The sequence below is a fragment of the Alphaproteobacteria bacterium genome, assembly GCA_040218575.1.
Lineage (GTDB): Bacteria > Pseudomonadota > Alphaproteobacteria > JAVJRE01 > JAVJRE01 > JAVJRE01.
The window spans coordinates 1-113829 of sequence record JAVJRE010000002.1 but is presented as its reverse complement, the minus strand read 5'-3'; the positions used below and the strand labels follow the sequence as shown (position 1 = coordinate 113829).

Sequence of the window (113829 nt, the reverse complement as noted above, 5' to 3'; positions counted from 1 at the left end):
TGGTCCAAGGCGCCGGGCATCATCCGCATCTACGAGGACGGCGCGACCATTCGGTCGAAGAACGGCTTTTTCCTCGCGATCCCGACGGCGGCTGCAGGCCGGTATGGCGATGGCGGCCGGAAGATCACGCCCGGTCGATGGGAGCGACGGACCGGGCAACGGTTGCGCTTCGTCTATCGCCGCAATGCTGCTTCTCTACTCGTCGCTGACGGCATGCGTGCCCGGACAGGAAAGCGTGGTGGCTTCTCGCGCGCGAGCGCTTCCGCGCTTCGGACGGGCCGAGGACTGGTCACCGTTCCGATGTTCATCCTGGTTCCACAGGTCACGGTCCGCAAGCGCCTCGAGGTCGCCGGCGCCGCGGATCGCTGGGTAATCCGGTTGCCCAGCCTCGTCGTGCGCAACTGGATTTCTGACGGGGACGGGAGCCGCTGATGTCTCGACGTGAACAGATCCTCGCCGCACTCGCGGTTGTTCTCGCGGGGCAGTTGGCTGCGCCGGTGCGGCGCAACGAGGTGCTGCCCGAGAAGGTGCCCGCCGCCGGTCTCGTCATCCTGCGCGACGGCGAACCAGGCGAACCCGACATCACCCTTAACCCCCGCACCGAGTTCTACGCGCATCGGGTCGAGCTGGAAGTCTATATGCCGCGAGATCCCAGTGGCGGCGGCGAATCGGCGCTCGATCAGCTGCTGGGTGCAATCGGGACCGCCCTGCGTGTCGATGAGACTCTCGGCGGGCTCGCCGAGAACCTGACGCCGTCAGCCCCGGAGACGGGTGCGCTCGCTCTCGAAGGAGCGCCGCCGATGCTGACCGCCCGGATCATCGTCACGATCGAATACCTGGTGAGCGATCCGCTCACCCCCTGACCCAACCACGACCCAATCACGACAAGACGGGAGTCATCCATGCCCAAGGCGCGCGCATATGGCGCGGACGCCACCCTCAAGGCGTGCCGGGAGGCAAGCTACGGGGTCGCGCCGCTCACCGGCTATCAGAGCCTCGATTTCAAATCGACCGATCTCTCCTCGGCCCAGCCGCTCGGGGACGACCCGCTGCTCGGACGCGGGCGCAACGCGCAGGATCCCTATCGCGGCCTCATCACCGACGAGGGTCAGCTCGACATCCCGCTCGACTTGCGTGGAACGGGCTTCTGGCTGACGGGCCTGTTCGGAGACCCGGTGACCACGCCCACGAGCGCCAGCGGCTCGATCGTCTTCGCCGTCAATCCCACGGCGGGCGACACGGTCACCTTGAACGGTACGGTCTGGACGTTCGTCTCCGGTACTGCCGGCGCAGAGGAGACGCAGATCCAGGGAACGGCTACTCAGACCGTCGATCAGTTGGTCAGCGACCTCAACGCCTCGGCTGATGCGGAAGTCTCGAAGTGCAGCTACTCCCGGCCGGCAAGCACGCAGACACTGACGATCGAGTTCGATACGGCAGGCCCGTCTGGCAACGCCTTCACCATCGCGGCTTCGGCGGCGAGCGTCTCGGGCTCCACGCTGACCGGTGGAGGCTATGCTCATGTCTGGGAGAGCGGCGCAGACGACATTCCGAGCTACACGATCGAAGTCGGCCACCCGAGGCTCACCACGCCGGTGTTTTTCCGTCACCTCGGCACGGTGATGGAGAGCCTGAACTTCGAGATGGGTCAGGAGGGACCGGCAAATGCCCGTCTCCAGCTCGTGGCCCAAGGCGAGGAACGCTTCTCGGCGACGGTCGACGCCAATCCGACGGCCTACGCGCTCCGGCGCTTCAGCCAGGGGCGCGGCTTCATCCGACGCGGCGGTGCGGCGCTCGCGGGCGTCACTGGCGGCAGTCTGACCTTCTCCAACAATCTCGAACGCGTCCGGGTCATTCGCGAGGACGGCAAGATCGAGGCGGCCGATCCCACGTTCGCCTCGGCGGAAGGGTCGATGTCGGTGCGCTTCGATGGCGCGACGCTGGTGGCCGAAGCCGCCGATGGAGATCCCGTCGCTCTGGAATACGGCTTCACCTTCCCGGAAGGCTACGCGCTCCGTTTCGAACTGCCGCGGGTCTTCCTGCCGAAACCAAAATACGCCGTTTCCGGCCCCGGCGGGGTCGAGGCGAGCTTCGACTGGCGCGCCGCCTTTGATGACGGCGAAACCACCATGCTGCGCGCGCATCTCCTGAACGACGTCACCAGCTACGCATAAGGAGTATCTCCATGATCCGTCTCGATCTTTCCCGCGAGCCGCGCTGGCTCGATCTCGGCCACGGCGTGCGCCTTCGCGTCGGTCCGCTGACGACGTCCTTGATGGCCGCGGCCCGCAGCGATCCGACCGTCACCAGCCTGCCCGAAGATGCATCGAACGAGACCATCGCGGTCACCATGGCCAAGGCTCTTGCTCGACTGGTCGTGCTGGAATGGGAAGGGGTGGGCGACGCCGAGGGCGAGCCCGTCCCGGTCACACCGGAAGGTATCGACGCGCTGCTGGACATCCTGCCGCTCTTCGAGGCGTTCCAGCTCCGCTACGTGTCCAAGGGTCTGCTGCTGGAAGCGGAAAAAAACGGCTCCGCGCCCTCGCCGAATGGCACTTCAGCGGGGGCGACCAGTATTGCCGATCCTGCCGTGGCATTTGCGGCGAATGTCCCGCCGTCCTGAACCGTCCGCAGACGGTCGAAGGCTGGCAGGTCTGGGATCTCGCCAAAAAGCTCACGGGGCAGCTGCGCGCCGTCCCCGGTGCGATCCTCGGCCTCGACATGACGGCCGCTCTCGCCTGCGCGCACGCGCTTGGAGTGGACACCCTCGTCTGCGCGGAACTGCTGCCCGAGGTGGAGGGCATGATGGTGCGCGGGCTGAACGCGCAAATCAGAACTGATCAAGATGGCTGAGAAACGCGTCTCCGTTCGCCTTGCCGTGGTCGGAGGGCGTGAAGTCCGTGCCGAGCTGCAGGGTATCGGCGACGCGGGGGAGCAAGGCTTCCGTCGGCTATCGCGGGAGATGGACGCTGCGAACAGCCGTGTCGCGGCCTTTTATCGGCGCGTGCAGATCGCGGCTGCCGCCGCGGCGACCGCCTTCGCCGCGGGCGCTGCGGCCATGATCCGCTCCGGCCTTCAGGTCGTCGACGCACAGGCCAAGCTCGCCCAGTCGCTCGGAACCACCGTCGAGAGCATTCAGGTTCTCGAACGCGCCGGTGAACTGGCCGGCGTCTCGATGTCCGGCATCGAGCAGGCGACCAAGGACCTCACGCGCCGTCTCAGCCAGGCGGCCGCCGGGACCGGTCCTGCCGTCGCGGCGCTCGAACGGCTCGGGCTTTCGGCATCGGCCTTGCTGGCCCTGCCGCTGGACGAGCGTGTCGGTCGGATCAATCAGGCGATCGAGGACTTCGTGCCCGCGGCCGAGCGTGCGGCGGTGGCCGGGCAGCTGTTCGGGGAGGAAGGCAGCATCGCCATCTCCCGGATCGACACGACGACCCTTCGGCAGGCGACACAGGACGTTCGCGACTTCGGCGTGGTCGTCTCCGAGCAGGACGCCGATCAGATCGAGCGGACGAACGATGCGATCTCCCGCCTCGGTCTGATCTGGCGCGGGCTGTCGAACCAGCTTGCCGTTGCCGCCGCCCCGGCCCTCGAAGCCGTCGCCGACGCGCTGGCGGCGATTTCGCGCACGACCGGTCCGCTTGGTCAGGGCATTCGGCTCCTGTTCGACAACATCGGCCGCCTCGCCTCGATCGCCGCAGCCTTCGCCGCCTTCATCGCCGGGCGCTGGGTCGCCGGCATGGTCGTGGCCGCCGCCTCGGTGCGCGGCCTTGCCACCGCGCTGGTCTTTCTGCGCGGCGCGTTGATCCGCACTGGGATCGGCGCGCTCGTCGTGGCGGCAGGTGAGCTGATCTACCAGTTCGGTCGGTTGGTGCAGGCGACCGGCGGCTTCGGCGCCGCACTCGGCCTTCTGGGTGACGTGGCAGCCGAGGTCTGGGACAGGATCGGACTGCTGGCCGGCGTCTTGAAAGCGCGCATCGACGCCGCCTGGAGCGGCATTCAGGCGAGCATTGCCGACGCGCTACAGGCGTCGCTCGAGGCCGTCGTCGCCTTCGGCAATCGCACCATCGGTACGTTTGAGGGTGCTTTCGATGCGATGGTCGTCATCTGGAGCAACCTGCCTCGGGCGATCGGCGATCTGACGATCCAGGCGGCGAACGCGCTGATCGCCGGGCTGGAGTCGATGCTCAACGGTGCCGTAGATGGCATCAACGCGCTCCTCGAAGGCGTCAATGCCGGTCTGGCGGCGATTGGCATCGAGCAGGCCATCGAGCTGGTGCCGGACGTGGATCTCGGCCGGATCGAGAACGAGTTTGCGGGTGCCGCGAGCCGGGCTGGCAATGCAGCGCGTGATGCCTTCGCCGCCGCGTTCAAGACGAATACCTTCGCGACGCCGGATTTCGGTCTCTCGGCTTTCGCCGAGGATGCGCGCGCTGCCGCCGACAACGCGCGAGAGACGGCGACGGCGCTGGGAGAGCTGGCAGGCGCGCCCCTCGCGTCCATCGCGGCGCTCCGGGAGGCCATGGCGGGCGCGAATACCGAAATCGACAATGCGGCCGGGGCGACGGAGCGCCTCGATGAAGCCTTTGCAGCCATTGGCGGCACCGGGGGCGATGCCGCAGGAGATGGCGAAGGCTCGGCCGGTTCCGCCGCGCGCGCCGCGGAAGCAAGCCGCGCCGCCGGTGAGGCGGCGGCAACGGCGGCCACGCAGGCGGCAACCGGCTGGGCGGCGGTTCGCGAGGAGCTGTCCCGCTATGCCGGCGAGGCGATGGATTGGGGCAAGGGGCTGGGAAGCGCTCTCACCAGCGCCTTTCGCAGCGCCGAGGACTCCATCGCCAACTTCGTGACCGGCGGCAAGATCGACTTCAAGGCGCTCGCCGATAGCATTCTGGCTGACATCACCCGCATCGCGGTTCGTTCCGCGATCCTCGGGCCACTGGCCAATGCGCTCGGCGGAGGCAGCGGAGGACTGCTCGGCGGCTTGTTCGGCGGCGGAGGCGGGCTGTTCGCCGGCATCTTCCATCAAGGCGGCGTCGCCGGGGGGTCCGCTCAGCAGCGGCTCGTCCCGGCATTCGCCTTTGCGGGTGCGCCGCGCTTCCACGACGGTGGCCTCGCGGGGCTTCGTGCCGACGAGGTGCCCGCGATCCTGCAGCGCGGTGAGATGGTGCTGTCGCGGGCTCAGCTCGCCGCCATCGGCGCCGCACGCGAAACCCGTCCACCGGTCAACGTGGTGATGAACATCTCCACCCCGGACGCGGGCAGCTTTCGCTACGCCCAAGGGCAGATCGCCGCCGACGCCGCCCGCGCCATGGAGCGGGCCCGACGTAATCTCTGAACTGGGCAATCTCTGACGGATCGACAGATGAGCGGCTTTCACGACGTTCAGTTCCCGCCGGACATCTCCTACGGGGCGTCCGGCGGCCCCGGCTACTCGACCACCGTGGTGACGACGGTTTCGGGACACGAGCGGCGCAACGCGAACTGGGCCGCTGCGCGGGGCAAATGGAACGTGGCGCACGGCCTGAAGAAACGCGATCAGGTGGCCGCCCTCATCGCCTTCTTTCGCGCGCGACGCGGGCGTGCCTACGGTTTCCGCTTCAAGGACTGGACCGACTATCAGGCGCTGGCCCAGCTGATCGGGCAAGGCGACGGCGCGAGCAAGACGTTCCAGCTCGTGAAGACCTACGCCAGCGGCGGCGAGGTCGAGACCCGGGTCATCACCAAGCCCGTTCCCGGAACGGTGAAGATCTACCGCGACGGCGTCGAGGCAGTCTCCGGCTGGAGCGTCAACACGGCGACCGGGCTCGTGACCTTCACCGTCGCCCCCGTATCCGGCGTCCAGGTGACGGCGGACTTCGAGTTCGACGTGCCCGTCCGCTTCGACAGCGATCAGATGGACCTCACGATCGAAACCTATCAGCTCGGCAGTTGGGGCCAGATCCCGGTGCTGGAGATCAGACCATGAAATCGACTTCGGCAGCCCTCGCGGCGCACATCGCCGGACCGGTGACGACGCTCGCCACCTGCTGGCGCATCTCGCGCTTGGACGGTAAGGAGTTCTTCTTCACCGACCACGACCGCGATCTGTCGTTCGAAGGCAAGGTCTACAAGGCGAGTTCCGGCTATTCGCGCACGGCCATCGCCAACGATGCGAGCCTGAGCGTCGACAATCTCGACGTCGAGGGCGTCTTCGACAGCGCGTCGATCACCGAGGAGGAGCTGCGCGCCGGTCTGTTCGATCAGGCCGAGGTGCGGATTTTCCTCGTCAACTGGGCGGACCCCGCCATGGGCGCTCTTCGGGTGCGCCGCGGTTGGTTCGGCGAGGTCGTGCTGACCGAGCAGGGCATTTTCCGGACCGAGCTGCGCGGCATGACCCAGGCGCTGCAGCAGCGCATCGGTGAACTCTACAGCCCCGAATGCCGCGCCGATCTCGGGGATCATCGCTGCAAGGTGCCGGCAAACCCGACAGAGATCGCCCGATCGACGGCGTACCTCGTCGGTGACGTGGTGCGCGTGCGCACGACCGGCACGCCGGTCAGCTTCCCGCTGCCGATCGTCAACGGCAGCTTCGAGGCAGATGGTGCCAGCGATGGGTCCAGCTTCACGCCCACCGGATGGACGAAGGTGTCCGGCGACTGGGACGTGCACGACGCTGGCAATGGCAGCCTGACGCCTGCGACTGGGAGCTCTTACCTTGAGGGCGGAAGCTCGGCATCGGGGGAGTTGACCCAATCCATCGACCTCGTCACATCGGGACTGGATCCACTGCAGATCGACGGAGACGCCTACCGGCTCGACGCGTCGGTGAGCCGGGCGAATTCGTTCCCGGACGATCTAGGGCGGGTCGTCATCGAAGCTCTGGACGGCTCGTCGAACCTGCTCTCAACGCTTCTCGACACGGGCTTCGAGGTGATCCTGCCCGAAGACAGCTGGGTTCAGCGGGGCGTTTCGCAGGCCCAGTTGCCGGTGGGAACCAGGTTTCTCCGCTTCCGGCTCCTGCACCAGCTCGCGGCTGGCAGCCAGTCGAACGCGGCTTTCGACGCCGTCGTGGCCACGATCACGGACACGACGGCATCGGTACCGACTTCCGCGGATTTCGAGAACCGCGTCTATCGCTGCGTGACCGCCGGAACGACCGCAGCTCAGCAGCCGAGTTTCGACACCACCGTCGGCGCGCAAACCGCCGATGGCGGAGCGGTGTTCGAGGCCGAAGAAGCCTGGAGCCGGTCGGGCGTCGTGACGGCAGTCATCGACCGGGCGGTCTTCAATGCCACACTCGATGAACCGCGAGCGGTTGATGGCTGGTTTGCTGGCGGTGTGCTGACCTGGGAGACCGGCGCCAATGCCGGTCGCTCCATCGAGGTCAAAGGCTGGAACCAAGGCAGCGGGCGGATCGAGCTGTTCCTGCCGATGGGATACGCGATCGAGCCCGGCGACGCCTTCCGCGTTCATCCCGGCTGCGACAAGCGGCTCGACACCTGCATCGACCGGTTCGCAAACGTCCTGAACTTTCGCGGCGAACCTTACGTGCCGGGCCAGGACGCCATGATGAGTTATCCCGATGCACGCTGACCGCCCACCATCAGCGACCGCCACCGCGATCGGGGATCTGGCCGATGCGATCGTCGCCGAAGCGCGAACATGGCTGGGTGTTCCCTGGCGCCACCAGGGGCGAAGCCGCGCCGGTGTTGATTGCGCGGGGCTCGTGGTGCTGGTGGCGCGGGCGCTCGAACTCGCCGACTACGACAGCACGGTCTATGGGCGCCGCGCGCAGGGACAGGGCTTTGTCGAACACTTTCGCGGGCACATGGACGGCATCGCCGTCACGCAAGCGCGGCCCGGCGACGTCCTCGTCTTCGCCGATCAAGCTTATCCCTGCCACTGCGGCTTTCTGACGGAACGCTTCGGACGGCCGCATCTCCTGCACGCGCACGCCACGCGCAGGCAGGTGATCGAGGAACCCTATGCCGGCGAATGGCCGGCCAAGATCAAGTTCGCATTTCGCTTTCGCTCTCCTGGATCCTGACCTCGGGACTTTGCGTATCGCGTTTTCGGACGCGGAACCGGCTCCCACTTTCACTGAGACCGCTCAATGGCCATTCTCGTCGCAGCAGGCGGGGCCGCGCTCGGCTCCGCAGTCGGCATCGGCTGGCAGGCCGGCTGGCTCGTCGGCTCGGTGGTCGGCAGCCTTCTGTTTCCTGCCAAGGGACAGAACGTCACCACCGAGGGACCGCGGCTCGGCGATCTGACCGTTTCCTCGTCCGCCTATGGCGCATCGATCGCCGTCGGCTACGGCACCTTGCGCATGGCCGGCAACATGATCTGGTCCTCCGGCATAGCTGAGCAGCAGAACGTCACCCGGACCCGCTCCGGCGGCAAGGGCGGCGGCGGAGCCACCCAGACCTCGGTCACGTATTCCTACTTCGCGTCCTTCGCCCTCAGCTTCGGCGAAGGGCCGGCCGAGGACGTGCTTCGGATCTGGGCGGACGGCAAACTCATCTACGACAAGACCGGCGCGAGCCCCGACGTCGCCAAGCCGGATCTCAAGTTCCGTTTCCATTCCGGGGCGGAGGATCAGCTGGCCGATCCGCTGATCGAAACGCACGTCGGCGCGGGCCGTGCACCCGCCCATCGGGGTCTTGCCACCATCGTCTTCGAAGATCTGGCGCTCGCGGACTTCGGCAACCGCATCCCCAACATCACGGCCGAGATCACCTACCAGCGGGCGGCTCAGCAGCCCTACCAGCTGCTCGATTTCATCACGACGGGCGAAGGCGGATATTTCGGCAGCTACCAGATCGACGACCTGGCCGTCGATTGGCGGCGCGGATACGGCTACTTCCTGGACAGCGACATCAACGCGGCGCAAGCCGGGATCCGCCGCTTCAGCCTGCGGACCATGAAGGAGGACCGGCAGGCGCGGATGACGGCCGTGACCAGCCTCACGCCCAACAATTTCCCTGGCACGCTGTTCTGCGGCGAGGACGGCCATCTCTACATGACCGTCGGTACGGGCAACTCGCGTCCGATCATCCGGGTCGAGCCCAACGCCTTGAAGGAGGTGGGCCGCTTCGGCTTCTCCAGCACCGGCCTGTCCAACTCCACAACCCGCTTCGTTGCAACGAGCTGGCTGGGTATGGTCTCGGCCTATGGGCCCTCCGGCCGCATCGACTGCCTGCTCACGGGCTCATTGTTCGATGACATCGGTCTCCTGCGCGCCGAGACTATGGGTTACGTCTGGGGCGCCGGCCAAACCGTGACCGAGCCGCGTGTGCGCGGCGTCATTGGTGGCGCCGTCGGCGAAGGGTTCGGGGACGGCTGGATCCTCGGCAGCGGGACGAGCACGAACCATGGGAGTCTTGGCCTCTACCGCATCCGGGTCTCGGCGCTCGCCCGGTACGATGCGCTAACCGGCCAGTCGCTCGGCGTCACCTTCGAGAAGATGGCGACATTCAGCCCGGCGGAGATCGAGGGCGGTGCGACCGGGTTCTACAGCAGTGCCGGCGGCCTCACCTACGACACCACCGATGACAGCGTGATCTTCCAGGTCCGCGTGTCGAACGGCGGCTCGGGCGGGACGGTCTACACCCTCAAATGGCGGGCGGACACCGGTATCGTCTGGAAGACGGCCGTTCCGAGCCAAATCAACTACGAAGGCCCGTTCCTCGGCCAGTGTCGTCTCAGGGGCCAGCGTTGGACGGTGATGCGCTCGACCCGAGTCGTGCAGCTCGACACCGCGACCGGTGCCATCGTGCTCAACGAGCTCTGGCCCAATGCGGTGAGCGAGCAGGGCGCCCAAGTCTACGACGCCGTCACCGATACGCATCTGGTGCGCGGCAGCCAAGGCTGGGCGAAGCTCTTCCTCAACCGCGGCGGTGGCGGCGGAGAGACGCTCTCGGGAATCGTCTCCAACCTCTGCGCGCGTGCCGGCCTCGGTCTGTCCGATATCGACGTCGCCGACCTCGGAGCAACGGTTCCCGGCTATGTCATCGGCCGGCAGACCACCGTGCGAGGCGCCATCGAGCCGCTGGCACATGCCTATTTCTTCGACGCCGCTGAAAGCGACGACGCCCTGCGGTTCCGGACGCGGGGACGATCGCCCGCCGCGACCATCGATGCGGATCTTCTGCTGCCGCTGGATGAGCGGACCGGCGAAAGCTGGCGTGAGCGTCGCACGCAGGAGGTCGAACTGCCGGAACGGGTCAGCGTCGTCTACATGGATCGCGGCGTCGACTACCAGCAGGGCACGCAGAGCGAAAAGCGCACTTCCCTGCCGCTGCCAACCATGCATTCGCGCAACCAGTCCAGCGTAGAGCTGGCCCTTGCGCTGGACGCGACGACGGCCAAGCAGATCGCCGCCAAGACGCTCTACAGCGCCTGGATCGAACGCAGCACTTACGAAGCCGAACTGCCGGCTGACTGGCTGCGCCTTGATCCCACCGATGTCGTCGACGTGGTCTTTGCCTCGGGCTCGACCTTCCGGACCCGCATCACCCGTCTCGATGTCGGGGCCGATTTCTCGCTCGCGGTGAAGGGGGTTTCGGAGGCTGCCGCTACCTACGTCTCCAACGTGGCTGCCGATGGCGGCTCCGGCAAGCCGGTCCAGATCGTCGGCAGTCAGGCCGCGACGCGGCTGATCCTGCCGGACTTGTCCCTGCTGCGCGACACCGATGACACCGGCGGGTCGGGGTCGCGGCTTTACTACCTCATGGGCGGCTTCGGAGGCCCGGGCTGGCCCGGTGCCTCTCTCTACCGCAGCGCCGACGGCACGGCGTGGGCCCAGGTCGGGCGATCCCTGAGCGAGGCGGCCTGGGGCGCCACCGCAAATGCCCTCGGCACGCCGACATCCCCGTTCGCGACCGATGAGACGAACAGCCTCACGGTGTTCATGACCACCGGCGCCGAGCGGCTGGAGAGCGTCACACAGGACTCGATGCTCAGCGGCGCCAACGCGGCCCTCGTGCTCAAGGCCAACGGCGAGCCCGAGATCATCCAGTTCCGCGACGTGACGCTGAACCCGGACGGCTCCTACACCCTGTCCGGGCTTTTGCGTGGCCGACGTGGCACCGATGTCTTCGTGGACGGGCACGAGGCCGGCGAGTTGTTTGTCCTCCTCGACCCCGACGATATCGAGACCATGGTCACCTCGCTCGGCGATCTCGATCTCCCCCGGTCCTGGAGGGCGGTTGGGTTCGGCACGATCTTCGAGGATGCGGAAACGTTGGTCGCCAGCCATACCGGCCGGGACCTCAAGCCCTACGCGCCCTGGAACGTGCAGGCTGCTCTGACCGGCAGTCCGGCCAACATCAGCCTCTCTTGGGTGCGGCGGACCCGGATCGGTGGCGAGTTGAAGGACGGCACCGGCCTCGTCCCGCTCGGCGAGACCTCCGAGGCCTACGAGATCGACATCCTCTCCGCCCCGGGCGGAGTGGTGAAGCGGACGCTCACCGCAACGAGCCCAAACGTCGTCTACGCCAATGCCGACATCCTCGCCGACTTCGGTGCGGTCCCGTCGTCCCTGACCGTCGCCGTCTTCCAAATCAGCGCCGTCGCGGGCCGCGGCTTCCCGCGCACCGTCACTTTGGAGATCAACTGATGCCCAGCCCCAATCTGGCCGTGACCCATGTCGCGGCCGCCCAGAACCAGAAAGAGGTCACGATCAACGACGCGGTCGATGCCCTCGACAACGCCATGAACCAGGCACTGTCGTTGGCGATGGCCGACGCCGACCTGACGCTGACTGGTACCCAAGCCAACCGTAACGGCCTGATCATCCTAACTGGCACGCTGACGGCATCCCGGATCCTGACGCTGCCCGCCAATCACCGGCGGCTCGCGATCCGAAACGCCACCAGTGGCGGCCAGGACGTCCGCGCCAAATATGCGGGCTCCGGCGCGGAGGCCATAATCGTTCCGGGTGCGACGGTGCTGGTTCAGGGCAATGGCAGCGATCTCTATGGGGTCGGCGGCGGCGCTGGCGCGCTGGGTGATCTCACCGACGTCTCCATCGCCGGCGCCGCCAATGGCGACGTCCTCCAGTTCGATGGAGCCGCGTGGGGCGCCGCAGGCGTCGGCATCTTCAACCGCGCTCTGTTGCCCTTCCGGGGCGCGCTCCTGCGACGCTCGACCAATTTCAGCGTCACGACGACCGGCGCCTATGTCGCCGTGCCATGGCAAAGCGCCGAGTACGACAGCGACGCGTTCTGGGATGCCGGCCAGCCCTCGCGCCTGACCGTTCCCGCCGGGGTGACGAAGGTCCGGATCGTCGGCAACATCGAGTGGCAGACATCGCCGACCAGTCAGCTGGTCGAGGTGCGCAAGAACGGCAATAGCGCGCTTGGCGGCGGCGCCGTCATCGTGCGCGGCGACAGCGGCTACTCCAACCAGATGCGCAATCTGTCGAGCGCGGTCCTGCCGGTGTCGGCGGGCGACTGGTTCGAGCTCTCCGTCTATGTCGGCACAGCCGGAGAGCTGCGTGGCCTCGAGCGCACGTGGCTGGCGATCGAGGTTGTCGAGACCGCGGATGCGATCGATCCCCCGGCCGACGTCACCGGCTACAAGGCCGGGCAGCCGGCAGCGGACGAGGTGATCGCGCGGGTCCCGGTGGCGCGACGCACCCGGCTGAAGATTGATCTTGCCGGAAGCCATGCCAGTGCCGAGGCCGCGGCAACCGCTCAGACGGATTTCGACATTCGGGTCGACGGCGTGAGCAGCGCCACCATGCGCTTCACCGCCACCGCCACAAGCGCCACTTTCATCGCCACCAGCGAGACCGTTCTGGAGCCCGGTCAGGTGCTCAGCGTGGTCGCCCCATCGACGCCTGACGCCACGCTCGCCGGGATCGGATTCACGCTGGCCGGCTCGCTGGTCCTCTGATCACTCCCTGATTGGGTCATGGACAAGGAACCAGACAGCGGTGCGCTGATCGCCCTGCCGGCTGCCGAGTTCGAAGCCCTGCTGGAGCGCGCGGCGGAGACGGGGGCGCGGCGCGCCCTGCATGAGGTTGGCCTTGATGGCCAGGATGCCGCAGAGGACATCCGCGACCTGCGATCGCTGCTCGCGGGATTTCGGCTAGCCAAGCGCACGGCCGTCCAGACCACCGTCCGGCTGATTACCTCCGGCATCCTGCTCGCCCTGATGGCCGGCATCGCCATCAAGCTGAAGCTGTTTGGCAACGGCCCCTGACCGCCGCCACCGATCCCAAACCCACCAACCCGCCGTTCGGCGGGTTTTTTTGTGCCCGGAGACCACCCATGACGACGAGTTACTTCAATCACTGGCGCGACGTGCCCGAGCGCTCGTGGCGCTGGAAGAATTTCTCCCCTGCTGAGATCGCCTGCCGGGGCAGCGGCTCCCTGCGGATCAACGAGGAGGCGCTCGACAAGCTCCAGGCGCTGCGCGACAGGCTTGGCAAGCCGCTCATCGTCCGTTCGGCCTACCGCAGTCCGGCACACAACCGCGCCGTCGGCGGCGCGCCGCGCTCGAAGCACATGGATGGCGCGGCTTTCGACATCGCCATGGCGAATCACGACCCGGTCGCCTTCGAGGAGGCGGCGCGGGCGGTCGGCTTCCTCGGATTCGGCTTCTACCCGCGCTCGGGGTTCATCCACATCGATCTCGGTCCGGCGCGGCAGTGGGGAGAACGTTTCCCGGTGCGAGCGACGGCGTTCGCCGCCGAAGCGCCGCCCGTGCGGGAGGTGCTGGCGGAGAGCCGCACGATGAAAGGCAGCGGCGCCGCAGGTGTGGCGACGATTGGCGCCGCGGGCGTCGAGGTGGCGCAGAACGTCCTGGCCGAGACCCAGTCCGCCATTCTGCCGCTCGTGCCCTACCTCGACACGCTACGCTGGGTGTTCATCGCCGTGGCGCTCGCCGGCGTCGCTGTCGCGATCTATGCCCGCATCGACGACTGGAAGAGGGGGCGGCGATGATCTCCGCGCTCCTGACCGGGATTGCCGCCAGCCCATGGGCCCGTGCCGCGCTGCGGTACGGCGTGCTCGCCTTCACCGTCATCCTGTTCCTGCTGTCGATCCGCCGCGCCGGCGAGCGCGCCGGGCGGCTGGCGGAACGCCTCGAAACCATGGAGAAGGCCAATGACGTGCAGCGCCGGATGTTGGACGCCGCGGCTCGCCGTCCTCATGATCGCGGCGAGCTTGCTGACCGCCTGCGCGACGGGCGGTTCTGAGCCGCGCGTCGTCACCTTCTGTCCGCCCGTGGTCGAGTACAGCCGCACGTTCCAGGCGCGAGCCGCCGACGAGCTCGATCTGCTGCCAAGCGGGTCCGCCATCGCCGAGATGCTGAGCGACTACGCCGTGATGCGGGATCAGGCGCGGGGGTGTCGCATCTCCCAGTGAAAGACTCTCTCACATTGCCCCTTGAATCTCTAGTTGCTGTAGGAACTATGTTTCGAGGACCTGAGCGAACCAAGGGTCCTTGCCATGTCGTCTGATACACTTGACCATCGCGACCGTCACAACGGCGACATGCATCCGCAGACCGAAGCGGAACCCGCCCGCACTTGCTGCGGCGCGAAGGCAGCCTGCGGCGATGTCGCGCCGGCGCGGCCCGACCCGAACCGGGGGCGCAGTTTCCAGGTCAGTGGTCTCGACTGCGCCGAGGAAGTGGCGATCCTCAACCGGATCGTGGGTCCCGTGGTCGGCGGGGCCGAGCATCTGGCCTTCGATGTCATCAACGGGCGCATGACGGTGCTCGACACGGCCGGCGATGTCTCTGACGACCGTGTCGTCGAGGCGGTCGCCGGCACAGGCATGAGCGCTCGTCCATGGGATGCGGACAATGCCGAGACCGACCGCGCCGTTCATCTGAAGCGTCAGGCGCGGTTCACCGCAGTAAGCGGCGGCTTCTGGGCGGCGGGCTTCCTTTACCATATTTTCGAAACCGGCATGGGTGGCGCGATCGGTCTGTTCTCCGGCCACGGCGAGGCGCCGATGCCGCTGGCCGAGGTGGCGTTGTTCGCCCTCGCGATCCTCTTCGGCGTCTGGCTGGTCGCGCCCAAGGCACGGTCCTCAGCTCGGCGTCTTTCCCCTGACATGAACCTCTTGATGGTCGTCGCCGTCGCCGGCGCGGTCGGGCTCGGCGAGTTCTTCGAGGCGGCGACCGTGGCCTTCTTCTTCGCGCTCTCGCTCTATCTCGAAAGCTGGAGCGTGGGGCGTGCGCGCAATGCCGTCGCGGCGCTGCTCGATCTCGCCCCGCCCACGGCGCGGGTGATCCGCGACGACAGGACCGAGGCGGTCGTGCCAGCCGAACGGGTTGCCGTGGGCGACCGATTTGTCGTGCGCGGTGGCGATCGCATCCCACTCGACGGCGAGGTGACGGACGGCACGGGCGCGGTCGATCAGGCGCCGATCACGGGCGAGAGCGCGCTTGTCCCCAAGGAACCGGGCGACGCCGTCTATGCCGGCACGATCAACGGCGAGGGCACGCTGACGGTGCGCGCCACGAAGCCCGCGTCCGACACGGTGCTCGCGAAGATTGTCCGCATGGTGGGCGACGCGCATTCCCGCCGCGCCGAGGTGGAGCAGTGGGTGACGCGGTTTGCCCGTGTCTACACCCCCGCCGTGATGGCGCTGGCGATCGCCATCGCGCTACTGCCGCCGCTCATCGCGGGCGGGGCCTGGGGCTTCTGGTTCTACAACGCGCTGGTGCTTCTGGTCATCGCCTGCCCCTGCGCGCTGGTGATCTCGACGCCGGTCTCCATCGTCGCGGCGCTCACCGCCTCGGCGCGGGCCGGCGTGCTCATCAAGGGCGGCGCCTATGTCGAGGCACCGGCGCGCACCACGGCGCTGGCGCTCGACAAGACCGGCACGATCACGGAAGGCAAGCCCGAGGTGGCCGCCGTGCATCCGCTCGGCGGCACGTCGGAGGCCGATCTGCTCGCCGTCGCTGCATCGCTCGAGGCGCGCTCCTCGCACCCGCTGGCGCACGCCATTCTGGACCGCGCCGGTCCGCAATTGACCGCCGCCGAAGATACCCGCACTGTGCCGGGCCGCGGCCTCGAAGGCCGGTTCCGGGGCCGTGCGGTCTGGCTTGGCTCCGACCGATTCGCCGCCGAGAAAGGGTTTGCCGAAGCGATCCCCGCTGACCTGCGCGAGCGGATCGAGGGCGCCGGCGCGACCATGGTCGTGGTGGGCGATGACGGCGGGGTGCTCGGCGTGCTCGAACTGCGCGATCGCATTCGCCCTGACGCCAAGGGCATCGTAACGCGACTGCACGCCCAGGGCGTTAAGACCATCGTTATGCTGACCGGTGACAACGAACGCACTGCGCGCGCGGTCGCCGCCGAGGTCGGTATCGACGAGGTGCGCGCCGAGCTTCTGCCCGAGGACAAGGTCGCGGCGATCGAGGAATTGGTCGCGTCGCACGACATGGTGGCTATGATCGGCGACGGGGTGAACGACGCCCCCGCCATGGCGCGGGCGCATTATGGCGTCGCCATGGGTGCGGTCGGCTCGGACGCAGCCATCGAGACGGCGGACATCGCGCTGATGACCGATGACATCGGGAAGGTTCCCTGGCTCATCGGCCATTCGCGCCGCACGATCGGCATCATCCGCCAGAACATCGGACTCTCGCTGGCGACGAAGGCGCTCTTCGTTGGGCTGACTGCTTTCGGCATGGCCTCGATGTGGGGCGCGATCGCCGCCGACGTGGGCGTGTCGCTGCTCGTCGTGGCCAATGCCCTGCGCTTGCTGAACGCAGCCGACCCGGATGCCCCGCCTCCCGTAGGGGGCGAAGGCATTGGCGACCGCGTGGCCGCAGGAGCGCTTGCCCACGGCCATTGATTCGCGCGACGGGGTCGCTCAGGCGTGGGCGCCGAAGGCACGCACACGCGCGCCGACCACGACGCCCAGCCATACCGAGAAGATCAGCAACGGCAGCACCAGATCGCCGACCCGGGCGTAGAGCGTCCGGGGCAATCCGGGTGGCAGTTCGGCGTCGATGATGCCGGCGCGATCGAGATCGAGCCGTCGAATCACGTCCCCGTGCGCGTTGATAACCGCGGAGATGCCTGTATTTGCCGCTCGGATCACTGGCAGTCCTTCCTCCACCGCCCGCATCCGCGCCGCGGTGAGATGTTGTTCGGGACCAAAGGTGGTGCCGAACCAGGCGTCGTTGGTGGCGTTGAAGATCCAGTCGGGCCGGTACACCCCGTCGATCACATGGCCAGGAAAGATGATCTCGTAGCAAATGGCCGGGGCGACCGGCGGTACTCCGGACAATGCCAGCGTGCGCGGTCCGGATCCCGGTGAGAAGTCACCTAGACTTTCGACCATGCGGGGCAGCGGCAGCCAATCACGTAGGGGCACGTATTCGCCGAAAGGGACGAGATGGTTCTTGGAATAGCCGGTCAGGACTTCGCCGCGCCGATCATAGGCCTGGATCGTATTGAAGTACCGCGTGCCGCCCTCATCCTCGACCCGGTCTGGCGCGCCGGTCAACACCACGGCGTCCTCAGGCAGGTTATCGGCGATGCGCGCCCGCGCCGCGGCATCCTCGTCCAGAAAACCCGGAAAAGCAGTCTCGGGCCAGAGAAGCACGTCGAAACGGCCGGGCCGCGTCGACAGTCGAAGATAGGTCTCAAGCGTCCGCTCGCGGCTGCCGGGCGCCCATTTCTCGGATTGTGGGATGTTTCCCTGCACGATGCGCAGGGAAATGCCCGTGGACGACGGCGTGGGTCCGCTCAGCCGCGCCGTGCCTGCCGCCCAGATTGCCAGCGGCAGAACGAAGGCGGCGACGAACGCGCCGCGACGGGCGCGCCCGTCAGAATGACAAGAAAGCTCAGCCCATAGCTTCCCAACCAGGCTGCCGGCTGACGCAATGCGTCGAAGTCCGCGGCTGCGTAGCCCGGCAGGTTCCAGGGAAATCCCGTCAGCAAATGGCCGCGCAGCCATTCCGCGCCGGTCCAGGCTGTGGTCAGCAGCAGCGCGGCAGGAAGGCCGGCGCCGACATGCCGTGACAGGCGCGCGAACACGGCGGCGGCGAGTGCAGGAAACACCGCAAGGCCGGTCGAGAGCGCGGCGACGGCGGGAAGCGCCAGCGCGCCGAAGCGCTCCGCATCCACATAAAAGCTCTCGGCGATCCATGAGAGGCCCAGACCGAAACTGCCGAGGCCAAAGGCAAATCCCACCAGGACGGCCCGGCGCGGCCGAAGGCCCGCGAGACAGGCGAATAGGGTCGACCAGGCGATCGGAACCAGGGCGAGCAGGGAAAAAGGTGGCAGGGTCAGGACGGACGCCGCCCCGGCCCCAAACGCAAGGGCGAGCCTTGCGGCAAGACCGGCCGGCTTCGGCCTGGAGAGGTCGGCGGCCGACACCGAGGCTCAGGTCCGGCCGTGCCGGAGACGCGCTTCGAGCGGACCCACGATGAGAAGTGCCGCGACCCCGCAGAAGATGAAGGTATCCGCGAGGTTGAAGGCCGGCCAGTGCCAAGCGCCCACGTAAAAATCGAGAAAGTCCGTGACCGCGCCGCGACGCAGTCGGTCGACGACATTGCCGAGCGCACCGCCTATGACCAGCCCGCAGCCCGCCGCTTCGATCCGGTTCCGGGTGCGCAGCATCACCGCCATGAGCCAGCAGCAGATCAACAGCGCGAGCGCAACCAGCAGCCATGGCGCCGACCCACCGAACATGCCGAAGCTCACGCCGTCGTTGCGCAGAAAGACGAGGTTGAAACCGGGGAAGACCGGTACGCCGGCTGACAGCTTGTCTGCCGAGAGCACGACAAGTACCTTGCTGAGCTGGTCGATCGCCAGGGCGACAGTCGCTGCAAAAAGTCCAACGCCCGTGGTTCGTCTGAAATGCCTCAAGGTTGTCACTATCCGGGATAGCTCGCGAAGATCTCGGTCGTGCCGTCGTTCCGGATCAGGAACACGTCATACGCTTCGGTCCTGCGCCCCTGATCCATGCCCGGAGATCCGAGTGGCATATCGGGAACGGCGAGGCCGAGGGCATCGGGGCGCTCCTTCAGCAGGCGGCGGATGTCGGCGGCGGGCACGTGGCCTTCGACGATGTAGCCCTCGATCTCCGCTGTATGGCAGGAGACCATGCGCTGCGGCACGCCGTTGTCGAGCTTGTAACGGACGAGCAGCCCGGCGAACATGTTCTCGTCCGTGGGCGCAAAGCCGCTCTCCTCAAGATGATCCATCCAAGCAAGACAGCAGCCGCAGCCATTGGTCTTGCGAACATGGATCGGGGTCGCCTCCGCCAGGGCCTGAGCTGCGGGCGCGAGGACGAGTGTGGCGGCCAGTAGCGCTGCAAACGGTTGCATGCGGTCAGATCCTTTCATTCGGTGGATTTGCCGGCCCGACGGCCAAGAGGTCCTGGAGGCGGGCGCGGGCCTCTTGCAGGCGGCGTCCCGCATCTTCGTCGTGCGCCGCGGTCTGTGCTGCTCCAGCGAGCCAGTCGTCAGAGAGGGGATCGGTCGGGCGGCCATCCATGAGGACCTCGTAGTGGAGGTTCGGCCCAGTGGCGGTGCCGGTCGCGCCGACATTCCCGATCAGGTCGCCGGCCGCGACCCGCTGGCCTGCGGCGAGGCCCTCCGGCACCGCGCTCAGATGCGCGTAGCGAGTCACCGTGTCCGAACCGTGGACGATTTCCACCGTGCGGCCGTAGCCGCTGCGCCAGCCTACATAAGCGATGCGGCCCGGCGCCGTGGCGTGGACCGGCGTGCCGCGTGCGGCGGCGAAATCGACGCCCGTGTGCATGCGGACATCACCGTAGACCGGGTGCCGACGGCGCCCGAAGACTGAGCTCAGCTGCGCGCCCTCAACCGGTTGGGCGAAGACGCGCATCACTTCTCCGTCACGATAAATCGTGGCGCGGCCCGACCCGTCCTCGGGCCAGATGACTTCATAGAGCACGTCGCCGAGATCGAGTGCCGCAAAGGTGATCTCGGGCTGGCCCACAATTTCGTCGTCCACGCGGGCTTCGCGCCAGAGCAAGCGCAGCGTCTCGCCCCCACTCAGGTCGCGCCGGAAGTCGACGTTGCCACCCAGCATCTGCGCCAGATCGACCGCGAAGCGTGCCGGAATATCTGCGCTGTCGAGTGCGGTGAAGAGCGAGGTCTCGATGACCGCCTCGCCGACTCGAGGCACGAGTTCGGGCTCGGGTGTGAGGACGCGGGTTGTCAGCCTTTCACCGAATACCGCTTCGATGACCACGCCGTCATCCACTTCCAGCAGCACACGACGAGGCACGCCGTCCGATGTGGTCACCACGGTGACGGCATGACCGGGCTGTAACCGCCGCAGGTCGTATTCCGCCCCGAGCGCCAACGCCACTTCGACGCGGTCGGATGTAGCGAGCCCGGCGTCGGCGAGCACCGCATCAAGCGTCTCACCAGAAGCGATATCCCGAGACCATGTGGTTAGTTGTCGTTCGGCCGACGGCGGGGGCGCACTGGACGTCACGGCAGTGGCAAGTTCCTGAGCTGCCACGAGCGGAGCCGGGCCTTGGCGCTGCTTAGACAGGCGTAGTCTGCGTGCATCGACTTGCACCGGCCGGGCAAAGAGGTCTGGTGTCCAAAGTGTGGTTTCGGCAAGACCGGGTGAGGCAGAATCCTGAGCAAGCGAACTGAATGCCGTGACAACTGTCACCGCAAGGCAACCCATCACCCCCGTACTTGCGAGCCGACACCTCAGCTTCATGAAGCCCCCCGAGCCTCTTCATTCATTGCGCGGCGGATTTTGGGCACCGCGATCTCCCTTGGTTCGTGATAGTCGATCGTGCTGACGAAGCGCCCGTCCGCGTCGAACAGGAACACGCTTGCCGTGTGATTCATCGTGTAGTCGCCGCCCTGGGTCGGCACCCGTTCATAGTGGGCGCGGAAACCTTCCGCCGCGCGGGCGATCTGTGCCTCCGGCCCGGTCCAGCCGCGGATCGCGGGGTGGAAATAGCCGACATACTCCGCCATAGCCTCCGCCGTATCGCGCTCCGGATCGACCGTGATGAAGACCACATTCAGCCGCTCCGCGTCCTCGCCCAATGCGTCGAGCCAGCCTGTGATGTCGGACAGCGTAGTGGGACAGACGTCAGGGCAGTAAGTGAAACCGAAGAACACCATGGAGGCTCTCCCGATCAGTGTCTCCGGCCCCACCGGTTGTCCGTCGTGGTCGGTCAGACGGAAATCCATCGACGGCAGTGCCAGGGGACGTTGCCCGATAGGTTCGGGCGCGCCGGGGCCATCCACCTGCCACCAGCCGGCGAAGAGCGTCAGGCCGAGCGCGCCCAGCCCCGCTGCGCCGTAGCCCAGAAGCGCGCGACGCCGCATCAACCCTCCGGCCCGCGCGCGCCCAGCCCCAGTATCGGCACCTCGACCACCACCTCGCCTCCGTCAGAGAAGGTGAGCGTCAGGGGGAACGACTCGCCTTCGTTCATCGGCTCTTGCAACCGCATCAGCATCGCGTGCAGGCCGCCGGGCGCCAGCGCGACGCTCTCGCCCGGCACGATTGTGATTTCGCCCGCCGGCGCCATGGTGCTGACGCCCTTATCGTTCGTAGCTGTGCGGTGGATCTCGGGCATCATGGCGATAGGCGTCGTGATGCCGGTCAACGTCACGGCCTCGTTACCCGTGTTGCGGAGCGTCATGTAAGCGGCACCGGGGCGGCTGGTGCCGATCGACGCGCGCGCCCATGCGCCTTCGACCACGACATCCTCAGATCCGGCAAACGCGGACCCGAGACCTCCGAGCGCGACGTTGAAAGCCGCCAGCGCAGCTAAAATCATTCGGTTCATCTCATATCCTCAGCCTTAGTGTTTTCGTCGCTCAGGATCCGGCTGCTGCGACCTCTTCGGCCACAAGTGTCCGCAGTTCGGCCTCGCCGAACGGGTCGAGGAGCCGACCGTTGACGAAGAACGTGGGCGTTCCGCGCACGCCCATGGTTTCGACGTCGGCGCGGTCCTGGTTAAGAATCGCCACGACATCAGGCGCGAGCATCTGCGTTCGCGCGGCCTCGACATCGAGCCCTGCGCTGCCGGCGATCTGAAGGATCCGCCCCGGTTCCGGCGCACCATGTGACGCCCACCGTGGCTGTTCGCGCAGAATGGCCTCGAGCACCGGCTCGTAGACGTCCTGCATACGCGCGGCCTCAAGAACCCTGATCGACTCTTCGGACGCCGCTCCATGGAACGGCGTGTAGCGGAGCACGACCCGCACCGCGTCGCCATGCTCGGCCATGATGTCCTTAACCACCGGGTAGAAGGCGCGGCACGCTTCGCAGGCCGGATCGAAGAACTCGACGATGGTCACGGGTGCCTCTTCCGGCCCCAAGATCGGCGAATAGGCCCGCACCAAAGCCTCCGCATGCTCCGGTGCAGCCGATGCGGTCGCGGTGACCGGCGCGGGACGGGTCACATACCAAGTCGCGACGGCGAAGACCGAGAGGCCGAGAGCGAGAAGGGAAAGGATGAGCGGTTTGCGAGTCATGATCGGATTTCCTTCAGGGATGCAGCCGACAAGGCCCCGACGAGCGCAAAGGCGATGACTGACAGAAGCGGAATCGGCACGCTGAAAATAACCTGATTGACGTCTGTACAGGAGGGGCCGGTGGCGGTGCAGGGCTGGATCGGTTCGGGGATGACGCCGACATAAAGTCCTAGATGCCAGAGAGCGACAGCGCCGCCGCCAAAGCTCAGCGCCACCCCGTAACGCCCCGCCCGCCGGTCCTGCCACCACAGGCCGAACCCGAGAACGATGACCAGCGGAAACATGAAGGCGCGTTGGTACCAGCACAGAATGCAGGGCTCCTGGCCTAGTACCTCACCGATGAAAAGCACCGAAAGCGACGAGGCCAGCGCGACAATCCATGCGGCGGCCAGCGCCATTTCTCCTGAAAGCCTGCCCATCATTCAGCAACCCACTCTCTCAGGTCAGCTAGAATTTCCTCGGCGCGCGTGCCGTATTGCCAAGAGGCTGCGTAGCCGCCCGACGGGTCGAAGAGGAAAAGCTGCGAGGAGTGGCCCATCGTGTACCCGTCTGGCGCCGCAGCCTCCTCTATTTTTTCGTAGTAAATGTGGAAGCTGTCCGCCGTTTGCCCGATTTGCTCCGGTGTGCCGGTTAGACCAATGATGCCTGCGTCGAAGCGTGGCACGAAATCCGCCAACGCCTCGGGCGTGTCGCGCTCGGGATCGATTGAGATGAAGAGCGGCTGGATCCGAGATGCGTTTTCGCCTAACCCGTCCATCACCGCAGCAACTTCTGCCAGCGTCGTCGGGCAGATGTCGGGACAGTTCGTGAAGCCGAAGAACACCAGCAGCCATCGGCCAGCGAAATCTTCGTCGGTCCGGACTGTGTCCTGATGATCGGTCAGCTCGAAATCGGCCCGGAAAGCGGGCTCCTGCGCCTGCCGCGTGGAATCGCCGCGGTAGTCGGCCCAGAGCAAAAGCGATCCGAATGCGATGGCTCCTGCGCCTGCCAGTGCCCAAAGGCCCTTCTGTAACAGGGTAAGTTTCAACGTGTGTGCCTGTAATGTGATCGTGTTTACTGGCGTGCTTACATCCTATAGCTACTGGAGGTTCAAGCCAATTTTCCGCCGTTCGGGTTCAGCGGCCCTGACCTGTGCACGATGTCGCAGTCTTGCCCTCCGGCTCCTAAAAACCTACAAAAGCTGTATGTTTCAGGAGGATCCATGCTGACGATCGGCACGCTAGCGCAGAAGACCGGAACCAAGGTTCAGACCGTCCGGTACTATGAACAGATCGGATTGATGCCGGACCCGGGCCGCACCGAAGGCGGACAGCGCCGCTATGGCGATGCCGATCTCGACCGGCTGTCCTTCATCCGGCATGCTCGGCAGTTGGGGTTCACGCTGGCGGCGATCCGCGAGCTTCTCGATCTGTCGGACCATCCGAACCGGCCATGCCATGAGGCCGACGCCATCGCCCGGCGGCAGTTGAAGCAGGTCGAGCAACGGCTTGCCCGATTGGAAGCACTGCGCGCCGAACTGAAACGTATGGTGCATGACTGCGCTGGCGGCCGAACGGCAGACTGCCGCGTGCTGGAGGTGCTGCGCGACCATTCCGAGTGCCTGACCGACCATAGCGAGATCGGCGCCTGAGGTGCCGGCCGCACTTGCCTATCCACTGGCCGCTCTGGCCGAGATCGCAGGATGCTTCGCCATCTGGGCCTGGTGGCGCCTCGGAGCATCGGCCCTGTGGCTCGCCCCCGGGCTCGTCTCGCTCGCGGCCTTCGGGTGGTTCCTCGCCCAAGTAGAGACAATCGTAGCGGGACGCGCATTCGCCGCATATGGCGGCGTGTATATTGCTGCTTCGGTTCTATGGATGTGGCTGGCCGAAGGGCAAAGGCCGGACAGGTGGGACCTGATCGGCATAGCTGTCTGCCTCCTTGGTGCGGCAATTATTCTAGCCGCTCCGCGGAGCGGCTGAGGCAAGGGGCTTGAACCTATTATCGCTGTAGCAATTACGCGGGTGCGTAACAGAAGCGTCGGAGACTATCTCATGCCTCATGACCATAGCCACGCCCATATAGACCCGCAATCAGGCGACCGACGCGTGTCGATTGCTATCTGGGCCAACGCTCTGTTGACTGTCGCCCAGATCATCGGCGGAATCCTGTCCGGCAGCCTCGCGCTGATCGCGGATGCGCTGCACAACTTGTCCGACATGGCGTCCCTCGTGATCGCTTTCGCGGCACGGAAGATTTCGCGGCGGCCGGCGGACGAAAGAATGACCTTCGGCTACGGCCGGACCGAGATCGTGGCCGCCCTGATTAATTACACCACGCTGATCCTTATCGGCTTCTACCTGATCTACGAGGGCGGTATGCGGATGATCGACCCGCCCGAGGTCGCCGGCTGGACGGTCGTCATACTGGGCGGCGTGGCGCTCCTTGTGGACACGCTGACGGCATTGCTGACGTATTCGATGCAGAAAGGCAGCGTGAACATTCGCGCGCTCTTTCTTCACAATCTGTCCGACGCGCTCGCTTCGGTTGCTGTAATCGTCGGCGGTGCGCTCATTATCCTCTACGATATGCGCTGGGTCGATCCGGCTATAACGATCGGGATCGCGCTCTACATTCTCTACCTTGCCTTCACCGAGATTGGCGGTCCGATCAGGACGCTGATGCTAGGTAGCCCGGCCGACATCAACAGCGACGCCGTCATCAACGCGATGCGGAACATCGACGGCGTCTGGGACGTTCATCACGTGCATCTCTGGCAGATGCAGGAGCACGAGGCAGCGCTCGACTGCCATGTGGTCGTCACGGCGGACGGCTGGACCCGGCTCGAGGAGATCAAGGTCGCGATCAAGGAGCGGCTGAAGAACGAATTCGGCATCGGCCATTCCAGCCTTGAGTTCGAGCACACCGATCACGCACATGAAAGTGCCGAACTCTACGGTCATGGCAGTTGCGCCGGAAAGGAGAGAGAGCGTGTTCATCGGGACACTGAGACCCGATGACATCGGTGTGGAGATTGTGTGAGACGGCAACCAGACAACCCGCTTAGAGGGGGGCCTCTCGGGCGCTTTGGCTCAGTTGGCGCTGCTACCGCTTCTATGAGATCAACGACACAGGACACAGGTGCATTCTCAGTGTCCGGCCCGAAAAGAATTGAGTGATTTCAGTCCGTTGTGATTCCGGTGTTGTGGGCAACAACCGATGGAGCCGCAAGATGTGGACCGAAATCCCTCGGCCGAAGTATGAGCGCAGCGACCTGCGCTACGCAACCGACGTGACCGATGCGGAGTGGGCGCTGATCGCGCCGCATCTGCCGGAGCCGCGCGCGCTGGGACGGCCGCGCGAGACCGAGCTGCGCGAGGTGGTCAATGCGATCTTTTACATGCTGCGGGCTGGCTGTGCGTGGCGGCTCATCCCGCGGGAGTTCCCGCCGCGCTCGACGGTGCAGCGCTACTTCTACGCCTGGCGCGACGATGGCACTTGGCAGACGATCAACCATCTTCTGGTCATGGCCGCACGACAGGCCGACGGCCGCGACGCCAGCCCGAGCACCGGCGTCATCGACAGCCAGTCGGTCAAGACTACCGAGAGTGGTGGTCTTCGGGGCTTCGATGCCGGCAAGAAGGTGAAGGGACGCAAGCGCCACATCCTCACCGACACTGGCGGGCTGCTGGTCGCCGGCGTCATCCACAGCGCCGGCGTCCAGGACCGCGACGGCGCACCCAACCTGCTCGCCGGCGTCCGAACCGCCTTCCCTTGGTTGCGTCATGTCTTTGCCGATGCTGCCTATGGCGGCGCCAAGCTGGCCGGCACACTCGATCGCCTCGGGCGATGGACACTCGAGATCGTCAGGCGCAGCGACACCGCAAACGGCTTCGAGGTTCTGCCCCGTCGATGGGTCGTCGAGCGCACGCTCGCCTGGCTCAACCGCAACCGCCGACTGGCAAAGGACTTCGAGAACGCCGTCACAACCGCCGAAGCATGGCTCTATCTCGCCAGCGTCCAACTCCTCGTCAGGCGGATCGCAAGAACCTGAAATCCCGCAAAACATTCCGAGTCAGACACTCAGAGAACGTTGGACCGTAGTCCCTCTCCCTCCGCCATGCACCCCCAACACCTGTCTCCGAACAGGGCGTTGGGCGGCAATCGCCCGGAACAGGGCGGCTATTTCGACCCAATCCTCTTCCGATGTCGTCTGCGGTTGTGCTGGGGGAGCGCGATCAGGCGAGCCTGTGAAGCGGGTCTCTGCCGGTCGGCGCGACGGGCATTGTCAGACTAAACAGCCTTGAGCGGGCAGGTGGGGTCTCCTAGCCTTTCGAGATGAAAAATCCCTTCCGGTATTTCAACAGTTCTCCTGAGGTTATCCGCCTGGCGGTGCTGATGTACGTCCGCTATCCGCTGTCACTGCGACAGGTTGAGGATATCCTGCATGAGCGTGGCATCGATATCTGCCATGAGACAGTGCGGTTCTGGTGGAACCGGTTCGGTCCGATGTTTGCCGCGGAGATCCGGAAACGGCCTATCCAGCACCGGAATTATTCGCAGTGGCGCTGGCACCTGGACGAAGTATTCGTGCGGATTAACGGCAAGACGCATTACCTCTGGCGCGCGGTTGATCAAGAAGGAGAGGTGCTTGAGGTTTTCGCGACGAAACGGCGGGATCGCAAGGCTGCGCTGCGGTTTCTGAAGCGTGCGATGAAGCGCTATGGCCGGCCACATGCGATCGTGACGGACCGGCTTCGGTCGTACCGGGCGGCGATGAGCGTGATCGGCAACGCCGCCGACCAGATCTGCGGCCGTTGGCTCAACAACAGAGCTGAAAATTCACACCAGCCATTCCGAAGACGGGAAGGGGCCATGTCCCGGTTCAGGGACATCAAGACCTTGCAGAAGTTCGCATCGGCCCACGCCTCTATCCACAATCACTTCAACCTGGACCGTCATCAGATCCGCCGTAGTACCTTCAGGAAGAACCGCAACCTAGCGGTGGCGGAATGGCGCCTGCTGGCGGCCTGATGCCGCCGGCGGTGGGCAATTCGCAGACCGGTTCGCATTAGACTAGCAGCACCTCCGCTTTAGCCTCGAACTCGGAAGTAAATTCGAATGGTCATTCAGGTCGATTCTTAGCCAAACTCTGCCGATTTTGAGTTCGATGCCAACTTTAGGCCTGACCAATGCGGACACTCGGTGTCGATAGACAGCTGCTCCGTTGAAGCATAGGGTCTCACTCTAACGAGTATCCCGGATGCGACAGTTTCCATGGTCGAAGAACGTGTTCAGCGTCGCCTTGCCGCGATCATCTCTGCCGATGTTGTCGGCTACTCGGCGATGATGGGGCGTGACGAGACGGGGACGCTGGCGCGCCTCAAAGCCCTGCGTACCAATTTCCTGCACCCAAAGATCGCTGAGTATGGCGGCCGCATCGTCAAGACGACGGGTGACGGTACGCTGATCGAGTTCAGCAGCGCCGTTGACGCCGTTTCGTACGCCGTAGACGTCCAGCGGGCCATGGCGGAGCGGAACGCAGGCGTGTCGGAGGACCGGCGAATGCGGTTGCGTCTTGGCATCAACCTCGGAGACGTCATTATCGACGGCGACGACATATTCGGGGACGGCGTGAACATCGCCGCTCGCCTTGAGGCACTGGCGGATCCCGACGGCATCTGCATCTCCGGAACCGTGTTCGAACATGTCCGCAACAAGCTCGATGCCGAGTTCGAGGATCTCGGCGAACAACAGGTCAAAAATATCGATAGGCCTGTCCGCACCTACAGGGTGCGGCTTGACGCTCCGGCCGATTTACCAGACACCAATGCGCTTAACGGAACGAAGCGGGCCATGCGGCCCGGAATCGCTGTCCTGTCGTTCTCCAATATGTCGGGCGATCCGAAGCAGGACTATTTCGCCGACGGCATGGTCGAGGAGATCATCACCAGCCTCGCGCGCATCCGCTGGTTGACAGTGATCGCGCGCAATTCGACGTTCGCTTACAAGGGAACTTTCCCCGACGTTCGCAAGGTGGGGCGGGATCTGAACGTGCGTTATGTGCTCGAAGGCAGTGTGCGCAAGGCCGGCGATCGCGTTCGGATCACTGCCCAGCTCATCGAGGCCGAAACCGGCGGACATCTCTGGGCGGACCGCTTCGACGGTACACTTGCCGACATATTTGATCTTCAGGATCAGATTACAGCCGGCGTTGTCGCGGCGATTGAGCCCTCGGTACAACAGGCGGAGATAGAGCGAGCGAAGCGGAAGCGCACGGACAACCTCGACGCGTACGACCTTTATCTGCGCGCGCTTGATCAGGCTTACACCTTCTCTCAAACCGGGCGAACGGAAGCTCTGGCGTTTCTCGACGCTGCGGTAGTACTTGATCCCGGGTACGCTGAAGCACATGGACTCGCCGCTTGGTGCTTGCAACAACGATACCTTTGGGGAGCCCGGGCCCCCGAAGATAAGGAAGGGGCTCTCCGCCACGCCGAAGCGGTCGCATCTGCCAGGACCGACGACGCAGCTGCGCTAGCGTTTGCCGCATTCGCGATCGGCGCGCTCGACGGTAGACATGACGCCGCGTTGCTAATGGTGAATCGGTCTCTGATGCAGAATCCGAGTTGCGTTGTCGCCCGCAACGTTGGAGCGGTCCTCGAAATGATGCATGGCAACCTAGAAGGCAGCGAAGGTCACGCCAGCCAATCCTTGCGACTCAGCCCGTTTGATCCATTACGCTACATCGCGAAGGGCGCCGCTGCCGCAGCGCGATTGTCGGCTGGCGACAATGAAGCGGCCCGCACGCAGGCGCGTCAGGCGCTAGAAGCGAACCCTAACTTTGGCCCTGCACTTGTCGTTCTGATCCTCTCTCTGGTCCGTCTGGGAAGTGACATAGAAGCGAGAGCGACGATGCGTGGATTGCTCAAGGTGGCCCCGGAAATCCGAGTTGCGACGCTACGAGAGCGATTTCTCTTTGCTGACGCTATCGGGTACGACCGCATTATCACGGATCTGCGCTCCGTCGGCTTGCCCGATTAGCATTGCCAACACCGAAATGAGGCCGCGAAGGATGTCGGTGGCCACGAATAGGTGGCGTTCAAGTTTTTCGAGGGTTAGCTCGGCCACTACAGCGGGCGGCGGACCCCTCGGCCGGTTCGCGCTTGCGTTTCTAGCTGCGTGAATGCCGCGTGTTGAAAGGCAAGTTCGACCGGATCGTTTCGGTTGGCATGTTCGAACACATTGGCGAGAAAAATTATGGCAAATTCCTCGACCACATTCGCGCTCTGCCAAGTGAAAACGGTATCGTGTTGATCCATACAGTTGCCTATTCCGATGTACCAGCACCGACTAATCCTTTCATTCGCAAGGGCGTTGTCAGACTAAATCGGCTTAAGCCTGACAGGGTCGTCGCGTAGCCTTGGCGGATGAGAAACCCCTTCCGCGATTTCGGCTTGTCGCCTGAGGTTCTCCGCCCGACGGTGATGCTGTACATCCGCTATCCTCTGTCATTGGGGCGGGTAAAGGATTTCCTGCATGAGCGTGGCATTGATATTTGTCATGAGACAGTGCGGTTCTGGTGGAGCAGGTTCGGCCCGATGTTCGCGGTGGAGATCCGGAAACAGCCATCCAGCACCGGAACCATTCAACCTAGCGCTGGCACCTTGATGAAGTATTTGTCCGGATAAACGGCATAGATCATTATCGCTGGCACACGGTCGACCACGAAGGCGAGGTGCTCGAGGTTTTCGCGACAAGACAGCGGGATTGCAGATCTGCGCTGCAGTTTCTGGAGCGTGCTTTGAAGCGCTATGACCGGCCACATGCGATCGTGACGGACCGGCTTCGGTCGTACCGGGCGGCGATGAATGTGATCAGGAATTTACGCATCCAAGTCTGCGTCCGTTGGTTCAACATCAGAGTCGAAAACTCGCACCAGCCGTTCCGAAGACGGGAGAGGGCCATGTCCCGGTTCCGGGACATCAAGACCTTGCAGAAGTTTGCTTTCGCCCACGCTTCGATCTTCAATCAATTCAAGCCCGACCGTCATCTCAACAGCGGTGAAACTTTCAAAAAGACCCGTTCAGCCGTCCTGGCGGAATGGCGTCAGCTGGCGGCTTGATGCCGCCGACGGTGGGCACTTCGGAGACCGGTTCGCATTAGACTGACAGCACCGCCATCCTGTTTCGCGCGTTAATCACGTGCTTTACTGCCAGCACACGCGACAGCGGGGCTGCGGGGTCCATACAGGCGCGAATACATGCGCCGATGCGGGACTCGTCGCCTACTTGTCCGGCGGCGGATACCGGTCGAACATCGGCAGTTCGTGGGCGTGTTCCATCCAGCGAATGCGCTCGGCCACCTGGATGTGAGCCCGGGCCGGTACCACGTCTGGATCGTCGTATGTTGCGCTTTGGACATCGATCATTCCGGGCAATATGACGGAATTGACGTAGAACAGACCGGTGCCGCAATCGCCGCAGAAATGTCGCCGTCCATCCTTCGAGGATCGGTAGACCTTCGCCGTGCCCTTCGTGACCTTGACCGAATCGGTTGGATACATTGTCCAACCGACCATCGGAGCCCCGGCGTGCCGACGGCAGTCCGTGCAATGGCAGAGGGCGTGGACGATGGCTTCGCCCTCGACCGCATATCGGATTGCGCCACAATGGCAACCACCGGTGATCGGCATAGCCCGGCTCATCGAAGAGGTTCATCGCTAGCGTAACTTGGGCGTAGGGTCGACACAAGGTGAGCGAGGCCCGACCGCCCGTTGGATTTGGTCTGCTCAGGGTAAGAGTGCTTCGCTTTATGTTTCCCGCCGAGCCATCGCCACCGGCCGCCGGAGCGTGAAGCTCCGGAGACCGTTGGCATTCTGGCTCTTTCCCTCCGCCACCCGGCGATACCGATCTGCAGAACCGGCCTAGGCCTGGCTCAGGTAGCGGGTCCGCAACGCGGCAACGTCCTTGACCTTGGGCATGGCGGCGAACCGCTCGGCCACGCGATCACCGAACACGTAATTCGGTGTGCGGTCATAGCTGAAGATAAGCACCATTCGCGGTTTCGTCGTCCGTCCGACCGGGGCAACGCGGTGCAGTGACAGGTTGCCATTGAAGAAGACAAAAGTCCCCGGCTCCGCCTCCGGGCGCTGGGCATAGGTCACGGGGTCACGCAGCACCTTGGCGACCTCGTCGAAGCGTTCGTCCTCCAGCGTACGGATATAGGGCGCGTACTCGAAATAGCCGCCTTCGTCCGGCTTTTGCAGCAACAGGGTGATCACCCCGTCATTGCCGTCATAGTGCCAGCCGTCCGTGTCGCCTTCGCCTTCCACCTTCATGGTCAGGCCGAGGTGTGGACACTGTGTGGGAAACATGGTCTCCGCGCCATAGACCTGGCGTACGAAGTCAATCTGACGGGACCACAGGAACAGCGCGCGGCTATAGCCCTGGTTGGGAAACAGATAGTTGACGAGTCGGGCATAGCGATTGGCATAGGTGACATTGCGCGGATGATCGGCCGGCAGAACTTCGTCCGTCTCCACCTGGAAATTGACCTTGCGCATATTGTCGGTGAACACCGCGTTGGGCATCAGCCCATTGGCTTCGTCTACCAGTTTCCGGAGTCCCTCCGGCCGCAGATATCCCGGCAGGGCGCAGAGCGCGCGTTCCCGAAGGTCCCGCTGGCAGCGCTCGACCAGTGCGCGGCCTGCCGGCGAATCCAGATCGTGGATCGGATAGCGGTCGGTATCGACAAGCGACATCGCCATTTCGGCGCTCGTACTCGGCATAGCCTCTCCCCCCAAAAGCAAAGCGCAGTGACTTGGCCGAAGAGTGATATAGCGGCGTAGCGGACGCAAGAGCCAGCGTTGACCGGTCGGCCGGCAGAGCCGCTCCCGCGGCGGACCGCAAGGCCCGGCGGCACCGCCGGATTCGGCTCCGGCTCCGGTCCGGAGCTGGCTCCGGCAAACGGAGGCGAGGCCTGTTTCGGACTGACAGGCTTCAACCTGCAAACGCTGCCTGATCGGGCGGTTCTTTTTGCACACCCGGGCGCTGAGGGGCGCTGCAGGGGCGGTGCAGGGGCGCTGTCGCTGTGCGGAGAAGACGACTGTGGTCCCCGCGCCCGGACGCCGTCGCGCCGCCCGCATCTGGTTGCGCGGCCGCCGGTCGGCGGACTAGATTGCCGACAGGAAATCCCACGGGTGCGGCGCAACGGCGCCGCTGTCCTCTTCGTCCCGGAACAGCGTCATATCAGGCTGCCAGAGCCATGTCTCACCCGCTCTCCGTGCTGGACATGATGCCCGAGACGTTCAGCGGACCTTCCGCCTGGCTGGGGCCGGACATGGCGCGCCAGCCGGACCGCTGGCTGGCCATCCTGTCCCCCGACATGGTTCGTGAGCTTGAAGGCGCGGCGTCGCAATTTCTGTCGCGGGACCGTGATATCGGCACTATAACGCGCGATGATTTTCCTCTGCCGCGCTTTGCAAACAAGCTGGCGCAGCTAAAGCAGGATTTGCTGCATGGGGTGGGCGTAAGGGTATTTCGCGGCCTGCCGATTGGGCGCTACGACCTGCGCACCACGGCGACGATCTTTTGTGGCATCGGCGCCCATCTGGGCCGCGCCCGGTCACAGAATGCCGCCGGGCATATTCTCGGGCACGTGCGCGACATTGGCGCCAAGGGGACAGACGCCAATACACGCATCTACCAGACCTCAGAGCGTCAGACTTTCCACACCGACAGCGCCGATGTGGTCGCGCTCCTGTGTCTGCAAGCCGCCCGCGAAGGCGGCCGCTCTTTGCTGGTGAGTGTGCAGTCGATCTACAACCGAATGCGTACGGAACGCCCGGATCTGCTTGCCCTTTTGTTCGAGCCCATCGCCACCGACCGCCGCGGCGAAGTGCCGGAGGGGGCGGCGCCATTCATGACCATTCCGGTTCTCAACTGGCACGCAGGACATCTGACCGTCTTCTACCAGCGCCAATACATCGAGAGCGCACAACGCTTTGCGGACGCCACGCGGCTGACTGAAAAACACATAGCGGCGCTGGATATGTTCGATGCGCTGGCCAATCATGAAGATCTCCATTTCGCCATGGACCTGCAACCCGGTGACATGCAGTTCGTGTACAATCACGGACAACTGCACGACCGGACCGGCTTTGTGGACTGGCCGGAGCCGGAGAACAGGCGTCACCTGCTTCGTCTTTGGCTCTCCGTCGCCGGGGACCGCCCGTTGCCCGACTGTTTCAGGCAGCGCTATGGGTCCATTGAGATCGGCAATCGCGGCGGCATCATTACCGCCCGGACGACAACACTGCACGCCCCGTTGGAGGGCTAGGGCAGGGGTCCGTCGCCGCAGCGCCGGGGCTGGGCAGGGGTCAGTCGTGCTTCGCCCTGGACCGCCCGCGCCGATCCACCGGCCTCTCGCTCATTCATTACCCTGCACACGTTGCAGATGCGCCGCGTCGGCTGACAGCAGGGCAATGGCGTCCTCTGTATCGATGGCGGTGCAGAACTCGCCGTGCAGGTTGGCGACGGACATGTCGTGGACGAGCTGCGGGTCATAGTCGGTGCCGTCCAGGCCGATCCGGTTCATGGTGGCGCAGGCGTCATGCACCAGATAGGTGTCGAAGCCCATGTTTCCCGCCGTGCGGACCGTCGTTTCCACACAGAAATTGGTGAAGAAGCCGGCGATGACCAGACGCTGGATGCGCGCCCGGCGCAGGCTCAGTTCAAGCGCGCTACCAATGAAGCCGCTGTTGGCGCTCTTGGTGACGGCGATATCGCCGTCACGGATGTCCATGCCGTCCAGTTGCGCGCCGGTGGCAAGGGCCAGCTTCAAGGGCGAGTTTTTTTCTACCGAGTCATGACGGGTAAAGGCTACGCGCCGCCCTTTGGTCCGCCACGCATTCAGCACCTGCCGCAGGTGATCCTTTGCAGCAGGGTTGTTCATGCGTCCGGTTGGCCCGCCATAATAGGCGGTGTCGTCAACCCCCTTCTGTACGTCGATCAGCAACAGGGCGGTCGACTCGTCAAACTGTGGAATCATTGTGCCTGCGGCTCCCTGCGGCGGTCTCGGCGGTCCGGGCCCATCCTGTCTTTGTCCTCGGCCTGGCGCTAGTCTTGTCCCATGCCGCCTGACTTTCTTCCCGCTGACCGATGCCCGTCATGACTGCGTCCGCGCGGGCCGTTCAGGACAGTGTGGCCTGGCTGATGCAGGGCGCGCCGGGTGTGGACCATCCCCAGGATGTTCTGCAGCGGCTGGCCGATGGCTTGCATGGCGGTGGCTTCCCGTTGCACCGCATGGCGGTGTTCGTCACCACTCTGCATCCGACCTTGTTCGGGCGGGCCTTTCTGTGGCGGCCTGGTCAGCCGGTGGAGGTGCTGGAGGCGCCGTCCGGTATCGTCCAGTCGGAGGAGTACCGTCGCAACCCCATCCCGCGCGTTCTGGAAACCCGTTCACCCATTCGCCGCCGTCTGTGCGACGGCGACTGTCCGCGCGATTTCCTCATCCTGGAAGAGATGGCCCGCGATGGCGTCACCGACTACTACATCCAGCCTCTGCTTTTCTCCGGCGGTCAGGTCCACGCCTTCAGCGCCACGACCCGCGCACCCGGTGGCTTCAGTCACGCGGACATTGCCGGGCTCGAGGGCCTGTGCGCGCCACTGGCCCGCGTCGCCGAGGCCTATGCCTATCGTCGCACCGCCGCCAATTTCCTCACTACCTATGTCGGGCGCAATGCCGCAGAGCGCATTCTCGGTGGCGGCATTCATCTGGGCCACAGCGAGACCATCCGCGCCGCGGTGATCGCCGCCGACCTGCGCGGCTTCTCCGCCTATGCCAACGTCCATGACGGCGCGCGGGTCCTGGCTCTTCTCAACCGCTTCTTCGATTGCCTGGTGCCGGCCATAGAGGCTCATGGCGGCGAGGTGCTCAAGTTCATGGGCGACGGGCTGATCGCCATCTTTCCCATGACCGGGCCCCAGGCCGGACCTCTGACCGGGGCAAGCGCGGAGGCAGAAGCCCTGGCCGGCGCCCATGACGCGGCGCTGGCGATTCGGGCCGCACTGGATGCGGCGCGCCCGGCGGTCAGGGCCGAACTGGATTTCGATCTGCGCTATGGCCTGGCCCTGCACTATGGCGACGTGCTGTTCGGCAATATCGGCGCCGGCAGCCGGCTAGACTTCACGGTTATCGGCCCGGTGGTCAATCTTGCGGCGCGGCTCGAATCCGTTGCCCGGGATCTGGCGCAGGATATTGTCCTGTCGGCCGACTTCGCCGCCGCCTGCCCACGCCCGACACGCGCCCTTGGCGCCGTGCCGGTCAGGGGTTTTGGCGAGGATGTGGCGGTCTATGCTCCCTCCCTTGAAACCTGATTGCTGAGGAATAGCCAATGCCGGTCATGCTGTCCGCGTTCCGCTGGGTACCTGAATTCGCCCAGGGCCATGTGAAGGACCTCCGCGTGCGCTGGGCCCTGGAAGAGGCCGGTGTGCCCTATGACGTGACGCTGATCGATCCGGCTATCCAGAAGTCCGCGGCCTATCGCGCGTGGCAGCCCTTCGGCCAGGTCCCGGCCTATCGCGACGACGATGTGGAAATGTTTGAGTCCGGCGCCATCGTGCTGCACATCGCGGCGGCCTCTGAGGCCCTGGCGCCAAAGAACGCGACGGGCCGGGCCAGGGTCGCCAGTTGGGTTTTCGCCGCCACCACCTCGCTGGAGCCCCACGTGCAGAACTACAATTTCCTGCCGGAAGGCGACAATGAGGAGCGCCGGGCGCAGATGAAGTCACGGCTGAAGGACCGTCTGGACGCCGTTTCCACATGGTTGGGTGACAGGGACTATCTTGAGGACCGCTTCTCCGCCGGCGATCTGGTGATGTCCACGGTTCTGCGTGACGCGGCCGCTTCGGGCCTGCTCAAGCAGCTCCCAAACCTCGACGCCTATCATCAGCGCTGCGAGGCGCGGCCTGCCTTCGGCCGCGCCCTGCAGGCGCAGATGCAGCCGTTCAGGGACAATGCCCCAGCCGGCTGATCCGCCCGCCTTCACATCGCTGATGGACTATGCCGCCCGTCGCAACAGTGTCGAGGTCTGGCAGGACTGTGTCGCGGCCATTCTGCGTCGTCATGGCTTGTTTGATCCGTCACATGAAATGACCGCTGGATTCAATGCCACCTGGCCGACCTTTCTGCACGGCGATGTGGTGGTCAAGCTGTTCGGCTATCTGCCGGCATGGCGTCTGGCCCATGGGGCCGAACAGGCCGCGCTGGCCTGTGTCGCGACTGACCCCGCCATAGGCGCGCCGCGACGCCTGGCTGAGGGGGTGCTGTCTGACGGGGCCGCCGCGCCGTGGCCCTATCTGATCACCGGCCGGGTCCCCGGCATGGCATCGTGGCGCGCCGGCCTGTCGCCGGCGCAACGGCTATCTCTGGCGCGCGATCTCGGCCGGCAGGTGAAGCGGCTCCATTCCATTGCACCGACCGGCCTCGCCAGCCATGGCGACTGGCCCGCAGTCAATGTGGCGCAGGCGGCGGCCGGAAGTTCTCTGCCGCCCCATCTGGCGGCACAGGCCGCCGACTGTGTGGCGCGACTGGGGCCACCGGACCCGGTCTTTGTCCATGGCGATCTGGTGGCCAATCATGTGTTTGTCGCCGACGGTTGCCTCAGCGGTGTCATCGACTGGGGCGATGCCATGGTCGCCGACCGGCACTATGAACTCATTCAGATTCACCGCGATCTGTTTGGCTGTGACAAGGAACTGCTGCGGGCATTCCTGCTGGCCAGCGACTGGCCAACGGGGAATGACTTTGCGCGTCTCGCTCTGGGCCAGGCTCTGTGCCGCCAGGCGGTGGGTATGGTGCAGCATCTGACCATCGATGTCTTCGAGCCGGTCGCCGCCCGGCTGCCGTTGGCTCACATGGCAACGCTAGACGAGTTGGCGGACGCGCTCTTCGCCATTTAGGGCGCCGGTGGCGCGTCACTTGTCCGGGGCGGGTCCGGGGCCTAAGTCCGAGGTGCTCCACCTCACAAGGATTCCTGCCATGGCCGATCCGTCATCGCACCCCGTGCCGGGCGTCGTTCGCCACATTGTCCGTGCCCGGTCCCGCGACCTCGGCGGCTTTGAGGTGCGTCGTGTCTTTCCCTCCGCTGACTGCCGCACCGTCGGCCCCTATGTGTTCTTCGATCAGATCGGTCCCAGCACCTTTCCCGCCGGCGCGGGTGTTGATGTGCGACCGCATCCGCACATCGGCCTGGCGACGCTGACCTATCTGTTTGACGGAGAAATTCTGCACCGGGACAGCCTTGGTAGCGAACAGGTGATCCGCCCTGGCGCGGTCAACTGGATGGTGGCCGGCCGTGGCATCGTCCATTCCCAGCGGACGCCGGACGCCGTGCGCCAGGCCGCCGCGCCTCTCTTCGGCGTTCAGGTATGGATTGCCCTGCCGCGGGCCGACGAGGAAACCCAGCCGGCCTTCCTGCACCATGCGGCAGGCGAATTGCCCCATGTGGAGGGGCCCGGCTACCGCATCCGGCTGATCGCCGGCGGCGCCTTCGGCCATACCGGTCCCGTGCCGGTGTTCAGCCCGACGCTCCTGTTTGAAGCGGAAGTGTCGGCGGGTGCCTCTGTGACCGTGCCGCCGGACTATGCCGAACGCGCCGTTCATGTGGCCGCCGGCGCCGCCGCGGTGGCCGGCCAGGCGGTGGCCGCCGGCAGCATGGCAATCCTGGCGCCCGGTCAGCCGGTGGCGGTTCGCGCCACCGCCGACAGCCGCCTTGTGGTGCTCGGCGGGGCACCTCTGGATGGTCCGCGCCATGTGTGGTGGAACCTGGTGTCATCCCGCCGGGAGCGCATAGAGCAGGCGAAGACCGACTGGCGTGAAGGCCGGTTCCCGCCGGTTCCCGGCGAAACGGAGTCCATTCCCCTGCCGGACCGCCCCGGTCCCTGAGCTGCGTCGCTATACGCTCCGGCCAGGCCCGCCATTCACTCTTGCGATAGCCGGGCGAAGCGGGCATGTGTGCGCCGCCTGCCACTGTCCTTGTCCGGAGATTCAATGGCCCGTTCCACGTCACTACGCCATCGCCGTCAGTCCACCTCTGGCCCGGCGCCCGTCCGCCAGGTGCCCTGGAAGCAGCCGGCCAATCCCTATCCGCCGATTCGCGTCCTGTCGGATGATCAGGTGGAGGCCATCCATCGCTCCTCCTTGCGTATTCTGCGCGATACGGGAATGGAGGTGATGCATGGCGGCGCGCGGGACCGTTTCCGCCAGGCCGGCGCCACCGTTGACGACTCCACCATGCGCGTACGCTTCGACCCGGCGCTTGTGGAGCAGCTCGTCTCCACGGTGCCGTCCGACTTCGTTCTGCGCAGCCGCACCGGCCGCAAAGATCTGCATGGTGGTGGCAACAACTTCTTCTTTGGCGCGGTCGGCGGCCCGGCATTCTATTCCACCCTGGATACGCCGCGCCGGCCGGGCACCTTCGAGGCGTTGCTGGATGGCATAAAGCTCTGTCAGCACATCAACGCCATCCATCTGGCCGGCGCACCGTTCGAGCCGGTGGATCTGCCGGCGGAAAGCCGCTACCTGGACGTTCTCAACGCGGTCATGACTCTGTCGGACAAGGCCTATTTCGGCAGCGCCATGGGCTCGATCCGCGCTAATGACGCCATCGACATGGCCTGTATCGCCTTTGGCGAGACGCGGCAGTCGATTGCCGCGGCGCCCGTCATCTACAGCGGCATCAACACCAACTCACCGCTGCGTCTCGACGTGCCCATGGCGACCGGCCTGATGGCCTTTGCCGAGGCGGCGCAGCCCATCTTCGTCACGCCGTTCACCCTGGCCGGGGCCATGAGCCCGGTGACGCTCGCCGGCTCTCTGGCCCAGCAGAATGCCGAGGCCCTGGCCGGCATTGCGCTGACCCAGATCGTCCGGCCCGGTACGCCGGCGGTCTATGGCGCCTTTACCACCAATGTGGACATGCGTTCCGGCGCCCCGGCCTTCGGCACGCCGGAATATATGCTGGCGGCTCATGCCTCAGGCCAGCTCGCCCGGCGCTACGGCTTTCCCTTCCGTTCGTCCGGCACCACCTGTTCCGTCCTGCCGGACGAGCAGTCGGTCTATGAGACCCTGTTTTCGCTGTGGGGTGCGGTAATGGGCGGCGCCAACATGATCTGGCATGCGGCCGGCTGGACCGATGGCGGGCTCACCTGTTCCTACGAGAAAATGATCATCGATGCCGAGATGCTGCAAACCATCATGGGTTATATGCAGCCAATCCAGGTTAACGATGAGACGCTGGCCGAGAAGGCCATCGCCGAAGTCGGGCCGGGCGGGCATTTCTTCGGTACACAGCACACCATCGACCGCTACGAGACCGCGTTCTATTCGCCGATGCTGTCGGACTGGCGCAACTATGAGAGCTGGGTGGAGGGCGGCAGCGTTGATACCCGCCACCGGGCCAACGCCATCTGGAAACAGATGCTGAAGGAGTTTGAGGCGCCGCCGCTTGATCCGGCCCGCAAGGAAGAACTGGACGCCTTTGTCATCAAGGCCAAGGAGCGTATTGACGCCGGGGCCCATCCCGACGCCGAACGTGATCTCTAGGCCGTGGACCAAACCCGCAGCGAGAGAGTAGACCGTCATGACCAAAATCACTGACCTCAAGGGCTTCTCCTATCCCACGCCGCGCGGCGTCTCGCCGCTGGTGGGCGGCCTGCCGTGGCATTTCGCCACCGAACGCATGTGCATCGCCTGGCGCAGCGATCCGGCTGCCGTTGCCGCCTATCTGCCGGAGCCACTGCAGGCGGCGGAGCCGGCCGCCACGGTGGTTGTTGATTTCGGCCGCTGGTACTGCCTGTGGGATGATCCGGATATGCCGGTGAAGAACCCGGAGCGCACCTGGTACGACGAGACGGTGCTGTGGATCGGCTGCAACTTTCAGGGCCAGAACGCCCGCTTCTGTGTGCAGACCTGGGTCAATCGTGACTTCAGCCTGTTGCGTGGCGTCATCATGGGCTTCAACAAGAAGATCGGTGATACCCATCGCACCACCTTCCAGCCGCTCAATCCCGGTTTCCCGAAGCTCGCGCCTGGCACCACCATGGCCGGTTATGTCACCAGCCACGGCGAACGGCTGATCGAAGGGCGCGTCAATCTGGAGCGGGAGATCGCCCCGCAGGAATTGCCGGCCATGCTCACCTGGCCGCAGATTAATCTGCGCTATTTCCCCAGCATGGAGGCGGGACAACCGCCATCGGTCTGCGAATTGCTGCAACTGGAGGCGAGCAATCTCAAATGGGGCCGCACTCTGGCCGGTTCGGCCGAGGTCAGGCTGCTGCCCAGTGCGCTGGAGGAGCATACGGATCTGGAGGTGCGCGAGGTGCTGGGCGGTTGCTATCTGGAGAACGGCTTTACTGTCACCAACGGCAAGGTGCTGCACCGCTGGACCTGACTTGTCCTTGCGCTTCGGCCGTGCGGCATGATCCAATTTGCCGGGGAGCCAGGGAGGGGATCATGGCCGGCAGTAGCGACTGGCGCGATATCAGCGCCCGGATTAAGCAGGCCTATTCCGGCTCTGGCCATGCCATGTATCGCCGCATCTGGGGCGCCAACATGCATATGGGCCTGTTCGACCATGCGGACGAGCCGTTGGATGCGGCCATGGAGCGTTCCAATGAGCGGCTGGCCGACGGTCTGCTGCTGACTGCCGATCACCGGGTGTTGGAAGTGGGCTGCGGTTTCGGTGGCGCGGCGCTCCACCTGGCGGAACGCTATGGCTGCCACGTGGTCGCGACTGACCTGTCCGATGACAATCTTCGCACCACCCGCGAACGGGCGGCGGCCGCTGGTCTGGCTGGCCTGATAGAGGTGCAGCCGGCCGACTTCCATGATCTGCCATTCGAAGATGGGTCTTTTGATCTGTGGTGGTCACAGGAAGCGCTGCTGGTTGCCGGTGACCGCCGGCTGGCCTTTGCCGAGGCGGCGCGGGTGCTGCGGCCGGGCGGCCACTTCGTCCTCAGCGACATTGTCATGGCTGACGCCACGCCCGATGACCGGCGGGCCGAGCTGCTGCACGAATCCGGGTGTACCGACATGTGGTCGCTTGATCGCTGGCGCAATGAGGTGGAAGGGCTGGGGCTCAGGGTTGAACACTGGCTCGACCTCACGCCCCACATGATCCTCAGCTATGACAAGGCGCGCCGCGCCATGCTCGACAACCGGCCGGAGATGGAGGCGCTCATGGGCGTCGACCGGCTGGCCCGGTCGGTTGATCGCAATCAGCGCTGGATTGATGGCGCGCGCCAGGGCTGGCTTGGCTGGGGCTGCCTGCGGGCGATAAAGGGCTAGGCCACGCCCGTCCCCTCTTGGCCGGCCGGCTCATCGGGCGCAGCATCCCCTTGCGCTGCTATTGGGCGCATTCATGACGGAGACTGGCATGACCGGTGCAACCCGGCCCGTGGTCGAAAGCACGCCGCTGTATTCTCGCACGCCCGTCGAGGCGGACAAAGGCGTCGTCGCCGGCGGTCATGAGGAGTCCGCCCGCGCCGGCGCCGCCATGCTGGCCCTTGGCGGCAGTGCGGTTGACGCTCTGGTCGCCGGCGCCTTCGCCGGGATGGTCGCCGAGCCGTCCTCATGTGGGCCGGGCGGCTGGGCGCAGATTTCGGTGTGGGACCCGGCCAGCGGCCGTTCGCTGACTTTCGATGGCTATATGACCGTGCCGGCGGCGGCGCGCCAGGACCTGTTTGAGATTGACCGGTCTCGACCGCCCACCTTCTATGGCTATCCTTGGACCGTCGGTCAGAAGTCGGAACAGGGAATCCTCTCGCCGGCGGTGCCGGGGGCGGTGTCCGCCTTTTGTGACGCCCACGCCATGTTCGGCAAGCTGCCCCTCAAAGTGGTGCTCGGACCGGCCATCGGACTGGCCGAAGCGGGCCAGCCCTTTGCCTGGTACGACAAGCTGCGGATTGCCGAGAACATTCGCCACATCGAGCGTGATCCTGACATGGCGGCGGTGCTGCTGCCGAACGGCAAGCCGCCGACGATACCGGTCATCTCGCCGGACGGTGACCGCATCGCCACGCCGGCGCTGGCGACCACACTCAAGCGTATTGCCATGCACGGGCGCGACGGCTTTTATCGCGGCCCGACGGCGATGGCGATTGATCGCTATATCCGCAAACGCGGCGGCATCCTGTCGGCCGATGATCTGGCCGCCTACCGCACACGCATCTTCGGCGAGCGGCCACGACGCTATCGTGGTCATGATTACACCACCGGCTTCGATCAGGTTTCGGTCCAGGCGCTGAGCATGCTGGACGGTTACGACCTGGCCGCCGCCGGGCCGGACAGCGTACGCTACCGCCATCTCATGGCTGAGGTTCTGGGTGTGGCCTATACCGACAGCGTGGTTCATTTCGGCGATCCCGATTTCGTCGAGGCGCCGGTCACCGGTCTCGGCAATCCTGACTATGGTGCGCGGCGGCGGCGCGATCTGCGCCTGTCGCGGGCGATGGCGCGGCCGATTCCGGCGGGCGATCCCTGGCCCTATGACGTTGCCGAATGGTCGCCGGAGCGGGTGACGCCAGCGCCGGACCGCCAACGGGTGACGCGGGCGGAGCTCGCTGCCACGGCTGGCCGGCGGACCACGGCGAGTTTCGATGGCACCAGTCAGGTGGTGGCCGCCGATAGCGACGGCATGATGGCGGCCACCATGTATTCCATCGGCTTCGGTTTCGGATTCGCCACCTATGTTCCGGAGGTCGGCGTCTTTCTCAACAACTCCATGAAGAACTTCGATCCGCGACCGGGCTATCCCAATTCAATCCGTCCCGGTCAGCGACCGCTGTTTGCCGCACCCGCCTTGGTCATGAGCCGGCGTGGTCGGCCGCGTTTCGCCGGTGCCGGCTCTGGCGGTTACCGGGTGGAGACTGGGGTTCTGCACGCCCTGGTCAACCATGTGGACCATGGCATGGCACTGCAGGCGGCGGTGGATCATCCACGGGTCCATTGTCAGGGCATGGAAACCTACGTGGATGCCCGTATCCCTGCTGCTGTGCGCCAGCGACTCGCCACCATGGGCCATGACGTGGTGGTGGTGCGTGAGATGCCCGGCACACTGAACTTCGGGCGGGTCGCCTGTCTCGCCTGGAATAGCCGGCGGCGGACGTGGAGCGCCGCCGCTGCGCCGGTCTGGCAGACCGGCGTCGCCGGGGTCGGCTGATGACTGTCATGCGAAGCACGTCCGAGACCCGCCGTCTGCCGGTTGCCGGGCGAAACGGCGCCGTCGCCGCGGGCAGTCAGGCTGCCGCCGATGCCGGGGCCGCCGTTCTCGCCGACGGTGGCAATGCGGTGGACGCCATCATCGCCGCCGCCCTTATGGCCTACGTAGTGGAGCCAGGTATGGCTGGTCTCGCCGGCCACGGGCGCATGGCGATCTATTGGGCCGCAACCGGTACGACCACGGCTATCGATCACTTCATCCGGGCGCCGGCGCTGGCCACGCCAGACCGCTACAGGGAGGCGCTGGAACGTGCGGGCGGCGATGTGCGCGCCATCCATCACGCCGGCGTCCTGTCAGTCGGCGTATTCGGCACGGCAGTCGGGCTGGCAGCGGCGCATGATCATTTTGCCACGCGCGACCTTGCGGCGCTGGCGGCGCCGGCTGTCGCGCGCGCGCGCGACGGCATTCCCGTTGATCTCGACGTGCAGCAGGGGATCATCGGCCGTCAGGCGGAGCTGGAGCACCATGCGCTGGCCCGTGACTTTCTTATGCCTGGCGGTCGCCTGCCGGCACTGTCTGACGGTCTGGGCGGCGGTGGTCGCCTGGACGGGCGTGATCTCGCGGGCACCCTGGAGCGATTTGGCAAGAACGGTGCCAGCGCTGTTCATGCCGGCGCTGTCGCCGACGCGATTGACCGGCTTATGCGGCGCGAAGGCGGACTGCTGCGAGCGGACGATCTCGCACGCTACACTCCGGCCATCGGCGAAGACCCGCGCTACCGGTTCGCCGGCGGCGAAATCTCCACCTGTGGCGATCTGATTGCGGTGGAGACACTCAACATCCTGTCGGCCCTGGACCTTGCGGGCCACGCCGCCGGGTCGGCCGGTGCACTCCACCTTTTCGCCGAGGCACAGGCACTGGCTTTTGCTGATTCCTACGCCCATGCGGGCGATCCGGCAGACGGTGCTACGCCGATGGCCGGGCTCACCAGCGCCGCCTATGGCCGCGAACGGGCGGCGCTGGTTCGCAACGACGCGGCACTTGGCCACTATGATCCGGGTGATCCTTGGGTCCATGAGGGGCGGCCACCGCCGGTCTTGCCGGAGAAGTCCGGCCGCCCGGCGGCGCTGGTTGGCACCACCCGGCTGTGCGCCGCGGATCGGGAGGGCAATGTGGTGACCTTTATCACCAGCTTGGGCTCATCCTTCGGCAGTCTGGTGCGGGTGCCGGGCACCGGGCTTTTTCCCGGCAATGCTATGAAATGGTTTGATCCGCGGCCCGGGCGAATTAACTCCGTCGCCCCCGGCCGCATGCCGGTCTATGGTGCGCCGGCGCTGATCGCCTATCGTGCGGGACGGGCATGCGGTGCCATCGCCGGCGCCGGCGGCTTTCGGATTCAGTCGGCTGTCCTCCAGACCTTGCTCAACCATGTGGTCCATGGCCAGGACCTGCAGGCGGCGGTGGAGTCGCCAAGAATCTTTCACGACGGTAGCCGGTTGGAGCTGGACGGCCGGGCCGGGCCGCATGTCGCCGCCGCTCTGGCCGCGCTCGGCCATGATCTGGTCGTGGTGCCGGAGGTGGTGGGTCGCCGTGCCTTCGCCCGGCCGGCGGCGGTGTGGCGCGACGATGATGGGTTGTTTCATGCGGCCAGCGATCCGGTCGCCGGCGGTGCGGCGGTCATCTGATGGCGGCCTCTGACGATCATCCGCCGGGGGCGCTGTCTCGCTACCGCGTCCTCGATCTGACGCGGGTCCGGGCCGGGCCGACTGCGATCAAGCAGCTTGCGGACTGGGGTGCAGATGTCCTGCAGATTGAGCCGCCCGCGGCAGTCGACAGCGCCGAGCCGATCGGCGGTCCGCGCCACGGATCTGACTTTCAGAATCTGCACCGCAACAAGCGGGCTATGACTCTCAATCTCAAGCATCCTGAGGGAAAGGCCATCCTGCTTCGTCTGGCGCGCGACGCAGATGTGGTAGTGGAAAACTATCGACCCGACGTAAAGCATCGTCTCGGCATCGACTATGACAGTCTGGCGGCGCTCAACCCGCGCCTGGTCTATGCCTCCATTTCGGGCTTCGGTCAGGACGGTCCCTATGCCGGGCGGCCTGGCGTTGACCAGGTTGCCCAGGGGATGGGCGGTATCATGTCCATTACCGGCAAGCCTGGCGACGGGCCAATGCGGGTCGGTGTGCCCCTGGCCGATCTGACGGCCGGCCTGCTGTGCGCCACGGGCATCCTCATCGCCCTGCTTGAACGGGAAAGCTCCGGTCGCGGCCAGTGGGTGCAGACCTCGCTGATCGAGGCGCAGATTCAGCTTCTCGATCTGCAGGCAGTCCGTTGGCTGATGGACGGAGTGGTGGCCAGCCAAAGTGGCAATGATCACCCGACCAGCATGCCGACGGGTCTGTATGAGACGAAGGACGGCCATATCAACATCGGCGGTTCGGGCGGTGGCATCTTCGCCCGCTTCGCTGAGGTGATCGGCATGGCCGATCTTGCTACCCGGCCAGAGTTCTCATCCGAGGCCCTCCGGTCGCGCAATCGCGTGGCCCTTAATGCGGTCATTGCACCGCGCATCCGTCAACGCACAAGTGCCGAGTGGATTGAAGGATTGAACGCTGCCGGGGTTCCGGCCGGGCCGGTCAATGACATGCGCCAGGTGTTCGAAGATCCTCAGGTGCGTCATCAGGGCATGGTGGCGGAAGTCGATCATCCGACACTGGGTCACCAGCGTCTCCTCGGCCAGGCGATCAGCATGAGCCGCACACCGTGGCGCGTCCGGCGCGCGACGCCGGAGCGTGGCGAGCATACCGACGAAATCCTGGCCGGGCTGGGTTATGATGGCGATGACAGGGACCGCCTGCGCCGCGACGGCGCCATCTAGGCGGCGAGAGGGACCGGGATGACACTGCCGGACTTGCCGCATACGCTCCGCGCCTGGAGAGACGGCGCCGTCGGCCGGATTGAGTTCGCCAATCCGGCGAAGCGCAATGCCATCTCACTCGCCATGTGGCGCGGGCTGGAACAGGCGGTCGCCGCCTTTGAAACCGACCCGGCAATTCGCCTGCTCATTCTGTCGGGTTCTGGCGAAAAGGCGTTTTCGGCTGGCGCTGACATTTCAGAGTTTGATCAGGTGCGGGCCGACCCGCCGGCGGTCGCCGCCTATGAGACAGCGGTGGTGGCGGCTGAAAAACGCCTCAAGACCTGCGCCAAGCCGACATTGGCCATGATTCGCGGCTATTGCGTCGGCGGTGGCCTGTCGGTCGCGCTGGAATGCGATCTGCGCTATGCCGATACGACCGCCGTATTCGCCATTCCGGCGGCGCGTCTTGGCCTCGCCTACGGGGCGAAAGGGCTGACCGACCTTCTGGCCGTTGTGGGCCCGGCAGCGGCCAAGGAAATCCTCTTTACCGGCCGACACTTTTCAGCGGCGGAGGCTGCCGCCATGGGACTGGTCAATCGGGTTGTCGAGCCGGATGCCTTGGCCACTTCCGTTGCCGATGTGGCTGCCGCCATAACCGCCAATGCGCCATTGACCATTGCGGCAGCAAAGCGGACGGTAAATGAGTTGCTGGCGCCCGAGTCAGAACGTGACATGGCGGCCTGTCGGCGGCTCATGGACAAGTGCTTCGCCAGCGCCGACTACACCGAAGGGCGCCGCGCCTTCGCCGAAAAGCGGTCGCCGCGCTTTACCGGCCGCTAAGCCGCTAGCCGCCAGAAGCCAATGCCGTCAGGTGCCGGCCCTGGTCTTAAGCTGCGCCGCCAGGAAGGCGTCGATCTTGCCCCAGGAATCCTCGCTCTGGGCCTTGCGAAAGCGTTCCGGGTTGGTGAAATCCTGAAAGCCATGGCCGGCGCCGTCATAGCGGTGAAAGAAGTGTGACACGCCGGCCGTGGTCAGAGCCTCGTCCAGAGCATCCACATCTTCCGGTGAGGGGTTCTGGTCCTCATTGCCAAAAATGCCCATGACCGGGCAGGGGATGCGTTTGGCCAGGGTGATCGGCGCCACGGCGCCGGCCGTCGTGGCGGGCCCCATGGGCTGGCGGATGCGGCCGCCATACAGCATCACCATGGCCTTGAGCTGTGGCAGGTGGCAGGCGCCGAGCCAGGCCACCCGGCCGCCCCAGCAGTGGCCTATCAAACCAATGCGGTCCGCGTCGCTGCCCGGATCGTTCTCCAGGAAACGCCACGCCGCCTGCAGATCGGCCACCGTGCGGTCGTCGCGGAATCCGTCACGTTTGACCGCGATGTCTTCGTCCTTCGGCCACCAGTGGAACAGGAAGGGGATCAGGCAGACATAACCGGCGGCGGCAAGGCGTTCACCGACCGCGATGGTGAACGGGTCCGTCTCCAGACCGGCATGGGCCACCGGCAGGTGTTGCGCCGCGATCACCGCCGGAAAGGGGCCTTCCCCGGCCGGGCGGAACACCAGCATCTCCATTTCGCTGCCTCCGACAGTGGTGGTGACGGTCTCCATGGCGGCATGGCCTCCTGTGTATTGCCACTGGCTCCGTATGATGGTCCGATTGCAGCCCTGTGGCGACCCTCTTTGCGATGGCACGGACCCATGACCCGTACAACTCTTTATCCACCGGTTGAGGCCTTCGACGTGCGCCGCGTTCCGGTGGACGACCTGCACACTTTGCATGTGGAGCAGTCGGGCAATCCGGACGGGGTTGCGGTGGTGCATCTGCATGGCGGGCCTGGTGGCTGCACCTCGCCGCATGTCCGTCGCTTTTTCGATCCCGACCATTATCGCCTGATCGTCTTTGATCAACGCGGGGCGTGCCGTTCGACCCCGCTTGGCGAGTTGCGTCAGAATAGGCCGGCCGATCTGGTCGCCGACATGGAACGGCTGCGCCGGCTCTTCTCCATCGACCGCTGGATCGTCTTCGGCGGCTCCTGGGGCTCGACCCTGGCTCTGGCTTATGCGCAGACGCACCCCGAGCGTTGTCTGGCGCTTGTGGTGCGCGGCATCAGCTTTGGTCGCTGCCTGGTGGACGGCTGGTATTTCCAGCACTCGCGGTGGATTCGCCCTGCCGCCTGGGCCCATCTGATGAATGCGCTGCCGGAAGACGAGCGCGAGCGCCCGGAAGAAGCGCTTGCCCGTCGCATTCGTGATCCCGACCCCGCCGTCGCCTTGCCCGCCATTAAAGCGTGGAATACTCACGCACGCATGTGCGGTGTCACCCGCCATCCCGATCCCGATGTGGCCGGTCTTGAGGAGTCGGAGGAAAACGAAGCCGCCGAGCTTGCTGCTGGCCGCCTCTCCATCCACTACATGGTGGACCACGTCTGGCAGCCACCGGACGATCTGCTGACCGGGGCCAACCGCCTGCGCGGCATGCCGGGGGCCATCGTCCATGGCGAGGAGGACTTCAACTGTCCGCCGTCCAATGCCTGGGATCTGGCAGAGGCCTGGCCCGACGCCACGCTCCACATGGTGCCTGACGCCGGCCATTCCTGTTTCGATTCCGGCAACCGCGCCGCGCTTGTGGCGGCCATGGAGCGGCTCAAGGACCTGCGCTGAGGTTTGGCCGGCGCCGCCCTCTCGCCCGGGGCCGCACCACGCCGGCCGGCCCTGCCTGACCGGTCGTTCCCCTGCCGTGCCGAACGCCGGGCTAGGCGGCGCGCAGCGGCGTAAAGTCCTTGCTGCCGAGGAAATCCGGCCGGAACTTGCCGGCGGCGAAGGGATGGTCGGCGGGTGTGTTCTCCACGCTGTTATAGACAAAGAACGCATTGGTTCTCGGCCACGGCGTGATGTTGTCGGTAGAGCCGTGCATGGTGTTGCCTTCGTGCAGCACCAGTGTGCCGGGACCGCCGGTGGCGCTGGCAATGCCGCGCTCCCTGGCCAGGGCCTGCAGGGCGGCCAGGGAGGGCACGCCAACATCCTGCTTACGCAAGCTGGTCTTGTGGTTCTCGTCAGGTGTTTCGCCGGCGCAACTGACGAAGGTCTTGTGCGATCCGGGAATGACGAACAGCGGGCCGTTGTGCGGCGTGTTGTCCGTCAGCATGATCCACGCCGACAGCACACGCATGGCCGGCAGGCCGTCTTCTGCGTGCCACGTCTCGAAGTCCGAATGCCATGGGAATGACTTGCCGATCAGCGCCTGTTTGATATTGACCCGGGCGTGGTGGATATAGACCTCGCTGGCCAGAATCTGGCGAATGATGTCGACGATGCGCGGGTCGCGGGATGCCCTGTCAAAGGCGTCGGAGAAGCGCTGCGGGCTGAAGATGGAGCGGGGCGCGGTGCTGCCGGGCTCGCGAATGAGCTCCTCTCGTGCGCGCAATTCCGGGGCGTTGGCCATACGGTCCACGTCCAGCAACAGATCGCTGCATTCCTCGCGGCTGAACACGTCCGGTACGACCAGATAGCCGTCGGCCGCATAGCGCTGCATCTGTTCGGACGTCAGGGAATAGTCGCCAACCGGCTGTCCGTCGCCGAAGATGACGGGCTCCCGGCGCGTGATCAGGCGTTCCCGGTCGCGGCGCGTCGGATAGGCGTCCTTCGGCCCGGCGCCGGCGGTGACGGCGGCGGTGGTTGTCGGAGCTTCGGCTGGTATCAGGGTATCGGTCATGGCTCTCTGTTGTGGGTGGTTGGGGGAAGGGGAAGGGAAAGGCGGTCTAGCGGTCGGCGGCCGCCATGGTTTTTGCGGCGCTATCTTCATCCATGAGCGGATAGGTGCCGTTTTCGTCATGCACTTCGCCGCCGGTCAGGGCCGGCGTAAAGACACAGATCACCCGCAGATCCGTTGTCGCCCGCAGCCAGTGCCTCTCATGGCCGTCCAGGGCATAAAGGGTGCCCGGACGCAGCTTGTGGACGCGCCCGCTGTCTACCTCTTCCAGCTCGCCTTCGCCCTCTATGCAGTACACCGCTTCCTTGTGGTTGGCGTACCAGATGTAGGTTTCGCTGCCGGCGTACAGCACGGTGTCGTGCATGGAAAATCCCATGCCGTCATCCTTCAGAAGAAAGCGCCGGCTGGAAAATGTCGGCGCCCGCACGTCGCGGTGGCCATTCTCGATCTCACTCAGTGTGCGATAGATCATTCTTCACCTGTCATTGTCTCGTGGTCGTCCGCCATGGTCAGTCGCCGGTCAGGCGACCCTGGCGTGGGCTGAACGTGCGTTCATGGCGACCGTGTCAACCGCTTCGGCGACGCGGCCAAGGCCGTCACTCAAAGCCTCCAGCGGAATGGTCAGCGGCGGCATGATCTTCGCCACCTCGCTGGCCGGCCCCGAGGTCTCCAGGATCACACCGCGGCGAAAGGCCTCATGCGATACCTGTTCCGCCAGCCCGTCGCCGTCGAGGGCGAGCCCCTGCATGAGGCCGCGCCCGCGTACTTCCGGCTTGAGCTCGGGGCACGACTGGGCCATGCGGTTCAGGGCCTCTGCGATGATGCCCGCGCGCTTGTGCGTTCCGCCGGCCAGGGCCCCATCGCGCCAGTGGTCCAGGGCGCAGGTGGCGGTGATGAAGGCCGGGTTGTGGCCCCGGAAAGTGCCGTTGTGTTCGCCAGGGTCGAACACGTCGTGCTCCGGTCTGACCAGCGTCACCGCCATAGGCAGGCCATAGCCGCTGATGGATTTCGACAGGCAGATGATATCCGGGTTGATGCCGGCTGGCTCAAAGCTGAAGAACGGCCCGGTCCGCCCGCAGCCCGCCTGCACGTCATCGACAATCAGCAACATGCCGCGGTCGCCACACAGGGTCTCAAGGTTTTTCAGCCAGTCGAAGCGGGCTGCGGCCAGACCGCCTTCGCCCTGAATGGTCTCGACGATGACCGCCGCCGGCAGGTCGACGCCACTACCCTGGTCGTCCAGCATTGTCGCCAGCCAGTTCAGGGTATCGTCATCCTCCCCGAAATACCCGTCATAGGGCATGACCGTGCCGTCGCTCAGCCCGACGCCGGCGCCGCCGCGCTTGAAGGCATTGCCGGTGACCGCCAGGGCCCCCAGGGTCATGCCGTGAAAGGCGTTGGTGAAGCTGATGATGCCGCTGCGGCCGGTCACCTTGCGGGCCAGCTTCAAGGCGCTTTCCACGCTGTTGGTGCCGGTCGGACCGGGGAACAGAAGTTTGTGGTCCATGTTGCGTGGCTGCAGGATCACTGACTGGAACGTCTCTATGAACGCGGCCTTTGCAGAGGTCGCCATGTCCAGGCTGTGGGTAATCCCGTCCCGTGTCAGATAGTCGATCAGGGCCCGCTTCATTGGCGGCGGGTTATGGCCGTAGTTCAGCGCGCCGGCACCGGCGAAGAAGTCTATGTAGCGGCGGCCGGCCTGATCGGTCAGCAGATGGCCCCTGGCGCTCTCGAAGACAGTGGGAAAAGAGCGGCAATAGGCCCGGACATTCGATTCATACTGATCGAATACGCGCATGGAGGGATTATCTGTGGTCAGTGAGTCGGGCATGGGTTTTCCTGATTGACGTGATGGAAAGGCCGCCGGACGGCGGCGTGGGGCTGATCGGGCGGCACCCTCGTCAGGCGGCGGCGCTGTCCGTTGATGGCCTGGCGACGCCGGGCACCGCGGCCTGTGGCCCCAGCCAGGTAGCGGGGTCGAGGATGACCACTTCGGTGGCGCTGTGGGCGTCGCACACCGCGTCGGCCGCCCGCATGGCGTCGGTCAGTCCGGAGAAGACCGGGTTCACCGGCTGGAAGGCCGGAACAATCGCATCGTCCAGGGCGGCAAACAGGCGATAGCCTTCGGCGCAGGGCTGCAGGTGGATTTTGTTCCTGGCGTGCCGGATCGGGCCAATGACGAACAGCCGCTCGGGTTTTGGATCGTCACCGGGGAAGAGGCTGTCCTTGTACACGGTGCGCTGCGAAATATTGGCGTGCAGGCTGCTGGCGCAGCGGCGGAAGAGGGCTTCCGACGCCACATTGCCCGGCGCGATGGTCGCCTCGATCCAGCGCACCGCCGCGCAATCCTCCCGCTGCAACAGATGATGCAACATGCCGGCGGCGACGCCGCGGCCACGAAAACGCGCATCGACGCTGACCTGCCATACGAACAGGCGGCGATCATCTTCCGGCAGGGGATAGGCCGTCAGCATGCCGGCCAGTTGGCCGTCGACCTCGGCGATGACGCTGGTCGCCGCAAAATTGCGACAGACCATGAAATAGGCGTATGCCGAATTACCGTCCATCGCAGCGGTATCATCCACCAGCTTCCAGACGGCGGCGCCATCGTCGATGGTCGGTGTGCGATAGGTCACGCCCGCACCCCGCAAACGCCGCGTGGGCGCCGCCATGGCGGCGCCGCCGGACGGCATTGCCGGGGGTGGGTCGTCAGAACCGGAAGAGTGGGATTCGGTGGAAGGGGGGATGGCGGAAATCGGGGCGGGGTCGGCCGGCTGGCCGTCGCGGGACGTCACGTTTTGGCTCCTTCATTTGGGCCGGACACCGGAGGGGGCAATCCCGCTCGGCGCGCCAAACAGGCCCGGGGCCGGTTGGTCGCACCAGTTCGATGTCCGTATTTTCAAATCAGTGTTTGTATAACAATAGGAACCAACGGTTGCCAGATTGTAAAGATATCTGCTATATGAGCATTGAAGTGGAGTAGCCTCTGTATAATATAATAATATTTTCCAAGTAATACAAAATTGTTATTTATAAGTATTAAAATACTGGTTTTTATACATGGTTTTATCTTGCAATGAGTTGAGTTTTATTTCTCTCTTGCCTGCCTGCCGTAAGACCTCGCAAGATACCGGCACAGTCTCCGCAAAGTAGCCGTGGCGGGATTGTTCGCTCCCGTGTCCGGACCGTCGGTGCTTGCCCACGGGGCACCGGTCCGGCGATTGCATGGCTCGTCACAATTCCGCTCCAATTTGGCCTGCAAATGGGCTTGCAACTTTTTGTGTCCGGGCGCTGTCTGGTGCAGGTGATGCGGCTGGCTTTCCGGCAAGGGAACAGGAAATGACGAGTTCAGACAAAGTTATGGGCCTACGCGTAGGGGTGGGAGCGGTCGCCCTGGCAGCGGCGTTGGCGGTTAGCCAGCCGGCCCTGTCGCAGGATGCGATGCTTTCGTCCACGGCGCCCTGGACCGGCTACTACTATGCCGCAAAGGGCGGAGCGCAGAGCCTGAACGACAGCCGCTTCGCCGGCGGCGCTGTCTCCGCCGGCGTTGACTATGACACGGGCGGGGTTCTGCTGGGCGTTCTCGGCTATCGCTTCGACAGCGGTACGGCGTTGGAGGCCGAAGCCGGCTGGCGCAGCAATGGCGTCGATGGTCTCAGCGGTACCGCCAGCGGCAGCGACGGCCATGTGCGGGCTCTCTCCCTCATGGTCAACGCGACCTACTCACCGCAATGGTCGGCTGAACGGGTGGGCCGTCTGCGGCCCTATATCGGCGCCGGTATCGGCATGGCTGACCTTGATTTCAACGGCATCGCCAATGCCGGCGCGCCGTTCATCAACGACTCCCACATGGTGCTCGCCTATCAGGGGTTTGCCGGCGTGGAGATGCCGCTTTCGGACCGTGCTTCGGCCAGTATGGAGTATCGCTATTTCGCCACCGCCGACGCGGATCTGACCACCGCCGGCGGTGTCGGGGTCGACGGCGAGTATGCAAGCCACGCCTTGCTGGTGGGCTTTACCATCGCTCTTAGCCGGCCCGTCCGGACCGCCGCCGCGCCTCAGGTTCAGCCCCAGGCCCAGGTCGTGCCGCAGGCGGTCGAACCGGTGGCTGAGGTAGTGCAGCCGGTCGTCGAGCCGGCGCCGCCGCCGGTGTTTCTGGTCTTCTTCGACTGGGATCAGGCGGTTCTGACCGCCGGTGCCGAGGCGGTTCTGGCCGACGCTCTTGATCTGGTGCAACAGGACTCCACGGTGCGCCTGGTGCTTGCCGGCCACGCCGACCGTTCCGGCACGGACATCTATAACCTGGCTCTGTCACAGCGCCGGGCCGAGGCGGTCGCCGCCTGGTTTGCCGCCCGTGGTGTCAGTCGTGAGGTCATGACCCTGCAGGCGCTGGGCGAGTCCAGCCCGCTGGTGGCGACGGCCGATGGCGTACGCGAGCCGCAGAACCGCCGGGTTGAAATCCTGTTTCAATAGGCCTGTTTCAATAGCCCTGTTTCAGTAGAATTGTTCACGGAAAACGGCGGCGCCCCCGGTCAGTGCGGGCGGGGGCGCTGCCGGATCCGTGCGGCCAGGCCTGTATGTGATTGGCGAGATCAGCCCCGCCCGGCGGTCTTACCCGGGTGGTGACGGATGATCGCCACTACTGACCGCGCAGCAGGGCGACCAGGGTCGGTGCCGTGCCGTATATATCAAAAGCGTGGTCCAGAATCTGCTGCGGCGCCATCTTCAGCAACGGGCTGAAGCGCGCGGCGGTTTGACCACAGGTTTCTCCGCGCCGGTTGAAACGCAGGGACGCCGCGTTGGCGATGCGGGTGGTCATGTTGTCAAGCATGACTCGCGCCTGGGCGGCGCTGGTCGTCGCGGCGAAATGGCCCTCCAGCGTTTGCGCCGACTTTGCCAGTAGCGGCTGAAAGCGCGTCACAAACTGGTTGTGAATGCCGACGACACCGGTTGTCTGATCATTACGGCAGATCAACGCGGCCACCATCAGGTCGCTGTGCAGGGCACGAAACGCTGCCGCCTCGGTGACGTCATGGGCCGGGCTGAGCTGCGCCGCCAGGGCAAAAGCCGGCGCCGTCAGGCCAAGCAGGATTGCCGCCACAAACAGGCCCCTGCGTCGGCTGCTCCCTGACCTCTGGATCATGCTTGCCCCAAGCATGGCCATTACACCCCCTGGCCCCCTTGACCGTGTGCGACCGCCGGCCCCTTTCGGGCTGGCGCTGCTCATACGTACGTATACGTAGGCCAACACTCGCTCGCGCCGTATGAAGAGAGTCTTAATCCTTCAGGGCCTGCCTGCAAAGCAGGATTCTGCCCTGCGGGCCGCCCGCCGCGGCGCTATACTGCCAGATCGCCGCATTCCTTATAGCCATGACCGGAAGCCAACATGCCGCAAGACAGCCAGCCATCGGCCACCCACTTGGCGGACTATACCCCGCCGCCCTTTGTGGTGGACGAGGTTGCCATGGACATGGACCTGGATCCGGACGACACGCGCGTCAAGGCCCGCCTGGCCGTGCGCCGGGGGGCGGGCGCGGCCGGCCTGCCTCTGCGTCTCGATGGCGAGAATATGGAACTTCTGTCCATAGCGATCGACGGTGCGCGCCTGGCTCCTGACGCCTACCGGACCGACGCCCGCGGCCTGACCATCGACCACGTGCCGGATCGCTTCATCCTGGAAACCGTTAGCCGCATCCGGCCCCGCGCCAACACCCGGCTGGAAGGCCTCTATATGTCCGGTGGCGGCTACGTCACCCAGTGCGAAGCGGAGGGCTTCCGTCACATCACCTGGTTTCCCGACCGGCCGGATGTGCTGGCGCGGTTTCAGGTGACGCTGCGCGCGCCGCGCGAGGCCTGTCCGGTCCTGCTGGCGAACGGCAATCCGTCGCCGCCACGTGATCTGCCGGACGGCCGCCACGAGATTGTCTGGACCGACCCGTTTCCGAAGCCGGCGTATCTCTTCGCCATCGTTGCCGGCCGGTTCGACCTGCTGCAGGACACCTTTCGTACACACTCCGGTCGCGACGTGTCGCTGCGCATCTATGTGGCGCCCGGCAAGGCCGAACGCGCCGGCCACGCCATGGAGTCTCTCAAGCGCGCCATGGCCTGGGACGAATCGGTCTATGGCCTGGAGTATGACCTGGACATCTTCATGATTGTTGCCGTGCCTGATTTCAACATGGGGGCCATGGAGAATAAGGGCCTCAACATCTTCAATGACAAGCTCATACTGGCCAGCCCCCAGACGGCGACGGATGCCGACTATCACCGCATCGAGGGGGTGGTCGCGCACGAGTATTTTCACAACTGGACCGGCAATCGCGTCACCTTGCGCGACTGGTTCCAGCTCAGCCTGAAAGAAGGTCTGACCGTCTTCCGTGACCAGTCCTATTCGGCCGATCAGGGCTCGGCCACGGTGCAGCGCATTGATGATGTGCGCCGCTTGCGGGCGTTGCAGTTTCCCGAAGACGCCGGCCCCCTGGCCCATCCGGTGCGCCCCGAAACCTATATCGAGATATCAAACTTCTATACGCCGACCGTCTATGAAAAAGGCGCTGAAGTCATTCGCATGATCCACCGCCTTTTGGGGCCGGATCAGTTCCGGGCAGGGATGGATCTTTATTTCCGCCGGCACGACGGCCAGGCGGTCACCACCGAAGATTTTGTCGCCGCCATGGCCGATGCTTCGGGCGTGGATCTGTCGGCCATGCGCCGCTGGTATGGTCAGGCGGGCACGCCACGCGTGACCGCAAGCGGCGACTGGGATGCGCGCGCCGGCCGCTATACGCTGACCATCCGGCAGGAGACGCTGCCAGTGCTGGGCCGGCCGGGCCAGCCGGCCAATGCGCCGCTGCCTCTGCCGTGTGCCATGGGCCTGGTCGGGCCGGATGGTAATGACTTGCCTGTCCAGCTTGACGGCGAGAACGCCGCCCGAACCGACTGCCTGCTGACTCTCGATCAGGCAAGCCAGACCTTCACCTTTGTGAATTTGCCGGCACGCCCGGTCCCGTCCCTGTTTCGTGGATTTTCCGCTCCCGTGCAGCTCGATGCCGGATTGTCCGATGACGAACTGGCTTTCCTCATGGCCCATGACAGCGATGGCTTCAACCGGTGGGAGGCCGGCCGCACTTACATGATGCGGGTCCTGCTGGCGCTGGCGTCGGCCCATGGCGAGGAGTCGTCGGCCGGGCCGGCCGACGTGCCGCCGGCGCTGATCGATGCCTGCCGTCGGGCCCTGGCCGACAGTGGCGCCGACACGGCCTTTGCCGCCGAAGTCCTGACCATGCCCGGCGAGGTGGAGATTGGCGAGGCCATGGATCGGGTGGACCCGGTCGCGGCTTGGCACGCCCGCCAGGCCCTGCGTCAGCGTTTGGCCGCCGACCTGGCGCCGGAACTCGCCGCCGCATGGGCCGACCATGGCGGGCTTGCCGGACGCGACCCCGCCAGCGTCGGCCGTCGCGCGCTCGCCGTTGCTTGCCTTGATCTGCTGTCGGCCGACGACAGCCCGGCCATACGCCAGCGCTTGCTGCACGCCTTTGAAGCGGCTCCGACCATGACCGAGTCCGTGGCGGCTCTTACCCTGCTCGCCGCCCAGTCGGGAGAGGAGCGGCGGACGGCCCTGGAATCCTTTTACCGTCGCTGGCGCGACGATCCGCTGGTGCTAGACAAGTGGTTCACCGCTCAGGCCGTGTCGCCGCGTCCATCCGCACTGGACGAGGTCCGCTCCCTGACCGAGGACGCGGCCTTCGATCGCCGCAACCCGAACCGGGTGCGGGCCTTGATCGGCGCCTTCGCAGCGCGCAATCCGCTGCGCTTCCATGCTGGCGATGGTGACGGTTATGCCTTTCTGCTGGCGGAAATCCTGCGACTGGATCCGCAGAACCCGCAGGTTGCCGCGCGCCTGGCCGAACCTCTGACCCGCTGGCGGCGGCACCATCCGACCCGTGGCCGCATGATGGCGGCGGCGCTCGAGCGGTTGCGCGATTCGCCGGGCATCTCCGCCGATGTGTTCGAAGTGGCCAGCCGTGCCCTTCAGGATGATGGTCTGGCCGGCGGGCAGCCACACTGACGAGCCCGGCGGCTCCTTGCTAAGCTGATAAAAGCCCGGATTGGCCGGGAGGGGGGTAATCGTGAAACACAACCGGACGCTGGGCTTGGCCCTCATTATCATTGGCGTGGTGGCAAACAACTATGCCTTCTTCCACGACCTGCTGTGGCAGGACTATGGCGCGATCATCATGGGCTGGCGCACCTGGCTGCTGGCGCTGGCCGGTATCGCCACCACCCTGATCGGCCTGGCGATGATCGTCCGCGGCCGCCCGCCCACCGCCTGAGTCCGGTCCGGACTCAGGACCTGACTCAGGTCCTGCCGCCGCTGCAAAGGGCCCTGCAGAAGGTGGCCGGGTCCACATTGCCGCCTGAGCACACCACCACCACGGTGCGACCGTTGAGCGGGTAGGCGCCGCTCAGCACCGCGGCCAGGGCCACCGCACCGCCCGGCTCCACCACCAGCTTGGTATCCTCGAACAGGGCCAGCATGGCCTCCGCCACCGTATCGTCGCTGACACGGAGGCCGCCGGCCAGCAGCCGGGCATTCACTCCGAACGTCCTTTCGCCCGGCATGGGCGCCAGCAGCGCATCGCAAAAAGAGTGACCGCCGGCGGTCACCGCCAGGCGTTTGCCGCTGGCCAGCGAGCGGGCCGTGTCGTCATAAGCCGCCGGCTCCACCGCAAAGACGTCGCAGCCCGGCAGGCGGTCGCTGACGGCGATGGCGATGCCGGCGATCAGCCCGCCGCCGCCGCACGGCGCCAGCACCGCGTCGGGCTGCACCTCCAGCGCCGCCGCTTGTTCGGCGATCTCCAGGCCGACGGTGCCCTGGCCGGCCATGATCCAGGGGTGGTCATAGGGCGGCACCAGAACCGCTCCGGTTTCCGCAACGACTCCCTCTGCAATGGCCTGACGGTCATCCTTGTCGCGATCATAAGTGATGACTTTCGCGCCATAGAACTCGGTATTGCGACGTTTGATGGCCGGCGCGTCGGCCGGCATCACCATGGTCGCCGGAATGCCATGCTGTTGCGCCGCCGCCGCCACGCCCTGGGCGTGATTGCCCGATGAGAATGCGGTGACGCCGCGCCGCCGCCGCTCCGGGTCGATCTGACTGACGAAGTTATAGGCGCCGCGGAACTTGAAAGAGCCGGTCCGCTGCAGCATCTCCGCCTTGATCAGGATGCGGCCGCCGGCCCGTGCGTTGAGCAGGGGCGACTCCACCAGCGGCGTTCGCACCGCCGCCGGGGCGATCCGCCGCGCCGCGCCCTCTATGTCGCCGATATTCGGGTCGGGCAGGTCGGCGGCGGCGTTTGGCCCTGTGGGTGTCATGGTCCTGACCTCATGGTGCGTGGAGCGCTGCGGCGGCATCGCCCAGTGTAGCGCACCTCTTTTCTGGCGATACCGGGCGGCACCGGCGATACGCTGGCTGCGAGCCATCAGCCTTGATGGCTTGCGGGACGGGGGCTAATGTTCGCCGGCGGCGGCGCGCCGGCCACAGGGGCGGGTGCCGGGCGCTGCGGGAGCAGACCGATGGCCAATCCGATGTTCAGGGGCGCACTGACCGCGCTGATTACACCCTTCGCCAATGGTGCGGTGGACGAGACGGCGTTCCAGTCGCTGGTCCAGTGGCAGATTGACGAGGGCACCGAGGGCCTGGTGCCCTGCGGCACCACCGGTGAATCGCCGACCCTGTCCCACGTGGAGCACAAGCGGGTGACGGAGCTGTGCATCGAAGTGGCGACCGGCCGAGTGCCGGTGATCGCCGGTTCGGGCTCCAATTCCACCGAGGAGGCCATTGACCTGACGCGTCATGCTCAGGTGGCGGGCGCCGACGCCGCCCTGCTTGTCACGCCTTACTACAACAAGCCCACGCAGGAGGGTCTCTACGCCCATTTCAAGGCCATCCATGATGCGGTTGATCTGCCCATAATCATCTACAACATCCCCGGCCGTTCGGTGGTGGACATGAGTGTCGCCACCATGGCGCGTCTGGCGGAACTGCCCAATATCGTCGGTGTAAAGGATGCCACGGCCGACCTGACCCGGCCGGCCTTCACCCGTCTGGCGATCGGCGAGGATTTTTGCCAGCTCACCGGGGAAGACGGATCCGTTCTGCCATTCATGGCCATGGGCGGCCATGGCTGCATCTCGGTCAGCGGCAATGTGGCGCCGCGCCTGGTGGCTCAGTTCCATGCCGCCTGGCGGGCGGGCGATGTGGCCCTGGCTCAGGAGATCAATGACCGCCTCATGCCGCTGCACAAGGCGCTCTTTGTGGAGACCAGCCCGGGTCCGGTCAAATATGCCGCCAGCCTGCTTGGCCGCTCGAGCCCCCGGCTTCGCCTGCCCATGGTGGAGCCGGGCGAAGCCACCAGGGCGCAGGTCAAATCGGCTATGGTGAGCGTCGGGCTGATCAACTAGCCCGCAGCCGGCCGGCCCCTTGTGGTCGCCGGCGCCCGCCAAAGGCCCGTCGACCGTCATGAGCGAACCTCCCGATTTCAGACCTGTCGCCCGCAATCGCCGGGCGCGCTACGACTATGCCATCGATGACGTATTCGAGTGCGGCATCATGCTGCTCGGATCGGAGGTCAAGTCGTTGCGCGGCGGCCGGGTCAGCATCAATGAATCCTTCGCCGTCATTCGTGAGGGTGAGGCGTGGCTGCTCAATGCCGACATTCCGGAATACGCCGCGTCGTTGCGCTCACACGGGCCGCGTCGTCCGCGCAAACTGTTGCTCAAGCGGCGCGAGCTGGACCGTCTGCAGGCGGCGGTCAGCGGGCCGGGTATGACCCTGGTGCCGATGGCGATCTACTTCAACCGTCAGGGCATTGCCAAGCTGCGGCTCGGCCTGGGTAAGGGTAAGCGACAGGCGGATAAGCGCGATACGATCCGTGATCGCGATTGGCAGCGTCAACGCCAGCGGTTGCTTGGTCGCGGCTAGTCTGCGGCGGGCATTTCAGGCGGTTGGGTCTTGAGCCAGGCAGCGATGTCGCCGATCACGGCGGCGAACATCTCCTCCGTCAGGCGGCCGGTGTTGGTGTTGTAGCGTGAGCAGTGATAGCTCGCCCATAATCTGACGGGCCGGCTCCCGGCCGTCACATCGCACGCTATGTCATGCCAGACGCCGTGGCGGAACGGGACGGCGGATTGGGTGTGGCCAAGCGCCGCCAGCGCCGCCCCGTGCGCGACGCGGCCCAGCGCCAGAATGGCGCGCAGCCGTGGCAGCCCGGCGATCTCGGCACGGAGAAAGCGGCGACAGGCGGCGGCCTCGCCACCGGTCGGCTTGTTCTGCGGCGGCACGCAGCGGACCGCGTTGGTAATCCGGCATCCCACCAGCTGCAGCCCGTCGTCGGCCCTGGCGTCATAAGTCCCGCTTGCCAGATGGTGCCGCAGCAGTGTCGGGTAGAGCAGGTCACCGGCGGCGTCGCCGGTAAACGGCCGTCCCGTGCGGTTGGCGCCACGCAGTCCTGGCGCCAGCCCGACAATCAGGAGCGCCGCCGTGGCCGGACCGAAGGGCGGCACCGGCCCGTTGAACCAGTCGGGATGGGCCGCCCGGCTATCGTGGCGATAGCGCTGCAGGCGCGGGCACAGAGCACAATCTGCATCGGGGCCGACTTCTGGGCCGAGATCCGAGCCGACGTCATGGCCGTGTCCGGCACCAGCTATGGCTGTCGTCGGTCGTAGCACTATCGGTTCCGGCCTGACGCTCAGCTCTTTGGCGTTGCGGGGCGTCGGCCGCGTCTGACCGGCGCCGGCGCATCATCCTCGCCGTCATCGTCATCATCATCCTCGCCGGATTCATCGGCCTCGCCTTCGTCGTCCCCGTCCTCGTCCTCGTCGTCATATTCGTCGTCATAATCATCGTCTTCGAAGTCGTCGTCTTCGTCGTCGTTTTCGAAGTCATCATCGGGTTTGCCGTTGCCCGGGCCGGCGGGAGATGCGGCCCGTCGTGGCCGTTCGCCCGGCGCCCGACTGATGTCGCCCTTGATATCGGCAAGTTCAATGAAGACATCGGCCTGGCGGCGCAGGTCGTCGGAGATCATCGGCGGCTGCGAGCGGAAGCTGGAGACCACGGTCACACGCACACCGCGGTTTTGAATGGCTTCGACCGCCCGGCGGAAGTCGCCGTCGCCCGAAAACAGGACGATGTGCTGGGCGAAGGCTGTTGCTTCCATCATGTCCACAGCGACCTCCACATCCATGTCGCCGCGGAAGCGGCGGCGGCCGGTGGCGTCGGTGAATTCCTTGGCTGGCTTGGTCACCATGGCGTAGCCGTTATAGGCCAGCCAGTCGACCAGCGGGCGCAGCGGGGAATAGTCCTGATCTTCCTGCAGGGTGGTGTAGTAATAGGCGCGGACCAGATGGCACTCGGCGCGCAGCTTGTGAAGCAGGCGTCGATAGTCGATATCGAAGTCAAGGGAACGGGCTGCGGAGTACAGGCTGACGCCGTCGATGAAGACAACCACCCGTTCACCGGGATAAAACTGAAACATGGGAATATCCGTTTCTGATTGAAATGAAACGCCCTCAGGCGTCGGCGCGCGACCATAGCGGCTGCGGTCCATTACCGGCAAGGCGGGGCAGGCGGCGCAAGGCGGCACACGGATGAAGACGGCGATGAATATGGTCCCCACCCCGGGCGCGATTTATGTGGGCATCGGCGCCAATCTGGCGGGCCCGTGGGGCGGTCCGGCAGACGGCTGCCGTCTCGCGCTCTCGTATCTCGATAGCGGCGCCGTCCGGGTGTGGCGGGTGTCGCCCCTGTATGAGAGCGCGCCGGTGCCGCCCGACCCCACTCAACCATGGTACGTCAATGCGGTGGCGGAGGTGCGTAGCGCCCTGACCCCGGCGGCGCTGCTGGCCCGCCTGCATGAGATCGAACGGGCCATGGGGCGCCAGCGGCGGCGGCGCAATGAGGCGCGGCCGATAGACCTGGACCTGCTGGACTATGGCGGCCGTGTTCACTCAGGCGAGCCGCGATTGCCCCATCCGCGACTGCACCAGCGGGCCTTCGTCCTGCTGCCGCTGGCTGATCTGCAGCCGGCCTGGCGCCACCCGCAGAGCGGCCGCCGCCTGCCGGCGCTGATTGCCGCCCTGCCGCCAGGCCAGCCGCTGCGCCGCGTTCGCCGGACTGAGCCGCCCGGGACCGCCGGCCGGGGCCAGCGGTGCGCCCGGCCCGGCGGCGCGGAAACCGCCTGAAACCCGCCCTTTACTTGCCCTCAGGCGGCCAGGCGCCTATAGTTCGTCGGCAATCATCTGGATCGGCGTTTGGCCGGACCACAGGCCAGGACAGCCTAGGGCCGTCGAGGCGGCCCAGGACGGCGGAGTCTTATGGCTCTGCTTCTGGAGTCTGTCGGCCGACGGGCTTGCTGGCAGATGGTTCGGTTCGTTGCGCCGTTCCCACTCTGAGGATCAGACCATCATGGCTCGCGTTACCGTTGAAGACTGCGTCGATAAGGTTCCCAACCGTTTTGAGCTGGTGTTGCTGGCGGCGCAGCGTGCCCGAGACATCTCCTCCGGGGCGGTCCTGACGGTGGATGCGGACAATGACAAGAACCCGGTCATCGCCTTGCGCGAGGTGGCCGACCAGACGGTCCCGTTGCAGGACATGAAGGATTCGGTCATTCGCGCTCTTCGCCGCAGCGTTGAAGTGGAAGAGCCCGAGGTCGAGGAAGATGGCGTCGAACTGCTGGAGCAGGAACTGGCCGACCTGGCCCGTCAGGCCCTGGCGGAGACCGGCGGACCGGACGCTCTGGAGGCCATGCCGGACTTCGCGTCCGATGATGTGGGCGATGAAGATGGCGACGACGCGCCTGCCAAGCCCCCGGCTGCGGTTGCGGCCGCGGCCACGGAAGAGGACGCCGACGACGCGGCCAGTTAGCCGTTGGCCGGCGCTGCCTGACGGTTTGCCGCGCCACACGCCGGCCTGGTCGCCACGCCGGGAGGGCCGCCGCCCATGATGCGGCAGTATGAACTGGTCGAAACGGTGCGTGGCTATGATCCCGGAGCCGACGAGGATCTGCTCAACCGGGCCTATGTCTTTACCGTAAAAGCACACGGCGCCCAGACCCGCGAGTCGGGCGATCCCTATTTCTCCCACCCTGTGGAAGTGGCCGGCATCCTGGCCGGGATGCGGCTGGACTCCGCCTCCATCGTCACCGGGTTGTTGCACGACACGGTGGAAGACACCGTCGCCACCATGGACGACATCGAGGCGCAGTTTGGCCCGGAGGTCGCCCGCCTGGTGGATGGCGTGACAAAACTGTCGCGGCTGCGGCTGGGCTCCACCGGGTCGGAGCAGGCGGAGAATTTCCGCAAGCTGCTGCTGGCCATGTCGCAGGACATTCGTGTCCTGCTGGTCAAGCTGGCGGACCGTCTGCACAACATGCGGACGCTGCAGTTCATTCCCAAAGAGGCCAAGCGCCAGCGCATTGCCCGCGAGACCCTGGACATCTATGCGCCCCTGGCCGAGCGCATCGGCATCCGCGACTGGAAGGATGAGCTGGAAGACCTTGCCTTCGCCACGCTGCACCCGGAAATCCGCACCTCCATCGTCCGCCGGCTGGAGTTTCTGCGGGCCCGCGGTACGGAGACCGTGGGTAAAGTCATTGCCGACCTGCAGCGCGCGCTGGCCGCGGCCGCGCTTACCGCCGAAGTGACCGGCCGCGAGAAGACGCCTCACTCCATCTGGCAGAAGATGCAGCGGCGCAATGTGGGGTTTGAGCAACTGGCCGACATCATGGCCTTTCGGGTGGTCGTCGACACGGAGGCCGATTGCTACAATGCCCTGGGCGCGATCCATGGTGCCTGGCGGGTCGTGCCCGGTCGCTTCAAGGATTATATCTCCAGCCCTAAGCGCAATGCCTACCGCTCGATCCACACCGGCGTCGTCGGTCCTGGCGGACAGCGTATCGAAGTGCAGATCCGCACCCACGAGATGCACCGCATTGCCGAGTATGGCGTCGCCGCCCACTGGTCCTACAAGGCCGGCGAGATTACCAGCGACGCCAGCGGCTATCGCTGGCTGCGTGAGCTGCTGGACATTCTGGAGCACACCACCGACCCGGACGAGTTTCTGGAGCACACCAAGCTGGAGATGTTCCAGGATCAGGTGTTCGTCTTCACGCCAAAGGGCGAGGTCATAGCCCTGCCGCGCGGCGCCACGCCGGTTGATTTCGCCTATGCGGTCCACTCGGAAGTGGGCAATACCTGCGTCGGCGCGAAGGTCAACGGGCGCATGATGCCGTTGCGCACGGCGCTGCAGAATGGCGATCAGGTGGAGATTCTCACCTCCCGCGCCCAGACGCCGTCACCCACCTGGGAGCGCATCGCCGTCACCGGCCGGGCGCGGGCGCACATCCGCCGCTTCATTCGCCAGCGTCAACGCTCCGAGTACATCCACCTCGGACGCGAGATCACGGCTCGCGCGTTCCGCCAGATGGGCTATGACGTCACCGGCAAGGCGCTGGAAGAAGCCCGCGCTCGCATGTCCATGGCGACGGTGGATGACCTCCATGCGACGGTGGGGCAGGGGCTGCACACCGGGCGCGAGGTGGTGATGGCGGTCTATCCGGGGGCGGCCGACCGTCAGGCGCAGGATGGCAAGAGCGCGCCGGCCGGTCGCGCGCGCCCCGCCGGCGCCCGGTCGCGCCGGGCGTCCGCCGGCCGGGTCAATGGCCATGCGGTGTCCTTGCGCGGCCTGATTCCGGGCATGGCGGTGCATTTCGCCGGCTGCTGCCATCCACTGCCTGGCGACCGCATCGTCGGCATCGTCACCACCGGCAAGGGCGTCACGGTTCACACCATCGATTGTGAAACCCTGGAAAGCTATGCCGACATGCCGGAGCGCTGGCTCGATGTGGCGTGGAACATGGATGATGATACCGCGGGCGGCCATGTGGGGCGGCTGCGGGTGGTGCTGCTCAATTCGCCCGGCAGTCTCGGCCAGTTGTCCAACACCGTGGCGCGCGACGAAGGCAATATTACCAACCTGCGGATCATTTCCCGCTCCGCCGACTTCTTTGAAATCCTGATCGATGTGGAAGTGCGCGATGTCCGCCACCTGCAGAACATCATGGCCGCCCTGCGCGCTGATACCGCCATCAGCGACGTCAGCCGGACCCGCGCCTGATGGTTTTCCGGCGGCGCGCGCGGCGGCCGGTCGGCACTCGTCTGGTGGAAATCCTCTGGCCCAGCATGGGCTGGGGCCGCACACTCAGCTATCTGTGGCACCGCATCCGTCGCCTGCCGGGAACGCCGGAGTCCATCGCTGTCGGCCTCGCCTGCGGCGCGGCCATTTCCTTCACACCGCTGGTCGGTGCCCATTTCGTTCTGGCCGCGCTGACCGCCTGGGCCTTGGGCGGCAGCTTTGTCGCCTCGGCCATCGGCACGCTGGTCGGCAATCCCTGGACCTTTCCCGGCATCTGGTATGGCGCCTACCGTCTCGGCCGGCTGATCCTGGGGGTCTCCGGCAATGGTGGTGACGCGCCGGACTTCGCCACCCTGTTCTCCGACATGGTCGAAGCGATCATCGAACGCGACATGGCCCGCCTGGTCCAGGATGTCTGGCCGGTGTGGGCGCCGACCATGGTCGGCGGTGTGCCCCTGGCCATCCTCGCCTTCTGGATCACCTACAAACTGGCGCGGCCGGCCATCGCCAGCTATCAGAACCACCGCCGCCTCAGGCGCGAGCTGGGCGGGCGGTTGCGTCGCGTCATCACCAGCCGTCCGTCAAAAGACAGGGGAAGCAAGCCATGACCGCCGAAACCGCCTATCTCCGTCTGGGTGTCAATATTGACCATGTGGCGACCATTCGAAACGCCCGCGGCATTGCCCATCCCGATCCCGTACGGGCGGCGCTTCTGGCGGAGGCCGCCGGCGCCGACGGAATCACCGCCCACCTGCGCGAGGACCGCCGGCACATATCCGACGATGACATTGTCCGTCTGATGGACCGCCTGAGCCTGCCGCTCAATCTGGAGATGGCGGCCAGTGACGAAATGCTGGATATCGCCTTGCGCCATCGGCCGCACGCGGTCTGCCTGGTGCCGGAGAACCGGGCGGAGATCACCACCGAGGGCGGTCTTGACGTGGCCGGCGGGCACAACCATCTGGCCCGCTTCGTGCGCCAGCTTGCCGCCGCCGGCAGCCGGGTATCGCTGTTCATTGATCCCGACCCCCATCAGGTCCGGGCCAGTCGTGATATCGGCGCCCCGGTGGTGGAACTGCATACCGGCGCCTATTGTGATGCGCCGGATGCCGCGCGCCCAGGCGAGCTGGCACGCATTCAGGCGGCGGCGGCGGATGCTGCGGCGCTTGGCCTGGAATGCCATGCGGGCCATGGCCTGTCCTTCAATACGGTTGCGCCGATTGCTGCCATTCCTAATCTGCGGGAACTGAACATCGGCCATTTTCTCATTGGCGAGGCTGTCTTCTCGGGCCTCGACTCGGCGATCCGCCGTATGCGCTCTCTGATGGACCGGGCGCGGGCCGATGCCCATGGCCAGCGCAGCGCCTGATGGTCAGCGCCCCATGATTATCGGCCTCGGCAGCGATCTCATCGACATTCGCCGTATCGCCCGCACTCTGGAGCGTTTCGGTGATCGCTTTACGCTGCGCTGCTTTACCGAGGTGGAGCGCCGCAAATGCGACCGGCGGGCGCAGCGCGCGGCCAGTTATGCCAGGCGCTATGCGGCCAAGGAGGCCTGTTCAAAGGCGCTGGGCACCGGTTTCCGCCGCGGCGTTTTCTGGCGCGATCTGGCGGTGGTCAATCTGCCCTCGGGTCAGCCGACCATGCGCCTCACCGGCAATGCCCTGGCCCATCTGCAGGCCATGGTGCCGCCGGGCATGGCCGCCAAAATCGATGTCTCGCTGACCGACGACCCGCCCCTGGCCCAGGCCATTGTCATCATAACGGCGGTGCCTCTGGAGAGCGATGCGCCCGGCGGGCCCAGGAGCGGCGCTTGACCGGGGCCGTGGCAGCGTTCAGAACCCGGTGCTGGAGCCCGGCTGCGGCCGGGCCAGGCTGGCGGTCCACCACGACGGAGCAGGATGCATGAGTGCGGCGCGACGCAGGCCCGGCGGCTGGGCAGAGACCGCTCGCACGATTTTCTACGCCCTGCTGATCGCGCTGGTGGTCCGCACCTTCGCGTTCGAGCCGTTCAATATACCCTCCGGCTCCATGGTGCCGACGCTTCTGGTCGGCGACTATATGTTCGTCTCCAAATACGCCTACGGCTACAGCCGCCATTCGCTGCCCTGGGGCCTGCCGCTGTTCGATGGCCGGGTGTGGGCGGGCGACGGGCCGGAACGTGGCGATGTGGTGGTCTTCAAGCAGCCGGGCAACGAAAAAACTGACTTCGTCAAGCGGATCATCGGCCTGCCGGGCGACACCATTCAGGTGACCTCCGGCATATTGACGATCAACGGCCAGCCGGTGGAACGCCAGCGGATCGAGGACTATGTGACGGCCCGCGGCGGTATTTCGCGCAGCGTGCCGCAATACATCGAAACGCTGCCCAACGGCCGCAGTCATCCGATTCTGGAGTCCCGCGGCGATGACGGCTTCTATGACAACACACAGGAATATGTGGTGCCGCCGGCGCACTATTTTGCCATGGGGGATAATCGCGACAATTCCGATGACAGCCGCAATCTCTCCGCTGTCGGCTTTATTCCAGCCGATAATCTGGTGGGCCGCGCGGAAATCCTGTTCTTCTCCAGCGATGGCAGCGCCCGCCTGTGGCAGGTATGGCGCTGGCCCGTGGCTATTCGCTTTAGTCGTTTGTTTGATGCCATTTCCTGATCGGCTCGAGGGACGGGGCTATGGCCGACCGCTGGACTGAGCTGGAGACGGCCCTGAACTACAGCTTTCGCGACCGGCGTCATCTGGAATCGGCGCTCATCCATCCGTCGGCGGGCGGGGCGGCCATTGCCGGCGGGCAGGCGTTTGAGCGGCTGGAGTTTCTGGGCGACCGGGTTCTGGGTCTGGTGGCCGCCGATCTTCTGCTCGCCGGCTGGCCTGACGCCGACGAAGGGGAGTTGTCCCGCCGTCACGTTTCCCTGGTGCGCGGTGATGCGGTCGCCGCCATGGCCCGCGATATAGATATCGGCGCATGGCTGGTGGTCGATTCCGGCACCGACGAGTCCGGCGGCCGCGGCAGCGATTCAATCCTGGCCGATACTATGGAGGCGGTGATCGGTGCGCTCTATCTCGATGGTGGACTGGCCGCCGCGTCAGGATTTCTGACGCCGCGGCTGCGACGTCTGGCGCGGGAAACGCCGGTGGCCCGCCGCGATGCCAAGACCGCGTTGCAGGAATGGGCCCAGGCCCGTGGCCACGCCCTGCCGCGTTATGACATCGTGGAGCGCGACGGACCGCCCCATCGCCCCACATTCCGCGTGCGGGTCGTCGTGCCGGACATTGGCCCGGATACGAACACGCCGGGTGCGGCGGAAGGCGAGGGCGCGTCGCGCCGGGCGGCAGAGCAGGGGGCCGCCGCCCGCCTGCTCGAACAACTCCGGCGCTCGGACGGCGCCTCGTGACCGATTCCCGGGCGCCGTCACCCGCCGATCATCCTGCCGGTCGCCATTGTGGCTTTGTCGCACTGGTCGGCGCCCCCAATGTGGGCAAATCAACCCTGGTCAATCGCCTGGCCGGCGCCAGGGTGTCCATCGTGTCGCCCAAGGCCCAGACCACGCGGACGCGGGTGTTGGCCATCCGCATGGTGGAAGAGACGCAAATCGTCTTTGTCGACACCCCTGGCATTTTCCAATCGAGCCGGCGTTTTGAGCGCGCCATGGTGGATGCCGCGTGGCGCGGTGCCGCCGACGCCGATCTGGTGGTGTGCCTGCTGGATGCCCGCCACGGCCTCGATGCGGCGGCCCGGAATATCCTTGACCGACTGGCGGCGGCCGGGCGCACGGTCAGCGTTGCCATCAACAAGGTGGACCTGGTAAAGCCGGCGGCCCTGCTGCCTCTCACCGCCCGCCTGGCCGAACAGGGGTTGACGGATATCTGGATGATTTCCGCTCTGCACGGTGATGGCGTGGCGGAGATGGTGGCTGGCATCGCCGGGCGCATGCCGGCCGGCCCATGGCTCTATCCGCCGGATCAATTGACGGACATGACCGATCGTCTGACTGCTGCGGAAGTGACCCGTGAGAAAGTCTTTCATCTGCTGCACGATGAACTGCCCTACGCCATCGCCGTGGAGACCGAAACGTGGGAGGATTTCCGTGACGGCAGTGTGCGCATCGGCCAGATCATCTTCGTTGAGCGTGAAAACCAGCGCCCCATCGTCCTGGGCAAAGGCGGCCAGATGGTCCGTCGCATCCGCACCGCCGCCCAACGCGATCTGGAAGCCATGTTCGACCGCAGGGTGCATCTGTTTCTCCACATAAAGACCGCGCCGCGGTGGCGCGACGATCCCGACCGCTATCGCGACATGGGTCTCGATCTGCCTCCGCCTGAACCGCGGCAAGGCTGAATGCGCCATGCCTGACTGGAGTGATGAAGCCATTATTCTGTCGGCCCGACCGTTCGGTGAGGCCAATGCCATCGTCCAGGTGCTGACCCGCCGGCACGGCCGTCACGCCGGCCTGGTGCGCGGCGGCGCGTCGCGCCGTCTGCGCCCGGTGTTGCAGACCGGCAACCGGGTGCAGGCAGACTGGCGGGCGCGGCTGGCCGACCAGCTTGGTCAGATGAATGTCGAGCTGGAGCAAGCCAGCGCCGCCGGCGTTCTCGACAGCCGCGAGCGGCTGGCCGGTCTGTCCGCCGCCTGCGCCGTGGCCGAGGCGGCGCTGCCCGAGCGGGAACCGCATCCTGCGGTGTATGACGGGCTGGTGGCGCTGATCGACTCCCTGGTGGGATTGCCCGCCGACCCGGAACCGCTGTGGCTGGCTGTCCTGGTGCAGTGGGAGCTGGGCGTCCTGCGGGAACTGGGCTTCGCTTTGGTGCTGGACCGCTGCGCCCTGACCGGCGTGACCGACGATCTGGCCTGGGTTTCGCCGCGCAGTGGACGCGCCGTCAGTCAGGACGCCGCCGCGCCGTGGAGCGGCCGACTGCTGCCCTTGCCGCCGTTTCTGTGCGGCGGACCGGTTGACCGGACGGGACTGGCGGACGGGCTGGCGCTGACCGGCTATTTCCTGGAACGCCATGTGTTCGCCGCTGGCCATCGGCCGCTGCCGGCCGGCCGGGCCGGGCTGGCTGCGGTGCTAGGTCTGGACACAGGCGAACCGGAGCGCTCGGACGCCCCGGATTCCATGCCCGAACCGGCCGCGGCCAGCGGAGAGACAGGACCATGACCCCAGCAAGCCCATCGCCCCCGACCGGCGATGCAACGCGACGCCGCGTGATTGTCATCGGTGCCGGCGCCGTCGGCGTGGCCTCGGCCTGGGCCCTCAGGCGCCAGGGTCATGCGGTCACCCTGATAGAGCGTGACGAACCCGGTCGCGCCTGTTCTTTTGGCAATGCCGGCGTCATTTCCGAGTGTTCCGTCGTCCCTATGCCCGGACCTGAACTGCTCAGGCAGGTTCCGCGGTGGCTGCTCAATCCGCTCAATCCGCTGGCGGTCCGTCCCGCCTATCTGCCGCGCCTGACTCCATGGTTGTTACGGTTTCTTGCGGCCTGCCGCGGCAATCAGCAGACCATCGGCGCCCGCGCCATGGCGCCGCTGTGCCGCGATGCGGTGACCGCCTGGCGGGCCATGGCGGACGAGGCAGGTCTTGGCGATCTGTTGCAGACCCGTGGCTGGCTCCACCTCTATCTCAGCGACACCGCCTTTCAGCGTGGCCGGCGCCGGCGCGCGCTGGAGCGGGAGCTGGGCGTGCGCCTTGAAGAACTGGGTGGCAATGCGGTGCGCGATCTGGAGCCGGCACTGGCCACCACCGTGCGCCATGGCGTTCTCTATCCGGACTCCGGCCATGTGCTCAGCCCCTATCGTCTGGTCAGCGGCCTGGCCGAGCGCTTTGTCGCCAGCGGCGGCGTGTTGCTGCAGGGCGAGGCCGTGGATATCCGCAAGACGCCGGACGCCGCGGCGGCCTTGTCGGTGCATCTCGCCGATGGTTCGCGCCATGCGGCCGACACGGTAGTGCTGGCGGCCGGCGCCTGGTCCGGCGCCCTGGCCCGGCGGGTCGGCGCGCCGGTCCCTCTGGAAAGCGAACGTGGCTACCATCTGCACCTGCCTCGTCCCGCGGTCGCTCTCAATCGCGGCATCGTCCATGGGGAAGGCGGCTTCGCCGTGACGCCTATGATGGACGGTTTGCGCATCGCCGGTACGGCGGAGTTTGCCTCGCTCAGCGCGGCGCCCAACTGGAATCGCACGGCACCGCTTGCCGCCGGCGCGGCGGCGCTGTTGCCGGGACTGGACCTGTCCGACGCCAGCCGCTGGATGGGGCACCGCCCGTCCACGGCCGACTTCCTGCCGGTCATCGCGCCGTCGGCTCGTCTGCCGGGGCTGATCTTCAACTTCGGTCACCAGCATCTGGGCCTTACTCTGGCGGCGGTCAGCGCTGGTCTGGTTGCGGCACTGGTTGCCGGCACGCCGCCGACGGTTGATCTGAAGCCTTTTCGGCCGGAGCGCTTCGCCGCCGCCAGAGCCGCCTGACCACCGGACCTGACGCGGCGCCTCGCCCGGTGTCTGGTCCCAGTGTGATCCCCAGCGGTTGACGTCGGGCCCCTCGGCCACGCTATATGTGGGCACCACAGGCGCATCTGACACCAGCGCCGCAGTCAGCCCCCGGAGCCCATGGCCAAGCCGCCCGCCAATCCGCCTGCCAGCGCGCCCATCGCCGCCACCGTCAGGGACGAGCCGCTGGCCGACGCCCTGGGCGAGCGCTACCTGGCCTATGCCCTGTCCACCATCATGGGCCGCTCGCTGCCGGATGTGCGGGACGGGCTGAAGCCGGTCCACCGCCGTCTGCTCTATGCCATGCGCGAGCTGCGGCTGGCGCCCAACGCCGGCTACAAGAAATCGGCCCGCGTGGTTGGCGATGTCATGGGCAAGTTCCATCCGCACGGCGATCAGGCCATTTATGACACCCTGGTGCGCCTGGCCCAGGGGTTTACGGTTCGCTATCCGCTGATCGACGGACAGGGCAATTTTGGTTCGCAGGACGGCGATAATGCGGCGGCCATGCGCTACACCGAAGCGCGTCTTACGGTTATCGCCGAACTGCTGCTGGAGGGGCTGGACGAGGACGCGGCGGACTTCCGAGACACTTACGATGGTGAGGGGCAGGAACCGGCAGTCCTGCCGGCTCGCTTTCCGAACCTGCTGGCCAATGGGGCGTCGGGTATCGCCGTCGGCCTCGCCACCAGCATTCCACCGCACAACATTCTTGAACTTCTGGATGCGGCGCTGCACCTGATCAAGTCGCCCAACGCCCGCCTGGAGACCTTGCTGCGCTATGTGCGCGGGCCTGATTTCCCTACCGGTGGCCTCATCGCTGAGGCGCCCGAGGCCATCGCTGAGGCCTATGGCACAGGTCGCGGCAGTTTCCGCCTGCGTGCCCGTTGGCACAAAGAGGATATCGGGCGCGGCAGTTATGAGATCATCGTCACCGAACTGCCGGTCCATGTGTCGAAGAGCCGGCTGGTCAGCCGTATTGCGGACCTGCTGGACGCCCGCAAACTGCCGCTGCTGGAGGATGTTCGCGACGAGAGCGCCGATGACGTGCGCCTTGTGCTGCAACCGAAGAGCCGCAATGTGGATGGCGAGGTGCTGATGGAGCATCTCTTCCGCCAGAGCGATCTTGAGGTGCGTGTGCCGCTTAACATGAACGTGGTGGACGGTACGCAGACGCCGGTCACCATGAACCTGGCCCAGGCGTTGCAGGCATGGCTCGATCATCGTCATGACGTGCTGGTCCGTCGTACCACCCACCGCCTTGAAGCCATTGGCCTGCGTATAGAGATCCTCGAGGGGTTCCGCATCGCTTTTGCCAATCTCGACGCGGTCATAGCCATCATTCGCAAGGAGGATGAGCCCAAGCCGGTGTTGCGCCGACGCTTCAGGCTGAGTGATGTGCAGGCCGAAGCCATTCTCAACATGCGTTTGCGGTCGTTGCGCCGGCTGGAGGAAAAAGCCCTGGCCGGGGAGCTGGCCGAACTGCGTCGTGAGGAAAAGGCGCTGAAGGCTCTGCTGCGGGGCAAGGCGGCGCGCTGGGCGGCCATCGCCGCCGACATCACGGACCTGAAAAGCCTGTTCGGTGCCAGGGGCCGGTTGGCGGCACTGGGTGTCCGCCGTACGGAAATCAGCAGCGCGCCGTCGGTTGTCGCCTTGCCGGTGGAGGCGGAGGTGCCTCGTGAGCCGCTGACCATCATCTGCTCGGCCAAAGGCTGGGTGCGCACCGTGCGCGGCCACGCTGCCGCCGACGAGTTGCGCTACAAGGAAGGCGACCGTGGTTGCTTCGTCCTGCACGGCCACAGCACCGACAAGGTGCTGGTGCTGGCCACCAATGGTCGCATCTTCACACTCGACGCCCATGCGTTGTCCGGTGGCCGGGGACAGGGAGAGCCGGTGCGCCTGCTGCTGGGCCTGACCAATGATGCGGACGTGGCGACGATGTTGCTGCACCGGCCAGGCGGCGACCTGCTGGTGGCGTCCAGTGACGGCCGCGGCTTTCTGGTGGCGGCCGATGATGTGCTGGCCAGTACGCGGGCCGGCAAGCAAGTCCTCAACGTGACGGGGTCGGTGGAAGCGCGACTGGCCGCGCCGGCCGATGGCGACAGTGTTGCGGTGCTCGGCGACAATCGAAGACTGCTGATCTTTCCGCGTGATCAGTTGCCGGTCATGAGCCGAGGCCGCGGCAACATTCTGCAACGCTACCGCGACGGTGGTCTGGCCGACGCCTGTGTCTTTACCTATAAGGACGGCCTTACCTGGTCGGTCGGCGCCGGCCGCCGCCACGTGGAAAGCGATCTTCGCATCTGGCGGGGAGAGCGCGGCCAGGCCGGACGGGTCGTGCCACGAGGCTTTCCGCGCGCTAACCGCTTCGGCTAAACTGTGGCTTCACCGGTTCCAAAGGACAGATCATGACCGACCACGCCCCCACTGCCGCTGCCACAGCCATTGCCCGTCCGGGCGCGGCCGATCCGTGGATCGACCATGTATGGCCCGCCTCTGAGGTCACTCCGGTAATGCGCGCGGTTCGCGCCGCCTTGCTGGCGCTGGTCGGAGCCCAGTTGTTGTGGCTGTCGGCCAAGACCCAGGTGCCGTTCTGGCCGGTGCCGCTGACCATGCAGCCGCTGGCGGTCATGCTTCTGGGTCTGGCCTTCGGCTGGCGGCTGGCCGTCGCCACGGTCATCCTCTATCTGGCGCAGGGCGCTTTCGGCATGCCGGTGTTCGCCGGCACGCCGGCTCGCGGTATAGGCCTCGCCTATATGATGGGGCCGACCGGCGGCTATCTGCTGGGCTTCGCGCTTGCCGCCGCCGCTATCGGCGCCATCGTTGGCCGGGCCCGCGGCGCCACGTCCATGGCCTTTCACATAAGCGTGGTCCTGGCTCTGGTCGCCGGTATTCTGGCCATCTATGTGCCGGGCTATCTGTGGCTGGCCAATTTCGTTGGTTTTGCCAAGGCCTGGACGCTGGGGGTCTGGCCCTTCATCGTCGGCGATGTAATCAAGGCGGCCATTGCCGCCGCGCTCGCCTTCGCTGTCCACTTGCGCCTGCGTCGCACCTAGCCTGGCGCGCGCCGGCACCGGCCCGGGCCGGATCAGCGCGGGCCGATCTCCAGGGAGCTTTCGGTGGCGGCCGCCAGATCCCGTTCGTCACGCGGGCCGCTCATGGGCTGATTCAGCGCCGCTTCGTCAAACGGCCGCCAGCCATGTCGCGTCAACGCCTCCAGCGGCCGGTAGCGGCTCTTGTAGGCCATCTTCGCACTGGCCGCGATCCAATAGCCCAGATAGACGTGCGGCCGGCCTTCCTGCTGGGCCAGGTCGATCAGATTGACGATGACCTGACTGCCCAGGCTGCGCCTGGCCTGGCGCGGGTCGAAGAAACTGTAGACCGCGCTCAGCCCGTCGGCGATGCGGTCGGTCAGACCGACGGCGACCAGCGTCCGGTCATCGCCACGCAGAGTCACCATCAGCGTCTCCACCGGCGAATCCTCCACCATGGCGCGGTAGTCCTGGAAATCCATGCGCGCCATCTCGCTGTCGCCGTGCCGCGTATGCTGATAGCGCCGGAACAGGTCAAACTGCTCCGGCGTGGCCACGGCCGGCTCTATGCCGACGGTCAGATCGCTGTTGCGGGCCATCATGCGGCGCATGGTGCGCGACGGCTGGAAATGGTCGGCCAGAATGCGCACCGGCACACAGGCCTGACAGGCGTCACACACCGGCCGGTAGAGCAGTCCGTGGCTGCGGCGGAACCCGGCCACCGACAGGGTGTCAAACAGACGGCTGTTGTTGCGCGGCGCCAGAATGGTCACCAGATTGCGTTCCGTGCGGCCGGCCAGATAAGGGCACGGGCGCGGCCGGGTCTGGAGAAACGTTCTGAGATGGGATTCGCTGGCCGGGCTCATTCCTGCTCCATCACCAGCCCGTTGCGCGAGATCGAAGCGGGCGGGCAGACCTGGAGTCTAGCACAGGCCACGGCTGCGGAAAGACGCGGGCGCGACGCTAGTTGCCGTTGCCGGCCGGCTCGAACAGGCCGGGGGCCGCTCCCACCCGGAACGGAATGGGCTGCTGGCGTTGCAGCAATATGCTGATCCGGCGGTTGCGCGGCGAGGTCGGATCGTCCGCGACCAGCGGTTCCGTATTGGCTCGGCCGGTCACCTCGGCGATTCGGTCCGCCGCCAGTCCTGCATTCAACAATACGCGCCGCGCCGCGTTGGCCCGGTCACTGGACAGCTCCCAGTTGCCATAGTTGTCCTCACTGCCATAGGCGGTGCCATCCGTATGGCCGGTCAGGGCGATGGCGTTGGGCATGTTGCGTACGGCGTCCGCCACCAGCTTCAGCAGCCGCCGGGTATGCTCGTGCGGGGCGGCGCTGCCACTGGGGAACATGGCCATGCGCTGCTGGTCAATCAGCTGGATACGCAAGCCCTCGGCGGTCCGCTCCACGATCAGGCTGTCCTGCATCTGGGCCAGCTCGGGAATGTCCTCCAGTGCCTGGCGCAACTGAAACTCCGCGTCGATGAAGCGGGTCTCCTCGTTCTGAAAGGCCTGCGCGGCGGCTTCCGCCGCGGCGGACGATTCACTCAAAGGATCAAGCGGGCGATCCTCCTCGCCGGCATCATTGGTGCGGCCGGGGTCTATGGCCGGTGACGGTGGCAAGGGCACCACGGTTCCCACCGCGTCGCCGGCCGAGCGCAGATTGCCGTCGGAATCCAGCACCGTGCCGCCGAAGAATCCGCCGGCGCCGCTGTTGCTGCGTGAAAAGGAGTCCGGCGCAAAATAATTGGAGATACCCTGCAACTGCTCTTCGGTGGTGGCGTTGAGAAGCCAGAGCAGAAGGAAGAAGGCCATCATCGCGGTCACGAAGTCGGCATAGGCGACCTTCCACGCGCCGCCATGGTGGCCGCCGCCTTTCTTCTTGACGACCTTCTTGACGATGATGGCTTCGTTGGACATCAGGCGGCCGGCAGAGCCTGGGTCGCTTCTTCCACCTCGTAAAAGGTCGGGCGGTCGTTGGAATACAGCGACTTGCGGGCGAACTCGATGGCGATGGCCGGCGCATAGCCCTGCAGGAAGGCCATCATGCCGGCCTTCATACAGGCGAAGTAGCGGCTTTCGCCCTCATTGGCGGCGCGCACGGCGGCGGCGATGGGGCCGACCATGCCATAGGACATGAACACACCGGCAAAGGTGCCGACCAGCGCGCCGCCGATCAGCTTGCCCAGAACTTCCGGCGGTTCGGTGATCGAGCCCATGGTTTTAATGACGCCCAGCACGGCTGCAACGATGCCCAGTGCCGGCAGCGCATCGGCCATGGTCTGCAGGGCATGGGCGATGTGTTCATTCTCTTCCTCGACGACATCCAGCTCCTGTTCCACCAGGTTTTCGAACTCGTGGGCGTTTTCGGTGCCGAGGGTGATCAGGCGCAGATAGTCGCACAGAAACGTGACCGCCTTTTTGTTGGCGAAGAAGACCGGGAATTGCTGAAACAGCGGGCTGTCCTCTGGATTCTCCACATGGGTTTCCAGCGCCAGATTGCCCTTCGACTTGGCCAGCTTGAAAATCATGTACTGCAGGCTGAGCAGCTCGATATAGGCCTTCTTGTTGTACTTGGAGCCCTTCAGCAGGTTGATCACCGCCTTGCCGGATTTCTTCAGCACCGGCACCGGGTTGGCCATGATAAAGGCGCCGAGCGCCGCGCCGCCGATGATGACGAACTCGAAAGGCTGCCACAGCACGGCAACATGCCCGCCAAGAGCGGCATAGCCGCCCAGGACGCACAGGAATACGAAAGCGAGTCCCGCGATAACCAGCATGCCTGATCCACCTGATAGGGTCGGTGAACACCATGCCGTCTGCGGGTTAAGAAGGCGTTTAACCATATCGCCGCCGGCCCGCCGCTCTGGCCGCTGCGGTACCGGCCCAGGCCCCGGCTCGGGAAAAATCAAAGACCGCTCGGGGCTCTCCTCAGGGCGGATCCTGTGGCATCAGGAGCAGGCGACCCTGGTTGTCGGCGCGGAGCCGCTCCCGGTCACGGAACAGCATCAGGTAGTCACCGTCGCGCCAGCCGCTCAGCAGATTGCCGTAGCGCCGGCTCAGCGGGTTGCCCGACTGGCCGGTCGCCTGGCTGAACAGCGAGCGGGCCGGATTTCCCAGGTCATAGACCGCGCGATAGCCGGCGCCGTGAGCGGCGGCATAGGGGGCCTTGGGATTGCGCAGATTCGGGCTCGCCCGCAACAGGGTGCCGTTGCCGCCGGACATCGGAATGGCCAGTTCGGTCATGCCGCTGAGGCCCGGAATCCGGCTGAACAGCCCATTGGGGTGGCGCGCCTGATGGGCTTCGCCCCAGCGCCAGGCCAGCGGATCCCGTCCCTGGGCCAGTCGCAATTCGGCCACCGCCAGGCGCAGCGCCTCGGCGTTGCGCTCGGCGCAGCTCTCGCTCACCTCTGCCGTCGTCACATCGTCACACCAGCCGGTGGCTTCGCTCATGATGTGCTCGACCGCCAGCGGGTGCAGCGGGCCATAGCGCGCCGCTATATCCGCCAGCTCGTCGGCCCACAGCAGGGGACCGATGTGCCGCGCCCAGCTATAGAAGATAAGCGGTTCCGGCCGCTCGCGGTCCATGTGGCCGTTCCACTGCCGCAGCAGTTGCAGCGCCGACCGTCCGTCATCATCCGCCGGCTCGGCCGCCAGCAGCAGCGGCAGCAGACGCTGCGCCAGCAGCGACACGCTGTCATGCTGCCAGGCCGTGCTGGTCGCCAGTTCGTGGTCGTGCGATCCGCCGATCAGCACCGACAGGCGGGCGGCGCGAAAGCCGTCCTCCGGACTGAACCCGGTCAGATGGATGGCGGCGTCTGGCGGCAGGACCCGGTTGTTGGCGTTGTAGATATAGCCGCGCTCCGGGTTCCGTTCGCTTGGCCGCAGCCTCTCCGGCAGCCAGTCGAACCAGTCATCGCCCACTGCCGCCGCGTCGGCCGGCAGGAGCCCATCGCGGCCATTGCGGCGCAGCGGGATGCGTCCGGTGGTGACAAACCCGATATCGCCGTGGCGGTCGGCCAGCATGGCGTTCTGCGCCGGGCTGGCAAATCGCTCCAGCGCGGTCATGGCTTCGGCCACGCTGCGCGCCTCGGCCAGCGCGAACAGGGCGGCGGGGCTGTCATCGTCCGCGTCCAGGAAGGTGGCGCGCAGAGCGACCACCTGGCCGGCCCCGGCCAGCCGCCGTGTCGCCTCGTCCAGATCGCTGATGATCGGCCCCAGCGCCGTCTGCCGCACCGTCAGCCGCTCGGACTCTGCGCCGCGCACCCTGATGATCTCGTCGCGTCCGCTGATCGCCGCGCTGCCCGATGGTGTCACATAGAAGCCCGGGAAATCCGGCTGCTGCGGATCCAGGGTCAGGATGTAGAGGTCGGCCGCATCGGTGTTGCTGGTGGTAAAGCCCCAGGCGATGTCCCGGGTCTGCGCCAGGATCGGCGTCGGCACGCCGGCCACGGTGGCGCCGGCCCAGCCGCCCTCCGGCGTTTCCACATGGGCCAGATACCACAGGTTCGGTGCGCTGAACCCCAGATGCGGGTCGTTGGCCAGGATGGGTGCGCCCGGTTGGGTGCGTCCGCCGCCGATGACCCAGGCATTGGACGCCCCGCCCGTCGTTCCCGCCGGCAGGGCGGTGGCGACGGCGTTGGCCAGTGACGCCCACAATTGGGCCGTGCTGCCGGCTGCACCGGCCTTCGGCTGGCCTGCAGCGGAGGGCACCGTCGGCGCGGTTGCGGCGTGTGCGCGGTCGCCTCTGTAAGGACCGGGCGTATAGTGCCGCCGCAGGACGGCGGACCGGTCATTCACCAGGGTGGATGGCGCAGCGTCGTTCTCCGGCCACAGCACCGTTGCCGCGTCGCCGCCCAGGCGGCTGATAACCTCCTGGCGCAGCATCTCCGCCTGCCAGTTGTCGGTCAGCAGCAATCCCATGAGCTTGCCCCACACCAGGGAGTCCGCTGGCTGCCACGGTTCCGGGCGATAGCGCAGGACCACGAACTCCGGCGGCGGCGCCTTGCTCCAGCCGCTGTTCAGCTCGCCAATGACCTGGTTGACGCCCGCCGCATAGGACTCCGTCAGGGCCTGATGCTCCGGCGTCAGCCGGTCAAACTGCGCTTCGGCCAGGCGATAGACGCCAAGCGTCCGCATGAAGCGGTCCAGCGGCAGAGTCGCCGTGCCCACTACTTCCGACAGGCGGCCGGCACCCAGCCGGCGCATGAACTCCATCTGGAACAACCGGTCGCGGGCGTGCAGGACGCCCAGGGCGAAGGCCGCATCCCGCCGGTTGTCCGCATAAATGTGTGGCACCCCGTGGGCGTCCCGCAGGACCTCCACCGATGCGCTCAGCGCCGGCGAAACGATGATGCCATCGTCATCGGCGATGCCGCTTTGCAGCCACAGCCACCCGCCGGCCAGCACAACCGCAATCAGCCCGCCAAGCCCCAGGGCCAGGCGGCGGCCCCACCGCAGAACCGGGCGCAGAACCGGGCCCAGGATGGCGCGCAGGGCGGCCCCCCGGCCGCCGCTCGGTTCAGGCCGCCTCATGTCAGTGGTCCACCGGCGTTGCGCGCCGCCAGGCGGCCGCGGCGACCGTCATTCAGGCCCAAGGCGGCATTGGCCGTCAGGGCGGCAAAGACCACCAGACCGCCGGTGATGGTCGCCGCTGGCGGTTGCTCGCCCAGTGCTGCCCACACCAGCAACGGCCCGATCAGCACCTGGGACTGGATCACCAGCGCGCCCTCGGCCGCCGGCAGATAGCGAAAGGAGCGGGTATAGAACCACATGCCGGCGCCCAGTGATCCGCCACCGATGGCCAGCAGAATCAGCAGGTCGCCGCCGCCGATGGTGGATGGGGATGCCAGCGGCGCTACCAGTGCCGCCCCCAGCAAGCCGCCCAGAACATGCGACGGCATCAGATCGCGCAGGCGGCCGTCGCGTGTCGGGGCGGAGCGCAGGCAGATGATGTTGGCCGAATAGAGGATGCCGGCGGCCAGCGCCATAAGATCGCCGCGCCAGCTTCCCAGCACCAGCGAGTCACGGAACATGTAGGCGATACCGGCCATCGCCACCGCCATCAGGACAACCAGCCTTGGCCGCACCGGTTCGCGCAGCAGCACATAGGCCAGAACCGCCGCAAAGAACGGCTGCGACGACACCAGAACAAAGACATTGGCCACCGACGTGGCCTGGAAGGCGTGATAGAAAAAGACATTGCCGACGCCCAGCGTCAACGCCGCCAGAAGCCCCGGCCGGCCGATATCCCTGTAGGCCCGCACGGTGTTGCGGCCATAACGACTGACCGTCCACAGGCCGACGAAGAAGGCCATGGCCAGGTTGGCGCCCAGCGCCAGGGTCCAGCCGTCGATGGCGGTCAGACGGACCAGAAGGCCTTCGGTGCTCCACAGAAGGACCCCGCAGGTGATCAGCAACAGGCCCAGGCCGTGCTCCGACAGAATCAGTCCGCGGCCAGCCACCCGCGGCCTTCAGGCGCTCTGCATACGGCGCGCCACGTCACGCGCGGCATAGGTCAGGACGCCGGCGGCGCCGGCCCGGCGGAACGACAGCAGGGCCTCCAGCATGGCCCGTTCGCCATCCAGCCAGCCGCGTTCGGCGGCCCCCATGATCATGCTGTATTCGCCGCTGACCATATAGGCATAGGTCGGTGCGCCGAAGGTGTCGTGCACCCGCCGCACCACGTCCAGATAGGGCAGGCCCGGCTTGACCATCACCATGTCCGCCCCCTCCGCCAGATCCAGCGCCACCTCGCGCAGGGCCTCGTCGCTGTTGGCCGGGTCCATCTGGTAGGTTTTCTTGTCACCCCGCCCCAGCGATGCGGCGGACCCCAGGGCGTCACGGAAAGGGCCATAGAAGGCGGAGGCATATTTCGCCGCATAGGCCATGATCATCACCCGGTCGAAGCCGGACTGGTCCAGCGCCCGGCGAATGCGGCCGACGCGTCCGTCCATCATGTCCGACGGGGCGATGACGTCGGCGCCGGCCTCTGCCTGCACCACCGCCTGCCGGCACAGAATGTCCAGGGTCTGGTCATTGGCCACATAGCCGTCGCGGACAACGCCGTCATGGCCGTGGTCGGTATAGGGGTCAAGCGCCACATCGCACATGACGCCGATATCCGGCACCGCGTCCTTGATAGCGCGGGCCGCACGGTTGATCAGATTGTCCGGGTTTGTCGCTTCGCTGCCTTCCCCGTCCTTGCGGGCGGGGTCGATCACCGGGAACAGAGCGATCATGGGAATGCCCAGGTCGCACGCTTCGCGCGCTGCGGCCACGGCCCGGTCCACCGACAGGCGGTGGACGCCGGGCATGGCCGCCACCGGCTCCGACTCGCCATTGCCTGAACGGATAAACAGCGGCCAGATCAGGTTGTCCGGCGACAAGGTGCTCTCCGCCACCAGCCGTCGGGACCAGCCATGCCGCCGCGTACGGCGCATGCGGCTGGCCGGAAAGCCAGCCGACGGAAAGGCTGTGGGGTCGGGCATGGCGGGCTCCGCTCGGTCGGCGCCGCTGGTCAGGCGCGGCCGGAGTGTAGGAGGGGGGTGGTTTGAGGGCAATCTTCAACCACCCGCGAATCTTCACGGCCGGCGCCCGCCGCGCGCGGCAACAGCCGGTGGCTGACGCCTGCCACCGGCTGTGGCGAAAGAAATTGTTAACGCCATTCGGCGCACACTGGCTGCAACGAACGTGTGTCAGGGCTGCGGTGGCCCTGCCGCGCTGACCCGGTCCAAGCTCGACGGAGGCCATGGTGAAGCAGTCATATTTCGAAACCATCGTGTTGCTGGAGCGGCTGCACCGCCAGTTCCTCGACGTGGTGAAGATGGAAATTGAACGGCTGGGCATCCAGGACATCAACAGTGTCCAGGCACTGATCCTCTACAACATCGGCAAGGAGGAGCTGACCGTCGGCGAGCTGACCCATCGCGGCTATTATCTGGGCTCCAACGTTTCCTACAACGTGAAACGGATGGTGGAGAACGGCTATCTGGAACAGCAGCGCTCGCTGCATGACCGCCGCTCCATCCGTGTGCGCCTGTCGGAAAAGGGGCTGGAGCTTTATGGTCGTCTCGACGAGATGTACGAGCGTCACGTCGTCGGCCTGGATGCCACGCCGGTGGAAGGCGAGAATCTGGAAGAGGTGGTGGCCACGCTCAAGCGGTTGGAGCGCTACTGGGGCGGCATTGTCGCCGGCCACACCACCGCGACGCCCTTGTCCGCCCGTTCCGCCGCTTGATCTGACGTCGTTTCAGTCAGGTTTCGCTTCGGCCTGACTCCGTTTCACACCGCCGTCGCCTTATTCGGTCTCCCAGGCCGCCGTTCCGCCGGCCAGACTATAGGCGCGTGGCCAGCCATTGTGCCGCAGCCAGCGGGCCACCATTAGGCTGCGCTGGCCATGGGCGCAGACCACGACGATATCGCGCTCCGCCGGCAGGTCGTCCACCGCCTCGGCCAGTTTGTCCATGGGAATATGCCGATCACAGGCGAAGGGCGCCGCCGCCACTTCCCACCCCTGACGCACGTCCAGCAGCCACGGCCGGTGGTCATCGGTGGTTTCGGCCAGCCGCCGGCGCAAGCTCAGACCGTCAATTTCCAGCGTCTCTGTCATGGTCTCCGATCCGGCGCCGGCGCCATACGGGCGCGTCTGAACTACGGCGCCGTACGGCGGCGCCTGATCTAGTTGGAGAACAGCAGGCCGGATTCGCCGACCCGTGCGCCGAGATTTTCGCGCAACTTGTCCAGGGCCTTGGCTTCGATCTGCCGGATACGTTCCTTGCTGACGCCGAAATCATCGCCGATTTCTGCCAGCGTCGTCTTTTCCGGCCCCAGGAAGCGGCGAACAATGATTCGTCGCTCGCGCGGCGTCAGATGATCGAGGGCTTCATGCAGCCATGACACGCGCACTTTGTGATCATGGCTTTCGCCCACCAGTTCTTCGGGGTTGGGCATGTCGTCCATCAGGAACTCGATGCCTTCCGCGCCGTCCTCTTCGCCGCCCACCGGGGCATTGAGGGAATTGTCGGGGCCGCCCAGATGGGCCTCCATGGCCATGACATCCGATGGCTTGACCGACAGCGCCTCCGCCACTTTCTCCCGGTCGGCGTCGGTCATCGGCCCGCTGGGATTCTCGGCCAGGCGGGCGCGGGCGCGGCGCAGATTGAAGAACAGGCGGCGCTGCGTCGGTGTGGTGGCCACCCGGACGATGGAATTGGTTCGCAGAATATGGTCCTGAATTGCCGCCATGATCCACCACGACGCATACGTGGAAAAGCGTACACTACGCTCCGGGTCAAAGCGCGCCGCCGCTTCCATCAGCCCGATATTGCCTTCCTGCACCAGGTCCGCCACCGGCAGGCCATAGCCGCGGAACCCCCAGGCGATCCGAACCACAAAGCGGGCGTAGGCCTCAACCAGACGGTGCAGGGCGTCTTCGTCCTGATCATCGCGCCAGCGTCGCGCCAGGTCGAACTCCTCCTCCCGCTCCAGAACCGGCGCCTGCATGACCGACGCCATATAGCGGCGGCTGCCGGGGTCAACCCGTGATGTGGTGAAGGACGCCATGGCCTTCCTCCTGTACTGACGGCGCCGGCGGGGAAGTTGGGGGCCCGGCCGGCATCGCCCTATTATGGTTTCGACTCGATACTGTATTGTTTTGAACATAGCCATTGACCGACGCCGCTTCAAGGGTATTTTCGACTCCGAACCAGCGCGGGTTTCTGCTGTATCTGGTTCAGAAACTGTTGAGGGGTGCCCGCGTGGCGTCATCGTCCTCCGCTCTGCCCACATCCGGCCCGGGGCCTGCCCCGCACGGCGTGGGTCGCGCCCATGATAAAGAGGCGGAGCCCCCCTATGATGATGCCGGCGGTCGACTGGCCGATCTTCTGGACCGGCTGGCCCGGGTGGCGCGTGGGATGCAGTTTGCGGCCGGCCTCAACCCGGCGCAGTGGGAAGCGCTTCGTTTTGTCGCTCGCGCCAACCGCCAGTCACGCACTCCCGGCGCTTTGGCCGCCTATCTCTGTGTCACCAAGGGCACCGCCTCCCAGACTCTCAAGTCCCTGACGGACAAGGGCTATGTGGAATCCTGTCGCGATGGCGATGACGGCCGGGTCCGGACCCTGGCGATCAGCCCGGCCGGTCAGGACCTGTTGTCCCGCGACCCGTTAATGGCTCTGGCGGCGGCGGCCGGTACACTGGATGCGGGCCACTGCAACACCATTACCAACACGCTGGAAACCCTGTTGCAGGATGTGCAGCAGGCGCAGGGCTGGCGCGCATTTGGCGCCTGCACCCAGTGCGGCCATTTCGGCCGGGAGTGCGCCAGCGACGACGGCAAGCCGCATCTGTGTGGTCTTACCGGGGATGGTCTCGACAGCCAGGACATCCGTCGCCTGTGCGTGAATTTCCAAGCTTGAATCTGTTTAATATCAACAGTCTATAGGTCTAAGCTCCGGCATGACATAAGCGAAAGCTGCATTTGCCGGCTGTTTACCATCTGCGGTCTAGACTGCATCGTCGCGTCCGGTTTGCTGGCGGATGATCCGCCGGCCGGGATGCGGCGGCGGAGTCCGTGATGGCCACCCCCCGATCATTCCATGCTGAGCGCCTGGCGTCGGTGCCGCTCGAGGAGATAATCTTCGAGTATCAGGCGATCGGCCAGACCGTGCGGGTCAGCGCCACGGATCCGGCCAGCCTGACTGAAGTGACGGTGATAGCCCCGCGAACCGCCGGCGAAGCGACCTGGCGTCGTATCGCCGAGCAGAAGCTACGCTGGGTATTGGCGCGGCGACGCGATCACAGTCTGCCGGTTGGACTCTAAGTGCGGGCGAGCGGTCTACCGCCTCCGGTCTGCCCCGTTGCGAATCGGACTGTGAACAGGTCACAAACCAGAGTCAGTCTGGCGCGCTGCCCGGCCGCTTGCGCAGGGTGAGGGGACGTTTGTCCCGACCGAGGCCGATCTTCTTGGCCTGGGCGGATCGCCTGGCCGCATAGTTCGGCGCGACCATCGGATAACTGGCCGGCAGTCCCCATCGGGCGCGGTACTCGTCCGGCGTCAGGTTGTAGGCGGCGCGCAGATGCCGTTTGAGCATCTTGAGCCGCCGTCCGTCCTCCAGGCAAACCAGATACTCCGGCGTGACGGAGCGGCGCACCGGCACGGCCGGCCGCGGCGGCGCGTGATCGCCGGGCGGCGTCTGGCCGAGCCCGGCCAGCGACTGATGGACCGCCGCGATGGTCTGGGCCAGGCGGTCTGCCGACAACGGATTGTGCGCCACATAGGCGGCGACGATGTCGGACGTCAGAGTCAGCATGTCGTGTGCCGCTTCGCCCGCGGAGGTCTGCGCTTCAGGCCCCGGCGACTCTACCATGGGCGACTCCACCGTCGGCGAGTCCGACAGGGCGGGGGGCAGTGTATGGTCGGCCGGCGCGGACATGTGGCGGTTCCTGTATGGCGTAGGTGGCGGCAGGCCAGGCGTGTCTTGTGAAACGGTTTTCAGTGCCGATTGTTTGCTCTGCATTTGCCGAGTGCCGGTGAATGCTTGGCGAATACAGAATCGGCAAGGAAATCCGGTTCAGTCTGCATGGCCGGCCGGCCCTGTCAATTGATCAATCCATCACACTCGGGCGATTGGCCGGGCCGCGGCCGGGTGCGGCGGTGGCCTGGCGCGCCGTCCTCGACCCGGCCGCCGCCCTTCCGGTCATAGGGAATCGATGGCTGGTGCCTTGCTGACCAGCGACGGCAAGATGTGGTATAGCAGGGCAGGCTGGCGGCGGGAGCAGGCGGACTATGGGGCAGGGTGCGGCAAATGGCGCGGCGGCGCGGCGTGGCCCGGATGATCGATCCGGCGAACCGCCGGACGGTAAGCCAGAGGGTGGACCACAGGGCGGGCCAGGCGGCGTCATCGCCGTCGCCGCCGATCATGCGGGCTGGCCTTTGAAGGCCCTGCTGGCGGCCTGGCTTGCAGACGCCGGGCATACAATCCTCGATCTCGGTACCGACGGGCCGGCCAGCGTGGACTATCCCGACATGGCGGATCGTCTTGCCGCCGCGCTGGCCGATGGTCGGGCCGGTCGCGGCATCCTTGTCTGCGGCACTGGCATCGGCATCGCCATGGCGGCCAACCGTCATGCCCACATCCGCTGCGCGCCGGTGGGCTCGGTGACGGAAGCCCGCCTGGCGCGAGAACACAACGACGCCAATGTATTGGCCCTTGGTGAACGGTTGATCGGCGAGGCGGTGGCGAAAGACTGCGTGGCCGCATTTCTTTCGACACAGGCCTCGACCCAAGAGCGTCATCGCCGACGGGTGGCAAAATTGTCGGCCCCGTCGGCTCCTGCCGCCCCATCTTCTCCTGCCGCCCCATCTTCCCCTGCTGCCGCATCCGCGGCCGCTGCCCCCGGCGGACGCAGAAAGACGGATCATGCCTGATTGCGCGCTTGTCGCCCGTTTCGCGGTGACCGGTGCCTCGGTCGGGTGCAGGCCCTTGTCCGGCGTGCCGGACCGGGCTTTTCTCCTGTCGGTTTCATGGTTCTTTCGCCAATCGCTTTAGCCGACCGTTTTTCGCCAACCGTTTCAGTGACGGGAGTTAGTCATGTCCAAAGCCGCTGCCGTGTCTTTCTTCGCCACTCCGCTGGAGGAGGCCGACCCGGATGTGTTTGGCGCGATCCGCGATGAGCTGCATCGCCAGCAGAGCGAGATAGAGCTCATCGCGTCGGAGAACATCGTCTCGCGCGCGGTGCTGCAGGCGGCCGGCTCGGTGATGACCAACAAATATGCCGAAGGGTATCCGGGCCGGCGCTACTACGGCGGTTGCGACTATGTGGACGTGGCCGAGGAACTGGCGCGTGAACGAGCCAAGACCCTGTTCGACTGCGCCTGGGTCAATGTCCAGGCCCATTCCGGCAGCCAGGCCAATCAGGCGGTGCTGATGGCGCTGTGCAAGCCGGGCGACACGATCATGGGCCTGTCGCTTGCCGCCGGCGGGCATCTGACTCACGGCGCGCCGCCCAACCAGTCCGGCAAGTGGTTCAACGCCGTTCAATATGGCGTGGATCGGCAAACCCACCAGATCGACTTCGACGAGGTGGAGCGCCTGGCTCGCCAGCACAAGCCGCGCCTCATCATCGCCGGTGGTTCGGCCTATCCGCGGGTGATCGATTTCAAACGCTTCCGCGAGATTGCCGATTCCGTCGGCGCCCTGCTGCATGTGGATATGGCGCACTTCGCCGGTCTCGTTGCCGGCGGCGTCCACCCAAGCCCCATGCCTTACGCTCATGTGGTAACCACCACCACTCACAAGACCCTGCGGGGACCACGCGGCGGCATGGTTCTGTCCAATGACGAGGAGATCGGCAAGAAGATCAACTCGGCCATCTTCCCCGGCTTGCAGGGCGGCCCGCTCATGCACGTCATTGCCGCCAAGGCGGTCGCCTTCGGCGAGGCGTTGCGGCCGGAGTTCAAGGCCTATGCCCGCCAGGTGGTGGTCAATGCCAGGACCCTGGCCGCCAGCCTGCAGCAGAACGGCTGTGACATCGTCTCCGGCGGCACCGACACCCATCTCATGCTGGTTGATCTTCGGCCCAAGAAACTGACCGGCAAGGCGGCTGATGAAAGCCTCGGCCGCGCCCGCATCACCTGCAACAAGAACGGTGTGCCGTTCGATCCGGAGAAGCCGACCGTCACATCGGGTATCCGCCTTGGTTCACCGGCCGCCACCACCCGTGGCTTTGGCGAGGCGGAGTTCCGTGAGGTCGGAGACCTGATCAATCAGGTGCTGGACGGTCTGGTCAAGACACCGGACGACAATGGGGCTGTAGAGGCGGCTGTGGCGAAGCGCGTGCTGGCGTTGTGCGAGCGTTTTCCGATTTATCCGGATATGTCATAGCCGGCCGCCACCGGCGCGCATGATGGCTCGCCGGTTGCGGTGGGTCAGAGGGGAGAGCCGGGCGGAGACGCGCGGAGGGGAGATTAGGAAATGCGGTGCCCGTTCTGTGGTTCTGACGACACTCAGGTCAAGGATTCTCGGCCGACGGAGGATGGCGCGGCCATTCGCCGGCGTCGTGGTTGCCTTGGCTGCGGCATGCGCTTCACCACCCTGGAGCGGGTGCAGTTGCGGGAGCTCATCGTCGTCAAGAAGGGTGGTGTGCGAGAGCCGTTTGAACGCGACAAGCTGCACCGCTCCATTGCCATTGCCTGCCGCAAGCGGCCGGTGGAGCCGGAGCGGGTGGAGCGCGTGGTCAACACCATCGTCCGCAAGCTGGAGAGCACCGGCGAGGCGGAGATTCCCTCGGACCTTATCGGCACGTATGTCATGGACGCCCTGGCCACGCTGGACAAGGTGGCCTATGTGCGTTTTGCCAGCGTCTATCGCAATTTCCGCGAAGCCCGCGATTTTGAGGAGTTCCTCGGCACGCTGGATCCCGATGCCGGTGGCCGCCCGGACGACTGACCGGGCCATCGCCCGCCCGCCCACGTGTCCGCCCGCCCGCGTGTCCGCCCACCCGCCGGGACCGCTGATCGCGCCTGCGCCATGACCAACACCATGGACACCTCCTTTTCGTCGGCGGACCATCGCTGGATGGCGCTGGCCGTCAGCCGCGCCCGCCGCGGCCTGGGGCGGGTGTGGCCGCGGCCGGCCGTGGGCTGCGTTCTGGTCGGTGATGATAGCGCCGGCGGCCGCCGCCTCATCGCCGCCGGCCATACGGGCGAGGGCGCGCACCGCCATACGCCGGCGGGTGAGGGGGGGCGGCCCCATGCGGAGGCGGTTGCCCTTGATCGCGCCGGGCCGGCCGCGCGCGGCGCCACCGCCTATGTGACGCTGGAGCCCTGCGCCCATGCTGGCGATCCGCCCAAGACACCGTGCGCCGAGCGTCTGATCGCCGCCGGCGTCAGCCGCGTGGTCAGCGCCATGGCCGATCCTGATAGCCGCGTCGCCGGCCGCGGCCATAAGGCGCTGCGGGCCGCCGGCATCACCGTCGATAGCGGCTTGCTGGGCGAAGCGGCGGCGGCGCTCAATGCGGGGTTTTTGCAGCGCCTGACCAGCGGCCGGCCCTTCGTCACCCTCAAGCTGGCGAGCAGTCTCGACGGCCGTATCGCCACCGCCGGCGGCGAAAGCCGCTGGATCACCGGGCCCCAGTCCCGCGCCCACGCGCACGGCCTGCGGCTCAGCCACGATGCGGTCCTGGTCGGCATCGGCACCGCCCTTAGCGATGATCCGGCGCTGACCTGCCGCCTGCCGGGCATCGCCGCCGATGACCGCCTGGCCCAGCCGGTGCGCATCGTGGTTGACCCCCGTCTTGACCTGCCGCCCACCGCCCGTCTTCTGTCATCAGCGGCGGGCGCGGTCTGGCTGCTGGCGGATGAAGCCGCCGACGGCGCGCGCCGTCGCCGCCTGGAAGATCTCGGCGCGCGGATCCTGGCCCTGCCGTCCGGTGCGGACGGGCTGGCGCCGTCCGCCATGCTGCAGGCACTGGGCGCGGCCGGGCTGACCCGTGTTCTGGTAGAGGGCGGGGCCGGTGTGGCCGGTCGCCTGCTGGCCGCCGGCCTGGTGGATCAGCTCGTCTGGTACCGCGCGCCGCTGCTTGTGGGCGGTGACGGGGTGGCTGCTGTCGGCCACCTGAATCTGGCCCGCCTGGCGGATGCCCGACGCTTTCGCCGGCTCAGTCTCGATCATCTTGGCGCGGATGTGGTGGAAACCCTGCAGCCGGTCAGTTAGAGAAAGACCCATGTTTACCGGCATCATCACCGATGTGGGCCGTGTGCTCTCGGTCTCCACCGCGGGCGATACGCGTTTCGTCATCGCCACCCGCTATGACACGCCGGCGATCGCGCTTGGCGCCTCCATCGCTTGTTCCGGCGCGTGCCTGACGGTGGTTGATCGCGGCCGTGACGGTGCCGGCGATCTGGCGTGCTGGTTCGCCGTGGAGGCCTCGGCCGAAACGCTCGCCTGCACCACTCTGGGTGGCTGGCGGCCCGGTACGCCGGTCAATCTGGAACGGGCGCTGGCCATGGGAGACGAGCTGGGCGGCCATCTGGTGGCCGGCCATGTGGACGGGGTGGCCGAACTGCTGTCGGCGGAGCCCGACGGTGACAGCCGCAGACTGACAGTCGCCGTGCCGCCGGACCTGGCCGCCTATATCGCCGCCAAGGGATCGGTGACGCTGGATGGTGTCTCGCTGACGGTCAACCGCGTTGGTGACGGACGCTTTACCGTCAACATCATTCCGCACACTCAGAGCCAGACCACACTCGGCCGGTTGCGCCCCGGCGACCGTCTCAATCTGGAGGTGGATCTGCTGGCGCGTTATGTGGCGCGCCTGCTGGTCACCGCTGGCCACAAGGCGCCGGCGTCGTGAGCCGGCCCGCCGCCGCGCCGGCCGCGCCGCCGGTCCTTTCGGCGGCGGCGGCCATCGATGCGGCGCGCAATGGCCGCATCCTGGTGCTGGTTGACGACGAAGCGGCCGATGGATCGGCCGACCTGATGCTGCCGGCGCAGATGGCCACGCCCGACGCCATGGCCTTTATGACCGGCGGCAGCGGCGGCAGGGGCCCGCTGTGCCTGGCCTTGACCCGGCAGCGGGCGGAGCAGTTGGAGCTGCCGGTGCGCAGCGGCGGACACCTGGCCGATGGCCGTCTGGTGGGCGAGGCGGCTGATCGGGCGGAGCGCCCGGCGGCGGCCACCGCTCTTGCCATTCGCGCCCGCCACGCGGCGCCCGGCGAATCCCAGGCCGCCATGCCCGACGCGGCGCGCACCATTGCGGTGGCCATCGATCCCATGACGCGGCCGGCTGATCTGGTTTCGCCGGGCCATGTGCATCCGCTGACGGCCAGTGATGGCGGCGTCCTGGTGCGGGCCGGCCGGGCGGAGGCGGCAGTGGACATGGCCCGTCTCGCCGGCCTCAACCCGTCGGCGGTTCTTTGCCAGGTACTGGCCGGCGACGGTCGCCCGGCGCAGCGGGCCGATGTGCTCGCCTTCGCCGCCGCCAACGGTCTGGGCATCGCCACGATCGCCGGCTTGATCGCGCACCGCCGCCGCCACGACCGCATTGTGGAGCGGCGGTTGTCGGCCCCCTTCGACAGCGCCATCGGCGGTCGGTTCATGCTCCACCTCTACGTCAACACCGTCTCCTATGCCGAACATGTGGCGCTGGTGAAGGGCGATGTAGCGGGCGATGAGCCGGTTCTGGTGCGTATGCACGCGGTCAATGTCCTGTCGGACGTGCTGGGCGGCACGGCCGGCGGTCCGCCGATCCTGCACCAGGCCATGCGCCTGATCGCCGAGGCCGGGCGCGGCGTGGTGGTGCTCATCCGCGAAGCCCGACCGACCAGCCTGTCTGACCGTATCGCCCGTCTGCCGGGGCTGGCCGATGGCCATGGGACGGGCGAGGCGGCCGGCGCGGGCGCCAATGACAGCGCGGGCGATGCGGCGACACGGCCTGGCGCGGCGGAAGAGCTGCGCGATTATGGCGTGGGCGCGCAGGTTTTGCTCGATCTGGGTGTGCGCCATATGATCCTGCTGTCCAACCGGCCGCGCAGCTTTGTCGGTCTCGACGGCTATGGATTGACAGTTCACGAACAGCGACCGGTGCCGGCGGGCGCCGGCCCGTCATTCTGAGGGAGGCCGACCATGGCTGATACGCCGCATATCATGATTGTTGATTCCCGCTATCACACGGAGATCACCGACCAGTTGATCACTGGCGCCATGGCGGTGGTGGAAAAAGCCAACGCCACCTATGAACGGTTTTCCGTCCCCGGCGCCTTCGAACTGCCGGCGGCCATCCGCTTCGCCATCCGCTCCATGGACTTCAACAGCGTGCGCAACCGCTTCGACGGCTATGTGGCGCTTGGCTGCGTCATCCGTGGCGAGACCACGCACTACGATCATGTGTGCACCGAGGTCTCGCGCGCCCTGCAGCAACTGGCCGTGGACTACACTCTGGCGCTGGGCTTCGGCCTGCTCACCTGCGAGAACCGCGATCAGGCCATGGAGCGGGCCGACCCGGCCCGTCAGGACAAAGGCGGCCACGCGGTGACGGCCTGTCTGGCGCAGATTGAGCTCAAGCGCGCCTTTCGCCTCTATCCGCGATGAAGTCCACCATGCGGGCCCGCCATGAAGGATAGCCCGTGACCGTTGACCCGCCGGCCACCGCCCATGACGCCGAGCATCGTCGCGCCGCCCGTCTGGCCGCGGTGCAGGCGCTGTACCAGGCGGATGTCTCGGCCAGTCCGGCCGATCAGGTGGTCGCCGAGTTCCTGCGCCACCGGCTGGTCGGGCCGGATGCGGCGGAGGTCGGGGGGCGGGAGTCCGCGCCGGTAGTCGACCGGGCGTTTTTCGCCGCCACCGTGGAAGGCGCCGCCCGCGCCCACGACCGGCTCGACGCCGCGCTCAACCTCTGTCTGGACAAAGGCTGGCGCATGGAGCGGCTTGATCGGGTGCTGCGGGCGTTGCTGCGGGCGGCGGCATGGGAACTGGCCGACCGTGACGATATTCCCGTCGCCGTCACCATCGCCGAGTATGTGGCGATTGCCGATTCCTTCTTCACCGGACCGGAGCCGGCTCTGGCCAATGCGGTGCTTGACCGTTTCGCCCGCCAGGAACGCACCGCGGCAACGGCCGAGCCGACCTGAAACGTTTCTACCCTGGTCCAATGCCGGGATATTCCCATGGATGAGTTCGAAACCATTGCCCGTGTCTTTCGTCCGTTGGCGGCCCGCACACCGGAGGCGCTGGGCCTGGCCGATGACGCGGCGGTCTATACGCCGCCGGCCGGCCGCGACCTGGTGGTGACCACGGACCTGCTGGTGGCCGGCGTCCATTTCAGGCCCGACGACGCGCCCGACGCCATCGCCCGCAAGGCGGTGGGGGTCAATGTTTCCGATCTGTCGGCCATGGGCGCGACGGCGGCCGGCTTCACCCTGGCGCTGGCCCTGCCGGATGATCTGGCGGCCGGCTGGCTGGAGCGGTTCGCGGCCGGCCTGGCGGTGGAGCAAAGCAACATGTCCATTCGTCTGTGGGGCGGCGATCTCAGCCGTACACCGGGCCCGCTCACCCTGTCGGTCACGGCCATCGGCCATGTGCCGGCGGGTCGGGCGGTGCGCCGCAGCACCGCGGCGGTCGGCGATGAAGTGTGGGTGTCCGGTACCGTCGGCGACGGGGCGCTTGGTCTCGCCGTGCTCCAGGGGCGGCTGGCGGCTCTGCCGCGGGCGCGGCGCCAGGACCTGGTGACCCGCTACCATGTGCCGCCGTCGCGGGTCGAACTGGCGCCCTTCCTGCCGGACATGGCTACCGCCGCGATTGATCTGTCGGACGGACTGCTGGCCGATCTTGGCCATGTAGCGGAAGAATCCGCCGTGGCGGCGACCGTGGCGCTAGACCTTGTGCCGCGTTCGGTTGCCGTTCGTGCGGCGCTGGCGCTGGAACCGGACCTGCTCGATCTGTCGCTTACCGGCGGCGATGATTACGAACTGCTGTTTACGGTGCCGGCGGGCACCGATGTGGAGGCCCTGACACCCGGCCGTCTGTGCCGCGTCACCCGCATCGGCGCGATCACGGCCGGATCCGGTGTGACAATTTGCGATCAGGCCGGCCGGCCATTGGTCTTCGAGCGGCAGGGATGGCGCCATTCCTGGCCCGCCGGCACGGCGCGTTAACCGGTCCTGAACCGCTAGGGTGCGTAATAGGGCGTCGCCATCCCGCCGGTATATACGCGCCCATTAACAGCCGTCCGCATCGCCATGAGCCTCAAGAAAATCGGCATAGTCGCCGGCGCGCTTGTCATCGGTATCGGCGGCGGCCTCTTCCTGTGGCAGTATCTGACGCCACCGCCCCGGACCGAGATCGTGGACGCCGCTCTGGCCGAGCCTCGCGAGGTTCTGCTGGATACCTTTGTGCTGGCGCTGACCGGCGAACAGGCCGAAGTGCCGCGCGCCGCCATCTCCGTGTGGGTGACGGTGGCCATGGTGTCAGAGCAGGATCATGTGACCCATGCCTTGCCCAGACTGCGCCAGACGGTATTTCTGACCCTGACCGATGCAACGCGGCGGGGCGTCGTGCCGCCGCCGGTACAGCTCACCACATTGCTGGCCGGCGCCCTGACGGCCGACTTGCCGGCGTCCGTCGCCAGTACGGTGCGGGTCCACCGGCTGGCGCCCGGTGAGGAGGCGCCAGTGCCGGCGACGAAGGCCGAGCCTGCCACGGCCTCGTCCGGCGGTCATTGACCGGCGCGGCAGCGACTCGCGCACGGTCGCGACCCGCGCACCAAAGCCTGCGGCGCCAGGCCGCTACGGACCCGCTTCCGGCGGTGGGAACGAAGCTGTAATGTCCCGCGCCATGGCAACACCCCCTCTGGCCGACTCTCCCCTGGCGGAAGTCCGCGCCCACTCCCGTCTTACCATTTTGCTTCTGGCCATGGCCCAGGGCCTTGGCATGACCGGCCAGTCGATCATCGGCACCACCACCATACTGGTGGGCACATCGCTCGCCTGGTCGCCAAAACTCGGTACCCTGCCGCTGGCTCTGTCGTTTGTTGCGACCATGCTGGGGACCATGCCGGCGGCCCTGCTTATGCGCGCCATCGGTCGCCGGGCCGGGTTCATGATCGGCACCGTCATCGCCATGGTCGGGGCGGCGCTGTGCACATGGGCCATCTTCGAAGCCGATTTCATCATGCTGTGCGTCGGCATGTTCATCATCGGCATCTTCGCCGCCTTCATGCAGCAGTATCGTTTCGCCGCGGTTGAGGCGGCGGAAGACTCGTTCAAGCCCAAGGCGGTCTCCTACGTTCTGGCCGGTGGCGTGGTTGCCGGGCTTATCGGCCCGCAACTGGCCACCTCCGCCGCTGGCATGTTTGAACCCATTCTGTTCGCCGGCAGTTATCTGGTGATGATTGCCCTGCATCTTGCCGCCTTCTTCACGCTGATGTTTATCAAGGTGCCGCGCCTGACGGCAGCGGAGCGCAAGTCCGGCGGCCGGCCTCTGTCACAGATTATCCGCCAGCCCATGTTCATCGTCGCCGCCGTCGGTGCGGCCTTCGGCTTCGGCATCATGAATCTGGTGATGGTCTCCACCCCGCTGGCGATCACCGCCCACGATCATGCCTTGCCGGTGGTTGGCTGGGTCATCTCGGCTCACATCGTTGCCATGTTCGCCCCGTCCTTCATTACCGGCGCGCTGATCAAGAAGTTCGGCGTCCTGCAGGTGATGGCCGCCGGTGTGGCGCTCTACGCGGTGTGTATCGCCGTCAATCTCTCCGGCACCAATGTGGCCAATTTCTTCGGCGGCCTCATCGCCCTTGGGCTCGGCTGGAACTTCCTGTTCGTCGGCGGCACCACCCTGCTGACCGAGACCTATCATCCGACAGAGCGGGCCAAGACCCAGGGCTTCAACGATTTCCTGATCTTCGGCACGGTGGCCACCACCGCCCTGTCGTCGGCCATCCTCTATGACATCTTCGGCTGGCTGTCGCTCAATCTGGCGGTCATCATTCCCACCGCCTTGATCGGCCTGGCGCTGGCCTGGGGCATAGCCCTCAAGCGTCGCGCCGCGCGAATGGCGCCGGCGGAGTAGTCGGGAGACCCTATCTTTCAGCCAGACCGGCGCCGACGGCTCCGGTCGGGCCGGCCGGTTGCGCCGGTTTTCGCCTTCTGCCATTGTCCGCCGCCGTCGTCCGCCGGTCTTTGCCGGATGCGTTTGATGGCGACAGGCGCAGGTTTTCAGGGAAATACACCGGGTCGGGAGAGTCCAGCGATGCAGACCATCGAGTGGCTGATTGTTGCCAGCGGCGTGCTGGCCATTCTGTACGGCATTGTCACTAGCCGCAGCATCATCGCCGCCGCCGCCGGGAACGACCGGATGCAGGAGATCGCCGGCGCCATTCAGGAAGGCGCGCAGGCCTATCTCAGCCGGCAATACACCACCATCGGCATTGTCGGCGTGGTCTTGTGCGTTGGCCTGGGCGCGCTGCTCGGCCTGAAAGTGGCGATCGGTTTTGCCATTGGCGCGATCCTCTCCAGCGTCGCCGGCTTCATCGGCATGAACGTTTCGGTCCGCGCCAATGTGCGCACCACCGAGGCGGCCCGCAGCGGCGGCCTGGCGCCGGCCCTCAACATCGCCTTCAAGTCGGGCGCCGTCACCGGCATGCTGGTGGTTGGCCTCGGCTTGCTTGGCGTCGCTGGCTACTACTTCGTCCTCAAGGCGCTGGGGACCGATCTTCTCCACATGATCGAAGCCCTGGTTGCGCTCAGCTTCGGCGGCTCGCTCATTTCCATTTTTGCCCGTCTCGGCGGCGGTATCTTCACCAAGGGCGCCGATGTGGGCGGCGATATGGTGGGCAAGATCGAGGCCGGCATTCCCGAGGACGACCCGCGCAATCCGGCGGCCATTGCCGACTCCGTCGGCGACAATGTGGGCGACTGCGCCGGTATGGCGGCCGATTTGTTTGAGACCTACGCGGTGACCATCGTCGCCACCATGCTGCTGGCCTCCATCTTCTTCACCGGTGTTGATCTGGAGCAAATGCTGCTTTTCCCGCTGGTGATCGGCGGCGTCTGCATCATTGGCTCGCTGGTGGGCTCCTATTTCGTTCGTCTCGGCGCCTCCAACAACATCATGAACGCCCTCTACAAGGGCCTGGTGGTCACCGCCGTGCTGTCGGCCGTGCTCATCGCCGGCGCTATCTGGTGGTTGTGGGGCTTTGACCACACGGTCAGCCTGAACGGCGAGCCAATCAGTCTGCGTCTGCTGTATTACTGTGCGCTGGTCGGCCTCGCCGTCACCGGCCTGCTGGTGTGGATCACGGAGTATTACACCGCCACCCGCTATCGCCCGGTGCGCCAGATCGCTCAGGCGTCGGAAACCGGCCACGGCACCAATGTCATTCAGGGGCTTGCCGTCTCCATGGAAGCGACCGCGCTGCCGGTGATCGTCATCGCCGCCGGTATCGTCGCCTCGTTTCAGTTGGCGGGCCTGTTCGGCATTTCCGTCGCCGCCACGACCATGCTGGCTCTGGCCGGAATGGTGGTTGCGCTCGATGCCTATGGGCCGGTCACCGACAATGCCGGCGGTATCGCGGAAATGGCTGACCTGCCGCCGGAAGTGCGGCGGACCACCGATGCCCTGGACGCCGTGGGCAATACCACCAAGGCGGTGACCAAGGGCTATGCCATCGGCTCGGCCGGCCTCGCTGCCCTGGTGCTGTTTGCCGCCTATACAGAAGAACTGTCCCGGCTGTTCCCGGGCCTGGCCGGTGACGTCACCTTCCGGCTGCAGGATCCCTACGTGGTGGTCGGCCTCTTCATCGGCGGCTTGCTGCCGTATCTGTTCGGCTCCATGGCCATGATGGCGGTGGGCCGCGCCGGCCAGCAGGTGGTGCACGAGGTGCGCCGTCAGTTCCGCGAGATCAAGGGCATCATGGAAGGGACGGCGCGGCCGGAATACGGCCGGGCAGTCGACCTCCTGACCCGCGCGGCGATCCGCGAGATGATTCTGCCGTCGCTTCTGCCGATCCTGGCGCCAGTCGTGCTGTGGCTGGTGATTTGGACCGTTGCCGGCCAGTTGCAGGCCTTTATTGCGGTCGGCGCCATGCTGCTCGGCACCATTGTCACTGGTCTCTTCGTCGCCATTTCCATGACCAGCGGCGGCGGCGCCTGGGACAATGCCAAGAAGTATATTGAGGACGGCAACCACGGTGGCAAAGGCTCCGACGCTCACAAGGCGGCGGTGACCGGCGACACGGTGGGAGACCCCTACAAGGACACCGCCGGTCCGGCGATCAATCCGATGATCAAGATCACCAACATCGTCGCCTTGCTGATGCTGGTGATTCTCGCCGCATAACCGGCGGAACGACCGTCGCCGGCCGCACGTGCCGCACGGGCCGGGGACGAAAGCAGAGAAAAGGGCCGCACCGGTCGCGCGGCCCTTTTCATTGGTGGCGTCTATTGAGGTCGGCGGGCCCGGAAGCGGCCTGCTCTACTGCGTCGGAATATTGCCCGTCACCGGTCGTTCGGTGCCGGCAAACCGGCCAAAATTGCCGAATAATTGCTGCAACAGCGTCAGCTCGTTGCCCAGGGTCGGTGTCGTCCGTCCGACCGGCGTTACGGTCTTGCCATCCGCCATGGTGTATCGCCGCGTATCCTGCACCCGGCCACTGTCGTCAAACTCAACCAGGAAAATGTCGCGGGAGACGATTTCCGGCGTGAAGAACGCGACCTGCTTCTGGACCTGCGAGAAGTAGATCCAGACATTTCCATCGAATGGCGCGATGAAGGACGGCGAGCCCAGGGCCTCGGCCACCTGCGGCTGGGTCGCCTGGCTGGAGGCGATTTCCGCTTCCCGTTCGGCGTCGGGCACATGACCATGCAGACTGAGGGTTTCGGCGCAGGCGGCCAGCGAAAGGGTGAGGGCGGTCAGGCCGGCGCCAAGCACAAGCCGCAGCCCGCCGCGTCGCCGCCCGCCTGATCGGCGTGCGCCTGCCGGATGCGTCAGCGACGCAGGGGCTGGACGGGATTTTCTGGCTTGGCCATTTTTCACGCGCGGTATGCTCCTGGGGATGGGCTCCAACTGACGTGGGCTCCAACACTGTGGCGCAGCGTCGCCGCAATTGGCAGGGCCCTGCGCGACAAGCGGCCGGATACTTGGCACTCGCCCGGAAACCTGTCAATAACGCGGAACCGCACTGGCGGGCTTTCTCCGGTGCGGCCGCCGGTGCGGCGCCCCGGCTTTATGTTGCGGTATTGTCCCTGGTTTGCCTGGATGGTCTGGCTGATATGTTCCTGTCGCGCCTTCTGATATCGCCTGCCGGACGAGCTCGTCGCGCTGCGGCGGTCGCGCTTTACACTGCCGCCGTGGCGCAGGCTCGCCAGCCGGTGTTCTATCGTGCCGACGGCTTTGCCGTAGCCGATTCCGTGGATGGGCGATTTGACCTGATTGCGCTGCATGTGGGGCTGGTGTTGCTGCGCTGTCATGAGGAGGGGCCGGCCCTCGACGAACTGAGCCGGCGCGTGTCCGCCGCCTTCGTTGACGATATGGATATCAGCCTGCGCGAAATGGGGGCCGGTGATATGGGGGTGGCGCCGCGTATGCGGCGCATGGCCCGGGCCTTCTACGGCCGGCTCGACACCTATGGCGCACTGCTTCGTCAGTCGCCGCCGGGTCTGCCGTCGGCCGCCCTGGCCGATGCCTTGTGGCGCAATATCTGGCGCGGCGGCGACGGGGACCACGGACAGTTGCCGGCTGCCGCGGCGCTCGCCGCCTATGCGGTGGCGGCACGTGACGCGCTTCGCGCCTGGCCGGCGGCGCAGTTGGCGGCCGGAAAGCTGCGGCTACCGTCGCCTGACCCCTTTGTGCCGGCCCTGGCCCCGGTCGGAGCGGCGCAATGACGGCCGCGCCGCCTGCCGCGCCGCCGCCACCGGAAATGTCCCGGCCATTGCCGCTGGAAGCCCTGTCGGGCGGTCCCGTGGTGCGCCGCATCACGGCCAGCCCCCATGAGCAGACGGCGCTGGCCCGCCGGTTTGCCTTGCTGGCGCTTGACTCCCTGAGCGCCGAGCTGACGATTTCCCGACCGCGCCATGACGGGCCTGTGGCGGTGCGTGGCCGGCTCTGCGCAGAGATTGTCCAGCGCTGTGTGGCGACCCTCGAACCGGTCCCCGAACACATCGACGAAACATTCGAGGTGTTTTTCAGCGACGAGCCGCAACCAACTGAATATGAAGCGGAATCCTATGATCCGTATGCCGGGGATGTGGAACCGCTGCCGAGCGGGCCGCTGGATCTGGGAGAAGTTGTCGCCCAGCAACTGGGCCTGGCCATGAACCCGTGGCCACGCCACCGCGATGCACCGGAACCGGCGGCCGACAGCAGCGGCCGACAGCGGCCGCTGGCTGATCTGAAGGCGGCTTTGGCCCGGCGTCAGGCGAAAGGCAGCGGGGACCGCGGCTAGCCGGACGGCTGCGGTCACGGGCCGGGAGGTGCCCACCGGGTGCCGCCGGCCGGCTTGCACCGCGTGGCGCCACCATGCGGTCTGGGCGCCGTCTGCGGAGCTTCTGCTTGCCTCGTGTTGCGCCCGGTTGCTACCGGTTGTCGTCGCGCCGCTTGCCGCGTTCGGGCTTTTTGGCTACACAGACGCCTCTATTCCCGGTAGATACCTGCTGGCTTGGACCGGCCGGGGCTGGCTTGGACCGGCTGCTGGCCGGCGGCATGACGCACAAGGGTGCAAAGGAAGCACGACGATGGCTGTTCCAAAGCAAAAAAAGTCGCAATCGAAGCGCAATATGCGACGTTCCCATGATGCGCTGACGCCGGCTGCCAATATTGAGTGTCCCAACTGTGGCGAGCGCAAGCGACCGCACCATCTGTGCGCACAGTGCGGATATTATGACGGCCGCGAGGTCGTTGAGCAGGCGACGGCCTGACGGACCAGGCTGGTCCTGGCGCGCGGCCGGGCGAGGGTGCTGACGTGACTGCCTCCGGGACCGAGCCTCTGACGATTGCGCTGGACGCCATGGGCGGCGATCAGGCGCCGGAGATGGTCATCGCCGGGGCCGCTCTTGCCCGTGTTCGCTATCCGGAAGTGCGCTTTCTCCTTTTTGGCGACGAAGCCCGCATCGGCTCGCTGGCCGCCGCTCACCCGGCACTGGCCGAGGCGGCGCGCATCGTCCACACGCCGGACGCTGTCAGCAACGAGGAAAAACCGTCCATTGCCATTCGGCAGGGTCGCCAGAGCAGCATGTGGCTGGCCATACAGGCGGTGAAAGACGGCCAGGCCGATGGTGTCGTCTCCGCTGGCAATACCGGCGCGCTGATGGCCATGTCCAAGCTCATCCTGCGGACTCTGCCGGGCATAGACCGGCCGGCCATCGCCAGCATCTTTCCCACTGAGCGTGGCGAGAGCGTCATGCTCGATCTCGGCGCCAATGTGGAGTGCGATGCCCGTCACCTGGTACAGTTTGCGGTAATGGGGGAGGTTTTTGCCCGCTGTGTGCTGGGTATCGAGCGGCCGAGCGTTGCCCTGCTCAATATCGGCGAGGAAGACGTCAAGGGTCATGCGGAGATCCGTGCCGCTGCCGACACGCTGGACGACGCACAACTGCCCATCACCTTCACCGGCTTTGTGGAAGGTAATGATCTGCCGGCGGGAACCGTCGATGTGGTGGTGACCGATGGCTTTACCGGCAATGTGGCGCTCAAGGTGGCCGAGGGCACAGCCCGGCTTTACAGCCATTTCCTGCGCCGCGCCTTTGCCAACTCACTGCTGGCCCGCCTTGGCTATGTGCTGGCCCGCAACGTCCTGCGCCAGGTGTCGCAGCGGACTGACCCGCGGTATTACAACGGCGCCATGTTTCTGGGGCTCAACGGCGTGGTGGTGAAGAGCCACGGCGGTACCGACGCCATCGGCTTCGCCAACGCGGTTGGCGTGGCGGTGGATCTGCTGCGCCATGGCGCCAATGAGCAGATTGGCCGCGATTACGCCGCTCTGGGGTCGGCTCTCGACGCCGATAAGCGGGCCGCGGCGCAGTAATGGCGGTCGTCCTGATGGTGCCGCGGTCGCCGCGGGCGCGGCGGCCATGAACGGCGGCCCGTCCCCCGCCCTGTTGCGGGCGCGCATAACCGGCTGTGGCGCTGCCCTGCCGGCCCGCATTGTGGACAATGAAGAGCTGGCCCGCACGGTCGATACCTCCGACGCCTGGATCCGCGAGCGCACCGGCATCCACCAGCGTCACGTGGCGGCGGATGGCGAGATGACTTCCGACCTGGCGGTGGCGGCGGCGACGGCGGCGCTTGCCCACGCCGGGGTCGCGGCCGACCAGGTGGATGCGGTGATTCTGGCGACCACCACCCCTGACCAGACCTTTCCGGCGACGGCGACCACCGTTCAGGCCCGTCTCGGCATGACCCGCGGCTTCGCCTTTGATATCCAGGCGGTATGCGCCGGCTTCATCTTTGCCCTGGCCCAGGCCGACAATTTCATCCGTCTCGGCCAGGCCCGGACCGTGCTGGTCATCGGCGCCGAGACTTTCTCCCGTCTGGTTGACTGGAGCGACCGCGCCACCTGCGTCCTGTTCGGCGACGGGGCTGGCGCCGTGCTGCTGCAGGCCACCGCCGGCGATGGCGGCCTGGAGATGCCGGGTATTCACTCGGTCCACCTGCACACCGACGGCCGCCAGGCCGGCCTGCTGCACACCGATGGCGGTCCGTCTTCCACGGGCACCACCGGCCATGTGCGCATGAACGGGCGCGAGGTCTTTCGCCACGCCGTCAGAAACCTGGCCGATGCGGTGGACGAAACCCTGACCCACCATGGTCTGGCCCCATCGGCCATCGACTGGATCGTGCCGCACCAGGCCAATCGGCGGATTCTCGAAGGCACCGCCCAGCGTCTCAACCTGCCGCTGGAGCGGGTGGTGATGACCATTGACCACCACGCCAACACCTCCGCCGCGTCGGTGCCGCTGGCCCTGGCCGAGGCGGTGGCCGATGGTCGCATTCAGCCGGGCCATCTGCTGCTGCTGGAGGCCATGGGCGGCGGCTTCGCCTGGGGCTCGGCGCTGGTCCGCTGGTAGCTGCCCCGCCGACTTCCGCCAAAGTCCGGCGGCACCATTCAACGGCGCTTCAATCTCACCATTTATGCCATTGTAATTGACCGTTTAATTGGCATGCGCTAGCGTTCCTTCAAAGAAGGGGGGCCGGATGGCGCAGAACACCGTGACACGAGCACAACTGGCCGAAGTGCTGTTCCAGCAGGTCGGCCTGTCGCGCAATGAATCGGCAGCTCTTGTGGAGTCCGTTCTGGACGAGGTGGCGGATGCCTTGGCGCGTAATGAGCCGGTCAAGATTTCATCGTTTGGCAGTTTTGCCGTCCGCCATAAGGGTTCGCGCATTGGCCGCAACCCCAAGACCGGTGAGGAAGTGCCCATTCTGCCGCGTCAGGTTCTGGTATTTCGCGCCAGCCACGTGTTGAAGGACCGCATTAATGCGGAGATGTCGGCTGCTGAGGACGGCGCGGCCGACGCGGCGTCTGATGATGGTCAGCGGATGCCGGCGGGCGCTGCGCCTGATCGTGGCTGAGCCGCCTGCCGCCGGGGCGCCCCGCCGCCGGTCGGTGCCCGACAAATCGACTGCCGGCAAGTCGTCCGAGGCGTTCCGCACCATCAGCGAAGTGGCCGCCGATCTGGACGTGCCGCAGCACGTGCTGCGTTTCTGGGAAACCAAGTTCAGCCAGGTCCGGCCGCTCAAACGGGGCGGCGGTCGCCGCTACTATCGGCCGGAAGATGTGGCTCTGCTGCGCCGCATCCGTCATCTGCTTTACGCTGACGGCTTCACCATCAAGGGCGTGCAGAAGATCCTGCGCGGCCGGTCCGGCGGCCCGGCGGGCGCTTCCACCGGTGATGACGCCGCCGGCGTGGCCGCGGCGTCTGCCGACAGCGCCGGCCCGGCCGGCCCGGCGGCGGGCGACCCGTCGTCTGACGGCCCGGGCAGCGCCGCCGGCGGCGCAGCGGCTGCATCCTCTACCCTGGCCTCGGCCAGTCCGGCGGCGGCGGTTCCCGCGGCCGGCCTCAGACGTGAGCTGGAGATTGTCCGCCGCGAACTGGAGCGGGTGCGCAGCCTGCTGGCCGGGGTCCGCCGCAAGCCTGATTGACCGCCCGGTCGTCTCCGTCCGCTTAGCCGCCGTCCGCTTATGAGCCCTTGCCGCGGCGGCGGCGCGTTGCACCGCTGCCGGTCGCCTCTTATAGTCCCGCCGGCCGGGCGGCCGGCGGTATCAACGGAGCGTAGCGCAGCCTGGTAGCGCATCAGTCTGGGGGACTGAGGGTCGTGGGTTCAAATCCCGCCGCTCCGACCAGCCGCCGCCGGTCGGTGGCGCATCCCCCGCCTAAATAGCACTTTAGAGTTGGCAGTTAACCCATTGGTTTTCTGCTGATTTTCCTATCCGCGATTGCCGCCGTAGGCCTGGCTGAACAGAGCGCCGCTGCTGAACCGATCGTGGCCCAGGCCGGCGATGGCCGCATTCTCCGCCGGCTGCAGCAAAGACGTGGCAAGACCACGCGCCAGGGCCGGGGCGATCTTGAAGCCATGGCCGCTGCCGCCCCAGGCATCCGCATAACCGGCCAGGCCGTCGCGGACACCGCTCACCGGATACCAGTCGGGCGAGACGTCATAGAGCGCCGCATAGGTGTCGGCCAGGCGCATGCCCTTCATGCCGGCGAAGCGGTTTTCCACCCGCCGGCGCACGTCGGCGACGAAATCATCTTCCACCGCGTGCCGGTAATTGTCCGGGTCCACCGTCTCATAGTCCTTGGGAAAGCCGCGGCCGAGCGTATAGCGGCCATAGCCCATGGGCCGCAGATAGATGGCGTCCACCGCGTTGGAGATGGAGGTGGTCGGCACCGGCCGACCGGCCTCGCTGATCCAGATGGTGTCCAGTTCGCGGGTCACCGTCAGGCGCGTCTCGATGGCCGCGGTGCGGGCCAGGGATCCGGCCCACGGCCCGGCCGCATTGACCACCATGCCGGCGGCGATGTCGTCCGTATCGGTGACGACGCCGCTTACCCGGTCGCCCTGGCGGGTGAGCCGCCGCACCGCCGTCGCCAGCCGCACTTCGCCGCCCAGATCGGCAAAGGCTTTTACATAGGCGCGGGTTGAAAGGTGCGGGTCGGCGAAACCGCCATCGGGCTCGTAGGCAACGCCGGCCACGCCGTCGGGATTAAGGCCCGGAATGATGTCCCTGGCCGCCTCGGCACTCATCATGCGGGACTCGATGCCCAGCGCCTTCTGGCGCTCCAGGTTCTTCTTCGCGCCCGCCAGCACGTCTTTCGGCAGCAGCATGCACCAGCCGGTGCGCACATAGCCCATGGGGTAGCCGGTTTCCTCCGGCAGGGACTTGAAGATGGCCACGCTGTCGCGGGCCAGCGCCAGCAGAACATCGTTGGAGTAGTGCTGGCGGACGATGGCCGCGCTCTGGCCGGTGCCGCCGGCGGCGGGCTGGCCGCGGTCCAGCAGGACCACCCGGCCGGCTTTGGCCTTGGCCAGATAATAGGCCGTGGCGGCCCCGGTGATGCCGGCGCCGACAATGACGAAATCGGCCGTATTCGGCTTTGCCCCGCTCATGCTCTTCATCTCCCGCTGAATCGTGTCCCGCTGGCGCCGGACCGCCTGTGGTCGGCCAGCCGGCGGCGAGTGGAGGGCGTGTTTCCGCCGGATGCAAGGGCGCTCCCCGCCGCCGCGGCCGGCTGCCGCCCGGCCGCCATCGTCGGCAAATGTTCCTGTCGTTAATAGAGCGTTAACGACAGCTATCCGATGCTTCGTTCACGCCGCACTTTCTGCGCCTGGCGGATGATCGGGTCGACCGCTCGCCGCCGGGATTCAGGGGTAGGACAAAGTGGACGGGCGGTCCTGGGTCAGCGAGGCGGATCTATGCCCCTTGTGGTGATAGTTGACGACCGGATTACGAACCGACGCATTCTGTCGAAGCTCGCCACCACCCTGGAGGCGGGCACGACGGTGCGCGATTTCGCCGAGCCGCCCGCCGCCCTGGCCTGGCTCCGGCAGAACACGCCGGACCTGGTGGTCACCGACTTCAACATGCCCGGCATGAATGGCGCGGAGTTCACCCAGGCCATCCGTCGCGAGCCGTCCCTGGCCAATGTGCCGGTGGTGGTGGTCACCGCTTATGAAGACAAGTCCTACCGCTATCAAGCGCTGGAGGCCGGGGCCACGGACTTCCTGCTGAGCCCGGTGGACCATCATGAGTTTCGCAGCCGTTGCCGCAACCTTCTGACGCTCGAGCGGCAGCGTCGCCAGCTCAAGGAGCGGGCCGAACTGCTCGAACGCAAACTCATGCGTGACAGCGAGGCCCATGCCGCAGCCCTGCAGCAGAGCCACCAACGCCTGCTGCGGGTCATCGACGCGGTTCCGGCGATGATCTCGGCCACCGACAATGCCGGCCGCGTCGTGTTCATGAACAGCTTTGAGGCGCAACTGCTCGGCACCACGCCGGATGAGGCGGCGGGCCGCACACCGGCCGATATTGATCCGCATGGCTACGGCACGCGCTCGCTGGCGCTCGACCGGATGATCTTTGACCTGGGGGAGGCGCCTGCGCCGTTCGACGAAACGATCTCGTTCAACGGGGATGACCGGACCTTTCACCTGACCAAGATGGCGTTGCGGGACGGGGCCGGGCGGGTTGCCAATGTGGTGACAGTCGGCTTCGACATTACAGAGCGCAAGGCGGCGTCCAGAGCGCTGGAAGAGGCAAAGAACGCGGCGGAAACGGCGAATCGCCTGAAGACGGAGTTCCTCGCCAATATGAGCCACGAGCTGCGTACGCCGCTCAATGCCATCATCGGCTTCGCCAGCATGATGAACCAGCAGGTGCTGGGCCCCGTCGGCACGCCACGGTATGTGGACTATGCCCATGACATTGCCGGCAGCGCATCGCACCTGCTGGACATCATCAACGACATTCTGGACGTATCGCGCATCGAAGCCGGCGTTCTCGACCTGCATGACGAATGGGTGGAGATGGCCACGACGATCAATGACGCTGTTCGCGCGGTTAGCGAGGAGGCCAGCGGCCGGCGGGTTCAGATCGTCATCAATATGGAACCGGAACTGCCGCCCCTGCGCGCCGATTCGGCGCGTCTGCAGCAGGTTATCGTCAACCTTCTATCCAATGCCGTAAAGGCCTCCAGCGATGGCGGCGAGGTCTATGTGAACGCACTGGAGCGTGACGGATCGATCATCGTTGCTATCGCCGACCGTGGCTGCGGCATGGATTCGGCTGAAATCAGCACCGCCCTGTCGCGCTTTGGCTATCTGGAAAACGTCATGACCCGGCGTCATGCCGGCGCCGGTCTGGGCCTGCCCCTGGCCAATGACCTGGTGCGGCTGCATGGCGGCCGATTGGATGTGGAAAGCCGCAAGGGGCAGGGCACGACCATGACCGTCATCCTGCCGATCCGCCGGCCGGAGCCAGGGCACCAAGGCGCCGAACCCGTCGCCGGTCTCGATTCGCCCCTCTCCTCCCAGGGGTCCGTCTGACCATGGCGAATCTGGCCGAACCCAGAGTCGCACCGGACGGGTCGTCCCGGCCGGTGATCGACAATCAGCCTGCGCCGGCCCGTCGCCGGTCCCGCCGACGCGCCGCGCTGGTCGCCGGCCTGCTGGCGGTCGCCGCCGGTCTCGGCGTCGCGTCGGAGGCCATCGGCCTGGTTGCCACCGACCTGTGGCAGGGTCCACAGACGGCTTCCCTGCTGGTTCTGGGTGTGCTCGTGGCTTTGCCCCTGATCGCCGCGGTGCAGGTGGCCCGCCAGGGCCTGGCCACGGTCGCGCACACATGGGCGACCCGGCCCGACAGCGAGCATGAACAGGTCGTATTGCGGGTTCTTCTGGTATCGCTGATCGTCGGCTATCTGGTCCTGACCGTCGGCCACGACTCCGGCAATGCCGCGCGGCTTGCGCTCATCGGCATGACCATCGGTCTGGCCATAAGCTGGTTGTTCCTGATCCATATTCTGGCCCGTCCCGCGACCTCGGTCATCCGTCGTCATCTGGCCATGCTGGCGGAGAATGGCATCCTGACAGTGGCCCTTCACTTCGGCGGCGAAGTGATGACCGCGTGGTGGCTGATCTATCTGTGGATCACCTTTGGCTACGGTTTTCGCTACGGTGTGCGCTATCTGCTCACCTGCGCCGCCATGGCGGTCGCCGGGTTTACGTTTGTCGTTCTGAATACGCCGTACTGGCAGTCCAATCCGGTAATGGGCGGCGCCCTGATTGCCGCCCTGGTCCTGCTGCCGGCTTATGTCTCGACCTTGATCCGCTCGCTGACAGAAGCAAAGGCGGCGGCCGAGGAGGCCAACCGCGCCAAGAGCCGCTTTGTCGCCAATATGAGCCATGAGCTGCGTACGCCGCTCAACGCCATTATCGGATTGTCAAACCTGCTGGTGGGCACGCGCCTGGCGCGCGATCAGCGTGACATGGTCTCGACGGTGAACAGCTCCGGTCATGTCCTGCTGGACCTGATCAACGACATTCTGGACATATCGAAAATCGAAGCCGGCAAGTTCTCGATCTATTTCGAGGACTTCGATCTGCACGAGGTCGTCGCCAATGTCCGGCGAATCCTCCGCACCCAGGCGCGCGACAAGTCACTCTTCCTGTCGGCCCGCGTTGCGGCCGATGTGCCGTGGCGCTTGCGCGGTGACCCCAAGCATCTGCAACAGGTGCTGACCAACCTTGTCGCCAATGCGGTCAAGTTCACCGAAGAGGGCGGTGTGATCGTGGACGTGCGGTTGGAGCAAGTCACGCCCAGCGCCGCGACACTGGTGTTTGAGGTCAGGGACACCGGTATCGGTATTTCCGAGCAGGCGCTGGAGTCCATCTTCGCCAGTTTTGTCCAGGCCGACGACTCCATCAGCCGGCGTTATGGCGGCACCGGTCTGGGGCTCGCCATCTCCAAGCAGCTCGTAGAGGCGATGGGCGGCGAAATCAGTGTCGAATCCGCCATAGGTGTGGGCAGCTCGTTCCGCTTCAAAATCCCCTTTGTTCGCCAGGAGGGACAACTTGAATCACGGCTAGAGCCTGTCGGTCACGACGGTGTTCGCGTGCTGCTGGTCGGGCCGCGCAATGAAGAAGCCATGCGTCTTGAAGCCATGCTCACATCGTGGCAAATCGACGCCCAGCCGGTGGAGACCGTGCCGGCGCTGCGCAATGCCGTCGCCGGCTATTCCGTGGAGGATACGGCCCGGCTGGTCTTCATCCTGCAGGGCGAAGACAGAAGCTTCAACTGGCCCGCTCTCATTGGCGAGGTGAAAGACCACTTCGATCTGCTGGACCCGGCCTTTGTCTTGTTGGATGGGGCCTCCGCCGATAGTGAAGCCTCGGCCCTCAGCGGCGATATGGATTGCGTTCTCCGGGCCGGGTTCACGCCACTTCAACTCAATGCGGCTCTGCGTGCCCTGTGCATCCAGAGCGACGGCGATACGGTTGTCGGCCGACCCGTCGCCGACCTGCCCGACCTTAACGGTGTGCGGGTTCTGGTGGCGGAAGACAACAGCACCAACCGCCTTGTCATCGGCCGTATCCTGGATCGTGCGGGGATCGACCATCGTATCGTCGAAGACGGGGAATCAGCGCTCAATGCCCTGGACGAGGAAGAGTTCGATCTGGTGCTCATGGACATCAACATGCCGCGGATGAGCGGGGTCGAGGCCGTCAAGATGTACCGCTTCGCCCACACCGAAGAGCCGCACCTGCCAATCGTTGCCCTGACGGCGGACGCCACAACCGAGGCACAGGCCCTGTGTCTGGAAGCCGGCATGGACGGCTATGTCACCAAGCCCGTGGATGCGCCGACCCTGCTGCGTACCATCGCCGAGTTGCTTCCGGCGCGGAAGTCTCTCCAGGCCGTGCCGCTGCCTGCGCCCACGGACCAGACCGTAACGTCGCTTGCCAGCCATCCGCGATTTAGCTCCGGCGAGGACAGCGAAGACTATGACGAGCCCATCATTGACCGTAATGCCCTGGCAGAACTGCGGGCGCTGGATCCCGATCCGTCGTTCGTGGTCGAGGTGATCGATGATTACCTGCGTGATGCGACGACGGTGACGCGCGAGATGGATCGGGCGCTGGAGCGGCAGGATATCGCCGCTTTGCGTGACCACGCTCACTCGCTCAAGAGCTCTTCGGCCAATGTCGGCGCGCGCCGGCTGGCGAACGTCCTGCAAGGCTTCCGTACCATGACCGAGCGGGACTTGCGCGATGACGGACGTGAGCGGATCGCCAGGGTTCAGCGGGAGTTCGCCCGCGTCTCCAGCGAACTCAATGCCCAGGTGGCGACGGAGCGTGTGCGCCGCCGTGTCGGCGCGCCGGACTGATCACCGGCGGGCCCGGCCCGGACTTATCAAGCCGGGCTTAACTGGTCAGGGCGCTGGCCAGGGGGAGTCTGGCCGGATCGAATCAGGCCGATAATGGACTGACGAGCCCGGCCGCGGCCGCCCGCGCGCGCCGTTTGTCCTGCGCCGCCGCCAGTCGCTCCATCTTTGCCAGGTCACGTTCACTCAGCGTGAGAGCGGTATCCACCCACATGGTGGCGATATCCAGCATCTCATCACGGCTTATGGGGTGGTAGATCTGCCGTGCGCGATAGATCGCCCGATGGGCGTTGAAGCGGTCCCGGTTGCGGTCAACATGGTCGAGGAATCCCTCGACGCCCTTACCGGGTTCGGTCAGTACGTCGATTACGCCAACATCGTGCAACTCTTCAGCCGTATGGATTCGGCCGGAGAAGATCAACCGCTCGGCATAGGCGGCGCTGATGCGTCGGGCCAGGAAGCTGTAGGCGCCCATGCCGGGAAACAGGTTGAACAGCACTTCCGGCAGGCCGAACTTGGATCCTTTCTCGGCGACCAGAAGGTTGCTCGACAGGGCCGCTTCGAATCCACCGCCCAGCGCATCACCTTGAATCAGCGACACCGTGACAATCGGCAGATTGAGGTTGACGGCGTTGCGATAGCCTTCGCCGACCACTGCATGAGCATAGGTCAGAAGGCCATCGCGGTCCCGCCGGCGTATACGCTCGGCGAAATAGCGCAGATCACCGCCTAGGTTCCACACCCCCGGCATATCGGATGCCCACACCATATAGCGCAGCGGTCCTGTTTCGGGCGATCGGCCCGCCCCGGCATGAAGATCAACCACCGCACTCTGCACCCGGCTGATGTCGTCCAGCAGGGCCGGCGTAAAGCTGGGCCGCCCCGCAAAGGCAAACCGACACCACAGGATTCCCGCGCCGCGATCAATCGTCACGCGCATCTCTTTCAGCGGAAGGGCCTCGATCTCGTCGAGCGAAGTAATCCGCGCGGGTGGCTGTTTGCGGCCGGTCGTACGTACCGCGGGCTTCGCGTGTGGCCGGAGGTGGATGACCGGCGTACTGTCGTTCGTAGCGACCTCGCCCGAACGGGCGGGCGCGCTGAGCGGCGCCAGGCGACTGGTCTCCGGCAAGTCCGTCGGACTCTTGGTCATCGGCCATCTCCCCTGCTTCAGGCCAGCGCTAGAGCGGCCCCCGACCGCACCCGTTAACGATTATGGCCGGATTTTATCCACAATCGCAAGCCACTAGCCGTTATGGTTAAGACGTCAGCTAGGCCGTGACGTGGACCCGTCTGACGGCAAGGGCCAAAGCTGGCGGGCCACGCGTTACAGGCGCTGGCCTGTCTGCCCGGCGAATTCGCCACCGGGGACGCCCGACGGACACGGCAAGCTGTCGGCAGGCGGCATGTGTATGCGCGTGGCAGCGGTCCTGGCCCGCGACGCCGCTCCCGGTGCGGCTCCCTGCACGAATCCCGGCAATGTGAAGGAAAGACGCAGACTGCCCGTTGCGGGACGGGGCCGGCGAGCCTAGTTTGGCGTAGGAGCGTGAATCCGGAATGAACCGGTTCCGCCATCCTGCCCGTGGACACTTTAGGGAGGGGAAACCCTATGACGAAACAGTTGCGGAAAGAGGGTGAGCTTCACCCTTATGTTCCCGAACTGCAGCGCCAGCTTTCCGAAGGCCAGATCGGCCGGCGGGATTTTGTGCGGACGGCAACCATGCTTGGCATGTCGGCGACGGCGGCCTATGCCACCGCCGGCAAGATCACCGGCACGAAGGCTGTGCCACAGGCCAAGGCGGCGGAGATGCCGGCCGGCGGCACCGCTACGCTGGCGGCGCGCATTCAGGACTTCACCAACCCGCACGCCGATAGCTGGTCGAACGTGGGCATTCGCGCCAACTACGACTATCTGACCAAGACCCACGTGGACAATGTGACCCGGCCCATGCTGCTGGAGAGCTGGAGCGCCAGCGACGATCTCCGCACCTGGGAGATGAAGGTCCGTCCCGGCGTCAAGTTCCACAATGGCCGGCAGTTCACCGCC

The 113829-nt window shown here is 66.1% G+C and carries 109 protein-coding genes, 1 tRNA gene and 4 pseudogenes (1 of these 114 only partly in view); 80 read left to right on the top strand and 34 right to left on the bottom strand.

The features are described from left to right. The 16 genes from RIE31_02105 to RIE31_02030 all read left to right on the top strand — a co-directional run. Positions 1-432, top strand: partial view of a DUF6441 family protein gene (locus tag RIE31_02105; protein MEQ8639394.1) — the 3' portion only. Its footprint begins 228 nt before the window's first position; 432 of the gene's 660 nt are visible here — the last part of the coding sequence; its start codon lies off the left edge, out of view; its stop codon occupies positions 430-432. Then, positions 432-863, top strand: coding sequence for an acyl-CoA transferase (locus RIE31_02100; GenBank protein ID MEQ8639393.1), 432 nt, complete (start codon positions 432-434; stop codon positions 861-863). The genes RIE31_02105 and RIE31_02100 overlap by 1 nt, the downstream gene beginning before the upstream one ends. A 39-nt stretch (positions 864-902) precedes the next feature. Next, on the top strand, positions 903-2174 hold the full coding sequence (locus RIE31_02095) for a phage tail tube protein (GenBank protein ID MEQ8639392.1): 1272 nt from the start codon (positions 903-905) through the stop codon (positions 2172-2174). A gap of 11 nt (positions 2175-2185) precedes the next feature. Next, positions 2186-2623, top strand: coding sequence for a hypothetical protein (locus RIE31_02090; protein ID MEQ8639391.1), 438 nt, complete (start codon positions 2186-2188; stop codon positions 2621-2623). 98 nt (positions 2624-2721) lie between these two features. Next, the gene (locus RIE31_02085; GenBank protein ID MEQ8639390.1) at positions 2722-2853 is read left to right on the top strand and encodes a hypothetical protein; all 132 of its coding nucleotides are present in this window, start codon (positions 2722-2724) and stop codon (positions 2851-2853) included. Beyond that, positions 2846-5335 (top strand): phage tail tape measure C-terminal domain-containing protein, encoded by a 2490-nt coding sequence (locus RIE31_02080; GenBank protein MEQ8639389.1) that lies wholly within the window; start codon positions 2846-2848, stop codon positions 5333-5335. The genes RIE31_02085 and RIE31_02080 overlap by 8 nt, the downstream gene beginning before the upstream one ends. Before the next feature lie 27 nt (positions 5336-5362). Further along, entirely contained in the window at positions 5363-5965 is a 603-nt protein-coding gene (locus RIE31_02075; GenBank protein MEQ8639388.1) for a DUF2460 domain-containing protein, read from the top strand. Next, entirely contained in the window at positions 5962-7572 is a 1611-nt protein-coding gene (locus tag RIE31_02070; GenBank protein ID MEQ8639387.1) for a DUF2163 domain-containing protein, read from the top strand. Before RIE31_02075 ends, RIE31_02070 begins: the two co-directional genes overlap by 4 nt. Beyond that, positions 7562-8026, top strand: coding sequence for an NlpC/P60 family protein (locus RIE31_02065; GenBank protein MEQ8639386.1), 465 nt, complete (start codon positions 7562-7564; stop codon positions 8024-8026). The genes RIE31_02070 and RIE31_02065 overlap by 11 nt, the downstream gene beginning before the upstream one ends. Positions 8027-8092: 66 nt before the next feature. After that, the gene (locus tag RIE31_02060; GenBank protein ID MEQ8639385.1) at positions 8093-11596 is read left to right on the top strand and encodes a phage tail protein; all 3504 of its coding nucleotides are present in this window, start codon (positions 8093-8095) and stop codon (positions 11594-11596) included. Beyond that, the gene (locus RIE31_02055; protein MEQ8639384.1) at positions 11596-12876 is read left to right on the top strand and encodes a hypothetical protein; all 1281 of its coding nucleotides are present in this window, start codon (positions 11596-11598) and stop codon (positions 12874-12876) included. The genes RIE31_02060 and RIE31_02055 overlap by 1 nt, the downstream gene beginning before the upstream one ends. Positions 12877-12894: 18 nt before the next feature. Continuing rightward, positions 12895-13185 (top strand): DUF6127 family protein, encoded by a 291-nt coding sequence (locus tag RIE31_02050; protein ID MEQ8639383.1) that lies wholly within the window; start codon positions 12895-12897, stop codon positions 13183-13185. Between the two features lie 68 nt (positions 13186-13253). Beyond that, positions 13254-13928 carry a D-Ala-D-Ala carboxypeptidase family metallohydrolase gene (locus RIE31_02045; protein MEQ8639382.1) on the top strand — a complete coding sequence of 225 codons (675 nt, stop codon included), beginning with the start codon at positions 13254-13256 and terminating at the stop codon, positions 13926-13928. After that, positions 13925-14182 carry a hypothetical protein gene (locus RIE31_02040; GenBank protein MEQ8639381.1) on the top strand — a complete coding sequence of 86 codons (258 nt, stop codon included), beginning with the start codon at positions 13925-13927 and terminating at the stop codon, positions 14180-14182. Before RIE31_02045 ends, RIE31_02040 begins: the two co-directional genes overlap by 4 nt. Further along, positions 14091-14351 (top strand): hypothetical protein, encoded by a 261-nt coding sequence (locus RIE31_02035; GenBank protein ID MEQ8639380.1) that lies wholly within the window; start codon positions 14091-14093, stop codon positions 14349-14351. The genes RIE31_02040 and RIE31_02035 overlap by 92 nt, the downstream gene beginning before the upstream one ends. Before the next feature lie 267 nt (positions 14352-14618). Further along, a complete protein-coding gene (locus RIE31_02030; GenBank protein ID MEQ8639379.1) occupies positions 14619-16799 on the top strand; it encodes a cation-translocating P-type ATPase in 2181 nt (726 codons plus the stop codon). Between the two features lie 18 nt (positions 16800-16817). Here RIE31_02030 and lnt read toward each other — a convergent pair. The 9 genes and pseudogenes from lnt to RIE31_01985 all read right to left on the bottom strand — a co-directional run bounded on the left by lnt (position 16818) and on the right by RIE31_01985 (position 23467). Then, a pseudogene (lnt, locus tag RIE31_02025) lies at positions 16818-18331 on the bottom strand (apolipoprotein N-acyltransferase). Positions 18332-18337: 6 nt separating this feature from the next. Continuing rightward, complete coding sequence (lspA, locus tag RIE31_02020) at positions 18338-18823, bottom strand: signal peptidase II (GenBank protein MEQ8639378.1); 486 nt, start codon at positions 18821-18823, stop codon at positions 18338-18340. A gap of 8 nt (positions 18824-18831) precedes the next feature. After that, complete coding sequence (locus RIE31_02015) at positions 18832-19284, bottom strand: DUF411 domain-containing protein (GenBank protein ID MEQ8639377.1); 453 nt, start codon at positions 19282-19284, stop codon at positions 18832-18834. Between the two features lie 4 nt (positions 19285-19288). Beyond that, a complete protein-coding gene (locus tag RIE31_02010; protein MEQ8639376.1) occupies positions 19289-20662 on the bottom strand; it encodes a M23 family metallopeptidase in 1374 nt (457 codons plus the stop codon). Then, a complete protein-coding gene (locus RIE31_02005) occupies positions 20659-21285 on the bottom strand; it encodes an SCO family protein (GenBank protein MEQ8639375.1) in 627 nt (208 codons plus the stop codon). The genes RIE31_02010 and RIE31_02005 overlap by 4 nt, the downstream gene beginning before the upstream one ends. After that, complete coding sequence (locus RIE31_02000; GenBank protein MEQ8639374.1) at positions 21285-21749, bottom strand: copper chaperone PCu(A)C; 465 nt, start codon at positions 21747-21749, stop codon at positions 21285-21287. The genes RIE31_02005 and RIE31_02000 overlap by 1 nt, the downstream gene beginning before the upstream one ends. Positions 21750-21780: 31 nt before the next feature. After that, positions 21781-22440 (bottom strand): thioredoxin domain-containing protein, encoded by a 660-nt coding sequence (locus tag RIE31_01995; protein MEQ8639373.1) that lies wholly within the window; start codon positions 22438-22440, stop codon positions 21781-21783. Then, positions 22437-22859 carry a disulfide bond formation protein B gene (locus tag RIE31_01990; GenBank protein MEQ8639372.1) on the bottom strand — a complete coding sequence of 141 codons (423 nt, stop codon included), beginning with the start codon at positions 22857-22859 and terminating at the stop codon, positions 22437-22439. The genes RIE31_01995 and RIE31_01990 overlap by 4 nt, the downstream gene beginning before the upstream one ends. Next, positions 22859-23467 carry an SCO family protein gene (locus tag RIE31_01985; protein ID MEQ8639371.1) on the bottom strand — a complete coding sequence of 203 codons (609 nt, stop codon included), beginning with the start codon at positions 23465-23467 and terminating at the stop codon, positions 22859-22861. The genes RIE31_01990 and RIE31_01985 overlap by 1 nt, the downstream gene beginning before the upstream one ends. 174 nt (positions 23468-23641) lie before the next feature. Between RIE31_01985 and RIE31_01980 the strand changes: the two genes are divergently transcribed. The 6 genes from RIE31_01980 (at position 23642) to RIE31_01955 (ending at position 29460) form a co-directional block, all read left to right on the top strand. Further along, positions 23642-24070 (top strand): helix-turn-helix domain-containing protein, encoded by a 429-nt coding sequence (locus tag RIE31_01980; GenBank protein MEQ8639370.1) that lies wholly within the window; start codon positions 23642-23644, stop codon positions 24068-24070. A 1-nt stretch (position 24071) separates the two neighbouring features. Continuing rightward, entirely contained in the window at positions 24072-24398 is a 327-nt protein-coding gene (locus tag RIE31_01975; protein MEQ8639369.1) for a YnfA family protein, read from the top strand. 72 nt (positions 24399-24470) lie between these two features. Next, a complete protein-coding gene (locus RIE31_01970; GenBank protein ID MEQ8639368.1) occupies positions 24471-25436 on the top strand; it encodes a cation diffusion facilitator family transporter in 966 nt (321 codons plus the stop codon). A gap of 212 nt (positions 25437-25648) precedes the next feature. Beyond that, positions 25649-26470: an IS5 family transposase gene (locus RIE31_01965; GenBank protein MEQ8639367.1), complete on the top strand. Its 822-nt coding sequence runs from the start codon at positions 25649-25651 to the stop codon at positions 26468-26470. Between the two features lie 284 nt (positions 26471-26754). Beyond that, positions 26755-27450 carry an IS6 family transposase gene (locus tag RIE31_01960; GenBank protein ID MEQ8639366.1) on the top strand — a complete coding sequence of 232 codons (696 nt, stop codon included), beginning with the start codon at positions 26755-26757 and terminating at the stop codon, positions 27448-27450. A gap of 243 nt (positions 27451-27693) precedes the next feature. After that, positions 27694-29460 carry an adenylate/guanylate cyclase domain-containing protein gene (locus tag RIE31_01955; GenBank protein ID MEQ8639365.1) on the top strand — a complete coding sequence of 589 codons (1767 nt, stop codon included), beginning with the start codon at positions 27694-27696 and terminating at the stop codon, positions 29458-29460. An 86-nt stretch (positions 29461-29546) separates the two neighbouring features. Here RIE31_01955 and RIE31_01950 read toward each other — a convergent pair whose 3' ends face one another. Continuing rightward, positions 29547-29738, bottom strand: a complete 192-nt coding sequence (locus RIE31_01950) for a hypothetical protein (GenBank protein ID MEQ8639364.1) — start codon at positions 29736-29738, stop codon at positions 29547-29549. Between the two features lie 108 nt (positions 29739-29846). On the opposite strand from RIE31_01950, the pseudogene RIE31_01945 reads away from it, so the two are divergent. Beyond that, positions 29847-30541, top strand: a pseudogene (locus RIE31_01945) (IS6 family transposase). A 162-nt stretch (positions 30542-30703) separates the two neighbouring features. On the opposite strand, the gene RIE31_01940 reads toward RIE31_01945, so the two are convergent. Beyond that, positions 30704-31111, bottom strand: a complete 408-nt coding sequence (locus RIE31_01940; protein MEQ8639363.1) for a GFA family protein — start codon at positions 31109-31111, stop codon at positions 30704-30706. A gap of 231 nt (positions 31112-31342) precedes the next feature. Further along, the gene (locus RIE31_01935) at positions 31343-32206 is read right to left on the bottom strand and encodes a hypothetical protein (GenBank protein MEQ8639362.1); all 864 of its coding nucleotides are present in this window, start codon (positions 32204-32206) and stop codon (positions 31343-31345) included. 476 nt (positions 32207-32682) lie between these two features. On the opposite strand from RIE31_01935, the gene RIE31_01930 reads away from it, so the two are divergent. Further along, the gene (locus RIE31_01930; GenBank protein MEQ8639361.1) at positions 32683-33756 is read left to right on the top strand and encodes a TauD/TfdA family dioxygenase; all 1074 of its coding nucleotides are present in this window, start codon (positions 32683-32685) and stop codon (positions 33754-33756) included. 90 nt (positions 33757-33846) lie between these two features. Here the strand turns inward: RIE31_01930 and RIE31_01925 are convergent, their stop codons facing one another. After that, positions 33847-34467 carry an isochorismatase family protein gene (locus tag RIE31_01925; protein ID MEQ8639360.1) on the bottom strand — a complete coding sequence of 207 codons (621 nt, stop codon included), beginning with the start codon at positions 34465-34467 and terminating at the stop codon, positions 33847-33849. Between the two features lie 119 nt (positions 34468-34586). On the opposite strand from RIE31_01925, the gene RIE31_01920 reads away from it, so the two are divergent. The 11 genes from RIE31_01920 to RIE31_01870 all read left to right on the top strand — a co-directional run bounded on the left by RIE31_01920 (position 34587) and on the right by RIE31_01870 (position 47342). After that, positions 34587-35795, top strand: coding sequence for an adenylate/guanylate cyclase domain-containing protein (locus RIE31_01920; GenBank protein ID MEQ8639359.1), 1209 nt, complete (start codon positions 34587-34589; stop codon positions 35793-35795). Positions 35796-35812: 17 nt separating this feature from the next. Next, positions 35813-36451, top strand: coding sequence for a glutathione S-transferase family protein (locus RIE31_01915; GenBank protein MEQ8639358.1), 639 nt, complete (start codon positions 35813-35815; stop codon positions 36449-36451). Continuing rightward, complete coding sequence (locus RIE31_01910) at positions 36435-37379, top strand: aminoglycoside phosphotransferase family protein (GenBank protein MEQ8639357.1); 945 nt, start codon at positions 36435-36437, stop codon at positions 37377-37379. Before RIE31_01915 ends, RIE31_01910 begins: the two co-directional genes overlap by 17 nt. A gap of 79 nt (positions 37380-37458) precedes the next feature. Next, positions 37459-38364 carry a pirin family protein gene (locus RIE31_01905; GenBank protein ID MEQ8639356.1) on the top strand — a complete coding sequence of 302 codons (906 nt, stop codon included), beginning with the start codon at positions 37459-37461 and terminating at the stop codon, positions 38362-38364. A 105-nt stretch (positions 38365-38469) separates the two neighbouring features. After that, positions 38470-40023 carry a trimethylamine methyltransferase family protein gene (locus RIE31_01900; protein MEQ8639355.1) on the top strand — a complete coding sequence of 518 codons (1554 nt, stop codon included), beginning with the start codon at positions 38470-38472 and terminating at the stop codon, positions 40021-40023. Between the two features lie 37 nt (positions 40024-40060). After that, positions 40061-40870: an acetoacetate decarboxylase family protein gene (locus RIE31_01895; GenBank protein ID MEQ8639354.1), complete on the top strand. Its 810-nt coding sequence runs from the start codon at positions 40061-40063 to the stop codon at positions 40868-40870. A gap of 62 nt (positions 40871-40932) precedes the next feature. After that, complete coding sequence (locus tag RIE31_01890) at positions 40933-41766, top strand: methyltransferase domain-containing protein (protein ID MEQ8639353.1); 834 nt, start codon at positions 40933-40935, stop codon at positions 41764-41766. 88 nt (positions 41767-41854) lie between these two features. Then, positions 41855-43639, top strand: a complete 1785-nt coding sequence (locus tag RIE31_01885; GenBank protein MEQ8639352.1) for a gamma-glutamyltransferase — start codon at positions 41855-41857, stop codon at positions 43637-43639. Between the two features lie 8 nt (positions 43640-43647). Further along, positions 43648-45324 carry a gamma-glutamyltransferase gene (locus RIE31_01880; GenBank protein MEQ8639351.1) on the top strand — a complete coding sequence of 559 codons (1677 nt, stop codon included), beginning with the start codon at positions 43648-43650 and terminating at the stop codon, positions 45322-45324. Continuing rightward, on the top strand, positions 45324-46523 hold the full coding sequence (locus RIE31_01875; protein MEQ8639350.1) for a CoA transferase: 1200 nt from the start codon (positions 45324-45326) through the stop codon (positions 46521-46523). The genes RIE31_01880 and RIE31_01875 overlap by 1 nt, the downstream gene beginning before the upstream one ends. Positions 46524-46541: 18 nt before the next feature. Further along, positions 46542-47342, top strand: a complete 801-nt coding sequence (locus RIE31_01870) for an enoyl-CoA hydratase (GenBank protein MEQ8639349.1) — start codon at positions 46542-46544, stop codon at positions 47340-47342. A 27-nt stretch (positions 47343-47369) separates the two neighbouring features. Here RIE31_01870 and RIE31_01865 read toward each other — a convergent pair whose 3' ends face one another. Then, complete coding sequence (locus tag RIE31_01865) at positions 47370-48113, bottom strand: dienelactone hydrolase family protein (GenBank protein MEQ8639348.1); 744 nt, start codon at positions 48111-48113, stop codon at positions 47370-47372. Between the two features lie 90 nt (positions 48114-48203). Between RIE31_01865 and pip the strand changes: the two genes are divergently transcribed. Then, positions 48204-49166, top strand: a complete 963-nt coding sequence (pip, locus tag RIE31_01860) for a prolyl aminopeptidase (protein MEQ8639347.1) — start codon at positions 48204-48206, stop codon at positions 49164-49166. Positions 49167-49257: 91 nt separating this feature from the next. On the opposite strand, the gene thpD is transcribed toward pip, so the two are convergent. The 4 genes from thpD to ectA all read right to left on the bottom strand — a co-directional run bounded on the left by thpD (position 49258) and on the right by ectA (position 52886). Further along, positions 49258-50217, bottom strand: a complete 960-nt coding sequence (gene thpD, locus RIE31_01855) for an ectoine hydroxylase (GenBank protein MEQ8639346.1) — start codon at positions 50215-50217, stop codon at positions 49258-49260. A 46-nt stretch (positions 50218-50263) separates the two neighbouring features. After that, the gene (locus RIE31_01850; GenBank protein MEQ8639345.1) at positions 50264-50686 is read right to left on the bottom strand and encodes an ectoine synthase; all 423 of its coding nucleotides are present in this window, start codon (positions 50684-50686) and stop codon (positions 50264-50266) included. Between the two features lie 48 nt (positions 50687-50734). Further along, positions 50735-52045, bottom strand: coding sequence for a diaminobutyrate--2-oxoglutarate transaminase (gene ectB, locus RIE31_01845; protein ID MEQ8639344.1), 1311 nt, complete (start codon positions 52043-52045; stop codon positions 50735-50737). Between the two features lie 70 nt (positions 52046-52115). Beyond that, on the bottom strand, positions 52116-52886 hold the full coding sequence (gene ectA / locus RIE31_01840) for a diaminobutyrate acetyltransferase (protein ID MEQ8639343.1): 771 nt from the start codon (positions 52884-52886) through the stop codon (positions 52116-52118). Between the two features lie 688 nt (positions 52887-53574). Between ectA and RIE31_01835 the strand changes: the two genes are divergently transcribed. Further along, on the top strand, positions 53575-54687 hold the full coding sequence (locus tag RIE31_01835; GenBank protein MEQ8639342.1) for an OmpA family protein: 1113 nt from the start codon (positions 53575-53577) through the stop codon (positions 54685-54687). A 166-nt stretch (positions 54688-54853) separates the two neighbouring features. On the opposite strand, the gene RIE31_01830 is transcribed toward RIE31_01835, so the two are convergent. Next, positions 54854-55315 (bottom strand): hypothetical protein, encoded by a 462-nt coding sequence (locus tag RIE31_01830; GenBank protein MEQ8639341.1) that lies wholly within the window; start codon positions 55313-55315, stop codon positions 54854-54856. Between the two features lie 285 nt (positions 55316-55600). Here RIE31_01830 and pepN point away from each other — a divergent pair, with 285 nt between their 5' ends. Both pepN and RIE31_01820 read left to right on the top strand, forming a co-directional pair. Beyond that, a complete protein-coding gene (gene pepN, locus RIE31_01825; GenBank protein ID MEQ8639340.1) occupies positions 55601-58282 on the top strand; it encodes an aminopeptidase N in 2682 nt (893 codons plus the stop codon). An 85-nt stretch (positions 58283-58367) separates the two neighbouring features. Beyond that, a complete protein-coding gene (locus tag RIE31_01820) occupies positions 58368-58547 on the top strand; it encodes a hypothetical protein (protein MEQ8639339.1) in 180 nt (59 codons plus the stop codon). A gap of 25 nt (positions 58548-58572) precedes the next feature. Here the strand turns inward: RIE31_01820 and RIE31_01815 are convergent, their stop codons facing one another. Then, complete coding sequence (locus RIE31_01815; GenBank protein ID MEQ8639338.1) at positions 58573-59592, bottom strand: threonine/serine dehydratase; 1020 nt, start codon at positions 59590-59592, stop codon at positions 58573-58575. A 213-nt stretch (positions 59593-59805) separates the two neighbouring features. Between RIE31_01815 and dapA the strand changes: the two genes are divergently transcribed. Beyond that, positions 59806-60681 (top strand): 4-hydroxy-tetrahydrodipicolinate synthase, encoded by an 876-nt coding sequence (dapA, locus tag RIE31_01810; protein MEQ8639337.1) that lies wholly within the window; start codon positions 59806-59808, stop codon positions 60679-60681. Positions 60682-60739: 58 nt separating this feature from the next. Next, positions 60740-61201, top strand: a complete 462-nt coding sequence (gene smpB, locus RIE31_01805; protein MEQ8639336.1) for an SsrA-binding protein SmpB — start codon at positions 60740-60742, stop codon at positions 61199-61201. Here smpB and RIE31_01800 read toward each other — a convergent pair. Together RIE31_01800 and RIE31_01795 are read right to left on the bottom strand one after the other, a co-directional pair. After that, positions 61198-61851, bottom strand: a complete 654-nt coding sequence (locus RIE31_01800; GenBank protein MEQ8639335.1) for a uracil-DNA glycosylase — start codon at positions 61849-61851, stop codon at positions 61198-61200. The two genes, smpB and RIE31_01800, sit on opposite strands and share 4 nt — an antisense overlap. A 395-nt stretch (positions 61852-62246) precedes the next feature. Then, positions 62247-62753: pseudogene (locus RIE31_01795) on the bottom strand (NYN domain-containing protein). A gap of 130 nt (positions 62754-62883) precedes the next feature. On the opposite strand from RIE31_01795, the gene folK reads away from it, so the two are divergent. The 13 genes from folK to RIE31_01730 all read left to right on the top strand — a co-directional run bounded on the left by folK (position 62884) and on the right by RIE31_01730 (position 75943). Next, on the top strand, positions 62884-63459 hold the full coding sequence (gene folK / locus RIE31_01790; GenBank protein ID MEQ8639334.1) for a 2-amino-4-hydroxy-6-hydroxymethyldihydropteridine diphosphokinase: 576 nt from the start codon (positions 62884-62886) through the stop codon (positions 63457-63459). Positions 63460-63682: 223 nt separating this feature from the next. After that, positions 63683-64141 carry a DNA-directed RNA polymerase subunit omega gene (gene rpoZ, locus RIE31_01785; protein MEQ8639333.1) on the top strand — a complete coding sequence of 153 codons (459 nt, stop codon included), beginning with the start codon at positions 63683-63685 and terminating at the stop codon, positions 64139-64141. A gap of 75 nt (positions 64142-64216) precedes the next feature. Then, positions 64217-66391, top strand: a complete 2175-nt coding sequence (locus RIE31_01780; GenBank protein MEQ8639332.1) for a bifunctional (p)ppGpp synthetase/guanosine-3',5'-bis(diphosphate) 3'-pyrophosphohydrolase — start codon at positions 64217-64219, stop codon at positions 66389-66391. Beyond that, positions 66391-67017: a DUF2062 domain-containing protein gene (locus RIE31_01775; GenBank protein ID MEQ8639331.1), complete on the top strand. Its 627-nt coding sequence runs from the start codon at positions 66391-66393 to the stop codon at positions 67015-67017. The genes RIE31_01780 and RIE31_01775 overlap by 1 nt, the downstream gene beginning before the upstream one ends. Then, positions 67014-67778: a pyridoxine 5'-phosphate synthase gene (locus RIE31_01770; protein ID MEQ8639330.1), complete on the top strand. Its 765-nt coding sequence runs from the start codon at positions 67014-67016 to the stop codon at positions 67776-67778. Before RIE31_01775 ends, RIE31_01770 begins: the two co-directional genes overlap by 4 nt. A gap of 13 nt (positions 67779-67791) precedes the next feature. Next, positions 67792-68226 carry a holo-ACP synthase gene (gene acpS / locus RIE31_01765; GenBank protein ID MEQ8639329.1) on the top strand — a complete coding sequence of 145 codons (435 nt, stop codon included), beginning with the start codon at positions 67792-67794 and terminating at the stop codon, positions 68224-68226. Between the two features lie 88 nt (positions 68227-68314). Beyond that, complete coding sequence (gene lepB / locus RIE31_01760) at positions 68315-69064, top strand: signal peptidase I (GenBank protein MEQ8639328.1); 750 nt, start codon at positions 68315-68317, stop codon at positions 69062-69064. 20 nt (positions 69065-69084) lie between these two features. Next, entirely contained in the window at positions 69085-69804 is a 720-nt protein-coding gene (gene rnc / locus RIE31_01755; GenBank protein ID MEQ8639327.1) for a ribonuclease III, read from the top strand. Next, on the top strand, positions 69801-70748 hold the full coding sequence (gene era, locus RIE31_01750; GenBank protein ID MEQ8639326.1) for a GTPase Era: 948 nt from the start codon (positions 69801-69803) through the stop codon (positions 70746-70748). The genes rnc and era overlap by 4 nt, the downstream gene beginning before the upstream one ends. Positions 70749-70755: 7 nt before the next feature. Continuing rightward, the gene (gene recO, locus RIE31_01745; protein ID MEQ8639325.1) at positions 70756-71565 is read left to right on the top strand and encodes a DNA repair protein RecO; all 810 of its coding nucleotides are present in this window, start codon (positions 70756-70758) and stop codon (positions 71563-71565) included. After that, the gene (locus tag RIE31_01740) at positions 71562-72866 is read left to right on the top strand and encodes an FAD-dependent oxidoreductase (protein MEQ8639324.1); all 1305 of its coding nucleotides are present in this window, start codon (positions 71562-71564) and stop codon (positions 72864-72866) included. Before recO ends, RIE31_01740 begins: the two co-directional genes overlap by 4 nt. A 141-nt stretch (positions 72867-73007) precedes the next feature. After that, a complete protein-coding gene (gene parC, locus RIE31_01735; protein ID MEQ8639323.1) occupies positions 73008-75263 on the top strand; it encodes a DNA topoisomerase IV subunit A in 2256 nt (751 codons plus the stop codon). A gap of 32 nt (positions 75264-75295) precedes the next feature. Beyond that, positions 75296-75943 (top strand): biotin transporter BioY, encoded by a 648-nt coding sequence (locus RIE31_01730; protein ID MEQ8639322.1) that lies wholly within the window; start codon positions 75296-75298, stop codon positions 75941-75943. Positions 75944-75975: 32 nt separating this feature from the next. Here the strand turns inward: RIE31_01730 and RIE31_01725 are convergent, their stop codons facing one another. The 6 genes from RIE31_01725 to hemB form a co-directional block, all read right to left on the bottom strand. Then, entirely contained in the window at positions 75976-76785 is an 810-nt protein-coding gene (locus RIE31_01725; protein MEQ8639321.1) for an arginyltransferase, read from the bottom strand. Between the two features lie 97 nt (positions 76786-76882). Next, positions 76883-77836, bottom strand: coding sequence for a flagellar motor protein MotB (locus tag RIE31_01720; protein ID MEQ8639320.1), 954 nt, complete (start codon positions 77834-77836; stop codon positions 76883-76885). Beyond that, positions 77836-78696 carry a flagellar motor stator protein MotA gene (gene motA / locus RIE31_01715; protein MEQ8639319.1) on the bottom strand — a complete coding sequence of 287 codons (861 nt, stop codon included), beginning with the start codon at positions 78694-78696 and terminating at the stop codon, positions 77836-77838. Before motA ends, RIE31_01720 begins: the two co-directional genes overlap by 1 nt. 151 nt (positions 78697-78847) lie before the next feature. Next, positions 78848-81451, bottom strand: coding sequence for a penicillin acylase family protein (locus RIE31_01710; protein MEQ8639318.1), 2604 nt, complete (start codon positions 81449-81451; stop codon positions 78848-78850). Further along, on the bottom strand, positions 81448-82380 hold the full coding sequence (locus RIE31_01705) for a DMT family transporter (GenBank protein ID MEQ8639317.1): 933 nt from the start codon (positions 82378-82380) through the stop codon (positions 81448-81450). Before RIE31_01705 ends, RIE31_01710 begins: the two co-directional genes overlap by 4 nt. Positions 82381-82389: 9 nt before the next feature. After that, complete coding sequence (gene hemB, locus RIE31_01700) at positions 82390-83406, bottom strand: porphobilinogen synthase (GenBank protein MEQ8639316.1); 1017 nt, start codon at positions 83404-83406, stop codon at positions 82390-82392. A 263-nt stretch (positions 83407-83669) separates the two neighbouring features. On the opposite strand from hemB, the gene RIE31_01695 reads away from it, so the two are divergent. Beyond that, a complete protein-coding gene (locus RIE31_01695) occupies positions 83670-84155 on the top strand; it encodes a MarR family winged helix-turn-helix transcriptional regulator (protein ID MEQ8639315.1) in 486 nt (161 codons plus the stop codon). Between the two features lie 60 nt (positions 84156-84215). Here RIE31_01695 and RIE31_01690 read toward each other — a convergent pair whose 3' ends face one another. Both RIE31_01690 and RIE31_01685 read right to left on the bottom strand, forming a co-directional pair. After that, a complete protein-coding gene (locus RIE31_01690) occupies positions 84216-84527 on the bottom strand; it encodes a rhodanese-like domain-containing protein (protein MEQ8639314.1) in 312 nt (103 codons plus the stop codon). Positions 84528-84595: 68 nt separating this feature from the next. Beyond that, a complete protein-coding gene (locus tag RIE31_01685) occupies positions 84596-85480 on the bottom strand; it encodes an RNA polymerase factor sigma-32 (GenBank protein MEQ8639313.1) in 885 nt (294 codons plus the stop codon). Positions 85481-85731: 251 nt separating this feature from the next. Here RIE31_01685 and RIE31_01680 point away from each other — a divergent pair, with 251 nt between their 5' ends. Both RIE31_01680 and RIE31_01675 read left to right on the top strand, forming a co-directional pair. After that, positions 85732-86331, top strand: coding sequence for a MarR family winged helix-turn-helix transcriptional regulator (locus RIE31_01680; GenBank protein MEQ8639312.1), 600 nt, complete (start codon positions 85732-85734; stop codon positions 86329-86331). A 158-nt stretch (positions 86332-86489) separates the two neighbouring features. Further along, positions 86490-86735 carry a hypothetical protein gene (locus RIE31_01675; protein MEQ8639311.1) on the top strand — a complete coding sequence of 82 codons (246 nt, stop codon included), beginning with the start codon at positions 86490-86492 and terminating at the stop codon, positions 86733-86735. A gap of 73 nt (positions 86736-86808) precedes the next feature. On the opposite strand, the gene RIE31_01670 is transcribed toward RIE31_01675, so the two are convergent. After that, positions 86809-87282 carry a MucR family transcriptional regulator gene (locus RIE31_01670; GenBank protein MEQ8639310.1) on the bottom strand — a complete coding sequence of 158 codons (474 nt, stop codon included), beginning with the start codon at positions 87280-87282 and terminating at the stop codon, positions 86809-86811. 533 nt (positions 87283-87815) lie between these two features. Between RIE31_01670 and RIE31_01665 the strand changes: the two are divergent. From RIE31_01665 to RIE31_01610, 12 genes and pseudogenes are all read left to right on the top strand, one after another. After that, a pseudogene (locus RIE31_01665) lies at positions 87816-88241 on the top strand (RpiB/LacA/LacB family sugar-phosphate isomerase). 265 nt (positions 88242-88506) lie between these two features. Then, positions 88507-89799 (top strand): serine hydroxymethyltransferase, encoded by a 1293-nt coding sequence (gene glyA / locus RIE31_01660; GenBank protein MEQ8639309.1) that lies wholly within the window; start codon positions 88507-88509, stop codon positions 89797-89799. A 90-nt stretch (positions 89800-89889) separates the two neighbouring features. After that, positions 89890-90363 (top strand): transcriptional regulator NrdR, encoded by a 474-nt coding sequence (nrdR, locus tag RIE31_01655; GenBank protein ID MEQ8639308.1) that lies wholly within the window; start codon positions 89890-89892, stop codon positions 90361-90363. A 93-nt stretch (positions 90364-90456) separates the two neighbouring features. Next, entirely contained in the window at positions 90457-91629 is a 1173-nt protein-coding gene (ribD, locus tag RIE31_01650) for a bifunctional diaminohydroxyphosphoribosylaminopyrimidine deaminase/5-amino-6-(5-phosphoribosylamino)uracil reductase RibD (GenBank protein MEQ8639307.1), read from the top strand. Positions 91630-91639: 10 nt separating this feature from the next. Next, positions 91640-92269 carry a riboflavin synthase gene (locus RIE31_01645; GenBank protein MEQ8639306.1) on the top strand — a complete coding sequence of 210 codons (630 nt, stop codon included), beginning with the start codon at positions 91640-91642 and terminating at the stop codon, positions 92267-92269. Next, positions 92266-93528, top strand: coding sequence for a 3,4-dihydroxy-2-butanone-4-phosphate synthase (locus RIE31_01640; GenBank protein ID MEQ8639305.1), 1263 nt, complete (start codon positions 92266-92268; stop codon positions 93526-93528). The genes RIE31_01645 and RIE31_01640 overlap by 4 nt, the downstream gene beginning before the upstream one ends. A 12-nt stretch (positions 93529-93540) precedes the next feature. Further along, positions 93541-94005, top strand: coding sequence for a 6,7-dimethyl-8-ribityllumazine synthase (locus RIE31_01635; protein MEQ8639304.1), 465 nt, complete (start codon positions 93541-93543; stop codon positions 94003-94005). Between the two features lie 35 nt (positions 94006-94040). After that, on the top strand, positions 94041-94544 hold the full coding sequence (nusB, locus tag RIE31_01630) for a transcription antitermination factor NusB (GenBank protein MEQ8639303.1): 504 nt from the start codon (positions 94041-94043) through the stop codon (positions 94542-94544). A 36-nt stretch (positions 94545-94580) separates the two neighbouring features. Further along, positions 94581-95567, top strand: a complete 987-nt coding sequence (thiL, locus tag RIE31_01625; protein ID MEQ8639302.1) for a thiamine-phosphate kinase — start codon at positions 94581-94583, stop codon at positions 95565-95567. An 84-nt stretch (positions 95568-95651) separates the two neighbouring features. Beyond that, complete coding sequence (locus RIE31_01620) at positions 95652-96134, top strand: hypothetical protein (protein MEQ8639301.1); 483 nt, start codon at positions 95652-95654, stop codon at positions 96132-96134. Between the two features lie 112 nt (positions 96135-96246). After that, entirely contained in the window at positions 96247-97482 is a 1236-nt protein-coding gene (locus RIE31_01615) for an MFS transporter (GenBank protein MEQ8639300.1), read from the top strand. A gap of 180 nt (positions 97483-97662) precedes the next feature. Beyond that, positions 97663-99750 (top strand): sodium-translocating pyrophosphatase, encoded by a 2088-nt coding sequence (locus tag RIE31_01610; GenBank protein ID MEQ8639299.1) that lies wholly within the window; start codon positions 97663-97665, stop codon positions 99748-99750. 135 nt (positions 99751-99885) lie between these two features. Here RIE31_01610 and bamE read toward each other — a convergent pair whose 3' ends face one another. Beyond that, positions 99886-100341, bottom strand: a complete 456-nt coding sequence (gene bamE, locus RIE31_01605; protein MEQ8639298.1) for an outer membrane protein assembly factor BamE — start codon at positions 100339-100341, stop codon at positions 99886-99888. Positions 100342-100682: 341 nt separating this feature from the next. Between bamE and RIE31_01600 the strand changes: the two genes are divergently transcribed. The 8 genes from RIE31_01600 (at position 100683) to RIE31_01565 (ending at position 105751) form a co-directional block, all read left to right on the top strand. After that, positions 100683-101294: a ubiquinol-cytochrome C chaperone family protein gene (locus RIE31_01600; GenBank protein ID MEQ8639297.1), complete on the top strand. Its 612-nt coding sequence runs from the start codon at positions 100683-100685 to the stop codon at positions 101292-101294. Further along, positions 101291-101854 (top strand): DUF177 domain-containing protein, encoded by a 564-nt coding sequence (locus RIE31_01595; protein MEQ8639296.1) that lies wholly within the window; start codon positions 101291-101293, stop codon positions 101852-101854. Before RIE31_01600 ends, RIE31_01595 begins: the two co-directional genes overlap by 4 nt. A gap of 289 nt (positions 101855-102143) precedes the next feature. Then, positions 102144-102326 carry a 50S ribosomal protein L32 gene (gene rpmF, locus RIE31_01590; GenBank protein ID MEQ8639295.1) on the top strand — a complete coding sequence of 61 codons (183 nt, stop codon included), beginning with the start codon at positions 102144-102146 and terminating at the stop codon, positions 102324-102326. A 44-nt stretch (positions 102327-102370) separates the two neighbouring features. Continuing rightward, positions 102371-103432 (top strand): phosphate acyltransferase PlsX, encoded by a 1062-nt coding sequence (gene plsX, locus RIE31_01585; GenBank protein ID MEQ8639294.1) that lies wholly within the window; start codon positions 102371-102373, stop codon positions 103430-103432. Between the two features lie 46 nt (positions 103433-103478). Further along, positions 103479-104474, top strand: a complete 996-nt coding sequence (locus RIE31_01580; GenBank protein MEQ8639293.1) for a beta-ketoacyl-ACP synthase III — start codon at positions 103479-103481, stop codon at positions 104472-104474. A gap of 127 nt (positions 104475-104601) precedes the next feature. Next, positions 104602-104979: an integration host factor subunit alpha gene (locus RIE31_01575; protein ID MEQ8639292.1), complete on the top strand. Its 378-nt coding sequence runs from the start codon at positions 104602-104604 to the stop codon at positions 104977-104979. A 34-nt stretch (positions 104980-105013) separates the two neighbouring features. Continuing rightward, positions 105014-105550, top strand: coding sequence for a MerR family transcriptional regulator (locus RIE31_01570; GenBank protein MEQ8639291.1), 537 nt, complete (start codon positions 105014-105016; stop codon positions 105548-105550). Between the two features lie 124 nt (positions 105551-105674). Further along, positions 105675-105751, top strand: a tRNA-Pro gene (locus RIE31_01565). Between the two features lie 83 nt (positions 105752-105834). Here RIE31_01565 and RIE31_01560 read toward each other — a convergent pair. After that, positions 105835-107016 (bottom strand): FAD-binding oxidoreductase, encoded by a 1182-nt coding sequence (locus RIE31_01560; protein MEQ8639290.1) that lies wholly within the window; start codon positions 107014-107016, stop codon positions 105835-105837. Positions 107017-107322: 306 nt separating this feature from the next. On the opposite strand from RIE31_01560, the gene RIE31_01555 reads away from it, so the two are divergent. Continuing rightward, complete coding sequence (locus tag RIE31_01555; protein MEQ8639289.1) at positions 107323-108951, top strand: response regulator; 1629 nt, start codon at positions 107323-107325, stop codon at positions 108949-108951. A gap of 2 nt (positions 108952-108953) precedes the next feature. After that, positions 108954-111788: an ATP-binding protein gene (locus RIE31_01550; GenBank protein ID MEQ8639288.1), complete on the top strand. Its 2835-nt coding sequence runs from the start codon at positions 108954-108956 to the stop codon at positions 111786-111788. Positions 111789-111870: 82 nt separating this feature from the next. Here the strand turns inward: RIE31_01550 and RIE31_01545 are convergent, their stop codons facing one another. Further along, positions 111871-112935 carry a crotonase/enoyl-CoA hydratase family protein gene (locus tag RIE31_01545; GenBank protein MEQ8639287.1) on the bottom strand — a complete coding sequence of 355 codons (1065 nt, stop codon included), beginning with the start codon at positions 112933-112935 and terminating at the stop codon, positions 111871-111873. A gap of 456 nt (positions 112936-113391) precedes the next feature. On the opposite strand from RIE31_01545, the gene RIE31_01540 reads away from it, so the two are divergent. Next, positions 113392-113829 (top strand): ABC transporter substrate-binding protein (locus RIE31_01540; protein ID MEQ8639286.1); only part of this gene is annotated, 438 nt, incomplete at its 3' end.

Coding starts and splice junctions, on each gene's coding strand:
- RIE31_02100 (MEQ8639393.1), top strand. CDS start 432: ATGTCTCGACGTGAACAGATCCTCGCCGCACTCGCGGTTGTTCTCGCG.
- RIE31_02095 (MEQ8639392.1), top strand. CDS start 903: ATGCCCAAGGCGCGCGCATATGGCGCGGACGCCACCCTCAAGGCGTGC.
- RIE31_02090 (MEQ8639391.1), top strand. CDS start 2,186: ATGATCCGTCTCGATCTTTCCCGCGAGCCGCGCTGGCTCGATCTCGGC.
- RIE31_02085 (MEQ8639390.1), top strand. CDS start 2,722: ATGACGGCCGCTCTCGCCTGCGCGCACGCGCTTGGAGTGGACACCCTC.
- RIE31_02080 (MEQ8639389.1), top strand. CDS start 2,846: ATGGCTGAGAAACGCGTCTCCGTTCGCCTTGCCGTGGTCGGAGGGCGT.
- RIE31_02075 (MEQ8639388.1), top strand. CDS start 5,363: ATGAGCGGCTTTCACGACGTTCAGTTCCCGCCGGACATCTCCTACGGG.
- RIE31_02070 (MEQ8639387.1), top strand. CDS start 5,962: ATGAAATCGACTTCGGCAGCCCTCGCGGCGCACATCGCCGGACCGGTG.
- RIE31_02065 (MEQ8639386.1), top strand. CDS start 7,562: ATGCACGCTGACCGCCCACCATCAGCGACCGCCACCGCGATCGGGGAT.
- RIE31_02060 (MEQ8639385.1), top strand. CDS start 8,093: ATGGCCATTCTCGTCGCAGCAGGCGGGGCCGCGCTCGGCTCCGCAGTC.
- RIE31_02055 (MEQ8639384.1), top strand. CDS start 11,596: ATGCCCAGCCCCAATCTGGCCGTGACCCATGTCGCGGCCGCCCAGAAC.
- RIE31_02050 (MEQ8639383.1), top strand. CDS start 12,895: ATGGACAAGGAACCAGACAGCGGTGCGCTGATCGCCCTGCCGGCTGCC.
- RIE31_02045 (MEQ8639382.1), top strand. CDS start 13,254: ATGACGACGAGTTACTTCAATCACTGGCGCGACGTGCCCGAGCGCTCG.
- RIE31_02040 (MEQ8639381.1), top strand. CDS start 13,925: ATGATCTCCGCGCTCCTGACCGGGATTGCCGCCAGCCCATGGGCCCGT.
- RIE31_02035 (MEQ8639380.1), top strand. CDS start 14,091: ATGACGTGCAGCGCCGGATGTTGGACGCCGCGGCTCGCCGTCCTCATG.
- RIE31_02015 (MEQ8639377.1), bottom strand. CDS start 19,284: ATGCAACCGTTTGCAGCGCTACTGGCCGCCACACTCGTCCTCGCGCCC.
- RIE31_02010 (MEQ8639376.1), bottom strand. CDS start 20,662: ATGAAGCTGAGGTGTCGGCTCGCAAGTACGGGGGTGATGGGTTGCCTT.
- RIE31_02005 (MEQ8639375.1), bottom strand. CDS start 21,285: ATGCGGCGTCGCGCGCTTCTGGGCTACGGCGCAGCGGGGCTGGGCGCG.
- RIE31_02000 (MEQ8639374.1), bottom strand. CDS start 21,749: ATGAACCGAATGATTTTAGCTGCGCTGGCGGCTTTCAACGTCGCGCTC.
- RIE31_01995 (MEQ8639373.1), bottom strand. CDS start 22,440: ATGACTCGCAAACCGCTCATCCTTTCCCTTCTCGCTCTCGGCCTCTCG.
- RIE31_01990 (MEQ8639372.1), bottom strand. CDS start 22,859: ATGGGCAGGCTTTCAGGAGAAATGGCGCTGGCCGCCGCATGGATTGTC.
- RIE31_01980 (MEQ8639370.1), top strand. CDS start 23,642: ATGCTGACGATCGGCACGCTAGCGCAGAAGACCGGAACCAAGGTTCAG.
- RIE31_01970 (MEQ8639368.1), top strand. CDS start 24,471: ATGCCTCATGACCATAGCCACGCCCATATAGACCCGCAATCAGGCGAC.
- RIE31_01965 (MEQ8639367.1), top strand. CDS start 25,649: ATGTGGACCGAAATCCCTCGGCCGAAGTATGAGCGCAGCGACCTGCGC.
- RIE31_01960 (MEQ8639366.1), top strand. CDS start 26,755: ATGAAAAATCCCTTCCGGTATTTCAACAGTTCTCCTGAGGTTATCCGC.
- RIE31_01955 (MEQ8639365.1), top strand. CDS start 27,694: ATGGTCGAAGAACGTGTTCAGCGTCGCCTTGCCGCGATCATCTCTGCC.
- RIE31_01950 (MEQ8639364.1), bottom strand. CDS start 29,738: ATGGATCAACACGATACCGTTTTCACTTGGCAGAGCGCGAATGTGGTC.
- RIE31_01940 (MEQ8639363.1), bottom strand. CDS start 31,111: ATGCCGATCACCGGTGGTTGCCATTGTGGCGCAATCCGATATGCGGTC.
- RIE31_01935 (MEQ8639362.1), bottom strand. CDS start 32,206: ATGCCGAGTACGAGCGCCGAAATGGCGATGTCGCTTGTCGATACCGAC.
- RIE31_01930 (MEQ8639361.1), top strand. CDS start 32,683: ATGTCTCACCCGCTCTCCGTGCTGGACATGATGCCCGAGACGTTCAGC.
- RIE31_01925 (MEQ8639360.1), bottom strand. CDS start 34,467: ATGATTCCACAGTTTGACGAGTCGACCGCCCTGTTGCTGATCGACGTA.
- RIE31_01920 (MEQ8639359.1), top strand. CDS start 34,587: ATGACTGCGTCCGCGCGGGCCGTTCAGGACAGTGTGGCCTGGCTGATG.
- RIE31_01915 (MEQ8639358.1), top strand. CDS start 35,813: ATGCCGGTCATGCTGTCCGCGTTCCGCTGGGTACCTGAATTCGCCCAG.
- RIE31_01910 (MEQ8639357.1), top strand. CDS start 36,435: ATGCCCCAGCCGGCTGATCCGCCCGCCTTCACATCGCTGATGGACTAT.
- RIE31_01905 (MEQ8639356.1), top strand. CDS start 37,459: ATGGCCGATCCGTCATCGCACCCCGTGCCGGGCGTCGTTCGCCACATT.
- RIE31_01900 (MEQ8639355.1), top strand. CDS start 38,470: ATGGCCCGTTCCACGTCACTACGCCATCGCCGTCAGTCCACCTCTGGC.
- RIE31_01895 (MEQ8639354.1), top strand. CDS start 40,061: ATGACCAAAATCACTGACCTCAAGGGCTTCTCCTATCCCACGCCGCGC.
- RIE31_01890 (MEQ8639353.1), top strand. CDS start 40,933: ATGGCCGGCAGTAGCGACTGGCGCGATATCAGCGCCCGGATTAAGCAG.
- RIE31_01885 (MEQ8639352.1), top strand. CDS start 41,855: ATGACCGGTGCAACCCGGCCCGTGGTCGAAAGCACGCCGCTGTATTCT.
- RIE31_01880 (MEQ8639351.1), top strand. CDS start 43,648: ATGCGAAGCACGTCCGAGACCCGCCGTCTGCCGGTTGCCGGGCGAAAC.
- RIE31_01875 (MEQ8639350.1), top strand. CDS start 45,324: ATGGCGGCCTCTGACGATCATCCGCCGGGGGCGCTGTCTCGCTACCGC.
- RIE31_01870 (MEQ8639349.1), top strand. CDS start 46,542: ATGACACTGCCGGACTTGCCGCATACGCTCCGCGCCTGGAGAGACGGC.
- RIE31_01865 (MEQ8639348.1), bottom strand. CDS start 48,113: ATGGAGACCGTCACCACCACTGTCGGAGGCAGCGAAATGGAGATGCTG.
- pip (MEQ8639347.1), top strand. CDS start 48,204: ATGACCCGTACAACTCTTTATCCACCGGTTGAGGCCTTCGACGTGCGC.
- thpD (MEQ8639346.1), bottom strand. CDS start 50,217: ATGACCGATACCCTGATACCAGCCGAAGCTCCGACAACCACCGCCGCC.
- RIE31_01850 (MEQ8639345.1), bottom strand. CDS start 50,686: ATGATCTATCGCACACTGAGTGAGATCGAGAATGGCCACCGCGACGTG.
- ectB (MEQ8639344.1), bottom strand. CDS start 52,045: ATGCCCGACTCACTGACCACAGATAATCCCTCCATGCGCGTATTCGAT.
- ectA (MEQ8639343.1), bottom strand. CDS start 52,886: ATGGCGGCGCCCACGCGGCGTTTGCGGGGTGCGGGCGTGACCTATCGC.
- RIE31_01835 (MEQ8639342.1), top strand. CDS start 53,575: ATGGGCCTACGCGTAGGGGTGGGAGCGGTCGCCCTGGCAGCGGCGTTG.
- pepN (MEQ8639340.1), top strand. CDS start 55,601: ATGCCGCAAGACAGCCAGCCATCGGCCACCCACTTGGCGGACTATACC.
- RIE31_01815 (MEQ8639338.1), bottom strand. CDS start 59,592: ATGACACCCACAGGGCCAAACGCCGCCGCCGACCTGCCCGACCCGAAT.
- dapA (MEQ8639337.1), top strand. CDS start 59,806: ATGTTCAGGGGCGCACTGACCGCGCTGATTACACCCTTCGCCAATGGT.
- smpB (MEQ8639336.1), top strand. CDS start 60,740: ATGAGCGAACCTCCCGATTTCAGACCTGTCGCCCGCAATCGCCGGGCG.
- folK (MEQ8639334.1), top strand. CDS start 62,884: ATGGTCCCCACCCCGGGCGCGATTTATGTGGGCATCGGCGCCAATCTG.
- rpoZ (MEQ8639333.1), top strand. CDS start 63,683: ATGGCTCGCGTTACCGTTGAAGACTGCGTCGATAAGGTTCCCAACCGT.
- RIE31_01780 (MEQ8639332.1), top strand. CDS start 64,217: ATGATGCGGCAGTATGAACTGGTCGAAACGGTGCGTGGCTATGATCCC.
- RIE31_01775 (MEQ8639331.1), top strand. CDS start 66,391: ATGGTTTTCCGGCGGCGCGCGCGGCGGCCGGTCGGCACTCGTCTGGTG.
- RIE31_01770 (MEQ8639330.1), top strand. CDS start 67,014: ATGACCGCCGAAACCGCCTATCTCCGTCTGGGTGTCAATATTGACCAT.
- acpS (MEQ8639329.1), top strand. CDS start 67,792: ATGATTATCGGCCTCGGCAGCGATCTCATCGACATTCGCCGTATCGCC.
- lepB (MEQ8639328.1), top strand. CDS start 68,315: ATGAGTGCGGCGCGACGCAGGCCCGGCGGCTGGGCAGAGACCGCTCGC.
- rnc (MEQ8639327.1), top strand. CDS start 69,085: ATGGCCGACCGCTGGACTGAGCTGGAGACGGCCCTGAACTACAGCTTT.
- recO (MEQ8639325.1), top strand. CDS start 70,756: ATGCCTGACTGGAGTGATGAAGCCATTATTCTGTCGGCCCGACCGTTC.
- RIE31_01740 (MEQ8639324.1), top strand. CDS start 71,562: ATGACCCCAGCAAGCCCATCGCCCCCGACCGGCGATGCAACGCGACGC.
- parC (MEQ8639323.1), top strand. CDS start 73,008: ATGGCCAAGCCGCCCGCCAATCCGCCTGCCAGCGCGCCCATCGCCGCC.
- RIE31_01730 (MEQ8639322.1), top strand. CDS start 75,296: ATGACCGACCACGCCCCCACTGCCGCTGCCACAGCCATTGCCCGTCCG.
- RIE31_01725 (MEQ8639321.1), bottom strand. CDS start 76,785: ATGAGCCCGGCCAGCGAATCCCATCTCAGAACGTTTCTCCAGACCCGG.
- RIE31_01720 (MEQ8639320.1), bottom strand. CDS start 77,836: ATGTCCAACGAAGCCATCATCGTCAAGAAGGTCGTCAAGAAGAAAGGC.
- motA (MEQ8639319.1), bottom strand. CDS start 78,696: ATGCTGGTTATCGCGGGACTCGCTTTCGTATTCCTGTGCGTCCTGGGC.
- RIE31_01710 (MEQ8639318.1), bottom strand. CDS start 81,451: ATGAGGCGGCCTGAACCGAGCGGCGGCCGGGGGGCCGCCCTGCGCGCC.
- hemB (MEQ8639316.1), bottom strand. CDS start 83,406: ATGCCCGACCCCACAGCCTTTCCGTCGGCTGGCTTTCCGGCCAGCCGC.
- RIE31_01690 (MEQ8639314.1), bottom strand. CDS start 84,527: ATGACAGAGACGCTGGAAATTGACGGTCTGAGCTTGCGCCGGCGGCTG.
- RIE31_01685 (MEQ8639313.1), bottom strand. CDS start 85,480: ATGGCGTCCTTCACCACATCACGGGTTGACCCCGGCAGCCGCCGCTAT.
- RIE31_01675 (MEQ8639311.1), top strand. CDS start 86,490: ATGGCCACCCCCCGATCATTCCATGCTGAGCGCCTGGCGTCGGTGCCG.
- RIE31_01670 (MEQ8639310.1), bottom strand. CDS start 87,282: ATGGTAGAGTCGCCGGGGCCTGAAGCGCAGACCTCCGCGGGCGAAGCG.
- glyA (MEQ8639309.1), top strand. CDS start 88,507: ATGTCCAAAGCCGCTGCCGTGTCTTTCTTCGCCACTCCGCTGGAGGAG.
- nrdR (MEQ8639308.1), top strand. CDS start 89,890: ATGCGGTGCCCGTTCTGTGGTTCTGACGACACTCAGGTCAAGGATTCT.
- ribD (MEQ8639307.1), top strand. CDS start 90,457: ATGGACACCTCCTTTTCGTCGGCGGACCATCGCTGGATGGCGCTGGCC.
- RIE31_01645 (MEQ8639306.1), top strand. CDS start 91,640: ATGTTTACCGGCATCATCACCGATGTGGGCCGTGTGCTCTCGGTCTCC.
- RIE31_01635 (MEQ8639304.1), top strand. CDS start 93,541: ATGGCTGATACGCCGCATATCATGATTGTTGATTCCCGCTATCACACG.
- thiL (MEQ8639302.1), top strand. CDS start 94,581: ATGGATGAGTTCGAAACCATTGCCCGTGTCTTTCGTCCGTTGGCGGCC.
- RIE31_01620 (MEQ8639301.1), top strand. CDS start 95,652: ATGAGCCTCAAGAAAATCGGCATAGTCGCCGGCGCGCTTGTCATCGGT.
- RIE31_01615 (MEQ8639300.1), top strand. CDS start 96,247: ATGGCAACACCCCCTCTGGCCGACTCTCCCCTGGCGGAAGTCCGCGCC.
- RIE31_01610 (MEQ8639299.1), top strand. CDS start 97,663: ATGCAGACCATCGAGTGGCTGATTGTTGCCAGCGGCGTGCTGGCCATT.
- RIE31_01600 (MEQ8639297.1), top strand. CDS start 100,683: ATGTTCCTGTCGCGCCTTCTGATATCGCCTGCCGGACGAGCTCGTCGC.
- RIE31_01595 (MEQ8639296.1), top strand. CDS start 101,291: ATGACGGCCGCGCCGCCTGCCGCGCCGCCGCCACCGGAAATGTCCCGG.
- rpmF (MEQ8639295.1), top strand. CDS start 102,144: ATGGCTGTTCCAAAGCAAAAAAAGTCGCAATCGAAGCGCAATATGCGA.
- RIE31_01580 (MEQ8639293.1), top strand. CDS start 103,479: ATGAACGGCGGCCCGTCCCCCGCCCTGTTGCGGGCGCGCATAACCGGC.
- RIE31_01575 (MEQ8639292.1), top strand. CDS start 104,602: ATGGCGCAGAACACCGTGACACGAGCACAACTGGCCGAAGTGCTGTTC.
- RIE31_01560 (MEQ8639290.1), bottom strand. CDS start 107,016: ATGAGCGGGGCAAAGCCGAATACGGCCGATTTCGTCATTGTCGGCGCC.
- RIE31_01555 (MEQ8639289.1), top strand. CDS start 107,323: ATGCCCCTTGTGGTGATAGTTGACGACCGGATTACGAACCGACGCATT.
- RIE31_01550 (MEQ8639288.1), top strand. CDS start 108,954: ATGGCGAATCTGGCCGAACCCAGAGTCGCACCGGACGGGTCGTCCCGG.
- RIE31_01545 (MEQ8639287.1), bottom strand. CDS start 112,935: ATGACCAAGAGTCCGACGGACTTGCCGGAGACCAGTCGCCTGGCGCCG.